The 83,386-nt window shown below is 42.9% G+C and carries 74 protein-coding genes and 1 pseudogene; 60 read left to right on the top strand and 15 right to left on the bottom strand.

All coding sequences use genetic code 11. The features are described 5' to 3' along the window. From PVE40_RS00780 to PVE40_RS00670, 23 genes are all read left to right on the top strand, one after another. The coding region (locus PVE40_RS00780) for a hypothetical protein (RefSeq protein ID WP_274729975.1) at window positions 1-180 on the top strand (180 nt) is incomplete at its 5' end. A gap of 34 nt (window positions 181-214) precedes the next feature. Beyond that, window positions 215-2,953: a preprotein translocase subunit SecA gene (gene secA / locus PVE40_RS00775; RefSeq protein WP_420828502.1), complete on the top strand. Its 2,739-nt coding sequence runs from the start codon at window positions 215-217 to the stop codon at window positions 2,951-2,953. A gap of 83 nt (window positions 2,954-3,036) precedes the next feature. Continuing rightward, window positions 3,037-4,153 (top strand): peptide chain release factor 2 gene (gene prfB / locus PVE40_RS00770; protein ID WP_274729974.1). Its coding sequence is split into 2 segments (ribosomal slippage): window positions 3,037-3,108 and window positions 3,110-4,153, totalling 1,116 coding nucleotides; the frame shifts between segments, so codons are not numbered across the junction. A gap of 302 nt (window positions 4,154-4,455) precedes the next feature. After that, on the top strand, window positions 4,456-5,142 hold the full coding sequence (gene ftsE, locus PVE40_RS00765) for a cell division ATP-binding protein FtsE (RefSeq protein WP_274729973.1): 687 nt from the start codon (window positions 4,456-4,458) through the stop codon (window positions 5,140-5,142). Continuing rightward, window positions 5,132-6,019: a permease-like cell division protein FtsX gene (ftsX, locus tag PVE40_RS00760; protein ID WP_274729972.1), complete on the top strand. Its 888-nt coding sequence runs from the start codon at window positions 5,132-5,134 to the stop codon at window positions 6,017-6,019. The genes ftsE and ftsX overlap by 11 nt, the downstream gene beginning before the upstream one ends. A gap of 107 nt (window positions 6,020-6,126) precedes the next feature. After that, the gene (locus PVE40_RS00755) at window positions 6,127-6,861 is read left to right on the top strand and encodes a response regulator transcription factor (RefSeq protein ID WP_274729971.1); all 735 of its coding nucleotides are present in this window, start codon (window positions 6,127-6,129) and stop codon (window positions 6,859-6,861) included. Next, the gene (gene pnpS / locus PVE40_RS00750; protein WP_274729970.1) at window positions 6,861-8,660 is read left to right on the top strand and encodes a two-component system histidine kinase PnpS; all 1,800 of its coding nucleotides are present in this window, start codon (window positions 6,861-6,863) and stop codon (window positions 8,658-8,660) included. Before PVE40_RS00755 ends, pnpS begins: the two co-directional genes overlap by 1 nt. Before the next feature lie 212 nt (window positions 8,661-8,872). Further along, entirely contained in the window at window positions 8,873-9,760 is an 888-nt protein-coding gene (locus tag PVE40_RS00745; RefSeq protein WP_274729969.1) for a substrate-binding domain-containing protein, read from the top strand. Window positions 9,761-9,900: 140 nt separating this feature from the next. After that, window positions 9,901-10,761: a phosphate ABC transporter permease subunit PstC gene (pstC, locus tag PVE40_RS00740; protein WP_274729968.1), complete on the top strand. Its 861-nt coding sequence runs from the start codon at window positions 9,901-9,903 to the stop codon at window positions 10,759-10,761. Beyond that, window positions 10,762-11,577 carry a phosphate ABC transporter permease PstA gene (pstA, locus tag PVE40_RS00735; protein WP_274729967.1) on the top strand — a complete coding sequence of 272 codons (816 nt, stop codon included), beginning with the start codon at window positions 10,762-10,764 and terminating at the stop codon, window positions 11,575-11,577. It abuts the gene before it with no gap. A 3-nt stretch (window positions 11,578-11,580) separates the two neighbouring features. After that, entirely contained in the window at window positions 11,581-12,339 is a 759-nt protein-coding gene (gene pstB, locus PVE40_RS00730; RefSeq protein WP_274729966.1) for a phosphate ABC transporter ATP-binding protein PstB, read from the top strand. Window positions 12,340-12,395: 56 nt separating this feature from the next. Beyond that, window positions 12,396-13,055, top strand: a complete 660-nt coding sequence (gene phoU / locus PVE40_RS00725) for a phosphate signaling complex protein PhoU (protein ID WP_274729965.1) — start codon at window positions 12,396-12,398, stop codon at window positions 13,053-13,055. 75 nt (window positions 13,056-13,130) lie between these two features. Then, window positions 13,131-13,448: an ArsR/SmtB family transcription factor gene (locus tag PVE40_RS00720; protein WP_274729964.1), complete on the top strand. Its 318-nt coding sequence runs from the start codon at window positions 13,131-13,133 to the stop codon at window positions 13,446-13,448. Window positions 13,449-13,529: 81 nt separating this feature from the next. Continuing rightward, window positions 13,530-16,364 carry an excinuclease ABC subunit UvrA gene (uvrA, locus tag PVE40_RS00715; RefSeq protein WP_274729963.1) on the top strand — a complete coding sequence of 945 codons (2,835 nt, stop codon included), beginning with the start codon at window positions 13,530-13,532 and terminating at the stop codon, window positions 16,362-16,364. A gap of 200 nt (window positions 16,365-16,564) precedes the next feature. Next, window positions 16,565-18,085: a daptomycin-sensing surface protein LiaX gene (liaX, locus tag PVE40_RS00710; protein ID WP_274729962.1), complete on the top strand. Its 1,521-nt coding sequence runs from the start codon at window positions 16,565-16,567 to the stop codon at window positions 18,083-18,085. A gap of 14 nt (window positions 18,086-18,099) precedes the next feature. Next, window positions 18,100-18,408, top strand: a complete 309-nt coding sequence (locus PVE40_RS00705; RefSeq protein ID WP_274729961.1) for a PspC domain-containing protein — start codon at window positions 18,100-18,102, stop codon at window positions 18,406-18,408. Continuing rightward, window positions 18,408-18,749 (top strand): phage holin family protein, encoded by a 342-nt coding sequence (locus PVE40_RS00700; protein WP_274729960.1) that lies wholly within the window; start codon window positions 18,408-18,410, stop codon window positions 18,747-18,749. Before PVE40_RS00705 ends, PVE40_RS00700 begins: the two co-directional genes overlap by 1 nt. Window positions 18,750-18,883: 134 nt before the next feature. Then, window positions 18,884-19,822 (top strand): HPr(Ser) kinase/phosphatase, encoded by a 939-nt coding sequence (hprK, locus tag PVE40_RS00695; protein WP_274729959.1) that lies wholly within the window; start codon window positions 18,884-18,886, stop codon window positions 19,820-19,822. A gap of 17 nt (window positions 19,823-19,839) precedes the next feature. Next, window positions 19,840-20,706 carry a prolipoprotein diacylglyceryl transferase gene (gene lgt, locus PVE40_RS00690; RefSeq protein ID WP_274729958.1) on the top strand — a complete coding sequence of 289 codons (867 nt, stop codon included), beginning with the start codon at window positions 19,840-19,842 and terminating at the stop codon, window positions 20,704-20,706. Further along, on the top strand, window positions 20,703-21,713 hold the full coding sequence (locus PVE40_RS00685) for an NAD(P)H-dependent glycerol-3-phosphate dehydrogenase (RefSeq protein ID WP_274729957.1): 1,011 nt from the start codon (window positions 20,703-20,705) through the stop codon (window positions 21,711-21,713). The genes lgt and PVE40_RS00685 overlap by 4 nt, the downstream gene beginning before the upstream one ends. A 22-nt stretch (window positions 21,714-21,735) precedes the next feature. Further along, entirely contained in the window at window positions 21,736-22,626 is an 891-nt protein-coding gene (gene galU, locus PVE40_RS00680; RefSeq protein ID WP_274729956.1) for a UTP--glucose-1-phosphate uridylyltransferase GalU, read from the top strand. Between the two features lie 73 nt (window positions 22,627-22,699). Further along, window positions 22,700-23,650 (top strand): thioredoxin-disulfide reductase, encoded by a 951-nt coding sequence (trxB, locus tag PVE40_RS00675; RefSeq protein ID WP_274729955.1) that lies wholly within the window; start codon window positions 22,700-22,702, stop codon window positions 23,648-23,650. A 196-nt stretch (window positions 23,651-23,846) separates the two neighbouring features. Beyond that, window positions 23,847-24,515: an amino acid ABC transporter permease gene (locus PVE40_RS00670; RefSeq protein WP_274729954.1), complete on the top strand. Its 669-nt coding sequence runs from the start codon at window positions 23,847-23,849 to the stop codon at window positions 24,513-24,515. Window positions 24,516-24,717: 202 nt separating this feature from the next. Here the strand turns inward: PVE40_RS00670 and PVE40_RS00665 are convergent, their stop codons facing one another. After that, complete coding sequence (locus PVE40_RS00665) at window positions 24,718-25,482, bottom strand: transporter substrate-binding domain-containing protein (RefSeq protein WP_274729953.1); 765 nt, start codon at window positions 25,480-25,482, stop codon at window positions 24,718-24,720. Between the two features lie 278 nt (window positions 25,483-25,760). Between PVE40_RS00665 and PVE40_RS00660 the strand changes: the two genes are divergently transcribed. Beyond that, window positions 25,761-27,488 (top strand): phospho-sugar mutase, encoded by a 1,728-nt coding sequence (locus PVE40_RS00660; protein ID WP_274729952.1) that lies wholly within the window; start codon window positions 25,761-25,763, stop codon window positions 27,486-27,488. A gap of 57 nt (window positions 27,489-27,545) precedes the next feature. Here the strand turns inward: PVE40_RS00660 and PVE40_RS00655 are convergent, their stop codons facing one another. From PVE40_RS00655 to PVE40_RS00640, 4 genes are read right to left on the bottom strand one after another with little or no spacing between them, the layout of a single operon-like run. After that, entirely contained in the window at window positions 27,546-28,211 is a 666-nt protein-coding gene (locus tag PVE40_RS00655; protein WP_274729981.1) for an ABC transporter permease, read from the bottom strand. A gap of 5 nt (window positions 28,212-28,216) precedes the next feature. Beyond that, entirely contained in the window at window positions 28,217-29,164 is a 948-nt protein-coding gene (locus PVE40_RS00650) for an osmoprotectant ABC transporter substrate-binding protein (protein ID WP_274729951.1), read from the bottom strand. Beyond that, the gene (locus tag PVE40_RS00645; RefSeq protein WP_274729980.1) at window positions 29,161-29,805 is read right to left on the bottom strand and encodes an ABC transporter permease; all 645 of its coding nucleotides are present in this window, start codon (window positions 29,803-29,805) and stop codon (window positions 29,161-29,163) included. Before PVE40_RS00645 ends, PVE40_RS00650 begins: the two co-directional genes overlap by 4 nt. After that, the gene (locus PVE40_RS00640) at window positions 29,802-31,001 is read right to left on the bottom strand and encodes a betaine/proline/choline family ABC transporter ATP-binding protein (RefSeq protein ID WP_274729950.1); all 1,200 of its coding nucleotides are present in this window, start codon (window positions 30,999-31,001) and stop codon (window positions 29,802-29,804) included. Before PVE40_RS00640 ends, PVE40_RS00645 begins: the two co-directional genes overlap by 4 nt. A gap of 302 nt (window positions 31,002-31,303) precedes the next feature. On the opposite strand from PVE40_RS00640, the gene rapZ reads away from it, so the two are divergent. The 3 genes from rapZ to whiA are packed head-to-tail and all read left to right on the top strand — an operon-like array spanning window position 31,304 to window position 34,182. Continuing rightward, window positions 31,304-32,194, top strand: coding sequence for an RNase adapter RapZ (rapZ, locus tag PVE40_RS00635; RefSeq protein ID WP_274729949.1), 891 nt, complete (start codon window positions 31,304-31,306; stop codon window positions 32,192-32,194). Then, entirely contained in the window at window positions 32,191-33,204 is a 1,014-nt protein-coding gene (locus tag PVE40_RS00630) for a gluconeogenesis factor YvcK family protein (protein WP_274729948.1), read from the top strand. Before rapZ ends, PVE40_RS00630 begins: the two co-directional genes overlap by 4 nt. Before the next feature lie 36 nt (window positions 33,205-33,240). Beyond that, window positions 33,241-34,182 (top strand): DNA-binding protein WhiA, encoded by a 942-nt coding sequence (gene whiA / locus PVE40_RS00625; RefSeq protein WP_274729979.1) that lies wholly within the window; start codon window positions 33,241-33,243, stop codon window positions 34,180-34,182. Between the two features lie 49 nt (window positions 34,183-34,231). Here the strand turns inward: whiA and PVE40_RS00620 are convergent, their stop codons facing one another. After that, complete coding sequence (locus tag PVE40_RS00620) at window positions 34,232-34,582, bottom strand: single-stranded DNA-binding protein (protein WP_274729947.1); 351 nt, start codon at window positions 34,580-34,582, stop codon at window positions 34,232-34,234. Between the two features lie 167 nt (window positions 34,583-34,749). Between PVE40_RS00620 and PVE40_RS00615 the strand changes: the two genes are divergently transcribed. Both PVE40_RS00615 and PVE40_RS00610 read left to right on the top strand, forming a co-directional pair. Continuing rightward, entirely contained in the window at window positions 34,750-35,466 is a 717-nt protein-coding gene (locus PVE40_RS00615; protein ID WP_274729978.1) for a response regulator transcription factor, read from the top strand. Window positions 35,467-35,477: 11 nt separating this feature from the next. Further along, window positions 35,478-36,887, top strand: a complete 1,410-nt coding sequence (locus PVE40_RS00610; protein WP_274729946.1) for a sensor histidine kinase — start codon at window positions 35,478-35,480, stop codon at window positions 36,885-36,887. A 59-nt stretch (window positions 36,888-36,946) separates the two neighbouring features. Here the strand turns inward: PVE40_RS00610 and PVE40_RS00605 are convergent, their stop codons facing one another. Further along, on the bottom strand, window positions 36,947-39,127 hold the full coding sequence (locus PVE40_RS00605; RefSeq protein ID WP_274729945.1) for an LTA synthase family protein: 2,181 nt from the start codon (window positions 39,125-39,127) through the stop codon (window positions 36,947-36,949). Window positions 39,128-39,299: 172 nt separating this feature from the next. On the opposite strand from PVE40_RS00605, the gene PVE40_RS00600 reads away from it, so the two are divergent. Beyond that, on the top strand, window positions 39,300-40,484 hold the full coding sequence (locus tag PVE40_RS00600) for a class I SAM-dependent rRNA methyltransferase (protein ID WP_274729944.1): 1,185 nt from the start codon (window positions 39,300-39,302) through the stop codon (window positions 40,482-40,484). A 62-nt stretch (window positions 40,485-40,546) separates the two neighbouring features. On the opposite strand, the gene PVE40_RS00595 is transcribed toward PVE40_RS00600, so the two are convergent. Further along, on the bottom strand, window positions 40,547-41,809 hold the full coding sequence (locus PVE40_RS00595) for a BaiN/RdsA family NAD(P)/FAD-dependent oxidoreductase (RefSeq protein ID WP_274729943.1): 1,263 nt from the start codon (window positions 41,807-41,809) through the stop codon (window positions 40,547-40,549). A 155-nt stretch (window positions 41,810-41,964) separates the two neighbouring features. Here PVE40_RS00595 and PVE40_RS00590 point away from each other — a divergent pair, with 155 nt between their 5' ends. The 14 genes from PVE40_RS00590 to PVE40_RS00525 all read left to right on the top strand — a co-directional run bounded on the left by PVE40_RS00590 (window position 41,965) and on the right by PVE40_RS00525 (window position 56,664). Beyond that, complete coding sequence (locus tag PVE40_RS00590) at window positions 41,965-42,498, top strand: nitroreductase family protein (protein WP_274729942.1); 534 nt, start codon at window positions 41,965-41,967, stop codon at window positions 42,496-42,498. A 27-nt stretch (window positions 42,499-42,525) separates the two neighbouring features. Next, the gene (locus tag PVE40_RS00585; RefSeq protein ID WP_274729941.1) at window positions 42,526-43,227 is read left to right on the top strand and encodes an ABC transporter ATP-binding protein; all 702 of its coding nucleotides are present in this window, start codon (window positions 42,526-42,528) and stop codon (window positions 43,225-43,227) included. Window positions 43,228-43,239: 12 nt separating this feature from the next. Beyond that, window positions 43,240-47,040, top strand: coding sequence for an FtsX-like permease family protein (locus PVE40_RS00580; protein WP_274729940.1), 3,801 nt, complete (start codon window positions 43,240-43,242; stop codon window positions 47,038-47,040). Between the two features lie 96 nt (window positions 47,041-47,136). Next, window positions 47,137-47,664, top strand: a complete 528-nt coding sequence (locus PVE40_RS00575) for a YtxH domain-containing protein (protein ID WP_274729939.1) — start codon at window positions 47,137-47,139, stop codon at window positions 47,662-47,664. Window positions 47,665-47,915: 251 nt separating this feature from the next. Beyond that, window positions 47,916-49,082 carry an ABC transporter substrate-binding protein gene (locus PVE40_RS00570; protein WP_274729938.1) on the top strand — a complete coding sequence of 389 codons (1,167 nt, stop codon included), beginning with the start codon at window positions 47,916-47,918 and terminating at the stop codon, window positions 49,080-49,082. Between the two features lie 96 nt (window positions 49,083-49,178). After that, the gene (locus tag PVE40_RS00565; RefSeq protein ID WP_274729937.1) at window positions 49,179-50,057 is read left to right on the top strand and encodes a branched-chain amino acid ABC transporter permease; all 879 of its coding nucleotides are present in this window, start codon (window positions 49,179-49,181) and stop codon (window positions 50,055-50,057) included. 10 nt (window positions 50,058-50,067) lie between these two features. After that, a complete protein-coding gene (locus PVE40_RS00560) occupies window positions 50,068-51,039 on the top strand; it encodes a branched-chain amino acid ABC transporter permease (protein WP_274729936.1) in 972 nt (323 codons plus the stop codon). Beyond that, window positions 51,036-51,809 (top strand): ABC transporter ATP-binding protein, encoded by a 774-nt coding sequence (locus PVE40_RS00555; RefSeq protein WP_274729935.1) that lies wholly within the window; start codon window positions 51,036-51,038, stop codon window positions 51,807-51,809. The genes PVE40_RS00560 and PVE40_RS00555 overlap by 4 nt, the downstream gene beginning before the upstream one ends. Next, a complete protein-coding gene (locus PVE40_RS00550; RefSeq protein ID WP_274729977.1) occupies window positions 51,806-52,516 on the top strand; it encodes an ABC transporter ATP-binding protein in 711 nt (236 codons plus the stop codon). Before PVE40_RS00555 ends, PVE40_RS00550 begins: the two co-directional genes overlap by 4 nt. 3 nt (window positions 52,517-52,519) lie before the next feature. Then, on the top strand, window positions 52,520-53,176 hold the full coding sequence (locus PVE40_RS00545) for a CBS and ACT domain-containing protein (RefSeq protein WP_274729934.1): 657 nt from the start codon (window positions 52,520-52,522) through the stop codon (window positions 53,174-53,176). Window positions 53,177-53,382: 206 nt separating this feature from the next. Beyond that, window positions 53,383-53,916: a hypothetical protein gene (locus tag PVE40_RS00540; RefSeq protein ID WP_274729933.1), complete on the top strand. Its 534-nt coding sequence runs from the start codon at window positions 53,383-53,385 to the stop codon at window positions 53,914-53,916. 69 nt (window positions 53,917-53,985) lie between these two features. Next, window positions 53,986-54,879 (top strand): M15 family metallopeptidase, encoded by an 894-nt coding sequence (locus PVE40_RS00535; RefSeq protein WP_274729932.1) that lies wholly within the window; start codon window positions 53,986-53,988, stop codon window positions 54,877-54,879. Window positions 54,880-54,914: 35 nt separating this feature from the next. Continuing rightward, window positions 54,915-55,547 (top strand): glycoside hydrolase family 73 protein, encoded by a 633-nt coding sequence (locus PVE40_RS00530; RefSeq protein WP_274729931.1) that lies wholly within the window; start codon window positions 54,915-54,917, stop codon window positions 55,545-55,547. A gap of 19 nt (window positions 55,548-55,566) precedes the next feature. Further along, window positions 55,567-56,664 carry an ATP-grasp domain-containing protein gene (locus tag PVE40_RS00525; RefSeq protein ID WP_274729930.1) on the top strand — a complete coding sequence of 366 codons (1,098 nt, stop codon included), beginning with the start codon at window positions 55,567-55,569 and terminating at the stop codon, window positions 56,662-56,664. A 61-nt stretch (window positions 56,665-56,725) separates the two neighbouring features. On the opposite strand, the gene PVE40_RS00520 is transcribed toward PVE40_RS00525, so the two are convergent. Continuing rightward, window positions 56,726-57,001 carry a hypothetical protein gene (locus PVE40_RS00520; protein ID WP_274729929.1) on the bottom strand — a complete coding sequence of 92 codons (276 nt, stop codon included), beginning with the start codon at window positions 56,999-57,001 and terminating at the stop codon, window positions 56,726-56,728. Between the two features lie 165 nt (window positions 57,002-57,166). Between PVE40_RS00520 and pcrA the strand changes: the two genes are divergently transcribed. The 6 genes from pcrA (at window position 57,167) to gatB (ending at window position 66,071) form a co-directional block, all read left to right on the top strand. After that, on the top strand, window positions 57,167-59,443 hold the full coding sequence (pcrA, locus tag PVE40_RS00515; RefSeq protein WP_274729928.1) for a DNA helicase PcrA: 2,277 nt from the start codon (window positions 57,167-57,169) through the stop codon (window positions 59,441-59,443). Window positions 59,444-59,491: 48 nt separating this feature from the next. Further along, window positions 59,492-61,516, top strand: a complete 2,025-nt coding sequence (gene ligA, locus PVE40_RS00510; protein WP_274729927.1) for an NAD-dependent DNA ligase LigA — start codon at window positions 59,492-59,494, stop codon at window positions 61,514-61,516. Beyond that, window positions 61,516-62,661, top strand: coding sequence for a CamS family sex pheromone protein (locus PVE40_RS00505; RefSeq protein ID WP_274729926.1), 1,146 nt, complete (start codon window positions 61,516-61,518; stop codon window positions 62,659-62,661). Before ligA ends, PVE40_RS00505 begins: the two co-directional genes overlap by 1 nt. A 210-nt stretch (window positions 62,662-62,871) precedes the next feature. After that, complete coding sequence (gatC, locus tag PVE40_RS00500) at window positions 62,872-63,177, top strand: Asp-tRNA(Asn)/Glu-tRNA(Gln) amidotransferase subunit GatC (protein WP_274729925.1); 306 nt, start codon at window positions 62,872-62,874, stop codon at window positions 63,175-63,177. Further along, a complete protein-coding gene (gatA, locus tag PVE40_RS00495; RefSeq protein WP_274729924.1) occupies window positions 63,174-64,628 on the top strand; it encodes an Asp-tRNA(Asn)/Glu-tRNA(Gln) amidotransferase subunit GatA in 1,455 nt (484 codons plus the stop codon). Before gatC ends, gatA begins: the two co-directional genes overlap by 4 nt. 12 nt (window positions 64,629-64,640) lie before the next feature. Continuing rightward, on the top strand, window positions 64,641-66,071 hold the full coding sequence (gene gatB, locus PVE40_RS00490) for an Asp-tRNA(Asn)/Glu-tRNA(Gln) amidotransferase subunit GatB (RefSeq protein ID WP_274729923.1): 1,431 nt from the start codon (window positions 64,641-64,643) through the stop codon (window positions 66,069-66,071). Between the two features lie 211 nt (window positions 66,072-66,282). Here gatB and PVE40_RS00485 read toward each other — a convergent pair whose 3' ends face one another. The 3 genes from PVE40_RS00485 to PVE40_RS00475 form a co-directional block, all read right to left on the bottom strand. Further along, window positions 66,283-67,308, bottom strand: coding sequence for a LacI family DNA-binding transcriptional regulator (locus tag PVE40_RS00485; protein WP_274729922.1), 1,026 nt, complete (start codon window positions 67,306-67,308; stop codon window positions 66,283-66,285). Window positions 67,309-67,371: 63 nt separating this feature from the next. Then, the gene (gene pgmB / locus PVE40_RS00480) at window positions 67,372-68,031 is read right to left on the bottom strand and encodes a beta-phosphoglucomutase (RefSeq protein WP_274729921.1); all 660 of its coding nucleotides are present in this window, start codon (window positions 68,029-68,031) and stop codon (window positions 67,372-67,374) included. 15 nt (window positions 68,032-68,046) lie between these two features. Beyond that, window positions 68,047-70,314, bottom strand: coding sequence for a glycoside hydrolase family 65 protein (locus tag PVE40_RS00475; protein ID WP_274729920.1), 2,268 nt, complete (start codon window positions 70,312-70,314; stop codon window positions 68,047-68,049). 185 nt (window positions 70,315-70,499) lie between these two features. Between PVE40_RS00475 and PVE40_RS00470 the strand changes: the two genes are divergently transcribed. The 4 genes from PVE40_RS00470 to PVE40_RS00455 all read left to right on the top strand — a co-directional run bounded on the left by PVE40_RS00470 (window position 70,500) and on the right by PVE40_RS00455 (window position 75,316). Then, window positions 70,500-72,674: a PTS transporter subunit IIBC gene (locus tag PVE40_RS00470; RefSeq protein WP_274729919.1), complete on the top strand. Its 2,175-nt coding sequence runs from the start codon at window positions 70,500-70,502 to the stop codon at window positions 72,672-72,674. 59 nt (window positions 72,675-72,733) lie between these two features. Further along, the gene (locus tag PVE40_RS00465; protein WP_274729918.1) at window positions 72,734-73,558 is read left to right on the top strand and encodes an endonuclease/exonuclease/phosphatase family protein; all 825 of its coding nucleotides are present in this window, start codon (window positions 72,734-72,736) and stop codon (window positions 73,556-73,558) included. A 70-nt stretch (window positions 73,559-73,628) separates the two neighbouring features. Beyond that, window positions 73,629-74,621, top strand: a complete 993-nt coding sequence (locus PVE40_RS00460) for a diacylglycerol kinase (protein ID WP_274729976.1) — start codon at window positions 73,629-73,631, stop codon at window positions 74,619-74,621. A gap of 179 nt (window positions 74,622-74,800) precedes the next feature. Continuing rightward, window positions 74,801-75,316 carry a CarD family transcriptional regulator gene (locus tag PVE40_RS00455; RefSeq protein WP_274729917.1) on the top strand — a complete coding sequence of 172 codons (516 nt, stop codon included), beginning with the start codon at window positions 74,801-74,803 and terminating at the stop codon, window positions 75,314-75,316. A 215-nt stretch (window positions 75,317-75,531) separates the two neighbouring features. On the opposite strand, the pseudogene PVE40_RS00450 reads toward PVE40_RS00455, so the two are convergent. Next, a pseudogene (locus PVE40_RS00450) lies at window positions 75,532-76,086 on the bottom strand (ABC transporter transmembrane domain-containing protein); the annotation flags it as partial. A gap of 148 nt (window positions 76,087-76,234) precedes the next feature. Between PVE40_RS00450 and PVE40_RS00445 the strand changes: the two are divergent. From PVE40_RS00445 to PVE40_RS00430, 4 genes are all read left to right on the top strand, one after another. Then, entirely contained in the window at window positions 76,235-76,894 is a 660-nt protein-coding gene (locus tag PVE40_RS00445; protein ID WP_274729915.1) for an HD domain-containing protein, read from the top strand. A gap of 96 nt (window positions 76,895-76,990) precedes the next feature. After that, window positions 76,991-77,416 carry a hypothetical protein gene (locus PVE40_RS00440; RefSeq protein ID WP_274729914.1) on the top strand — a complete coding sequence of 142 codons (426 nt, stop codon included), beginning with the start codon at window positions 76,991-76,993 and terminating at the stop codon, window positions 77,414-77,416. A gap of 12 nt (window positions 77,417-77,428) precedes the next feature. Then, the gene (locus PVE40_RS00435; protein WP_274729913.1) at window positions 77,429-77,875 is read left to right on the top strand and encodes a ribonuclease domain-containing protein; all 447 of its coding nucleotides are present in this window, start codon (window positions 77,429-77,431) and stop codon (window positions 77,873-77,875) included. Window positions 77,876-77,878: 3 nt separating this feature from the next. Further along, window positions 77,879-78,160, top strand: a complete 282-nt coding sequence (locus PVE40_RS00430; RefSeq protein WP_274729912.1) for a barstar family protein — start codon at window positions 77,879-77,881, stop codon at window positions 78,158-78,160. Window positions 78,161-78,209: 49 nt separating this feature from the next. On the opposite strand, the gene PVE40_RS00425 is transcribed toward PVE40_RS00430, so the two are convergent. Further along, a complete protein-coding gene (locus PVE40_RS00425; RefSeq protein WP_274729911.1) occupies window positions 78,210-79,355 on the bottom strand; it encodes an alcohol dehydrogenase catalytic domain-containing protein in 1,146 nt (381 codons plus the stop codon). Between the two features lie 163 nt (window positions 79,356-79,518). On the opposite strand from PVE40_RS00425, the gene uvsE reads away from it, so the two are divergent. Further along, complete coding sequence (gene uvsE / locus PVE40_RS00420) at window positions 79,519-80,775, top strand: UV DNA damage repair endonuclease UvsE (protein WP_274729910.1); 1,257 nt, start codon at window positions 79,519-79,521, stop codon at window positions 80,773-80,775. Window position 80,776: 1 nt separating this feature from the next. Here the strand turns inward: uvsE and PVE40_RS00415 are convergent, their stop codons facing one another. After that, the gene (locus PVE40_RS00415; protein ID WP_274729909.1) at window positions 80,777-81,205 is read right to left on the bottom strand and encodes a DUF2188 domain-containing protein; all 429 of its coding nucleotides are present in this window, start codon (window positions 81,203-81,205) and stop codon (window positions 80,777-80,779) included. A gap of 274 nt (window positions 81,206-81,479) precedes the next feature. Here PVE40_RS00415 and argS point away from each other — a divergent pair, with 274 nt between their 5' ends. Then, complete coding sequence (gene argS, locus PVE40_RS00410) at window positions 81,480-83,171, top strand: arginine--tRNA ligase (protein ID WP_274729908.1); 1,692 nt, start codon at window positions 81,480-81,482, stop codon at window positions 83,169-83,171. The last annotated feature ends 215 nt before the right edge of the window (window positions 83,172-83,386 follow it).

Genomic DNA, 83,386 nt, shown 5'->3' with positions numbered 1-83,386 from the left:
TGTATTGCCATCCCTATTATACTCCTGCACGTGATTTTCCGTCATGGCATAGAACGCGGAGCGTTCATAAAGTTTTTTGTGGTAAATGACACAAATTTTAATCTAAAACCATACAAAAAAAGTTGTATTAATGGTAAAATGAATAAGATGTACGAAGTATATTCATTTTTAGAAGCTTAAATACATACAGATTTCAGTAATGAGGAGATAGAGCATGGCCAACATTTTGAAACGTTTATTCGAGAATGATAAGGCAGAGCTTAGAAGCTTAGAAAAAACAGCGGACAAAATTATTGCCTTAGCTGACACAATAGCAGCGTTAAGTGATGAAGAATTGACAGCAAAAACAGAAGAATTTAAGCAAAGATACCAAAAAGGCGAAACGTTAGATGACTTATTAGTAGAAGCTTTCGCGGTTGTACGTGAAGCAGCGAAACGGGTACTTGGTTTATACCCTTACAAAGTTCAACTAATGGGTGGGATCACCCTCCATAAAGGAAATATCGCTGAAATGAAGACCGGTGAAGGGAAAACATTGACGGCGACCATGCCGGTATACTTGAACGCTATTTCTGGCGAAGGTGTACATGTTGTGACCGTTAACGAATACTTAGCAAGCCGGGATGCAGTAGAGATGGGTGAATTGTACCGTTTCCTTGGATTAACAGTGGGATTAAACATTGCTGGGAAATCTTCCGAAGAAAAACGTGAAGCATATAACAGCGACATCACGTACAGCACCAACAATGAATTAGGCTTTGATTATTTGCGCGATAACATGGTTGTGTACCGCAACCAAATGGCACAACGCCCATTGAACTTTGCCGTAGTCGATGAGGTTGACTCTATTTTGATCGACGAAGCACGTACGCCATTGATTATTTCTGGACAAGCAGAAAAATCAACTGCGTTGTATAACCGTGCAGATTTCTTCGTTAAAGGGTTAAAAGAGGAAGAAGACTATACGATCGACTTGACTTCAAAATCAATCGCTTTGACCGATCAAGGAATTGAAAAGGCAGAGCGCACGTTCCATGCGAACAACTTGTACGACGTGGATAACGTAAAACTTGTTCATCACTTGGATCAAGCATTGCGGGCCAACTACATCATGCTACGCGACATTGATTACGTGGTAAATGAAGGAAAAGTTCAGATTGTCGACCAATTTACTGGACGGATTATGGAAGGTCGCCGCTACTCCGATGGCTTGCATCAAGCGATTGAAGCGAAGGAAAATGTGGAAATTCAAAACGAATCCCGCACCATGGCAACCATCACCTTCCAAAACTACTTCCGGATGTATAAAAAACTGTCTGGGATGACCGGTACAGCGAAAACGGAAGAAGAAGAGTTCCGCGAAATTTACAATATGGAAGTTGTTGCCATTCCAACCAACAAACCGGTTGTGCGTCAAGACTATCCAGATTTACTATACCCAAGCTTGAAGAGCAAGTTCAGAGCAGTAGTGGCCGACATCAAAGCTCGCCACGAAAAAGGACAGCCGATCTTAGTGGGTACGGTTGCGATTGAAACATCTGAATTGCTATCGAATATGTTGAAACAAGAAGGGATTCCGCATGAAGTATTGAATGCGAAAAATCACTTCAAAGAAGCAGAAATTATCATGAATGCCGGCCAACGCGGATCGGTTACCATTGCTACTAACATGGCAGGACGTGGTACAGACATTAAGCTAGGTGCAGGCGTAAAAGAACTAGGCGGTTTGACGGTAATTGGTACCGAGCGCCATGAGTCACGCCGGATTGACAATCAATTACGTGGACGTTCTGGTCGTCAAGGAGATCCTGGTGAAACGCAGTTCTACCTATCTCTTGAAGACGAGTTGATGAGACGTTTTGGTTCAGAACGAATCCAACAAGTATGGAGTCGTTTGAATATGGATGACGAAGCGGAAGACGTAGCGATTCAAAGTAAAATGCTCTCCCGCCAAGTAGAATCAGCTCAAAAACGCGTAGAAGGAAACAACTACGATACACGTAAGAATGTCTTGGAATACGATGAAGTAATGCGTGAACAACGGGAAATCATTTACGGCCAACGTTTGGATGTCATTATGGAAACTGAATCCTTGCGTAATGTTACTACGAAGATGATTGAACGCACCATTAACCGAATGGTAGAAACGCATACACAAGGTGAGAAACAAAACTGGGATCTTAAGTCCATTCGTGATTTTGCTGCGAATGTGCTGGTTCATCCTGACTCTATCGAGCTATCCGACTTGGAAGGCAAGACAGCAGAACAGATAAAGGAAGAATTGATTAATCGTTCTAAAGCAGTCTATGCTGAAAAAGAAAACAGCTTGCGCAAGGATCAAATGCTAGAATTTGAAAAAGTAGTGATCTTACGAGTAGTGGACCAAAAATGGACCGACCACATTAGTAATATGGATGAATTGCGTCAAGGAATTGGACTGCGTTCATATGCGCAGAACAATCCTTTAACGGAATATCAAACAGAAGGCTATAATCGCTTCCAAGAAATGATTGCTTCCATTGATTACGATGTAACTCGAATTGTCATGAAGTCTGAAGTTCGTCAAAATCTACAGCGTGAATCAGTCGGCGCTAATTCCACCATCCGCCCAATGCGTGAAGGGGAAGCAGGAACGGTTGACCGTGCAGAACAAATGAGACGTGCACAGATGGCTGCCATGCAAATGCGCCAAATGATGATGGCTCAACAAGCTGCAAAACTTCGTGCCCAACAACAAGCTCAGCAGGCTGCTGCAGGACCTGTTGGAGAAGAGGCAGTCGATCAAGTTGAAGTAGAACGAAAGGTTCAAGCAGTTGAACAAGAAACTAACACAGATCCAGCTACTACCAGCATGACGGCGGAAGAGATTGTGAACACGAAAATTGGACGCAACGACCCATGTCCATGTGGAAGCGGCAAAAAATTCAAGAATTGTCACGGAAAAGATATGTAACAATCAGACTGCAGAGTGAAGCCAAGAAACATCTCCACTCTGTAGTTTTTTGTATAGAAGCATGTATTCTAGGAGGAAATTAGATGGAATTAAGTGAAATAAAATCATTTTTAGAAGAATCAACTACCAAAATAAATAGCTTCAGGGGGTCTCTTTGACTTAGAGGCATTAGAAGCGGATATTGCGGAATATGAAGATCGCATGTTGGACCCTACTTTTTGGGACGACTCTACAGCGGCGCAAGAAGTCATTAATGAATCCAATCAATTTAAGAGCGTTTACGACACCTTTCAAAAATTGGTTGCCATGCAAGATGATGTGCAAGTTCTCTATGAACTAGCGAAAGAAGAGCCGGATGAAGGCTTCGAAGAAGAGCTGGAAGAAAAAGTAGTACAACTACAACAAGCCCTTTCTGAATATGAGTTAACGATGTTATTGAATGGACCACATGATAAAAGCAATGCCATTCTGGAAATCCATCCAGGTGCAGGTGGTACGGAATCACAAGATTGGGGCAGCATGCTCTACCGGATGTTTACTCGTTGGGCAGATAAAAAAGGCTTTGCGGTAGAAACGATGGATTATCAAGCGGGTGATGAGGCAGGAATCAAGAGTGTGACCATCCTGATCAAGGGCTTGAATGCATATGGCTATCTGCGTTCAGAGCGGGGCGTGCATCGTTTGGTACGGATTTCTCCCTTTGATTCAGCTGGCAGAAGACATACTTCCTTCTGTTCGATCGACGTAATGCCAGAGATTGCAGCCGATGATGCAGAAATCGAAATCAACCCTGATGACATTCGGGTAGATACCTTCCGTGCAAGTGGAGCTGGTGGACAGCATATCAACAAAACGTCATCTGCTATTCGAATCACCCATATCCCAAGCGGCATTGTCGTACAGAGCCAAGCACAACGCTCGCAGTTCCAAAACAGAGATACCGCAATGGGTCTCTTAAAAGCAAAACTGTTCCAAAAACAAGAAGAAGAACGCGAAAAAGAACTCGCAGCCATTCGTGGAGAACAAAAGGAAATCGGTTGGGGTTCTCAAATCCGTTCCTATGTCTTCCACCCTTACTCGATGGTCAAAGATCACCGTACCAACTATGAAACAGGGAACGTTCAAGCTGTTATGGACGGAGAATTGGATGACTTTATCGATGCGTACTTGAAGATGAACATTGAAACGAGTAACGACTAAAAGGTGAATCATCATCTTGAAATGGCCGTTCCATTATTTCAACAGTTATTTGTAAAAAGGCGGGAGTTCTTCCTAGCCTTTTTACAATAACTTGATTTGGTAGCCCTTCCCGTTACATAAGCAGCTGGGTTTGAAATATAACTGTAAAGAAACTAAAACAGACATTCTCTTTTTCCATGCTATAATAGAACAGCAATCTCATAACAGAGGTTTTATGTCGTTCACGCCGCAAACAAAGTGTTTGGGGTTTTTTTCAAAGTATAAAGAAGATTCAACGGAATATAAAAAAGATGGGTGATTAGATGATTGAAATGCTGAATGTCTCCAAGAAATATCCAAATGGCATTACGGCTGTAAATAATTTAAGTGTGAAGATCGAACAAGGTGAATTCGTTTATGTAGTAGGCCCAAGTGGTGCCGGTAAATCTACCTTCATTAAGATGATGTATCGAGAAGAAAAACCAACTTCCGGTACAGTCAAAATTGGTAAGTTTGAATTATCTAAAATGAAAGAGCGAGAAGTTCCGCATCTGCGTCGCTATGTCGGCGTGGTCTTCCAAGATTTTAAGTTATTACCGCGTTTAACTGTATACGAAAATATTGCCTATGCAATGGAAGTAATTGAAAAAACACCGAAGCAAATTGAAAAGCGTGTTTTTGAAGTGCTGGATTTGGTTAGCTTAAAACACAAAGCACGGATGTTCCCGAATGAGTTGTCAGGTGGAGAACAACAACGGATTGCCATTGCGCGTGCGATTGTAAACATGCCTGGTATTTTAATTGCCGATGAACCAACCGGAAACTTGGATCCTGATACTTCTTTAGAAATTATGCAAATTCTAGAAGAAATCAACAATCAAGGGACGACCATTCTAATGGCAACGCACAACAGCCAAATTGTAAATGATATTAAGCACCGTGTTATTGCAATCGAAAATGGGCGTATTGTACGTGACCAACTGGAAGGAGAATACGGATATGAAGGGTAGAACCATGGGTAGACATATCCGTGATGCATTTAAGAGTTTATTTCGTAATGGCTGGATGTCAATCGCAGCGATTAGTGCAGTAGCAATGACATTGATGCTGGTAGGAGCATTCATTACGATTTTATTTAATGTAAACAAACTAGCAAGCGACATTGAAAATGACGTAAATGTGCGGGTATTTATTGATTTAGCAGCAGAAGAAGCAGACAAACAAACGTTAGAAGAACAGTTGTCGCAAATCGAAAACGTAGAAGCAGTTACGTACTCGACTCGTGATGAAGAGTTGGACAATCTGATTGGCAGCTACGGTGAAGAGTTTAACTTATTTGGCGGAGACGATAATCCTCTGCACGATGTATTCACGCTTAGCACTCAAGTACCCGAACAAACGGGAGAAGTTGCTGAAAAAGCAGGCGAATTGGAATACGTCGCAAAAGTGGAATATGGCGGCACAACCGCAGAGAAGCTGTTTGATACAATCTCTGTACTTAGAAATATCGGATTAATCATCATCATTGGGTTGTTGTTGATTGCGATCTTCTTAATTTCTAATACGATTCGGATTACCATCTTCTCGCGTAGTACAGAAATTGAAATCATGCGTTTAGTTGGTGCGAAAAACAGTTATATTCGTTGGCCTTTCTTAATTGAAGGAGCGGTTATTGGCTTGATCGGATCGCTTATTCCAACCGGGATCATGATTTTCTTGTACCAATTCCTTTACGAAGTTGGATCTACTTATTTAATTGGTTCAAACTTTGCATTGCTTTCTCCAAATCCATTTATTTACTATCTAGGTTTAGGAGTTGTAGGGGTCGGTGTATTCCTTGGATCATTTGGATCTGTGCTATCGATGACAAGATTCTTGAAAGTCTAAACGAAGAAGAGGCAGGACATGTGTCCTGCCTCTTTTTTTCGCTTTCTTTCCATTTTGAAATGGGAGTGCTAAAATGAAAGAGAAATGTCAGGATTCAGGAGGATGAAATGAAAAAAGTATTGATTGTCGACGATGAGCAATCCATTTTGATTTTGCTGGCGTATAACCTCGAAAAAGACGGCTATGAAGTAGTGACCACGATGGATGGAGAAGAAGGATACGATTTGGCGTTGAAGGGATCGTTTGATTTTATCATTCTCGACTTAATGCTTCCATCAATGGATGGAATGGAAATCTGCAAGAAACTCCGCCAAGAGAAGATTGATACCCCTATTTTGATGTTGACTGCCAAAGATGATGAGTTAGAGAAAATTATTGGTTTAGAATTAGGGGCAGACGATTATATGACGAAGCCCTTCAGTCCCCGTGAAGTATTAGCACGAATGAAAGCTATTTTACGCCGGACCAAATCTCCATCGAATACAAACGAATCCCTGCCAGAGGAAACGTCACGTGTATCCAAGGAAGAGCAAGAAGATAAAGTGGTGATTCGAGATATTACGATTTTCCCTGAACTGTACGAAGTTCTGGTAAAAGGGGAGCCGATTGACATCACGCCCAAGGAATTTGAACTGCTCCTCTATATGGCACAGCGTAAAAATCGAATTCTCAGTCGGGAGCAGTTGTTGAACCGAATTTGGAATTTTGATTATGCTGGGGAAACACGTATTGTAGATGTTCACATTAGTCATCTGCGAGAAAAAATCGAAGAGGACACAAAAAATCCTCAATACATAAAAACTGTTCGTGGCTTTGGATACAAATTAGAGGAGCCAAAATAATGCGGAAATTTGCCAACCAATTTCTAGCTCTATTTATTGGGCTTTTTCTACTCCTATCAATGGGAGTAGTTTTTTATACAAATCAATTAGTTCGAAACTCCACTACCCAGACTATTGTACGGAATGTGGAAGAGCGGGCAACCAATATCGCTGCGTTATTGGACGAATGGATTTTGCAAAGTGCTACTTCGGTGCAAACGGCTGTAGAAGATTTTCCTTCCATGAATTTTCTGTTAGATGAAAAAGACAGTATTGCTTTCATGACACCTGATGGAACGTTAGTGTATTCATCAAATGCCTACCAATCTTCTGCAGAAAACCAAAAAAGTACAAAAGAGGTGCGCAGTATTCTAGAAGGTGAGCGAATCGGAACGAGTGGCATTGTCTTGAACCGTAAAAAAGAGCGTGAGTACCGAGTTGCGGTTGCCTTATTTAATGGGAAGGGGGAAAAGGTCGGTATCTTGCGGTTAACGCATGATATGGGAACATTGGATGAACTGGAGGATACGTTGCAGCAATCCGTTTTTGTTTTCAGCTTTATTTCAATTGTATTGGCAAGTTTCATTGCCCTTCACTTGACGAACCGGATATCGCGTCCGCTCAAACGAATTGAATCCCAGATTGACCGAATTGCTGAGGGAGACTACTCCGATGTATATATGGGGGAAGATTATCCTGAAGTCATGGAACTAGGGCATACCGTGAATAAGTTAGCGGACAGTCTGGAAGAGAAAAATTATGCCATCCTTCATTCGAATGAACGCTTAACTGCCTTGTTGGATCGTTTGATTGTAGGGGTTGTGTTACTGGATGAAAATCAGGAAATCCAGGTCATGAATCCTGCTGTTCATAAATTATTGGACATTAACAATGAACTGGTCGGCCACTCCTTTTTGGAACTGGCAAAAAGTTATGGTTTGATTCAAGTCATTCAACAGACGTATCAAAAAAAGGCCAACCAAAATGCAGAGGTATACATCTATTATCCAACAGAACTCATCCTTGATGTGAATACGATGGTACTGCCGGATAGTCAACATAATCAAGTTCTGGTTCTTCTCTATGACATTACCGAAATCAGACGATTGGAGAAAGTGCGTAGTGATTTCGTTGCGAATGCTTCGCATGAATTGCGAACTCCGATTACGGCCTTAAAAGGTTTTGCGGAAGTTTTATTGGATGGAGCCATGGAGGATCCTGCCTTATCGAAGCAGTTCGTAGAAATTATTCAAAAAGAAGCGAGACGCTTAGAAATCCTGGTTAACGATATTCTGGAACTATCTAGAGTAGAACGAAAGCAAGTACCGATGAGTAAAGAACGTGTTGTTCTACGTGAAGTAGTGGAAGCGTGCTTCGAAGTCATTTGTCCACAAGCGAAAGAAAAAAATATTTCTTTGCGTATTTTTTCTAATACCCCCGAACCTGTTATCGTAGAAGGGGAACGCAGCCGAATCGAACAAGTCCTGAATAATTTAATTTTCAATGCAGTGAATTATACGGACAAGGGTGGCAAGGTCTCGGTAATGCTGGAGCAAACGTCAGAGGAAGCAGTCATTCATGTGGTGGATACGGGGATCGGCATCCCTGAAGGAGACATTAATCGTATTTTTGAACGTTTCTACCGAGTCGACAAGGCAAGAAGTCGCAACTCAGGAGGGACAGGACTTGGACTTTCTATTGTTCGGAATTTAGTGGAAAATATGAACGGCTCCATCAGTGTAAAGAGTACACTAGGGCTAGGAAGTACATTTACCGTAAAGTTGCCTAAAAATGGGAATGATTATTCTACAAAAGATTAACCTTCTCTTTACATAAAATTTACAATTCCCTTTCAAACCTGCTTGGTCTATGAGACTTTAGCAGGTTTTTTTGTAAAAGGAAGCTGGAATAATAAAAAAGGCAGTCATTTTAAGTGTAAACTTTACATTAATCCATGAAGAAAATTTACATTGGTCGTCTACAATAAAGGTACGGCAAAAGGCCTAGTACATAAAAAAGGATGGTACGTAGAATGCAAATGAATCGTTTAACGAAACTTGTTTTATCTGTAGGTGCAGTAGGAATCTTGGCAGCATGTGATCCAGGTGCAACGGCTGGAGACGACGCTACTGGTGAAGTAAGCGGAACAATAAATGTGGTTTCTCGTGAAGATGGTTCAGGTACAAGAGGAGCTTTCACGGAAATTACAGGAGTACTAGCAGAAGACGAGAATGGTGAAGAAGTAGATAACACGTATTCAGAAGCAGTTATTCAAAATGGTACAGAAGGTGTTCTTTCTGCTGTAGCACAAGATCAAAATGCGATTGGATACATTTCGCTAGGTTCCTTGAATGATACCGTAAGAGGGTTGCCAGTTGATGGTGTAGAACCAACTGCTGAGACCGTTCAAGACGGAACCTTCCCGATTGCACGTAACTTTAACATTGCATGGGCTGGAGACTTAAGTGAAGTAGCACAAGACTTTGTTGATTATATCCAATCTGCTGAAGGGCAAGAAATTGCAACAGAAGAAGGGTATGTAGAGGCAGTATCCGACGCACCTGCCTATGAAAGCAAAGGACTATCAGGAACGATTTCGGTTGTCGGATCCACATCCGTTTCTCCACTGATGGAAGTTCTTTCTGAAGGATATCGTGAGTTGAATCCAGATGTACAAATTGATATCACTTCCAATGGTTCTTCTGCTGGGATGACTTCTGCAATTGAAGGAACAGCAGATATCGGAATGGCATCTCGTGAATTGAACGATACTGAAAAAGAAAAACTAACTTTTGAACCAATTGCCATTGACGGAATTGCAATTGTAGTAAATAAGAATAACGACATTGACAGTTTGACTCTTGAAGAAGTAAGACAAGTCTTCAGTGGTGAAATTACAAACTGGGAAGATGTTCAATAATAGAGTATAGTCGCAGTGTTCTACGGCCAGATTATTCTGGCCTTTTTTTTTGAGAAGTGTTATAAATGGATTAATCATGCTTCGATTCCAAAGCTGATAAGACGTTGACTGGGGAAACCAGGTCAAGGGAGAGGGGATTTATGAAAAAGAAGTATTTTTGGGAAAGTTTCATGAAATGGGTATTCTTCATTTCAGCCTCTATGTCGATTGTATCAATTGTGATCATTTTTTATTTTATTTTTGAAGGCGGACTACCTTTCATGTTGCGCTATGGAATCGCTGATTTTATCTTTGGGACCAAGTGGACACCATCAAACTCGAATCCACAATTTGGAATTCTACCGATGATTGTTGGTTCCCTCGTGATTACAGTAGGAGCAGTGCTCATTGGTGTTCCTACCGGTGTATTTACTTCTGTATTTATGGCAAAGTTCTGCCCGCCTAAGCTATACCGTTTCTTGAAGCCAGCAGTAAATATGATGGCTGCAATCCCTTCTATTGTATATGGATTCTTTGCGCTGCGTTTAATTGTTCCAATGATGCGTGGTATCGTTGGCGGTACAGGGATGAACATCCTGACAGCCTCTATTCTATTAGGGATTATGGTGTTACCTACCATTATTGGACTTTCTGAATCATCTTTACGCGCTGTACCAAAAAGTTATTACGAAGGAAGTATCGCTCTGGGAGCTACGCACGAACGATCGGTTATGCGCGTTATGGTTCCAGCAGCAAAATCAGGGATTATTTCAGCCGTTATTTTGGGTGTTGGTCGTGCGATTGGAGAAACCATGGCGGTCATCTTAGTAGCAGGGAACCAACCTCGTATTCCATCAAGCCTCACTCAAGGAGTACGGACGATGACCACAAATATTGTTTTGGAAATGGCCTATGCAGCAGGTGAACACCGGGAGGCATTGATTGCAACTGCAGTTGTGCTCTTTATTTTCATTCTGATTATCAATGGCGCATTTACTTACATAAAAAGGAAGGGAATCTAGATGGAATCGAAAATTATCAAATTTCTGGTTTACTTCTTTACGTTCGTTACGTTTGGTTCTCTTTTCTACGTAATTGGGTTTATTTTACTGAACGGAATTGGAAGTCTATCATTGGATATGTTTGCTTGGGAATACACCTCTGATAACGTGTCGATGATGCCAGCTATTATCACAACCTTCATTCTCGTATTCTTTACGTTGCTGATAGCTGCACCAATCGGGGTATTCACTGCTTTTTATTTAGTTGAATACGCTGATAAAGGCAACCGTTTTGTAAACTTGATTCGTATTGCGACGGATACTCTTTCTGGAATTCCGTCCATTGTCTATGGTTTGTTCGGGATGCTGTTCTTCGTTGTGTTCCTGGGCTTCCAGTATTCGCTGTTAGCGGGTATTTTAACATCAGTCATCATGGTATTACCGGTTATTATCCGTTCAACGGAGGAAGCGTTGCTAGCTGTTTCGAATTCCTTGCGGGAAGGAAGCTTCGCGCTGGGAGCTGGACGGCTGCGGACGATTTTCCGCGTTGTGTTGCCCGTTGCGATGCCGGGTATTCTTTCCGGGATTATCTTAGGAGTAGGAAGGATTGTCGGTGAAACGGCAGCGCTGATGTATACACTTGGAACATCAACCAATCTGCCTACTGGACCTTTCCAATCCGGTCGTACTCTTGCTCTACACATGTTTGTGCTAGCAGGGGAAGGATTGCATGTACGTGAATCCTATGCGACAGGGGTTGTCCTGATTGTCATCGTATTGATTATTAATGGACTCTCAACCTGGCTCAGCAATCGATTAACTAGAGGAGCGAAGTAATTTATGAGTAAAAGTAAAATAAGCGTAAATGATATGAATCTGTGGTACGGTGATTTCCAAGCGCTGAAAGGCATTAATATGGAAATCAAAGAAAATGAAATTACTGCTTTTATTGGACCATCTGGTTGCGGAAAGTCTACATTCATTAAAAGTTTGAACCGAATGAATGACTTAGTAGCAGGGTGCCGAATTGAAGGAAGTATTCTTCTTGATGGACAAAATATGTATGCAGATCACTATGATGTTAATATGCTTCGGAAACGAGTCGGAATGGTATTTCAACATCCAAACCCATTCCCAATGAGCATCTATGACAACATCGCCTATGGACCGCGTACACACGGAATCAAAGACAAAAAAGTCTTGGATGAAATCGTAGAACGAAGCCTAAAAGGTGCGGCAATTTGGAATGAAGTAAAGGATGACCTTTCCAAAAATGCGCTACGCGTTTCCGGTGGACAACAACAACGGATTTGTATTGCTCGTGCATTGGCAGTAGAGCCAGAAGTATTGTTGATGGACGAACCAACGTCTGCTTTGGACCCAATCTCTACAGCAAAAATTGAGGATCTGGTTCAAGACTTGAAAGACCAATACACAATCGTAATGGTCACACACAACATGCAACAAGCAGCTCGTGTTTCCGATAAGACAGCCTTTTTCTTAACTGGTGAGATTATTGAATTTGGTGAAACCGATGAAATATTCTCAAACCCGAGTGATCAACGTACAGAAGATTACGTCTCTGGAAGATTTGGGTAGAAAACAGATAAATGGTATAATAATAGGTATAAGAATGATGAGCGAGGTGTATTGGAATGAGAAAAACGTTCGATGATGATTTAAAAACGATGCACGGTCAATTCACCAAAATGGGCCTTATGGTCAATGAAAATATTCTGCGCGCAGTGAAAGCTTTCATCAATCACGATGAAAATCTTGCATTGGAAGCGAAGAAGAAAGATGAAGAAATCAATCAGTTAGAAACAGACATTGAAAACTTCTGTTTCAAACTCATTGCTTTGCAACAACCCGTAACTTCTGATTTACGTTCCATCGTAACCGTAATGAAAGCAAGTTCCGACCTAGAGCGGATGGGTGACCACGCAGTAAGTATATCTCGATCAGTAATTCGAGTAAAAGAGCGCCATAATAAACGAATTCCGGAAGTAGAAGCGATGATTGGCGAGATGGCCGACAACGTGAAATTGATGGTTGAAGAGGGAATTGATGCTTACGTACGCGTTGATTTGGATGAAGCGTACCGCATCGCTGCAATGGACAGTGCAGTAGATAAACAGTTCGTAGCGATTAACCACTTCTGTCTGAAGCAAATGGCAGCCGATTCAGAAGTAGTGCCAGGCGGAGCAGATTATATTTCTGTAGCCGGATATTTGGAAAGAATCGGAGATTACGTAACCAACATCTGCGAACGAGTCGTTTACTTGAAAACTGGAGAAATCCAAGAATTAAATTAAAAGTAGCATAAGAGGCTGGGAATTGACTCCCGCCTCTTTTTATTTCTGCTAAAATAGATAGAAGAATACAGCGAGGTGACAAATGTGAAAGAAGTAATCGACCATGCTACAATAGATTTAACCACTAAAATTTTCAAATTGTTAGGGGACGCAACTCGGTTCCGCATTCTCTACTTGTTGGAAGATAAGGAATGGAATGTAAATGCAATTGCAGTTGAGTTGGATATGGAGCAATCAGCGGTGTCTCATCAATTGAAGAAGTTAAAGGAAGCGCAACTCGTGAAGAGCAGACGCTCTGGTAAAAATATTTTATACAGCCAAGATGATAAGCACGTTTATGAAATTCTGCATATGGCTGTCGCGCATGCGAAACACTCGCATACAGACGAATAAAAAAAGTCGAACGAGTGTTCTTTTTCCTTTTATTGTGTTAAAATAAGGAACGAGAAATCTTTTAGACAAAGGATGTAGACTATGGCAAAAGACCAAATTGTTGTGCGTGGCGCACGTTCGCATAACTTAAAAAATATTGATATCACGATTCCACGGGATCAACTTGTCGTCGTAACTGGTCTTTCTGGTTCAGGGAAAAGCTCCTTAGCTTTTGATACCCTGTATGCAGAAGGACAACGTCGGTATGTAGAGAGTCTCTCTGCATACGCTCGTCAATTCTTAGGCCAAATGGAAAAAGCAGATGTCGACAGTATTGATGGGTTGAGTCCCGCCATTGCAATCGATCAAAAATCAACGAGTAACAACCCTCGTTCTACAGTCGGTACCGTGACAGAAATCAATGATTTTTTGCGTCTTTTGTATGCACGTGTCGGGCACCCGATTTGTCCGAATGATGGGACAGAAATTAGCAGCCAATCACCTGAACAAATCGTTAATCAAATACTGGATTTACCGGAGCGCACGCGTTTGCAAGTTTTAGCACCAGTAGTTTATGGGAAAAAAGGGCAACATAAAAAAGTCTTTGATTCCATCAAAAAGCAAGGGTATGTTCGGGTTCGAGTAGACGGTGAAACGTATGATGTTTCTGAAGTGCCGGAATTAAATAAAAATCAAACTCATGACATTTCGATTATTGTCGATCGGATTGTTATCAAGGAAGGGATCCGTTCTCGACTCTTCGATTCCGTTGAAACAGCACTTCGCCTAGCAGAAGGATATGTAGTGATTGATCTCATTGGAGAAAAAGAAATGATGTTCAGTGAACATTATGCATGTCCTCTTTGTGGCTTTACAGTAGGTGAAATTGAACCTCGTCTCTTTTCGTTCAATGCGCCTTATGGAGCTTGTCCGGATTGTGATGGAATTGGGATGAAACTGGAAGTAGACTTGGATTTAATTGTGCCAGATAAAACATTATCTCTGAATGATGGTGCGATGGCTCCGTGGAATCCAATCAGTTCGAACTACTATCCAGAAATGTTGCGTCAGTTCTGTACGGAATATAAGATTCCGATGGATGTGCCATTTGAAGAATTATCCAAAGAACATCAAGATCTCGTTTTGTTTGGCTCGAAAGGGAAGAAATTCCACTTCTATCATAAGAATGAATTTGGCAGTGTAAGAGATGTGCATATTCCGTTTGAGGGAGTAGCCACAAATGTGAACCGTCGTTATCATGAGTCATCCAGTGACTTTACTCGCAAAGTAATGCGCGAGTATATGACGGAACTTTCTTGTCAAACGTGTCATGGTGCCCGTTTGAACGAACAGGCACTCTGCGTCAAAGTGGCAGGGGAAGACATCGCACAATTAACGAGCCGTTCAATCGAAAAAGCAATCAACTTTTTGAGCGACATGGAATTAACGGAAGCTGAAACGTCCATTGCTGATCCGATCTTGCGTGAAATCAAGTCGCGACTTCTTTTCTTACGCAATGTAGGGCTGAACTACTTAACCTTAAACCGTGTGGCAGGGAGCCTTTCGGGTGGAGAAGCACAACGGATTCGCTTGGCCACTCAAATCGGATCCAACTTATCGGGTGTTTTATACATCTTAGATGAACCTTCTATCGGGTTGCATCAACGAGATAACAACTTGTTGATTGAATCGATGAAGAGCATGCGTGATTTAGGCAATACACTGGTCGTTGTCGAACATGACGAAGAAACCATGATGCAGGCCGACTACTTGATTGATATTGGACCGGGAGCTGGAGAGAGCGGGGGCCAAATCGTAGCGGCTGGTAAGCCTGAAGAAGTCATGCAAGTAGAGGAATCCATTACAGGAAACTACTTAGCAGGGACCAAGTTTATTCCTGTTCCGGCTGAAAGACGAAGCGAAGACCGCGGTGCGGTATTATTGGAAGGAGCAACAGAAAACAATCTGAAAGATGTGGACGTCTCATTCCCGCTTGGCCGCTTTATCGCCGTGACGGGGGTATCGGGTTCTGGGAAGAGCTCGCTGGTGAATCGTATCTTGAAGGTCGCTCTATCGAAACACTTGACCCGAACCAAAGAAAAGCCAGGTGCATTTAGAAAAATTTCTGGCTATGAAGAGCTGGAAAAGGTTATTGATATTGATCAAAGCCCAATTGGTAGAACACCACGTAGTAACCCAGCTACCTATACAAGTGTGTTCGATGATGTACGGACCTTGTTTGCTACTACGAATGAAGCAAAAATTCGTGGATACGGCAAAGGCCGCTTTAGCTTTAACGTAAAAGGCGGGCGCTGTGAAGCTTGTAAGGGAGACGGTATCTTGAAGATTGAGATGCACTTCTTGCCAGACATCTATGTACCTTGTGAAGTGTGCCATGGGAAACGGTACAATTCAGAGACACTGGAAGTTCGTTACAAAGGAAAGAATATTTCAGAGATTTTAGAAATGACGATTGAAGAGGCAGTTGAGTTCTTTGCTGCAGTACCAAAAATTCGCCGCAAACTTCAAACCATTTGCGATGTAGGACTTGGTTATATTACACTCGGTCAACCCGCAACGACTTTGTCAGGTGGAGAAGCGCAGCGGATGAAGTTAGCTAGTGAGCTGCAACGTGTTTCTTCCGGTCGAACGTTCTATATTTTGGACGAACCAACAACGGGACTGCATACACATGACATTGCGAAACTTTTAGAAGTCTTGCAACGACTTGTGGACGCTGGCAATACCGTGTTAGTGGTCGAACACAACTTAGACGTAATCAAAACTGCAGACCATATTATTGATATGGGACCAGAAGGCGGCGTCGGTGGGGGAACGGTGATTGCTACCGGAACACCAGAAGAAGTAGCGGCCGTTCCGCATAGCTATACCGGACAGTACTTGAAGAAAGTACTGGAACGAGACAAGAACAGATAAAATAACAAAAAGTATGGCAAAACGCATCTCGTACGAAGTGCTTTGGCATACTTTTTTCTTCTACGTATTGGTATGTATCTGGAAATCAACCTTAAGACCTATGACTTTGGAAACGTTTCTTGGCATAATAAGTACATAAGAACCGTTTAACGCTAGGTCATAGAATTTGTATAAATGAACCCTTATAAGGAGGAACTACCATGAATGAAAGAGAACGTATTTTAGCGCTTGTACGAGAAGGCATTATTTCTACCGAAGAAGCGATTGAACTATTGGAAAATGCGGCGAAGAAACATGGCAGAGATGCGATGCGTCAGAACAAAGATGAAGGCTTCACTGAAGAAACTGAAACGGTGACGGAAGAGAAAACCGTAGAAGAAGAACGCGAAGAAGCAGAGAAAAAAGACCGTGTGAATTTTGAAAAAATCTTGGAAGAACTTGCTAGCGAAATTTCCTTCTTCTCTTCTCGCGTAGACGAGAAAACAGAAGCATTGCAAGTGTTGCGTCGACAAATCAGTTTGAAGGAAGATCGCAGACAAGAGCTTGCGACTCATGAAGAACTAGGTGGCATGACACCAGAAATGGAAATCGAAGCGATGCGTTTGGATGAAGAATTAGAAAGCCTACGTGGCCAAGAACAAGCTCTACGTGAAGAAAAACGCGAAATGGAAGAAAAAATGCGTACGTTGAAGAAGGAACAACTGGAGAAAAATGTGAAATCCTTCAGCGAAAAGTTCGGCAACAAGGAAGAGTGGAAAGAAACCGCCAATGACCTTTCTGGGAAACTTGGTAAGGTAGGTGCGCAAATCGGCAGCTTCTTCAGCTCTACCATGAATACCGTAATGGATAACGTAGAATGGAAAGAAATTGATTTTAACTTGAATGTCCCAGGATTAGTTAGCAGCAAGTTCTCTCATGACTTCGTTTATGAGAATACGACCGCTACAATTTTGGATTTCCAAATTGCGAACGGGAATATCGTTTTTGAAAAAGGCGATACCGAAGACATTCGCATCCATGCGGACGTGAAAATCTATGCGAAAGTGGAAGAAGGAACACCATTTGAAGCATTTGAAGCACGCAGCCATATCGAAATAGATGAAGACCAACTAAAATTCCATGTACCAAACAAACGAGTGCGCTGTGACTTGCTTGTCACTTTGCCAGCTCGTGAGTATGACTACGTTGCCTTCAAGATCTTAAACGGAAATCTGTCATTAAACGACTTGAGTGGGAAAGACGTATATGTTAAATCAACAAATGGTAAAATGACATTCACCAACCTGCAAGCAACGATGTTGGAACTGGATGGTGTCAACGGCAGCATTCAAGTAGAAGACAGCAATCTTGTTGATTTGATGGCGAAATTAGTGAATGGTACGATTACAACAAACAGCCAAATTGCCAGCTCGACTCTTTCCGTAGTAAATGGCGATGTCAAAATGACCTATCTTGATACAGAAATGAAACGGATTGAGGCTACTTCTGTAAACGGAACAGTTAAATTGGCGATTCCAAATGAAAAGAGCATCGAATTAGAAGCAAACAGCTCACTTGGAGCCATCAAAAATCGGATGGTTGATGGTGAAGTTGTGAAACAACGTGACGAAAAAACAAATAAACATCTTCAATATCGGAGACTGGTAGACAATGCCCCGGTTGTGGTAGAATTGAAAACAACAAACGGGAACATTATGTTGAAGGACACCGATCGTAAATAATGGGAGGGAGAAGTATGAAAAGATTAACGAAATCCGCAAAAGATAGACAAGTAAGTGGTGTATTAGGTGGGATTGCTGAATATTTTGGTATTGACTCTACAATTGTACGTGTGATATTCCTAATCTTTGCCTTTGCTGGAGTAGGATCGCCTGTATTCCTGTACATCCTGTTGGCGATTCTCTTGCCAGAACCAAGTCGTGAGGATCATAATTACAGCGACAGCACGACCTATAGCAGACCGCGTTCAAGCCAAGCGCGTCCGCGTAAAGAAGCAAAACCAGTTACAAAAGAAAAAGAAGACGATGATTGGAGCGACTTTTAATGGGCTTTTGGAAGAAAATAGCGATTAATTCTATTGTCTTTATCGCATTAGCCTTCCTACTGCCAGGATTTGTGGTGAGTAGTGCATGGACTGCCTTTTGGGCAGCAATCGTCCTCTCACTGGTGAATATCCTCGTGAAACCAATCTTGCATATTCTTTCGTTTCCGATTACCCTGCTAACGTTTGGGTTGTTCAGCTTCATCATCAATGCGTTGATGTTGTCCCTGACTTCCGCCTTAGTAGGACCGGGATTCTGGTTTAGCAGTTTTGGGGTAACCTTACTCGTATCTTTAGTTTTATCACTGGTACAGAGTATGGTGTCTGAAAATAAGCGCGCATAAGCAATCGAGCAGAAGCAAAAGGGTACTTCCCTTATGCTTCTGCTTTTTTAACTTTATTCACTTTCTGATAAATGTTATGATTGAACAGAACATGTATGCTTCTGTACCAGTACAAAATAAGTGAGGGAAAAATAATGCCAAATAGTGTAACCATCCAAGAATTAGTAGACATTTCGTCTTATACCATTCTTTCTGGCGAAGAGTTCTTAAATAAAAAGATTACATCCACGGAAATTAACCGTCCTGGCGTAGAGCTTACAGGATATTTTAATTTCTATCCATCTTGGCGGGTTCAGTTAATGGGGCAGACAGAACTGTCTTTCATTCAACGCATGACCCCGGAAGAACGATTAATTATTATGCGCCGCCTTGCGCAAAAGGAAACACCTTGCTTCATTATTTCCCGAAAAATGGAACCACCTGTTGAACTTGTAAAAGCTTGTCAAGAAGCGGGAATTCCGATTCTCCAAGCGCAATCAAAGACAACGCGTATTTCCAGTAACGTCACCAACTTCCTGGAAAGTCGTTTAGCCGAGCGCGTATCGATGCATGGGGTTTTGGTTGATGTGTTTGGGATGGGCGTCATGATTACCGGAGACAGTGGTGTCGGTAAATCAGAAACGGCCTTGGAGTTGATTCAAAAAGGACATCGTTTAGTAGCGGATGACCGGATTGATTTGTATCAACACGACGAAGATACCTTGATGGGAGAGGCACCGCCGATTCTGCGTCATTTAATTGAGATTCGCGGTATTGGGATTATGGACGTCATGACGTTGTTCGGAGCCGGTGCTGTGAAGCAATCAAATGAAGTAAATGTGATTGTCAATCTAGAAATGTGGACGCAAGAAAAGAAATTTGAGCGGCTGGGCAGTACGGAAGAAATGGTAAATATCTTGGATGTGAAGATTCCAAAGATTACCGTTCCGGTTAAGACTGGTCGAAACTTGGCAATCATCGTTGAAATGGCTGCTATGAACTACCGGGCTAAGACGATGGGATATAATGCTGCGGAGACCTTTGAACGAAACTTAGATAATTTGATCAAAGAGAACTCCAGACAAGAGGATTAGGAAAAGGTGAAGAAAGAATGGAACATTTTTTAACAGCAATCAATCCAATCGCAGTGAAGTTTGGAGAGTTTGAAATTGCTTGGTATGGTGTTATTATTGGCGTAGGAATCCTCCTCGCTATGTATCTAGCTTCTAAAGAGGGAGACCGAAAAGGGATGCCGCCGGATCTCATTTTAGATGTGGCATTTTGGGCGGTACCTTTAGCAATTCTTGGAGCACGCGCCTATTACGTTCTTTTCGAATTAGATTACTACTTGGCTAACCCAAGCCAGATTCTACAAATTTGGAATGGCGGTTTAGCCATTTATGGGGCACTGTTGGTTGGTGGATTAGTCGTTTTCTTTTATACGAAAAAAAGAGAAGTTCCGTTTATGCTGACACTCGATGTATTGGCTCCCGGAGTATTAATCGCTCAGTCCATTGGTCGTTGGGGAAACTTTATTAATCAAGAAGCGCACGGTTCAGAAGTAACCCGATCCTTCTTGGAAGGCTTGTTTTTGCCTGAATTTATTATTAATCAAATGAATATTGAAGGGATTTACTACCATCCAACCTTCTTGTATGAATCGTTATGGTCGTTGCTTGGATTTGTCTTTATTTTATGGATCCGCAGACGCCCGAACGTATTGCGTGAAGGGGAAGTATTCTTAACGTATGTGATGTGGTATTCGTTTGGCCGCTTTTTTATTGAAGGAATGCGGACGGATAGTCTGTACTTCTTAGGAATTCGTGTATCCCAAATCTTGTCCATCCTACTCTTCTTAGGAGCTCTTGGTATTTGGGCGTTTAGAAGATACAATAAATACCCGAAAGACCCGTATTATACGCAGATTAACCTTGGTATGAATCCAAATCTGCCAACAGGGAATGGAGGAAAGAAATGAAGCAAACAATAGCAGTGCTAGGAGCGGGTTCGTGGGGAACCGCTCTTTCAATGGTACTAGACGAAAATGGGCACGACGTTCGTGTCTGGGGGAACAACCCGGCTCAAATTGAAGAGATGAACCAGCAACACACCAATGCCCATTACTTGCCTGAATTAGTATTGAGCGAAGGAATTGTAGGCTATACGGACCTTTCTGCGGCAATCGAAGGAGCAGACTTCATTCTTTTTGTCATCCCAACGAAAGCCATCCGCTTTGTAGCGAAGCAAGTCGCGCCTTTGTTAACCGGCGAGAAGAAACCTGTTTTGATCCATGCGAGCAAAGGGTTGGAACAAGGCACGCATAAGCGGATTTCAACGATTATTGAAGAAGAAATTCCTGCTTCCTTGCATCAAGGTTTGGTCGTTTTATCCGGACCAAGTCATGCAGAAGAGGTCGCAAAGAAAGACATTACGACTGTGGCAGCAGCTTCTGAGACAGAAACTGCGGCAGAAATGGTGCAAAAAATCTTCATGAATTACTATTTCCGAGTTTACACCAACCAAGATGTGATTGGTGTCGAGCTAGGAGCTGCCTTGAAGAATATTATTGCAGTGGGAGCAGGAGCTCTACACGGTTTAGGCTATGGGGACAATGCGAAAGCCGCATTAATGACGCGTGGTCTAGCAGAAATCAGCCGTTTAGGAGTTGCGTTTGGCGCAGACCCATTAACCTTTATCGGATTGAGCGGTGTAGGCGATATTATTGTTACGGGAACCAGTATCCATTCACGAAACTGGCGTGCCGGGAACTTAATTGGGAAGAAAGTACCTCTTCCAGAAATTCTAGAGAGCATGGGAATGGTAGTGGAAGGTGTTGAAACCACCAAGGCTGCCTATGAATTAGCCCAAGAAAAAGGAATTGAAATGCCGATTACCGAAGCAATTTACCGAGTTTTGTATGAAGGAGCAAACGTAGAAAAAGTCATCCGTGACTTAATGCTACGTGATCGAAAAGCAGAACAGTAAACGTGTAAAGGAGCAAATGATCATGAAAAAAGTAAAAAAAGCCGTTATTCCAGCTGCTGGTTTTGGGACTCGCTTCTTGCCGGTTACCAAAGCGATGGCAAAAGAGATGTTACCAATCGTTGATAAACCAACGATTCAATTTATTGTAGAAGAAGCAATCGAATCAGGAATTGAAGATATTCTGATTGTAACCGGGAAGAGCAAGCGACCAATTGAAGATCACTTCGACTCGAACATTGAATTAGAGGCGAATCTTCGTGAAAAGGGCAAAGACGAATTGTTGAAGCTGGTTCAAGAAACAACCGGCCTGCGGATTCATTTCGTACGTCAGTCTTATCCAATGGGGTTGGGGCATGCCGTTCTGCAGGCGAAGGCCTTTATTGGGGACGAGCCGTTTGTCGTCATGCTTGGTGATGATTTGATGAAGGATGAAGTACCTTTGACTCGCCAGTTGATGGACGGTTACGAGCGTACTCATGCTTCAACGATTGCCGTGATGGAAGTTCCACACGAAGAAACTTCTAAATATGGAATTATCGATCCAGATAACGAGTTGGAGGAAGGGCTATATAATGTACGCCGCTTTGTGGAGAAACCAGACCCAGCGGATGCGCCAAGTGATTTAGCCATTATTGGCCGTTATTTATTGACTCCAGAAATTTTTGAAATTTTAGAAAACCAAAACCCAGGTGCAGGTGGAGAAATTCAACTGACGGACGCGATTGATACGTTGAACAAGACACAACGTGTTTTCGCCAAGAAATTTACCGGACACCGCTTTGACGTGGGGGATAAGTTTGGTTTCTTGACGACAAGCATCAGCTACGGCTTGGAACATCCAGAAATGAAAGATAAACTAAGAGATTACATTCTCGAATTAAGTGAACGCCTGGAACAAGAAGAAGGCCAGTAAGCAGAAGGTTCGCTATTTAGCCGGAAAAGGCATAGACTAGAGCAGATTAGAAATGTTTAAAAGGGGTATCTAAATGGAACAACAAGAAAAAATTTATGATGTCATTATCATTGGTTCAGGACCAGGTGGGATGACAGCGGCGTTATACGCCTCCCGTGCAAACTTGAGCACGCTTGTATTAGAGCGCGGTGTGCCAGGCGGGGAATTGCTGAATACAGCTGAAGTGGAAAACTATCCAGGCTTTGACTCCATCATGGGGCCAGAATTGGCTGACAAGATGCATAAGAGTTCCATGCGTTTTGGTGCTGACCAAGCTTATGGCGATGTGAAACGCATCGTTGTCGATGGTGCGTACCGAATTGTTGAAGCAGGGAAGAAATCTTATAAAGCAAAAGCAGTTATTATCGCAACCGGATCCTATCACCGTAAGTTAAATGTGCCAGGGGAAGATCAATACAATGGCCGTGGTGTTTCTTACTGTGCGGTCTGTGACGGCGCGTTCTTCCGCAACAAGGATTTAATTGTGGTCGGCGGAGGAGATTCAGCGGTTGAAGAAGGAACGTATCTGACTCAATTTGGTGATGTGAACATTGTTCATCGTCGGGACTCATTGCGCGCCCAAAAAATCTTGCAAGATCGTGCTTTCAAGAATGAAAAAGTAAACTTCACTTGGGATACCGTTGTAGAGGAAATCCAAGGAGACGGAAACAAGGTAACGGGTGTAGCAATGAAGAATGTGAAAACCGGTGAAGTAGTCCAACAGAATATTGACGGTGTTTTCGTCTACGTAGGTATCTTGCCGCAATCCGATGCATTCCGTGATCTCGGAATCACTGATGCGGAAGGCTGGATCGAAACCAACGAATACATGGAAACAGCTGTACCGGGTATCTTTGCAGTTGGTGATGTACGTAAGAAAACTTTACGCCAAATCACGACAGCAGTTGGGGATGGCGGAGAAGCAGGAAACCGCGCATTCCATTACATTGAAGAATGGAACGACCGTTACGCAGTTGAGAAATAAGAGTAGGGGCTGGAGCATACCTCCAGCCCTGTTTTTATGAAAAAATCGAATTGACCGCTAGATTTTTCTGTGCTATTCTATATGAATAACAAAAATGAGCAAGCTCTCATAATTCTAAGGGGAAGTTAATTAGTTGCTTCCACTACTTTTTTTCTGTATTGTTTTGAATGTGCCAATGAAAAGATAGGGTGATATCATGTATTTTATTGAACTTTTTATTCAACATTTTCCTTCCTTTATGGATGCTATGGGACAAACTGTCCAGATCACCTTATACGCCTTACTTTTTGCTTCTATCATTGGAATCATTTTTGGCTTAATGAAGGTATCGGGAAATAAAATTATTTATTCGATTGCGAATGCGTATATTTGGCTGATTCGCGGAACGCCTCTACTCGTACAAATCTACTTTATTTATTTCGGCGTGCCAATGGCTACTGGAATTAGTTTGTCGGAGTGGAATGCGGGAATTATCACGATGAGTCTGAACGCAGGCGCTTATATGGCGGAGATTGTGCGTGGAGGAATTGAGGCAGTCGATGTGGGTCAAATGGAAGCTTCTCGTAGTTTGGGATTGCCGTATGGTACTTCCATGCGAAAAGTAATCCTGCCGCAAGCATTAAGAACGATGTTACCTTCCATCATCAACCAATTCATCATTACGTTGAAAGATACGTCATTGCTGTCCGTTATCGGCGTGCGCGAGCTCACCATGAATGGGAAAATTATTACAGCCAACAATATGGAAACCATTCGCATGTGGGGAATCGTGGCCATTTATTACTTAGCAGTCATTTCCTTGCTGACATTCATTGCGAATCGCTTAGAATCCCGCATGTCTTACAGCAAAAAAACTGCTACCTAACCCATTGACAAGAAAACGTGCAAGTGAGCCACAAAAAATAGCTCACTTATACCAAAATGGCCGAAAACGTACAAGTGAGCTCTAAAAAAAGTCTTACTCATACCAAGAAGGCGAAAAGCGTGCAAGTGACCCTCAAAAGAAGGGCTCACTTGCACGCTAATTTTTTTCAAAAAAACTGCCTCCGAAGAGACAGTATTTATAATTATTCACCTAAATATGTATCGATAATCTTGTCATAGTCGCCGCTATCGCGTAAGTTCTTCAAACCAGCATTGAATTTCTCTACTAAGTCCGTTTGTTTGCCTTTCATCGTAGCGAAACCATAGTTGCTGCCTTCAGGTGATTCGTGAATGACAGTCAATTCCATGCCGCGTGCAATTTCGTATTGAATAACAGGGTAGTCTTCAAATGCTGCCGCAGAGTTTCCTGTTAGTACGTCTTGGTACATGGTAGCTGAATCTTCTACGTACTTCAATTCAAAGCCGTATTCATCCTTCACGCTCTCCGCATACTCTGCTCCAGTGGTTCCTGTTTTTACAACTACTTGCTTACCGCTTAAATCTTCGATAGCAGCAATTCCGGAATCAGGCTTCACAGCAACTCCAACGGTACTTTCGTAATAAGGATCAGAGAAGTCATATTTCTTTTCGCGCTCTTCGTTGATGGACATTCCTGCAATAACACCATCTACTTGATTAGCTTCAAGTGCAGTTACAGCAGCGTTAAATCCAAGGGAACGCAATTCATATTCAAACCCTTGGTCCTTTGCAATCGCATCCAGTAAGTCTAAGTCGATCCCAACAAATTCACCTTCATCATTCTCAAACTCAAACGGTGCGAAAGTTGTATCCGTCCCAATCACATAAACATCGCCATCTGTTGCTGCAGCATCATTGTTTCCGCAAGCTGCTAGGGTAAAAGCAACAAAACCAGTTGCTAATAAACTCATCCATTTTTTCTTTTTCATATTTATTTCCTCCTTAAAATATATGATGTTAGTAAAGGTGACATTGTTAAACAAATGATTTTCATTAAGTTTCATGGACATTAGAATACCATGCGGGTTTCCAGGCTGTCAATGTGATTCTGAGAATTTGATTAACTAATTTCATCTGATTCTAACATAATATGTAAGAAAATCTAACATACAATTTTTGCGACGTCTCCTCGTAAAAACGGCCTTGCGTTACTTTTTTACCTCTATAATGCTATAATAAAGAAAATATTGTGTTGGAGGTTAACGAGATGGTTTACATGAATACATATGAACAATGGAAAAATAGCGAACAATTAGATGTTCAGTTGCGAGAAGAACTTTTGAATATGGCAGAAAATGAAGAACAAATTAAAGATGCCTTTTTCTCTCCCCTCGAGTTTGGTACTGCTGGAATGCGCGGGGTTATTGGTGCGGGAATTAATCGTATGAATATCTATACGGTGCGTCAAGCAACAGAAGGGCTTGCCCGTTTAATGGAATCGAAAGGCGAAGAGGAAAAGAAACGTGGTGTAGCAATTGCCTACGACTCTAGAAGATTTTCTCCTGAGTTTGCGTTGGAAGCAGCGAAAACACTTGGTGCGCATGGAATTCCTTCTTATGTGTTTGAAAGCCTGCGTCCAACACCAGAGCTATCATTTGCTGTCCGTCATCTACAAACCTTGACCGGAATTATGATTACCGCAAGTCACAATCCTCCTGAATATAATGGATACAAAGTATACGGAGATGACGGCGGACAAATGCCGCCAGCTGATGCGGAAGCATTAACAGACTTCATCCGTGCGATTGAAGATCCGCTGAATATTCCGGTAATGGAAAAAGAAGAGCTAGAAGAAAAAGGATTGCTTACCATTCTGGGTGAAGAAATCGATCGAGCTTATTTGAAAGAAGTAGCAACGGTTTCTGTTAATCCAGAGTTGATTGCTGAAATGAGCAAAGAAATGAAGCTTATCTTTACACCGCTTCATGGAACCGGAAAGATGCTAGGCGAACGTGCACTGACCAATGCTGGTTTTGAGAGCTTTACCTTGGTGCCAGAACAAGCGGAGCCGGATTCTGAGTTCCCAACGGTGCAATCACCAAACCCAGAAGAGCCAGGCGCATTTGAATACGCAGAACGCCTCGGTAAGGAAATCGGTGCGGATATTTTAGTGGCCACCGACCCAGACGCGGATCGTCTTGGAGCAGCGGTTCGGACCAATGAAGGAGAATATGTAGTCCTAACAGGGAACCAGATTGCTTCCTTGATGGTTCATTATCTCTTGCTGGCTAAACAAGAAGCCGGAACCCTTCCAGAGAATGCGGTAGTCTTGAAGTCGATTGTTTCCAGCGAATTCCCAACGGTTATTGCAGAATCCTTTGGCGCGAAGATGGTGAATGTTTTGACCGGGTTCAAATTTATCGCTGAAAAAATCAAACAATACGAAAGTGATGGCAGCCGTACATTCCAGTTTGGTTTTGAAGAAAGTTATGGATACTTGGTAAAACCATTTGCTCGAGATAAAGATGCGATTCAAGCTCTCGTATTGATTGCAGAAGTTGCGGCTTATTATAAGAAAAAAGGCCAAACGCTGTATGACGGATTGAACGAGTTGTACGAAACATACGGCTATTATCAAGAGAAGACCTTGTCGGTTACGATGAGCGGCTTATCAGGTGCAGAGAAAATCAAAGCATTGATGAAGCAATTCCGTGAAGATGCGCCAGTAGCGTTTGCTGGTGAAAAAGTAGTCGAAACAGAAGATTTCAGCACTCGTTTACGGACATCAGCGTCTGGAGTGTCTGAAACAATTGATATGCCAAGTGCCAACGTGTTGAAGTATCACTTGGAAGACGGCAGCTGGATTGCGATTCGCCCAAGTGGAACCGAACCAAAGATCAAGTTCTACATTGGTGCAAATGCGGACAGCCAAGCAGCGGTTGACGAAAAGGTAGCAGCATTCGAACAAGAAATAAAACAAGTAGCAGGAAAATAAAACGAAAAGGACGAAGCGGGAATCAAAATCCCAGCTTCGTCCTTTTTTGTATTCATTTTATCTTCTAGATGCACGCTTGGATGGATCCAAACGGTTCTCTAGATATTCCAATACTAAGTCTGTCAGGATAGCCATCAGTGCAGTAGGGATAGCACCGGCTAAAATAATCGCTCCGCCGTTGGTTGCATTGACTCCGCGTGTGATGATGTCACCTAGTCCTCCAGCACCAATAAAGGTTCCGATGGAAGTAACCCCAATGGCAACGACTAATGCATTCCGAATTCCGGCCATGATGACCGACAGGGAGAGCGGCAATTCAACCATCATCGTCAACTGCGTACGGGTCATTCCCATCCCTTTACCTGTATCAAGAAGCGCCGCATCCACGCTTCGCACGCCTGTATAAGTATTTTTAATAATTGGTAACAGTGAATACAAGAAGACTGTCGCGATAACCGTATCCGCACCCAAGCCTAATCCCAACATCAAAATAGAAAGAAGGGCGAGTGAAGGGATGGTCTGGATGACGTTTGCAATCCCGATGACCCAGCCCGCCAATTTCGTATGGCGGGAAATCCAGAAACCTAACGGAATCGCCAGAATGGCTGCAAACAATACCCCGTAAATGGAAATCAAGAAGTGGCGCCAGAATTGGCTGAGTACGTACATTCCATTTTCAGAAAAATAGTAAACCAATTGTTCGAATGTATTCATTTGACTCATATCCATTATTCTCGCTCCTTCAGGGGTGTGACGTCTTTGTCTTCAAAGTAGTTGTTTTCTTCTAAAAATTCATACGCTGCTTTTTGTGGCTCGATCAGGTTGTTGTCAACTTGATAGTTTAACTCCTGCATTTTTTCGTCCGTCAGCATATCTTCCATCTTCAAAAAGATGGTTTCTAACTCAGGATAAGCTTCCAGGATGGCACGTGTTGCGACCGGACTGGCATCATAAGGAGGGAATAGATTTAAGTCGTCTTCCAGTACAATCAAGTCATAGCTGGCAATCCGTCCATCTGTCGAGTATCCCAACACAACATCCATACTGCCGGCTTCTAGTGCATCATAGACGAGACCAATCTGCATCGGATAAATCGTATCGAAGTCAAATTCATACAAATCTCTAAACGCATCGTAGCCATCTCCCTCACGTTCCATCCAAGAGGTGTCTACTCCAGCTCTCAGAGATTCTGCCAAAGGTGCGAGGTCGCTGATTTTTGTGACCCCATTTTCTTCTGAAAATTCTTGTGTCACCAGGAAGGCATACGTGTTTGAGAAGCCGTAATCAGGGAACCAAACTTGATCAAACTCTTCGTCGAACCCTTTGACCACCGCTTGATATGCTTCAGCTGGATCGGTGATTGGGTCCATCCCTAGTTCACCGGTTAAAGAAGTTCCAGTATAGCGAACCGCTGATACATTCGCATCTCCGCCCATCAAAGCCTGGTGATTCAAAGTGGAAGAACCAAGATTGTTAACCAAGCCAATCGGAGCATCCGGGATATAGTGCGTAACCATTCCCTCTACCAAGTATGCCATGATCTGCATCTCGGTCGTTGTTCCACCCGTAATGACAATCCCATCTTCCGAATAAGTCGCACCAAGTCCTGGGAGAGAACAAGCTGATAAAAATAAAACAAGTAAAGGCATCACGAGCCATTTTTTAAGGTGTTTCATGAAGTCGCTCCTTTCTCAGAAGAGGTAGTAGGAGTGACCGAAACCTCTACTCTGCCTAATAGGAAGTCTGCCAATAGCGCCAGTATTGTAACGGGAATCGTTCCCCAGATAATCATTTCTTGGTCATATACGTTCAGTCCATTGAAAATGTAATCCCCGAGTCCGCCAGCACCGATGTAAGAAGCAAGCGTAGCCCAAGCAATCACATACACACCTGATAACCGAATGCCCGACATAATAACCGGAGCTGCAAGCGGCAATTTAACTTGCAAGGTTTGTTGTCGAACGGTCAAACCCATTCCTTTGGCAGCATCAACGACGTTCGGATTAACGCCGCGAATCCCGATATAGGTATTGCGTAAAATCGGCAATAAGGAATAAATAAACAAAGCCACAATCGCCGGTAGTTTGCCAACACCGAATAGAGGAATCATTAAAGCGAGTAGAGCCAATGAAGGAACCGTTTGAAGGATGGAGACAAAGCCAATCACATAGCGAGAAGCTTTTTCAAAACGGGTTAATAAAATGCCCAAAGGTACGGCTACAAGAGCACCCAGCGCCAAAGCTATCATAGAAATAAAAAAGTGTTCGCCAATTTTATAAAGGAGTTCTGAACCATTCGATTGTAGAAAACTCATTATTCAATCAGCTCCTTTTCTGGTTGAACAGGCTGACTCACGACCGTTGTCGTTTCAATTACTTCTTCCATTTCTTCCAAATCAGCATCACTCCAGATGGAATCGTACACCATATCCACTACAGAAGTGCGGGTGATCAGGCCAAGCAAATGGTCATTCTCGTCCACAACCGGAATGTTTTTATAGCCTAAAATTAAAATTCGTTGCAGAGCATCACGGACGAGCGTTCCAGCCCGGACAAAAGCAACTTCTTCCATAATATCGTTGATTGAAACATTTCTGCGTCGATTCCGTTCAATGTTCTCTACGGACAAAATACCGAGTAACTTTTGATCATGATCGGTTACAAACAAGTTATCTACGCGCTCTTTCCGCATCATACTGATTGCTTGTCCAAGGGAAGCTTCCGGATTCACCGTGATAACCCGTTCGTTCATGATTTGTTCAACGGTCCGTAAGTTTGTTTTTGCTTGGGTAAGTCGCGTTTCACCAATGAAGTTTTCTACGAACTCATTTGCCGGATTCATTAAAATATTGTCAGGCGTATCAAATTGAACCACTTTTCCTTCTTGCATAATGACAATCCGGTCCGCTAGTTTCAGTGCCTCATCCATATCATGCGTAACGAAGACGACGGTTTTTCCCATCTCTTGTTGCAAGTGTTTCACCAGCTCTTGCAGTGCATCGCGCGTAATCGGATCGAGAGCGCCGAATGGTTCGTCCATCAAGATGATATCTTGGTCGGCAGCTAATGCGCGGATTACGCCAATCCGTTGCTGTTGCCCACCAGAAAGTTCTGCTGGATAGCGACTTAGGAAGTCACGCGGCAAGTCTACTCGGTCAATCAATTCTTCAGCGACTTTCTTTTGTTTCTCGTCCGGCCAGCCCAACAGCTTAGGTACCATGACGATATTGTCGTAGATAGTCATATGCGGCATTAAGCCAATCTGTTGGATGACATAGCCGATTTTCCGACGTAGTTCGACGGGATTCATTTTCTGGATATTCTGACCGTTCACAAGAATTTCTCCAGAAGACGGTTCAATCATTCGGTTAATCATCCGCATGGACGTCGTCTTTCCACTTCCACTTGTTCCGATAAACACAATAAATTCTCCTTTTTCAAAAGAAAGGGAGATATTATCCACTGCTTTTTTCCCATTTGGGAACTGTTTGGTTACATTCTTAAATTCAATCATGATGCTCCTCCTATAATCATAGTGAACTCACACGTCCTCTATTATCGCAATTCTCAAAACTGAATGCAAAAAACAGCGGTAAATATCGGGGTCTTTCCACAATGTTTATCGCTTACAACCTTATTATAACTACATTCTCATAAAAACAAAAAAATCCACTCCGATTTATCATAAATTGAAAAGAGTGTATCAATATATGAAAAGAAACGAAAAAAATCGTGCGTTATTTTTCTTTTAGAGAGCTTGTATTCGACACGCCCGGCATGCTATAATGAGTCAAGTTCGAAAGAGGAGGAATGATGATGGCTGAGACACTAGAATTGGTGATCATTACAGGGATGAGCGGCGCAGGAAAAACAGTGGTGCTGCAGACATTTGAAGATTTAGGATATTTTTGTGTGGATAATATGCCACCAAGTTTACTACCCAAGTTTTGGGAATTAGTCAAAGAATCTGGTAAGATCAGCCGAGTGTGTTTAGTCATTGATTTACGTTCCCGTGCTTTCTTTGATGAGATTATGAGTGCAGTAGGGAATTTGGACAATACCTCTTTTGTTACAACGAAAAGTATTTTTCTCGATGCCTCTAACGACTCGCTGGTTTCCCGTTATAAGGAAACACGACGCAACCACCCATTAGCACAATCGTCAGGGACGGTTTTAGAAGGAATTAAAAAAGAGCGCGAGTTATTAAAAAATATTCGAAATCGTGCGCAATGGGTATTGGATACCAGCCATACAACCCCGCGCCAATTACGCGAAATGATTTTAGATCGTTTTCAAGCGGAGGGAGAAACTATTTTCCATATTGAAATGGTTTCCTTTGGCTTCAAGTACAGCACGCCGATCGATGCAGATATCGTGATGGATGTACGCTTCTTGCCAAACCCACACTATATTGATGAACTTCGCCCGTTAACGGGACTGGACAAGCCCGTTTATGACTATGTGATGCAGCAACCGGAGACAGAGAATTTCTACCGAAAATTTACGGAACTCCTTGATTATATTATTCCCGGATACAAAAAAGAGGGGAAAGCGAGTGTAACGATCGCCATCGGTTGTACGGGTGGACAGCATCGATCCGTTGCCCTAAGCGAGCGAATCGCCCATCACTTGGAAACGGACGGCTATGCTGTCAATATCACTCATCGTGATAAAAACAAACGAAAAGAGGCAACACATCGGTCATGAACACGAATCCAAAACTAAAGAAACGGCAGAAAAAAATCGTGGTCCTCGGTGGAGGAACCGGATTGCCCGTCATCTTAAAACACCTAAAAAAATATAACGTAGATTTAACAGCTGTTGTTACGGTTGCGGACGATGGGGGAAGCAGCGGCATCATCCGCAACTATGTCAACATCGTTCCGCCTGGCGATATCAGAAACTGCATGATTGCGTTGTCTGATTTACCAGATTTGCAAAAGAGCATTTTCCAATACCGCTTTGATTCGAAGGACGATTTCTTCTCGGGACATGCGATTGGGAATCTAATTATTGCTGCCTTAACCGAAATGAGAGGTAATATTTTTGATGCCATTCGTTTGTTGTCGGCCATGATGCAAGTCAAAGGACGGATTTATGCGGCTGCTGAAGAACCACTCGTTTTGCATGCTCAATTTGAGGACGGTCAAGTAGCAAAAGGGGAGTCCCAAATTGCTCATCACCGTAAGAAAATTGAACGCGTACACGTTACGCCGCTTGATGAAACAACGGAAGCCAAGGCAGCGCGTGATGTCATTCAATCCATCAATGAAGCAGATATCATTATTTTAGGGCCAGGAAGCTTGTATACGAGCTTATTGCCAAACTTAATGATTCCCGACTTAGGGGAAGCAGTGATTCGTTCATCGGCTGAAGTCGTTTATATTTGTAACATCATGACCCAACTAGGAGAAACCGAAAGTTTCTCAGATGCCGATCATGTGAGAGTGCTGCATGAGCATTTGGGCACAAAGTTTATTGATACGGTATTGGTAAACACAGAACGGGTACCGGATGAATACTTGAATCAGCAAGCAGACGAGGAATATCTTCTTCAAGTAACCCATGACTTCCAAGCGTTGCGTAATGAAGCGTGCCGGGTCATTTCTGCGGACTTCTTAAATGTAAAAGAAGGCGGCGTCTACCATGACGGTGATAAAGTGGCGCAAGAAATTATGAACTTAAGCTCAGCGGTGCGAATGCATAATGCTCCGTAGAGATTAAATGGATCCAGAAAGAGGGGAGGAATGAGCATGTCCTATGCTGCAGAAGTTAAAAAAGAGTTAACGACCTTAGAAGTACACCGTGAACATGCGAAAGCAGAATTGATGGCTTTGATTCGAATGAGCGGATCGGTAAGTATTTATAACCAAAAATTAGTCTTAAATATCCAATCAGAAAATGCTGCGATTGCCAGAAGGATGTATAGTTTACTGAAAGACCACTATCAAGTGGAAGGGGAATTATTAGTCCGACGCAAGATGAAGTTGAAGAAGAACAACATTTATATTGTGCGCCTGAAACAAGGGGTAAGCGAGTTGTTGCAGGAACTGGATATTTTTGATGGATTAAGTTTTAAAACCAGAATTTCTGACGAAGTGATGAACAATGAACAAAAAGAACGTTCATACTTGCGTGGTGCTTTTTTGGCGGGCGGATCGGTTAATAGCCCGGACACAAGTCGGTATCACCTGGAGATTTATTCCAATTATGAAGACCATAACCAAGATATCTGTGACATGATGAATCACTTTGATCTCAATGCGCGTACGATTGACCGCCGAAACGGGTATATCACATACTTGAAGGAAGCGGAGAAAATTGCTGACTTCCTTGCTCTAATTGGGGCTCATAATTCCATGATGAAATTTGAAGACGTCCGAATTGTCCGCGACATGCGAAATTCTGTCAACCGACTGGTGAATTGTGAGAATGCTAATATGAATAAAACCATCGATGCAGCAGCCAAGCAAATTGAGAATATCGAGTTCATCGAAGCAATGGTGGGTTTGGACAAGTTGCCTAGTAAACTGCGTGAGATTGCCATCTTGCGGGTGGAGAATCCAGAGATCAGCTTGAAAGAACTGGGAGAAATGGTTCCGAGCGGTGTTATCTCCAAATCAGGTATTAACCACCGGATTCGTAAAATCAATGAATATGCTGAAAAATTACGTAATAAAGAATTTGTATTGTAAGCAAATAGCAGCCAACCCTCTAAACGAGGGTTGGCTGCTATTTTTTACCTTAGAAAGGTACTTCGATTGGCGGTTCGACTTTTTTCTTTGGCTCCACAAAATGTAAACTCTCTACGACCAACTCCACAACAAATACTTGTTGTTCTTGTTTGTTCAGGTAAGAACGCGATGCGAGCTTTCCGTTCAAGCCAATGAGAGACCCTTTTCCGCAGTATTCCTTTAGCAAGTGGGCTGTCTTGTCCCAAAAAACGACGGGAATAAAGTCTGCTTGCTGTTGTCCTTCTTCTTTCTTGCCCAACCGTTGCACCGCCAGGGTATTGTTTGAAACAAAACGGCCATGGCCTACTTCTTGAACTTCGACAGACCGGACCAACCGACCTAATAATGATACATGATTCATTCTTTTCTCTCCTTTCTTTCTACTATTAAGATACGTAAATAATTGCGATTCCCTTTTTTATTTTTCAAAAAATTCAAATAAAATTCATAGCTATTTGATACAGTAAGAAAGAGAGCGTAAAAAAGACAGGAATACGTTATAATACAAGCAAAAGAAAGGTGATGGCGATGAATATTCTCATGATTGAAGACAATGAAGCAGTATGCGAAATGATGGATATGTTTTTCGAAAAAGAAGAATGGCTGCCCGTCTTTAAGGGAGACGGAAAAGAGGGGCTTGACACCTTTTTGGCGGATCCAGAGAAGTGGGAGATGATCATCTTGGATCTGAACTTGCCGACCATGGATGGGATGCAAGTCTGTCGTGAAATCCGAAAAGTTTCTCAATTCGTGCCCATTATTATGCTGACTGCACGAGATTCAGAGAGTGATCAAGTAATTGGATTAGAAATTGGTGCTGATGAGTATGTCACCAAGCCGTTTAGCCCGTTAACCTTGATGGCTCGGATTAAAGCCCTGTATCGACGCATCCAGCTTACGCAGCCTGCTGCCGCGGATGACAGTGATGAGCGGTTTGATATTGTCACCAAGCACGTCAAAATCAGCACCTATACGCGTGAAGCATATATTGGTGGAGAGAACATTGAGAGTTTGACACCGAAGGAATTTGAAATTTTTGCCTTGTTGGCGAAACATCCAAAGCAAGTCTTCTCCCGGGAAAACTTGCTGACCAGTATCTGGGAAGACCCGTACTTTGGAGACGAACGGACCATTGATGCGCATATTAAAAAGCTCCGGCAAAAAATAGAACTCGTAAGCCCGCAAATCATCCAAACGGTTTGGGGAGTAGGGTATAAGTTTGACGATTCCGTCATGGATGAATAGGAGGCCCGTCTTTGAAATACCTTTATAAACATTTATTGGCCTTTTTCTGTGTTATTTTATTCACGGTTTTTTCAACGGGAATGATCTTTGTCCGCCTCGTCATTGATAATGTCTATCAGGAAAAGGAAACGCAACTTTTTGGTTACGCAGAATCGGTGATTGATGGAAATATGACGATTCAAGAAATAGAAGCCGGCATCAAAATGATCTCTCATCAAGATGTTTTGCTTGCCCTTTATGATGACGAGGATCAGTTGGTTTATCCGGTCGAAGATACACGCTATTCCAGTGGATTGACGCCTGAGGACTTAAACCAATTGGCGAAAGGGGAACGATTATCCTTGTCCTACCGCGATCGTGGCTTCATGAATGAAGATATGTCGATCGTGACGGTTTATTTGCCCTTGTTCCATACTGTAACTGGAGAGTTTTCTGGCTTCGTGGCCGTTGCTTCTCCAGTTAGCGGCATCCAAAACGATATTAACTATACGCAAAAGCATATCCTCTTGACCGTATTGATTTCGGGCGGGATTGCGAGCTTGATTAGTATCGGTTTTGCCAACTATCTATCCCGCAGAATTGTACGGATGCGAAATGCTGCCAAAGAAATTACTGAAGGAAACTTTGATATATCATTAGACGACTACGGCAAGGATGAGTTTGATGAACTCTCCCATGATTTCAATTTGATGGCTCGTTCCTTGAAAGCGTCAGAAGTTGAGATTGAACGACAAGAAAACTTGCGGCGTCAATTCATGATGGATGTGGCGCATGAAATGCGAACCCCGCTTACAACGATCAATGGCATTTTAGAAGGGCTCGCCCATGACATGATTCCTGAAAAAAGCCGCCAACGGAGTATTGAACTGATGCATAAGGAAACGAAGCGAATGATTCGCATGGTTAATGAGAATCTGGATTATGAAAAAATTCGTTCGGAACAAGTGACTTTGGTGAAACAGGAATTCTTAGCAATCGATGCTCTGACCACCGTTCACGAACAACTACGCCAGAAAGCAGCAAGTAAAGGCAACGAGATTGTTGTTCAAGTGGAAGAACAAGTAAAAGTCTATGCCGATTATGATCGCTTTATCCAAATTATTGTAAATCTTGCTAATAACGCTATTCAGTTTACCGACAACGGAAGTATTCGGCTGGAGGCAAAAGAGGAAGAGGGATATACGTGGATTCAAGTTTCCGATACAGGAATCGGAATCGCAGAAGAAGAGTTGAATAGTATTTGGGAACGATTCTACAAGGTAGATATTTCACGCAAAAATAATAAGTTTGGCGAATCGGGTATCGGTCTAGCAATCGTGAAGTCCTTAGTAGACAATCATGGTGGTACAATCAGCGTCCATAGTGAACCGGGTAAGGGAACCGTGTTTACCATTCGACTGCCTAATAAAGAGAAGGAATAATCAAATAAGCCCGTTCACACAACTGATTAACGTTGTGTGAACGGGCTATTTCTATTTTGTTATTCTTCTGTTTCTTCCACAGGCTCTGTTGGAAGTTCACTGCTTTCTTCTGTTCCTTCTTCAACAGAGGCAGGTTGGTTGCCCGGAAACTCTGGAGCATCGGTTTGATAAAGAGGAACTGTTGATTCGCCATTGTTTTCTTGGAGCAAGGAAGTTCCTTCCTCGCCAGATGACTGGAAGTCCTCCAAAAGTTTCGCAGGGGAATCGAGGTAATTGTGTAAGGATTTGTCTGCCGGTGTGAAGTTTGGCGGCGAATAGAAGCGGAGCAAATCACCGTTAACCACTTGGTCAGACATATTTAATTGCATTTGTCCGGCTTCCTTCAATTCTTGTACTTTCGCAGCAATCGGACTTTCCATCTCTGGATCAAGGTAGATGGGGTTTCCAGTTGCCGTATCATACAAGTTATTGCCAAGAGCTGTATAGATAGGGGAAATGACATTCCCGTTTCTTAGGACAACCAAGTTATCTCGATCTGGAGAAAGTAAATCTTGTCCCATTTGAATATAAGACTGTGTATCAATCCCCAATAAGTGAAGAACCGTTGGCATGACGTCAACTTGTCCACCGTATGTATCGTTGATTCCACCTGTTCCAATTCCTGGAGCGTGGATAATGAGTGGGACACGTTGAAGCATCGTGTTCTCGTAGTCATTCCATGTTTCAGGGTCTTTATCTAACAGTGGAGCCAGTGTTTTGTTCCGTGAGTTTGAGATTCCATAGTGGTCACCGTATAGAACAAAAATAGTGTTTTCGTACAAACCACTGTCTTTCATGTACTGGAAGAATTCCTCTAACGATTCATCCGCATAGTGAACGGTATTAAAGAAGCCATTGATGGTTTCATCTTCCGTATCCGGGATGTCGAAAACGGTATTCAATTCATCAGGAGGGAACGGGAAGTGATTCGAAACGGTAATGAACTTCGTATAGAACGGTTGCTGCATTTGTTCTAAGTACTGTACCGATTCTTGGAAGAACAATTTATCCTTTAATCCGTACTCCAATGAATTCTCTTCATTCAAGGTATAGCTTGTTTCAGAACTAAAGAAATAATCATATCCAAAAGACTTATAAACATTGTCGCGGTCCCAGAAGGAGCCAACGTTCCCATGGAAAACGGCACTTGTATAGCCTTTATCCTTTAAGATCTGAGGAGTGGAGTGGAAGGTGTTATCCGCTCCGACTTGAGTGAAGGCAGAACCTTGCGGCAATCCGAATAAGGAATTATCAATCAATAACTCGGCATCACTTGTTTTTCCTTGACTGGTTTGATGGAAAAAGTTTGAGAAACTATAAGAGTCTGGACTATGATAGAGTTGATTCAAGAAAGGTGTGACTTCACTTGTAACACCATTTTCTTCCGTTAAGGATAAATCAATTAGAAATTGTTGCATACTTTCCAAATGGATAAAGACAACATTTCGGCCTTCTGTTTGGCCAAAATAATCCTCTGTTGGCGCAGCATAGTGGTCGTCTACATAATCAAGTACAGGAGCCATATCGGAGCTATCTGCGCTCGCACGGACAGCATTTGCTTGTGCAGTTTGGATTCCGTCGTAAATTGTGTACACATTCATCCCTAAATATTTTACAATGTAGTTACGGTCGAAGGTCCGGGTCAATAATTGAGGGCGATCAATTTCCGCCAAACCTAAATTGACCAAGAAAATAACCACTGAAAGAGCTAATGTGCCAATCGCCATTCGTTTCTTGAGCGGAGCTCCTGCCTGAACGGTCGTTTTTCTTTTCCGGAACAACCAAATGAGGAGAAAGAAGTCAATCCAGTAAAGAATATCCTGTAAATGGAACATCTGGAAGATGCTGGCACCAATACTTTTAGTGGTTGTAGTAGCACTAAGAACTGCTTTTATCGTAATAAAATCGCTGAATTCTCGGTAGTAAAGAATATTAGCGAATAAGAGTAGCGAGTTAAGGAAATAGATGACAAAGAGAGCACGGTAGCCTCGCTTCGCATCGGAAAACCAGAAAGAGAGACTGAAGAGTAGCAGGGAACTAGCTAGTGGATTCAGGAATAAGAGAAAATGCTGATAGATTCCCTCAACCCCTAGAGAAAATTCTAGATGATAAGCAAGATAGGTTTTTAGCCAGAAAAAAATCACAGCAAGTAGGAAGAAACCAACCCTCGTGGGCGTTGTTTCTTTCAATTTTTGTAGCAAGGTAATCACTCCTTTTTCTTATGAAACTTATATATGTAAAGTTTTTGTAATGTTGTAAATAATAAGTAAATTGGTATTGATATTATACGGCGACACGGGAAAGTAGTCAAATGAAGTTCATGAAAATGAATGAAAATTTAAAGAAGTTTACAGAAAAAAAGGAGTAAATAAAATGAAAAAACTAGCAGTAAGTAAACGAGCAGTTCGTGCAATAAAGCAGGGAGCGCCTTTGTTAACAGAGTATACATTTGAAAAAGAAGTAGCGTTCGAGGAAGGGGAAATCGTGACCCTTCTGACGCCAGAAAACCAATTCTTAGCAATGGCCTATTTAGCAAAGCAAAACAAGGGACTAGGATGGGTATACTCGCATAAAGAGGGAACGACGTTGAACCGTGCCTTCTTCAAGGAGCAGTTCCAAGGAGCGAAGAACAGACGCCAGCTCTTACTCCATAATGAAGAAACAAATGCGTTCCGTCTGTTCAATGCAGAAGGGGACGGGATTCCTGGGCTAACCGTAGATTATTATAATCAGTATGCTGTTTTCTCTTGGTACAGTGAGGGAATCTACACGTATCAAGACGAAATCATCCAAGCCTTTAAGGAAGTATTTCCTTTTATCAAGGGAGCTTACGAAAAACATCGCTATCAAGCAAATGATGAACAAGCGAGCAGCTACTTGTACGGAGAGGAAGCTCCGGCACCGCTTCTCGTTCGAGAAAACGGCATCCAGTACGCAACATACTTGGATGAAGGATGGATGACCGGTATTTTCCTTGACCAACGTCACGTACGCAATGCCATCTTGGAAAAGTACGCAGCAGGCAGAACCGTCCTCAATACCTTTAGTTATACCGGTGCTTTTTCAGTAGCGGCTGCTATGGGCGGTGCAGTTCATACAACGAGTGTCGATGTGGCGAACCGTTCTTTGGAGAAAACACGGGAACAATTTGAAGTAAACGGCCTGAATCCAGATGACCACACGATTCGAGTAATGGATGTATTTGATTACCTTCGCTATGCCAAACGGAATGAATTGCTGTTTGATTTAATTGTGGTTGATCCGCCAAGTTTTGCCCGGACGAAGAAACGTACTTTTTCCGTGACGAAGGACTACAGCGGCATGATTGAAGAGTTGATTGATATTGCCTCTAACCAAGGAACCTTCATTTTCTCTTCAAACGCAGCGAGCTATAAGCGCGATTCGTTCTTAGAGGATATCAAGCGAGCATTTACCAAAAAAGGAAAAACCTTCCGTTTAGTAGAGGAATTCAGCTTGCCAGAAGATTTCCCTGCTCCAAAAAGCAGCCACATTAGTAACTATCTAAAAGTATTTGTTATTCAATTAGTGAATAAATAACATAAAAACAAGGTTCGAGCATAATAATTTGCTCGAACCTTGTTTTCTGTTTAGGAAGAGTACTATTCATCAGTTGCTGCGTGGAACCCGGCCGTATGACCGGTCACAAAGGCACCGGTAATGTTGTAGCCACCTGTATAGCCATTGTAGTCCAATAATTCGCCGCAAAAGTAAAGACCTTTTGCCTTTTTGCTTTCCATCGTTTTAGGATTTACTTCTTTCGTTGACACACCGCCGCCTGTCACAAAGGCTTTGTCTAATGGCTGCGTGCCATTTACAGTAAAGGAAAAGTCTTTACAAAATTCAACGAAGGCTTTTATGACTCCCGGCGTCAATGTCTTCAATGCTTCGTCCGGATCAATGGAGGCTTTTTCAAGTCCAAAAAGCAAATACCGTTCAGGCATCAAATCTTTCCAACCGTTTTTGACAGATTTATTCGGTGCTTCCTTTATCAAGCGCATCAATTCTTGTTCCAGTTGACCGGCACTCTTGTCGGGGAACACATCCAAGGTCATGTCCACTTCTTCAACCTTGTCTCGTTTCTTGGTTTGGTGGACGAACATCGAGCAACGCAGGGCAGCGGGACCGGAGACACCGAAATGGGTAAAAATCATGTCCATTTGATGGGTGACTACTTTTTTACCTTTTTTATTTTTCACACTCAGTGCGACATTTCGTAAAGACAAGCCTTTTAGTACTCGCTCCGCAATAAATGGCTCATCGGAAGTGATAGGCGCTTCGGTTGGATATAGTTCTGTAATCGTATGTCCGGCTGCTTTGGCAAATTTATAACCATCGCCGCTTGAACCGGTTCGAGAATACGTTTTTCCACCGGTAGCAAGGACAATACGATCAGCCGCAAGTTCTTCACCATCATCCAGTAAAACGCCGGCGACCTCATTCTCAGAATTGAAGCGCAAGGACTTCACTGTAACATTCGTGCGTACCGTTACGTTTTGTTTCTTCAACTCTTCAATGAAGGTTTCGAGAATAGTACGTGCCTTGTCCGTTACGGGGAACATCCGTCCGTGATCTTCTTCTTTTAACGCTACACCGCGCGACATAAAAAATTCCATAATGTCGAACTGATTGAATTGGTTAAAGGCACTATGCAGGAAACGACCATTTCCAGGGATATAGGATATAATTTCTTCTTCTGAACGATTATTGGTAACATTGCAACGGCCACCACCTGTTAGCAGCAATTTACGACCGAGACTGGTATTTTTTTCGAGCAAGGTAACGACAGCGCCGGTCTTTGCCGCTGTTGCAGCTGCCATCAAGCCGCTGCTTCCTCCACCGATAACGATGACATTTTTTTTCAACTTTACACACTCCTTATTCTCTCTCATTTTAGCATAGCTTGGACATGAATACAGGTAGGAGTCGATAAAAAAGAATTTGGAAGGGGTGTTATAGTATAATGAAAAGAGGAAGACCTAAAAATAGACGATAACATACATAGAAAGAGGGATTCAAAATGGACTTTATGAAAGTATTGCACGCTTGCCAACCATGTACCGAATTCAGGGAGGAGCGTTTGACCAATGCTCAAGTAGAAAGCATCGTAGTTGCGGGTCAATCTGCACCGGTTGTAGAAGAGTTACAAGAATCATTCCACATTTCTGCCATTCGTAGCGAATATGCACAAGAATACTTAGAAATACCGATTACCGACTTACCGGAAAAAACGCGTGACGAGATCAAAACGGGAGGCCCGGTTTACTTTATTATTTCTGTAAAGGATAACCAACAATCACCGGAATCGATGTTTTTATATGCTGGAATGATTATGGCGCACATGCAGATGCAAGCAACGAGTATTTTGTTGGGTTATAATTTCTTATCCGAACAAAAAACAGTTAAGTTGTTGGAAGCACCCGAGCAGAAGAGACGTCTTGGTATTCCACAAGATTTCACCCCGATTCAAATTCTAAAAGTCGGCTACACAGAAGAACCAGTGGAAAACCGGACTCCAATATTAAGTGAAGTATTTACACGGATCATTAGTTAATTAATTTTGAAGGAAAGAGTGGAAGAAATGGCCTATATCTCGTTAAAGAACGTCAGCAAATATTATCAAATGGGTGAATCAACGATTGTCGCCAATAATGATATCAACTTTGATATTCAACAAGGCGAATTCGTGGTGATTCTAGGACCATCTGGAGCCGGTAAATCGACTGTTTTGAATATTCTAGGTGGAATGGACAAGGCGGACGAAGGAGAGGTTCTAATTGACGGCACCGATATTGCTCACTTCACTGATAAGCAACTGACAACGTATCGCCGGTACGATGTGGGCTTTGTTTTCCAGTTTTATAATTTAGTTCCCAACCTCACTGCGAAAGAAAATGTAGAACTTGCTTCTCAAATATCTGAACGTGCCTTAGACTCTACGGAAGTAATGGAGAGTGTAGGGCTCGGCGAACGAATGGACAATTTCCCGGCTCAACTTTCTGGTGGGGAACAGCAGCGCGTCGCCATTGCCCGTGCGATTGCCAAGCAACCGAAGCTCCTTCTATGTGATGAGCCAACGGGAGCATTGGACTATGAAACTGGGAAACAGGTCCTGCGTTTGTTGCAAGAAACGTGTCAGCAAACAGGAACGACCGTCATTGTGATCACCCACAACCAAGCCATTGCACCGATGGCGAACCGTATTATTGAAATCAATAATGCTAAAGTGCGGGCCGTACGGGAAAATAAAAATCCGAAGCCTGTAACAGAAATCGAATGGTAAGGGGCTGAGGATGTGGGAAAGAAACAAGCACTATGGAAAGATATATGGAAAACAATTGGAAATAACAAAGCTCGTTTTCTAGCCTTGTTCGCTATCATCTTGTTGGGAGTCGGGTTTTATGCCGGTATCAGCGCAACCGGGCCGGATATGATTGATACTGCTGATCAGTATTATGAGGAAAACCAGCTTTTTGATGTTCGTGTGTTATCTACTTATGGCATTCAAGAAGAGGATAGGGAAGCATTGGCGGAAGTGGATGGGCTCCAGATTGAACCCATCCAAACCATCGATGTCGCGGTGAAAGACGGAGAATCATTGCTGCGGATTTTTCCTTATTCAACAAATAGGCAATCCATCAATGATTATGCCGTGGTAGAAGGACGTCTGCCGGAAACAAGTGGAGAAATTGCGCTAGATGCCATTCCTTTTTTACTAGAAGCATATGAAATCGGCGACACCATATCCTTCCAGCAAGAGGATCATGAAGACGCACCCGTTTCCCTAAACAATCAAGAGTACGAGGTAGTGGGATTTGTTCAGTCCCCTTTATATATAGAAGAAATCAGTCGAGGAACTAGCCAAGTCGGCAAGGGAACCTTGGACGGCTTCGGCGTGGTCGTAGAGGAAGACTTAACCGGAGATTTGTTTACCGAAATGTTTGTAAGAGTGAAAGAGGCACAAGATTTCATAGCTTATTCAGCAGAGTATGAAGATTCCATCGCTACGAAAAGTGAAGAAATCGAACTTGCTCTGAATGGTCGGCCGATGGAACGGATCAACGAGATTCGGGCAGAAGGTCGTAAAGAAATCTTCGAAGGTCAAGAAGAATTGGCAGATGCACGCGAACAGTTAGAAGAAGCAGAACAAGAACTGGCAGATGCCAAGACAGAGCTAAAGGAAGCACGAGCAACCTATGAAGAAAATCTAGCCCTCTTTCAATCAGAAATACAAGCAGCAGAAGAAGAGATCGCAGCCCAACAAGCAACGATTGATCAAGGTTTGATGGAATATAAGGAAGGATTGGCAGCTTGGGAAGCCGGGGCGCAGGAATATGCAGCAGCTAAGGAATCCTGGGACATGCAGCGGGAAACCTTCTTGCAGCAGGCAGAAGGGGCTCCTACGCTGGAAGAGCTAGCCCAGAATCCATTCCCAACACCAGAGGGGCAGCAACTAGCACAGCAAATTCAACGTGTATTAGAGGGAGAAGCTGAAATTGCGATGGCCCGCAATCAATTGCAGATGCACATCCAGACTTTGGAAGCTCAAGAAGCAGAACTGCAAGGAGCAAAAACGCAATTGGAGGCGGACAAGCAAACCGCTGCGGCTCTTCTAGCAGAAGTGGAGGCTCTCCGAGCAGCATTGGGTGAGCAGCCTGCAACACTCGCAAACAGACAAGCACAACTCCAAACCATTCGCCAATACATAGCGGAACCAATCGAAGAATGGACTCCAGAAGAGATAGCAGAGCGCCGCCAAATAGTCGAAGCACAAGGAAACGTAACCTTGCTCTATCAACCATTTCTGCAGTTCTTAAATGGAGAAATTCCAGCAAGCGCCGTGCCAATTGCAGAAGAAGAGGGAATTCAAAATCAAATCATTGCCCAAATGGATGCTTTGGCGCAAACAGAAGCGGCTTTGGCTGCGTACCAAATGGAAGAGCGAGAACGTGTATTGTCGGAACAAAGCCAACAACTGGAGCAAGCGAAAAGTTTGGTCGATGATAATGCTCAAGAATTAGACAACCAATCAGCAGCACTTCAAGAAGCACGAACCGTTTTAGAAAATGAAGTGCAAAAGGCCATGCAAGATATTCGCGGACAAGTGGCTGCGGCTGACCAACAGTTTGCTGAACAAGGAGCTGCACTGGAACAGGCGCGGACAGAGCTTGAAGCGGCACGGAAGCAGTTAGAAGAAGGCCAAGTGCAGTTGGATAGTGGCCGGGAGCAATTAGCAGCAGAACGTGCCGAGGGAGAAGCTGCACTAGCAGATGCCTTGGCTCAGATTGAAGCCGGTGAGGCAGAATATGAGGAAGGGTTGCGTACCTTTGAAGCAGAACGAGCAGACGCCGAAGAAGAGATTCAAGAAGGTGAAGTAGCCTTAAGCAAAGCCATCGAGGAACTTCAACAATTGGATGAGCCGGTTTACTTCGTACAAGACCGCTCCATTAATCCAGGTTACGAAGGATATGGAGACAATGCCAATCGGATCTCCGCAATTGCGTCTATTTTCCCTGTTTTCTTCTTCATGATTGCCGCGTTAGTGAGCTTCACAACGATGACACGGATGGTCGATGAACAACGGCAACAAATGGGTACGATGAAGGGGCTTGGTTACAGCAACTTCGATATTGCGAAGAAATTCATCGTCTATGCTGGAATTGCCTGTGTAGCAGGGACAGCTCTTGGATTGTTAGCGGGGTATCATTTATTCCCGACCATTATTTTCCAAGCCTATAGCTCGCTGTACAATTTGCCGGATGTAGAGATTAATTACTATCTTTCTTATGCTCTTATTGCCTTCCTCGTTGCCCTTCTGTGTACCGTAGGACCGGCTTTACTAGCGACAACACGCAGCTTGCGGGAAAATCCGTCCGCATTGATGCGACCAAAGGCACCGAAAAAAGGAAAAAGAGTGCTGTTGGAACGAATTCCGTTTATTTGGAACCATCTTGGCTTTAACGCGAAGATTACCGTGCGGAACTTAGTGCGTTACAAGGTACGAAACTCCATGACGGTGATTGGGGTAGCAGGATGTATGGCGTTGATTCTGACTGGATTTGCATTGCGCAATTCCATTTCCGGTCTTGCCGATACACAATTCGATGAAATTATGAAGTATGATGCGATTGTGGCGCTGCAACCCGATTTAACTAACGAACAAATGGACACCTACATCGAAGAAGTAGAGTCTTATCCAGAAATTTTCCAGCATTTACCGGTTCTTCTTGCAAATTACCGAGCTGAAAAAGCAGGGATCAGCAATCAAGAAGTGAATGTCATGGTGCCAGAAACGAAGGAAGAATTGTCTGATTTCGTTCGCTTGCAAGAACGGGATAAAGATGTTTCTCATCAGTTAACCGATGAGGGAGCAATCATTTCAGAAAAATTAGCGATCTTGTTAGAAGTAGAGCCAGGAGATGAAGTGGTCCTACAAGATGATGAGGAAGCAACGTATTCCATTCCCATTCAAGCCGTGACCGAAAACTATACCGGACACTATCTCTACCTATCACCAGACTTGTATGAATCGATTTTTTCCGAATCATTTGAGCCTAGTGGGGATTTGTTACTCTACGAGGCAGATGCAGCGTGGCAATCAACCTTTGCGGAAGAAATGATGGAGAATGCACCGGTTGCGTTGATTACCTTTATGGACTTGGTAGACCAGGCATTTGCTGATACGTTAGCAAGTTTGGATATTATCACTCTTGTGTTAATTATTTCAGCAGCCGCATTAGCGTTCGTTGTTTTATACAACTTGACTAACATTAACGTCTCAGAGCGGATTCGTGAACTATCAACCATCAAGGTGTTGGGCTTCTATCCGTTAGAAGTCAGCATGTATATCTATCGGGAGACCTTTATCCTAACCTTGATCGGTATTTTAGTTGGATTTGGCTTCGGTAATGTGCTGGCGACCATCCTATTGAAGATGGTGGAAGTGGACTTCATGTTGTTCCCAATTACCATTTTGCCGTTAAGTTATGTGTACTCCGCCATCTTAACCTTGATTTTCTCCTTTGTTGTAATGGTCATTATGCATTACAAATTGAAGAACGTGGACATGATGGAAGCTTTGAAATCTGTCGAGTAACTTCTAAAAAGCGTTTCATTTTGTGCATGCTGCTCTGTTGGTATAAAGTAAGGGTATCAATAACGATATGCAGAGAGATATGGAAGGAGCAGCAAAATGAATAAGATCGCAAAAAGTTTGCATGAAACAAAAGGTCAATTGTCCGCCGCATCGAAAATGGCGAAGAATCAATTGCCTCCTGACTGGAAGCAAGCCAAAGAAGTTCAAATTGTGATTCCCACTCCACAGAAATCGAGCCTTTTCAAAAAGTTATTCGTCCCTGTCACAGTTGCTGCAGTCACCTTATTGTTTGCCCCTAAGTCAGGGAAGGAGCTTCGTGCTAGTTTACAAAAACAAATCACGAAACTGAAAGAAAATGGTTTAGAACCGATTCGTTCTCTGAAAGAGGAGTTCAAGGATACTTACAAGGAAGTGTCACGTGAAATGGAACAGGAAGAAGAGGAATATCTGGTAGCGGATGTCGTATCAGACGTCAGCACCATTCCCGATGCTTCCGACGATCCTGCGGCTGGTGTAGGAAATGTTCACGGTACACCGTTCGAGCCAACTACAGACGAGACCGTTCCTGCCGATCAGTTGGACGAAGCGCTGAAGGATGTAGGAGCAAAGTTCAATGAATATTAAAAAGTAAATATAGTAGGCAGCTAGTCAGCTTTGACTAGCTGCCTTTTTTTATTAACCACAACCTCACATTTTGAAAGCGTAAACAAAAAATGAAAACGCGTCCTTCTAAAAGAAATGCTAAAAGAAATGCTAAAATCGGGTTGCTTAAATTGTCAGAATATTCTATACTATGAACATTAAAATTTAAGGAGAGACATCTCATCGTCTCTCAGATACATAGTTAAAAAAGGCGAATGGTGGAGGGAATAGAAATGAATAAAAAATATTTGGTAGGTTTAGCTTCAATGGCACTATTGGCAGCTTGTGGAAATGGCGGTAACGCAGAGAGTGGAAGCGGGCAAGGTGCTTCAGGAGAAGGCGTTACAATCGGAGGAAACTTCGAATTATCAGGCGGTGCGAGTGCCTACGGAACACCTATGAATCAAGGGGTCCAATTAGCTGTCGATTTAATAAACGAAGCAGGCGGCGTGTTGGGTGAAGAAGTAAGCTATGCCTTCTATGACAATACCTCCAATCCGCAAGAAGCTGCGAGCGTCGCAACACGTTTAGCAACAGAAGATGAAGTAACTGCCATTATCGGACCTGCAACAACAGGGGACGCAAATGCTCAAACACCAGCTGTCACACGTGCAGGCGTTCCAGCCATCTTGCCAGCAGCAACTGGAGATATGGTAACGATGGAAGACGATGAAACCGTACTAGAGTATATCTTCCGTGTCTGCTTCCAAGACTCCTTCCAGGGAGAAGTGTTAGCGAACTTCGCTCAGAATGATCTCGGCGCGACAAAGGCGGTCATCTTGTATGACAACTCCACTGATTATGGTGTTGGATTGAAAGAAGCGTTCGAAGATGTCTTCACTGGAGAAATCACAGAATCGCAAACGTTTGTAGACGGAGACACAGACTTCAACGCTATTTTGACGAAAATCAAAGGACAAGACTTCGATGTTATTTTCTTGCCTGGTTATTATGAAGAAGCAGGACTTTTAATCAAACAAGCACGTGAAATGGGAATCGACCAGCCAATTCTTGGGCCAGATGGATTTGCGAACAGCACACTGTTAGAACTTGCTAGTCCAGATAATGTAGACAATGTGTATTATACCGGTCACTTCACGCCAAACAGTGAGGAACCCGCGTTGCAAGAATTCTTAGCGGCCTATGAAGAAAAGTATGACGCAGAAGCGGATTCTTTCGCAGCACTTGCTTATGATGCAGCGAACCTTCTCTTTGAAGCAATCGAAACAGCTGGTTCTACCGATCCAGCGGCAGTAACGGCAGCCATTGCTGAAACGACAGACTTCGAAGGAATCACAGGAACCTTCTCTTTGGATGAAAATCATAACCCAATCAAGAACACGTATGTAATCGAACTTCAAGATGGAGAAGAAGTAAACCACACCATCGTTAAGCCGTAATAGACAAAACACGGATAAGTAAGAGGCTGGGTTGTGTCTCAGCCTCTTTTTATTATCAAAAGAAAAAGAAGAAACAGAAAGTAAAGAGGTGTGAATATGGAGAGCTTTTTCCAGCAGTTATTAAATGGAATTTCACTGGGAAGCATCTATGCGTTGATTGCACTGGGCTACACGATGGTCTATGGCATTATTAAACTGATTAACTTTGCTCATGGCGATATTTATATGGTGGGAGCATATGTCGGCTATACCATGATCCAAGAAGTAGGCTTAGGTCTTATTCCTGCTCTGATTATTTCCATGGTATTTTGTGCAATATTGGGAGTGGTGATTGAGAAGGTTGCCTATAAACCGTTGCGCGGGGCAACCCGGATTGCTACGTTGATTACGGCGATCGGTGTATCTTACTTATTGCAAAACGTCATGATTTACTTAATGGGTGCAGAACGACGATCCTTTCCAAGTGCATTGGAAAACCAGATTTTTAGTCTCGGAAACGTCAGCATCAGTTCCCAACAAATTACGATTATTCTAACAACAATCTTTTTAATGACCGCTCTACAGCTCATTGTGAAATATACCAAAATGGGAAAAGCCATGCGTGCGGTGAGTACCGACCTTGATGCAGCACAATTGATGGGGATTAATATTGACCACGTTATTTCATTTACCTTTGTTCTTGGATCTGCTCTAGCGGGCGCTGCAGGAGTACTGGTAGGAATCTACTATAACTCAATCGATCCGTTAATGGGTGTGACGCCTGGTCTGAAGGCATTCGTTGCAGCCGTATTTGGTGGGATTGGAATTATTCCGGGCGCAATGGTCGGCGGCTACTTGATCGGGATTATTGAAACGATGGTAAGTGCACTGGGTGGATCCATGTTTAAGGATGCAGTAGTCTACCTGATCTTAATCTTGATCTTGATTGTGAAGCCATCCGGAATCTTCGGTAAAAATACGAAAGAGAAAGTATAGGTGAGAATCGATGAAACAATTCAATAAAACAAATGCAGGTTGGCTCATCCTCACTATCTTAGGCGGATTGCTGCTTTACTTCGGCATCAGTACCAACACCATCTCTTCCTTCCATCAAATAACCTTGATGTCCATCTTGATTAACATGATTTTAGCGGTCGGCTTAAACTTGGTCATTGGCTTCTCTGGACAGTTTTCCTTAGGGCATGCTGGTTTCATGGCGATTGGGGCTTATAGTGGTGCGGTTGTGGGCGAGATGGTGGAAGGAATTCCAGGTTTCTTGCTCGGCTTGGTAGTCGGTGTGGTCTTAGCCATGTTTGCGGCACTCATTGTCGGTGTTCCTACCTTGCGCTTAAAGGGAGACTACTTAGCAATTGCTACACTTGGGGTATCTGAGATTATCCGAATACTCATTATCAACTTACCAGATTTAACCAATGGTGCAAGAGGAATTACGGGGATTCCTTTTCCGTTCGAATCCAACTTATCCTTTATCATGCTGACGTTCGCAATCGTCGTAATTACAACGATTATTACAGTCAACTATATAAAAAGTAGCCCAGGAAGAGCGACCGTTTCCATTCGTGAAGACGAGATTGCTGCTGAATCAATGGGGGTCAATACGACGTTGTATAAAGTGACGGCCTTCATGATCGGAGCAGCTACTGCCAGCATCGCAGGGTCGTTGTACGGCACATTCTTTAGTGTCATTAACCCGAGCGATTTCACCTTCCAACGTTCGATTGATGTGTTGATCATTGTGGTGTTCGGTGGAATTGGCAGTACCACAGGAACGTTTGTGGCAGCAATTGTACTGGGTATCTTGAATACTGCCTTGCAGACCGTTGGGGAAATGCGGATGATTTTTTATGCAATCGCATTGATTGCCATTATGGTCTTTCGTCCAGGCGGTTTACTAGGAAACCGCGAATTCACAATTTCAGGCCTGCTTAATCGTAAGAAAAAGGAGGGAAGCAGATGAGTCTATTAGAAGTAACTGACTTAACCAAAAACTTCGGTGGTCTAGCTGCTCTTGCCAATGTAAACTTCCATTTAGAAGAGAACGAATTAGTAGGATTGATTGGACCTAATGGAGCTGGGAAAACGACTTTCTTTAACCTTTTAACAGGGGTCTATGAACCGTCTGAAGGAGAAATTGTCGTAGAAACAGACGGCAAGAAAACCAAACTAAACGGCAAGAAACCATACGTCATTACCGACCTAGGCTTAGCACGAACCTTCCAAAACATCCGCTTGTTCCGTGATTTAACGGTGATGGACAATGTATTGGTTGCCTTGCACAGCAAGAAAGGGGTTGGCGTTTTCCACAGTTTGCTGCGAACCCCGCGCTACTATCAAAACGATGTAGAACTGCGTCAACGGGCAGCAGAATTGTTGCGGATCTTCAACTTGGAAGACAAGCAAGAAACCTTGGCAAGAAACCTCCCTTATGGAGAACAACGCCGCTTGGAAATTGTGCGCGCTCTGGCTACCCAACCCAAAATATTGTTCTTAGACGAACCGGCTGCAGGAATGAATCCACAAGAAACGGCAGAATTGACCGAACTAATTCGTCAAGTCCAACGTGATTTTAAGATTACCGTCGTATTGATTGAACATGATATGTCCTTAGTAATGGGTGTTTGTGAGCGGATCTACTGTTTGGAATATGGACGCTTGATTGCTGAAGGAACCCCTCAGGAAATACAAAAAAATCCAGCCGTCATTAAAGCCTATTTAGGAGGAGAATAACGATGCTGAAAGTAGAAAATCTATCCGTCCAATATGGCATGATTCAGGCTGTAAAAGAGGTCTCCTTCTCGGTAAACGAAGGTGAAATTGTTACCTTAATTGGCGCAAATGGAGCTGGGAAATCCACCATTTTGCGCACAATCTCGGGCTTGGTTCGGCCATCCTCCGGAACCATTACGTATCTGGATCAAGACTTGGTAAAGACTCCTTCTCAAAAAATTGTGAAGCAAGGCCTGGTTCAAGTTCCCGAAGGCCGTCATGTATTCAAAGGATTAACCGTTCAGGAAAATCTTGACTTAGGAAGTTTCACTCGGAAAGACCGCGAAAATTTTGCGGCCGATTTAGATATCGTGTTTGAACGGTTTCCTATTTTAGCGGAACGGAAGAATCAGGATGCAGCCACTTTGTCAGGCGGCGAACAACAAATGCTGGCAATGGGACGGGCGCTCATGGCGAAGCCAAAACTATTACTGCTCGATGAACCATCGATGGGATTAGCTCCTATCTTTATCAAAGAAATTTTCCGTATCATCCAAGATATTCAAAAGCAGGGCACCACGATTTTGTTAATCGAACAAAATGCGAAAGTAGCGTTGGAGATTGCGGATCGCGGGTATGTATTGGAAACCGGAAAAGTAGTCCTACAAGATACAGGAAAAAATCTGCTGCAAAGTGATGAAGTTCAGAAAGCATATCTAGGAGGTTAATCCATGGATGTAAATAGTTATATGACAAAAGAAGTGATTACCATTGATCCAAAAACAAAAATTTTGGATGCATTGGACTTAATGAAACAACACAATATTCATCGTCTTCCGGTTGTGGAAGGAAACCGAATCATTGGTTTGATAACAGAAGGCGTCATTGAACGCAATACGCCATCGACCATGACGAGCTTAGATATGCATGAGGTCAATTATTTGCTGAACAAAACCAATGTGGGCGATATTATGGAGAAAAAAATTATCTCGATCCATAAGGAAGCATTGCTGGAAGAAGCAGCAATCAAGATGCGTCAAAATAATATCGGAGTTCTACCGGTCGTAGAAAATACAAATCAGATTGTGGGGATTATTACCGAGAAAGATATTTTTGATGCATTCGTTGATGTGCTCGGCTTTTACACACCCGGTGTCCGCGTTGTAGTGAACATCCGAGAAGACCGTAAAGGCGTCTTGGAAGAAATTACAGATTTCTTCTATGAAGCGGAAATGAACATCCAACAAGTAGCCGTCTACCGGAAATCGGATATCATCCAGGTGATTATTCAAGTAGACAGCGACGATGTGGATGGCATCCGCACCAACTTAGAAAGCAAAGGATATGAGGTAGGATCCATTTTGTATAAAGATCCCACAGCTTTATGAGTTAAGAAGACTTCTGAAACCTCAGTTCATACCTAGAATTTTTGGGTATGACTGAGGATTTTTTATAAATAAATCATCTTTTTGAACAGGCAATTCAGCTCACTTGTGTAGTTTGATAAAACGGTTTTGAGTCGCAAATGTTTTAAGTGCGTCATACACGTGGGAAGTGTATAATAATAGTAATCAATGATTTGAGGAGGCTTTTTATGAATCAGGCATTAGTGAGTATTGTATTACATGCAATCAAAGAGCAATATGTCAGTGAAAAAGCATTTTATTCTAGTCAATTAGGGATCTCTTCTCAGAGCTGGGATCGGTGGAAAAAGGGAGAACACGGACTGAAACCAGATAACATGCAAATCGTAGCGAAGCTTTTTAGCGATTACGAATGGATGTTGGTGCAGAAAGTGGCTCGCAACGCCGATATTTTACCAGAAGTAGCAGATGAGCCGGTTCGCGAATATCAGTTTCTCAAGTATCAAATTGCAAAAAAATGGCTTACTTCTGGACTAGCTTCCATGAAGTGGCTCAGTATAGAAGAAAGCCAGGCTGAACAACCTGTCCGTAAAGCATCGATTACAACCTTACGGCTGGAAGCAAATTATGATTTTTGGAGTTACAAAGACATTATTAACCTTCGTTTACCAAGTGTCATCAGACAACAAATTGAAACGAAAAAGGTTGATTTACTTGCCTGGATGAGCGAAAATGATCCAGATACCATTCAAACGATGAAATAAAGCACGTCATGGAAGATAGAATATGTTATCATGAGGAATAATTAATGATTAAAAAGAAGGAATAAAAAAATGGCAAGGAAATACGAACAAAAAAGAATAATGAAGATGTTGTTACTTAGCGGTTTAACCGTAGTCAGCTTGAGCGGGTGCGCAGTCGTTGAAGATCTGTGGGGAGAACTCACAGGAAATGCAGCTTCGTCTGAAACGACGGATAGTCAAACAACATCGGCTTCCTTTGAGACGGAAACAAGCGAAGAGCCAGTGGAATCATCAGAAGAGAGTGCGGAATCCATCCAGTCAAGTTTGGCCGACCAACTCATTGATGTACCGGAGGCCCATACTTCGGATTGGAATCTTATCCTCGTCAATAGAGACCATCAGCTTACTGCTAACTTAGAATTCGAACCGTACTATACGGAAAATGGGTTCATTTTAGACCAACGGATTGCGGAGCGTTTCGAAGCCATGTTAGCGGATGGACGGGCGCAAGGGATGGAATTTGTCCTTGTTTCTACGTATCGTACCCTTGCTGATCAACAAGCAAACTATGATTCAGTTTACCAATCGTATCTGAATCAAGGGATTTCTCATGAAGAAGCAGTCAAAAAAACAGAAGATTATATTGCTTTGCCAAATGCGAGTGAACACTCGACCGGTTTAGCGTTTGATATTACCGAACCAGACTTGTATTACCAAAAAGACATGGGGTTGGTGGATGACTTTGACCAAACATTAGAGGCACAATGGCTGTATGAACATGCACCAGAATACGGTTTTATCCTGCGCTATCCGAAAGGAAAAGAAGCGGTCACTTATATTCAGTATGAGGCATGGCACTTCCGCTACGTAGGGGTAGAGAATGCTCAGTATATGCAGGAAAATCAGTTAACCTTAGAAGAATACATTGAAATTCTGCAACACAATGAATCAATCCGGCAACAGATGGAAGCAAACAGTGAATAAAGGATTTGACGGAGTTCTGGTTTCAAGGAGGAACTATGCCAAGGAAAAAGTGGAGCAAAAGTAAGAAAAGAAACGTGCAGGCTGCTGTAGAAAAAGGAGTGCGCATTCTCTTTGCCATTCTGATCGTTTACATGGCAGGATACACAATCTTGACGAACACTCGTTCCCCAGAAGAGGAAACGAAAGAGGTCGAAGAGCACACCTCATTCATTGAATTAGTGGTTCCTGTAGCACAGAAAATGCAAGAAATATACGGGGTACGGGCCAGCATCAGCATCGCTCAAGCCATTCTGGAATCCAATTGGGGCATGAGTGAGTTAGCCTTGAACTACAATAATTTATATGGAGTGAAGGGGGACCCGGAGGAATCGGTCTTGATGGAAACGCAAGAATTCGTGGATAACGAATGGATTACCATCCAAGATTATTTCAAGGTGTATGAAAACTTCGCAGCTTCGATTGAGGATCATGCTCAATTAATGGTGGAAGGAACTTCGTGGAATCCCACTTTGTATCATCCTGTTTTGAATGCTCCAACTTACCAAGAAGCAGCAAAGGCACTCCAACAAGCAGGATACGCCACAGATCCAACCTATCCACAAAAGGTCATTGATATCGTCGAACAATACGAGTTATATAAGTATGATTTGCCTGTTCAACAACAATAGGAAAGTAGGGGAGAAGGAAATGGTACAAACAATTCTACCAGGGCAGACAATTGGCATTATTGGCGGCGGGAAAGCAGCACGCTTACTTGCCTTAAAAGCACAAGAAATGGGCTACTATGTTGGGGTGCTGGCAAAAAATCGCCACTACCCAGCTGTCCGTGTAGCTGACTGGTGGATGGAGCACCGCCCGAATGAGCCGGCAGTCCTATTAGAACTAGCAGAGAAGTCTGCTGTGCTTGCCTTTGTGGCGGAGGAACTCGATATGGACGTTCTTTCATCACTTCTTCCTTATATTCAACTACCTCAGTTCAGTGAATCTCTCTCCATCACCCAAGACCGACTGATTGAGAAGGTCTTTTTGGAGTCCTTAAACATCAATGTGTTGCCTTATGCAACCATTACGACTCTGGTAGATATTCAAGAAGCAGTTCAGAGCATTGGGTATCCTTGTGTATTAAAACCAATTCGGGTAGAGCCGAACCAACCGAAGAATCTCTTCCTCTATAGCGAAGCAGACTTTCATAAGGCAGAGAAACTGCTGGCTACGGGAGCATGTCTGCTGGAATCGTGGATTCCTTTTGAGAAAGAAATGGCCGTTACCTTTATAGTAGACGGGAATCAAACGGTGACGTCCTTTCCAATTGTGGAAACGTGTCATCAAGATGGTGTCCTAAAAAGAACGGTCTTACCAGCTCCGGTTGAAGCAGACATGCGAGATGCTATGAAGGAAATCGGCGAGAGAATCGCCAGAGCGATGGAAATCGTCGGGATTGTAACAATTGAATTGTTTGTTACTTCAGCCGGCATGATCTACGTCAAACGTATTTCTACCCAGCCTCATGCCGCTACCGATTACTCGCTTGATTTGTGCAACCTTTCGCAGTATGAAGCTTTGATTCGAGCGATTACAGGAAGAACGGTACCAGAGATTACTTGCAGTGATCCAAGTATTACCTATTATGTGGATGCTTCGAAAATGAAACAGGTAGTTGCTGCCTTGCCGGAACATCCGGAATGGTGCGTCCGTTTCTATTCACACACAGCGGCTGATGAAGCGGGATTAGTGGGGCAAGTGACGGTTCGTGCAACAGAAGTGGATGAATTTTTTACCGAATAGAAATGCAAAAAGAACTCGAGCCGAGCAAATGGCTGGAGTTCTTTTTGTGTGGAGCGGTATGTTATATATTTCGATTAATAAAATATACTGCTGGATAATAGGGCATACGGAATACTCGAGAAGCGATGTACTTAAAAAGAACGGTATCCGCAAAAGGGAATTGGATGGTTGTTCTTCGAGGAGGCGGAAGGAACCCTTCTTGGGTGAGTTGAATGACTTCCTGCTTTCCTTCGGCGACTTGATTCGCCAGAGAAACGCTGCTCTCCATATTGCTGAGCCAAAGAATACTAATAAAGGCAAGAACGAATAAATAAATCGAAACCTCTTTTTTCTTCACGGCGGGTCCCCCAATACTGACATACCTTATTATAGCGCTTTCTTTGAAAAACAGCCAGATAATTTTTGGTGGTTTCGTTGCTGTTAGGGAGTGAAAATGATAGACTAAATCATGATGCTTATTTTGAAAATAGCTGAGAATAAGAGACTGATAAGAAAAGAAAGGATGGCCATTGTGCACGAACATCATTTACTATCTGGCTTGAACCCCAAGCAACAAGAAGCCGTACTGAAGACGGAAGGCCCACTGTTAATCATGGCCGGAGCTGGCAGCGGCAAGACACGTGTCCTTACCCATCGAATGGCCTACTTACTAGAAGAAAAAGGGGTAAACCCTTGGAATATATTGGCAATTACCTTTACGAATAAGGCAGCAAAAGAAATGAAAGACCGAGTCATCCGCATCGTCGGTCCAATCGGCAATGACATGTGGGTTTCCACCTTTCACTCCATGTGTGTGCGAATCTTGCGCCGAGAAGCAGAGCAAATTGGCTACTCCCGCAACTTCACCATTAGCGATCAGAGCGAAACAGAAACGTTAATGAAGCGAATCGTAAAAGAGCGCAATCTTGATCCTAAAAAGTATGAGCCTCGGATGATTTTAGGGAAAATCTCCACAGCCAAAAATGAACTGTTGACCCCCAAGGCTTACGCCAATATGACGGGCAATCCGTTTGATCAGATTGTAGCGGAATGCTACCAATCCTATCAACGGGCGCTGGAAAATGCACAGTCAATGGACTTTGATGACTTGATTATGTTGACTGTACGCTTGTTTGAAGAACATCCAGATATACTAACGTACTACCAGAACAAATTCCATTACATCCATGTAGATGAATATCAAGACACCAACTACGCCCAATACCAATTGGTTCGGTTAATGGCGAAGAAGTTCGAAAACATTTGTGTGGTGGGCGATGCCGATCAAAGTATTTACGGTTGGCGTGGAGCAGACATGACCAATATTTTGAACTTCGAACATGACTACCCGAAGGCCAAAGTAGTATTGTTGGAACAAAACTACCGTTCAACGAAGAATATATTGAAGGCAGCCAACGGAGTCATCAGCAATAACCAAAACCGTAAGGAAAAGAACTTATGGACAGACAACGACGATGGGGAACGGATTACGTATTACCGCGCCCAATCTGAGCACGATGAAGCACGTTACATCGTGTCAACCATGCAAGAACAAAAAGAAAAAATGGGTCGTAAATACGGTGACTTTGCCATTTTGTACCGTACCAATGCCCAATCACGGGTAATTGAAGATACCCTGGTAAAGTCAAACATCCCTTACAAAATGGTCGGCGGACGGAAGTTCTACGACCGAAAAGAAATTAAAGATGTGATGGCGTATTTGCGTCTCCTTTCCAATCCGGCCGATGATTTGAGTTTCAACCGAATCATTAATGTACCCAAGCGTGGAATTGGAACGGTCAGTCTGGAACGTCTTTATGCGTTTGCGGACCAGTACCAGTATTCCTACCTAGAAGCGGCTCAGAATGTCGCCTTATCCCCTTTAACAGGGAAAGCCGCAAAAGAAACGGCCAACTTTGCTAAAACGATTACTGACTTACAAAAAATGGCAGAATTTCTTTCCATTACTGAGTTAGTGGAAGAGATGCTGAAAAAAACGGGTTATTTAGAAACGTTGAAGCAAGAAGGTACGCTAGAAGCGGAATCTCGAATCGACAACATCAACGAGTTCCTGTCAGTCACACAAGAATTCGAACGGTTGAACGAAGGCGAGTCAGACTTAGTAACCTTCTTAACCGACCTGGCTCTGGTATCGGATTTGGATAATGTGGAAGAAGAACCGCAAGAAGAAGTGACCTTGATGACCCTTCATGCAGCCAAAGGATTAGAGTTTCCGGTTGTCTTTATCATCGGGATGGAAGAAGGAGTTTTCCCATCGTATCGTTCCTTGATGGAAGAAGCTGAAATGGAAGAAGAACGGCGGTTGGCGTACGTAGGAATTACCCGTGCAGAGCAACAGCTGTACTTGACCAATGCCTATAGTCGCTTGTTATATGGCAGGACGCAAAACAATCCAGCTTCCCGATTCTTAGAAGAGATGGCAGAAGATGTACTGGAAATGGCGAATGGTGCGGCCAGAAGTCCATTCCTTGCTGCCTCCACTTCGAATGAACCGACTACTTACCAGCAACGCTGGAAAAATGAACGGTATCAGCGTGCCTTTAGTGAAACCCATCAACCAAAAGTAAAAACAGAAACGCAGTCAATCTCCCAAAAAGGGAACAGCGGGGCTGATAAACTTACTTGGAAAACAGGGGACAAGGCCAGTCACAAAAAGTGGGGAGTTGGCGTGGTCGTTCAAACAAGCGGCGAGGGAGACGGATTGCAGTTGGATATTGCATTCAAGGACATCGGCATCAAACGTCTGCTTGCTTCCTTCGCTCCCATTGAGAAAGTATAAGGAACCATCAGATTCATCATTTCGTTCAGTAAAGGAGACGAGTGGTCCATGAAAAAGAGAACATTAGCAGAATCAGAAGAGCGAGTAGTTACCTTACGAGAAGAGTTATCGAAACATAGCTATGCGTATTATGTCTTGGATAAACCTTCCATCACCGACCAGGAGTATGACCAGTTGTATCATGAATTGGTAGAGATTGAAACGGACTATCCGGAACTGATTACCTCTGAATCCCCTACGCAACGAGTGGGGGGAACGATTTTACCAGGATTTGAGAAAGTAACTCATGATGTGCCGATGTTAAGCCTAGGCAATGCTTTCAATCAAACCGACTTGTTGAATTTCGACCAGCGCGTGAAACGCCTGACTGATCGACCGATTCAATATATTTGTGAGTTGAAGATTGATGGGCTTGCGGTTTCTCTACGTTATAAAAATGGCATATTCCAACAAGGAGCAACGCGCGGAGATGGTGTGGTTGGAGAAGATATCACCCAGAATTTACGTACCGTCAAAGCGATTCCATTACAGTTAGCCGAGCCGTATACGTTTGAAGTGCGCGGCGAGTGCTATATGCCGAAAGCCTCCTTTGCCAAGTTGAATGAAGAGCGAGATGAAAAAGGACTGGAAATTTTTGCGAATCCGCGTAATGCAGCTGCTGGTTCGTTGCGTCAATTGAATTCCAAGGTAACAGCCAGTCGGAACTTAAACGTGTACTTATACAGCGCTGCGAATTTCGATGAGCTGGAAGTAGATTCTCAAGAAGAACTCCTGAAGAAGTTGGCTGCAATTGGACTGCGGACGAATCCAGAACGCCGGTTGTTTGATTCAATTGAAGAGGTTTGGTCCTTTATCGAAGAAATGACCGCGAAACGTCAACAGTTACCGTATGAAATTGACGGAATTGTCATCAAAGTAAATGACTTTGCGACACAAGAAGAAATTGGCTATACCGTTAAGGCACCGCGTTGGGCGATTGCCTACAAATTCCCGGCAGAAATTAAAGAAACAGTCGTGCGAACCATTGAATGGACAGTGGGCCGTACGGGAGTGGTCACGCCAACTGCGATTATGGATCCCGTATTCGTGGCTGGATCAACCGTGCAACGTGCTAGTCTGCACAACATTGATTTATTGCAGGAAAAAGACGTCCGAATTGGCGATACCGTTCTGATTCATAAGGCAGGCGATATCATCCCGGAAATTCTGGGAGTTGTGCTGGAGAATCGTTCGAGTGATAGTGAACCGTACCCGATTCCAGAAACATGCCCGGCGTGCGGCAGTCAGTTAGCCCATCTGGAAGAAGAAGTAGCATTGCGCTGTCTGAATCCAAAATGTCCTGCTCAAATTAAAGAAGGGTTGAGTCATTTTGTTTCCAGAAACGCAATGAATATTAGTGGTTTAGGTGAAAAAGTCGTCAGCCAGATGTTTGAAAAAAGGCTGGTAAAAGACGTAGCGGGACTATATACTTTGACAATGGAAGATTTACTTCAATTGGAAAAAATTAAAGAAAAATCTGCCACAAATATTTTGAACGCAATCGATGCAAGCCGCGATAACTCCTTGGAGCGTCTCTTATTTGGTCTAGGAATTCGCCATGTTGGAGCAAAGGCTGCCCGCATGCTTGCTCAAGAATTTGAGACGATTGAACGTTTGATGACCGCTACAAAAGAAGAGATTGTTGCGATAGAAGGATTTGGCGAGATTATTGCCGATAGTGTCGTTGCTTATTTTTCTCTGCCAGAAGTAGCCGATTTACTAGAAGAATTCCGCCAAAGTGGTGTGAATCTAACTTATAAGGGAAGTAAAAAAATAACCATTGCGCCACAAGAATCGATATGGCAAGGAAAAACAGTGGTATTAACTGGTAAATTAAATCATTACACCCGTCAAGAAGCGACGGAAATGATTGAGAATTTAGGCGGAAACGTAACGAGCAGTGTGTCGAAGAGTACCGACTGGATCGTTGCGGGACTGGATGCAGGCAGTAAGCTCAAAAAAGCAGAGTCACTCGGCATCCCAATATGGACCGAAGCAGAAATGCTGGAACATTTAGAAAGAAGTGAACGTTAGTGAAATGGACGAAGACAGGAGGGAAGCTGGGCTTTGTATTGGCCTCTCTTCTTGTTCTTACCGCTTGTACCGATGTGGAAGAACAGCCCGAAACAAATACAAATATGCAAACACCTAACCAAAGTACGGTTCCGGCACAAGCAACGAATAATCAATTATCAAATGATTACTACCGGGCCCTGATCGTGGATGGCAAATATCAACCAAGTAAAAATCGTGGGGTAAGCTTGAGCCTGAATTCTTCCATCAACATGAAAGATTTTGAGTCCGGCTTGTTGGAAGTCGCAAAAGGCGTTTTTCCGACCGATCAGTATTTTTTCCAAGAGGGACAATACATTGATGCGGAGACCGCTACTAGTTGGTTGAGCCGTCAGTCTGAAGAAAATCCAAATGGGTTGAATCCAGCTGGAAATGGCGAAAATGACCCAAGTAAGCGAGTTCCGATTTATTTGGATCAAATTCTAGAACAAAACTTCATGGTTCAAACCGATGCAGGCTACCAGCTTGGCGGGATTGCTATTGGACTGGCTATGAACCAGATTGACTACTATAGCGTAAAAGACGAGAATGAAAACTTTGAGTTTTACGAGCAGGACTTAGATATGGCGCAAGTTGAAGAACGGGCAAAAGAATATGGGAATAAAGTTGTTTCACGACTGCGGGAGATATCTGGTTTAGAGAGTATTCCGATTACGGTAGGGATTTTTGTACAGGCACCGCAAGATAGCTTAGCAGGCGGTGTGTATCGTTTTGAAGGCCTTTCGCAAGAAGGCGGCGAAGTAGCAGAATGGGTTCCGCGTAACGAAAAGAAAGTGCTGTTCCCAACGGAAGAAGAGTCGGAAGATGCGTCTCATTTTGCTAACTTCCGTAACCAAGTGCAAAACTTTTTCCCAAATTTGAGTGGAATAACGGGGATTGGCCATTATCGTAATGATCAATTACTTTCCTTGAAGATTGACGTGATGACACAGTTCTACGGTGAAACAGAAATGATTGCCTTCACCCAACACATCACCGATGCGGCAACGCAGTACTTGCCGGAGAATGTTCAAATTGAAATCAATATCAAATCGATTAACGGAACGGAAGCCTTTTTGGCGAGAGAACAAGGGAACCAGACCTTCAATTTCCACATTTTCGATTAAACGGAGTGATGAAATGCGTTTTAGACCCGAATCGTTGGACTGAATACAGGTAGTTCTTAGGAACCTTACTCAGTCTGACGCATGTCGGGTCTGCATTTTGGATTAAATTCCAGGAAATATAAGGAGTCGAGTTATCTCAGCCTCTTTTGTGCTAAAATAATACAATGTAGGTAAACAGTCCTAAATAAGGAAAAGGAAGAAGGGGATCAAATGAATATTAGCGAAAACCAAGTACGCCATGTTGCTAAATTGGCAAAGTTAGAATTTCAACCTGATGAAATTACTCATTTTGCAGAACAAATGAATGATATCATCCATATGATTGAACAGTTAAACGAAGTAGATACAACAGATGTCCCGGTAACCACACACGGCTACGAAATGAAAAATGTCTTGCGTGAAGACATAGCTGAAACAGGCACCGACCGAGAATTGTTAATGAAGAATGTAAAGACTTCAGATAACGGAATGATTCAAGTGCCAGCAATTCTAGATAGCGAGGTAGAAGGTGCATGAATATATTCGATCACACACTAACAAGCTTGCATGAAGGCTTGAAAAATAAAGAGTTCACTTCTGTAGAGTTGACTAAGGAAGCCTTCAAGCACATTGCTGAAGTAGAACCGAAAGTAGACGCATTTATTACCTTAAATGAAGAAGCGGCATTAAAAGAAGCAGCTGCTGCGGATGAAAAAGGTTATGCAGACGGCAATATTCTACGCGGAATTCCACTAGGGATTAAAGATAACATCGTAACAGAAGGGGTAACCACAACAGCGGCAAGCCGTATGTTGGAAGACTTCTTGCCAATCTATGACGCAACCGTTGTAACCAAGTTAAAAGAAGCAGGCGCAGTCAATGTTGGGAAGTTGAACATGGACGAGTTTGCCATGGGTGGTTCTTCAGAAACGTCCTACTTCAAGCAAACCAAAAACCCATGGGATACCACGCGTATTCCAGGTGGTTCTTCAGGCGGTTCCGCTGCCAGTGTGGCTGCCGGTGAAGTGATTGCTTCATTAGGTACCGATACAGGTGGATCCATCCGCCAACCAGCTGCTTATACCGGTTTGGTAGGGATGAAACCAACATACGGACGGGTATCTCGTTACGGACTCATCGCCTTTGCTTCCAGCTTAGATCAAATTGGGCCGTTCACACGTACCGTTACTGATAACGCACATCTTTTGGAAGCAATCAGCGGATACGATCCAAAAGACTCGACGAGTGCAAAATTAGAAGTACCAAAATTCAGTGCCAACTTGAATGGGAAAGTAGCAGGCATGAAAGTTGCCTTGCCAAAAGAATACTTCCAATCAGGTGTATCAGAAGAAATCCAAGCAGCTGTGAAAAAAGCAGCAGCGCAGTATGAAGAAATGGGCGCAGTTGTTGAAGAAGTTAGCTTGCCGACTCTTTCTTATGGAATTCCAGCTTACTACATCATTGCTTCTTCAGAAGCATCTTCAAACTTGCAACGTTTTGACGGTGTACGTTATGGATACCGTGCAGAAGACACAAGCTCGTTAGAAGAATTGTATGTGAAAACTCGTTCCGAAGGGTTCGGTATGGAAGTGAAACGCCGAATCATGTTGGGAACATTCTCCTTGAGTGCAGGTTACTACGACGCCTTCTTTAAGAAAGCAGGTCAAGTACGTACTTTAATCAAGCGCGACTTTGCACGTATTTTCAGCGAATATGACTTTATTTTAGGACCAACCACAACGTCTACTGCTTTCCGTTTAGGTGAAAAGATTGATGATCCGTTGGCAATGTATATGTCTGACCTATTGACCGTAACGACAAACTTAGCCGGCGTGCCAGCTATTTCTGTACCAGGTGGCTTCTCTAAAGAAGGTCTGCCAATCGGGCTACAATTGATTGGAAACTACTTTGAAGAAGAAAAACTGTACCAAGCAGCATATGCCTTGGAACAAGCGAATGATTATCACACCAAACACCCAAACTTGTAGGAGGCGAACGAGATGAATTATGAAACAGTCATTGGGCTAGAAGTCCATGTGGAATTAAAGACCGAGTCAAAAATATTCTCCCCATCTCCAGCACATTTTGGGGCAGAACCAAACACAAACACAAATGTCATTGACTGGGGTTACCCAGGCGTGCTTCCTGTGTTAAATAAAGGTGCCGTTGAATATGGAATGAAAGCAGCGTTAGCATTAAACTGTGAAATCAACCGTTCCACGCACTTCGACCGCAAAAACTACTTCTATCCAGATAATCCAAAAGCTTATCAAATTTCTCAATTGGACCAACCAATTGGCTATAACGGCTGGATTGAAATTGAAGTAGAAGGCAAAAAGAAAAAAATCCGTATTGAGCGTGTGCATTTAGAAGAAGATGCTGGGAAAAACACGCACGGCACAGACGGCTATTCCTACGTTGACTTGAACCGTCAAGGCACTCCGTTGATTGAAATTGTTTCAGAAGCGGATATGCGTTCACCAGAAGAAGCGTATGCGTATCTAGAAGCATTGCGCGAAATTATTTTATATACCGGTGTATCGGACGTGAAGATGGAAGAAGGATCCATGCGTTGTGACGCAAACATTTCCATCCGTCCATACGGTCAAGAACAATTTGGTACCAAAGCAGAGTTGAAAAACTTAAACTCCTTCAACTTTGTTCGTCGTGGATTGGCTTTTGAAGAAAAACGCCAAGCGAAAGTGCTGAATGCAGGCGGAGAAATCTTACAAGAAACACGTCGTTACGACGAAGCAACCGGCGACACCATCTTGATGCGTGTGAAGGAAGGCTCCAGTGACTACCGTTATTTCCCAGAGCCAGACGTTCCAGCACTAGAAATTTCAGAAGAATGGATTGAAAAAGTCCGTGCTCAATTACCGTCTATGCCAAAAGAACGTCGTCTCATTTATACGAAAGAGTACGGTTTGCCAGATTATGACGCAATGGTGCTTACTTTATCGAAAGAAATGTCTGATTTCTTCGAAGAGACTGTAGCAACAGGCGTAGATCCAAAACAAGCTTCCAACTGGTTGATGGGCGAAGTTTCTGCTTACTTGAACAGCGAAAAGCTTGAACTAGCAGATACAAAATTGACTCCAGCGAACTTGGCTGGCATGATTACCTTGATTGAAGATGGCACCATCAGCTCGAAGATGGCGAAGAAAGTTTTCCGTCTCCTTGCTACAAAAGGTGGCGACGCGAAAGAAGTCGTAGAAAAAGCAGGGTTGATTCAATTATCAGATTCCGCTCAACTATTGCCAATCATCCAAGCCGTGTTGGATCAAAACCAACAATCAATTGATGATTTCAAAGCAGGTAAAGACCGCGCACAAGGATTCTTAGTCGGTCAAATCATGAAACAAACAAAAGGCCAAGCAAACCCAGGAATGGTAAACAAACTGTTGGCTGAAGAATTAAATAAACGCTAAAAAAGAGAGTCGAGGACTGCTGGAAAGCAGTCTTCGACTCTTTTATTTTTGTGGTTTTGCGGAAGTGGACAAGTGGGGACCCTGAAAGGAGCTCACTTGTCCAAAAAAGTAAAAAACGGACAAGTGAGCCATAAAATGAGGAGGCACTTGTCCAAAAAAAGAAAAAATGGACAAGTGAGGCTAAACATACACCCCGACTTGTCCAAAAAGTTTAAATCAATTGTTTACTGATGTTTCGCACGGTTTCGCGCTCGACTAATTGATGCGGAATCACGATACGCATCCCATTTGGAGCTGTTTTGTGGTGCAGCTGGTCAATGAGCGAATCGGTGCCGCGTCTGCCTAACTCTTCAATATCAATATCAATACTCGTGAGATAAGGGTGCAGCAAGGTTGTGAAGATCGAGTTGTTGAAGCTGATAATCGAAAGGTCATCGGGTACTTGATGACCATGGAATTGCGCCAGCTGCAACACTCGTAGCGCAAAAATGTCGTCAATCACGACTGCAGCTGTTGCTTGCGTCTCGTGAAGAATATGTTCAAAATGCATGTAATCTTCTGGTTGTTGAAGCTTCACAGCTGGGAAAGGTTCCAACTTCGCAAGTATCAATGCCTTCTGGTAGCCGAAGTACCGTTCGAAATAAATCAGTTCCTCAGTCGTATTGGTGATGAAGAGGATGCGCTGATGACCGTTTTTGATTAAATAATCGGCCGCATGCTTACCAAGTAACTGATTATCGTTGTCTACATACGCTACTTGCTCTTCGTTTTGGTAGGGCTGGCCAATCAAGGTGAACGGGATTGCTTGCTGGATTAGGTAGTCAATGATTGGATCAGAGCGGTCTGAGTAGAGCAAGATAAAACCATCCACTTGTTTTTGTAAATGCATTTGTTGCACATTATCCAGCAAGTTGGCAAAGTTACGTGCAGACGCGATAGCGGTGGCCATTCCATTTTCGTGAGCTTCTTCGTTAATGGCTTCAATGATTTCCAGGTAGAAAGGATTTCCCAGACGCTCCTTGGAATCAAGGGGTGGGAGAATAACGCCAATGGCGTTGGCTGTTCGCTTTCCCAGATTTTGGGCAGCCTTGTTGGGCACATACCCCATCTCTTCCATCACCTTGCGAACTTTCTTTTTGGTGGCGGCAGAAATACTAGGATGGTCGTTGATGACGCGTGAGACGGTAGAGGTAGCTACCCCTGCTTTTTTTGCCACGTCTTTTACGGTAACGGTCACTTACTCACTCCTTTCCTCTTTTCTTCTATCATAACCCAAGAAAGGCCTTTCCAAAAGAATAAATCACGCGTGCCAAACGTTTTCTAAATACTCAAAGGTTAAATGAGCGGTGTCTGGAACAATTGCAATGTCTGAGCCTAAGTCTTCTGGCTGGCCGACGCCGATTGGAAGGGCACCGGCTGCTTTAATGGCTGCAATTCCTGCCTTTGCATCTTCAATTCCCACACATTGTTCGATCGGTACGCCAACCATTTCAGCGGCCAACAAGAACAAGTCGGGAGCTGGTTTGCCGTTTGATACAGCAGCTGGATCTGCGATTGCATCGAAGTAGTCGGTTAAGCCCATTTGTTCTAATAAGAAAGGACCATTTTTGCTTGCAGAAGCGAGAGCAATCTTCACATCTCGAGCTTTCAATTCTTTCAAAAGAGTTAAGATGCCTGGGTAGATCTCTTTTGCAGAAAAGTCTTGAATCGAATCTACATAGTAATCATTTTTTGAAGCCGCAAAAGCTTGGAACTCTGCTGGCGTATAGCGGTCTGCTTGACCGCCATGTTCCAGAATGAGTGACAATGAATCTTCACGGCTCACGCCTTTTAGCTTTTCGTTGAAAGTGCGATCGATAGTAATTCCTAATTCATTGGCCAGTCGTTTCCAGGCAATGTAGTGGTATTCCGCTGTGTCGGTAATGACACCGTCTAAGTCGAATAGCGCTGCTTGAAACATGAGTGTTTCCTCCTTTTATTGTGGAATATCCATGGATAGGCGGTCTTCTAAGAGATAAGCCTTACCGTATAATTCAAGTGAAAGTGGTTCGCCTTCTAGCAATTGGATTGAAGTGGTTTCCTTGTCAGCCGTAATTAACAACAGGCGGCCACGGTAATTAATGTGGAACGAATAACGATTCCAAGAATTTGGTACGAACGGTGCGAATGATAAGGTCTCGTTCCAAGTCTTCATTTGCGCAAACCCTTGAACGATTGCCAACCAGCTACCAGTCATGGATGTGATGTGCAGCCCATCTTCCGTGTCGTTGTTGTAATTATCCAAGTCAAGACGAGCCGTACGTTGGTACATTTCTACTGCCTTCTCCTCCATGCCTAGTTCTGCTGCTAAGATTGCGTGAATAGAAGGGGACAAGGAAGATTCATGAACCGTCATCGGCTCATAGAAAGCAAAGTTTTTGCGCTTCTCTTCTTCCGTAAACTGGTCGCCAAAGAAGTAAATTCCTTGCAGGACATCTGCTTGTTTAATAAAACAAGAACGTAAAATGTGATCCCATGACCATTTTTGGTTCAATGGCAAGTGAGCTGGGTCTAATTCGCTAACCGACATCAGTTCTTTATCCATAAAGGTATCATGCTGGATGAAGACTCCAGTTTCTTCGTCGACAGGGTAGTACATATTTTCTACAATATCCGCCCAATTTGCCAACTCTTCGTCAGAGATTGTAACAGAAGCTTCTGCTGCATATGTTTGGTACGTTTCGCTTGTATAGCGCAACACCCATGCTGCGATTGTATTGGTGTACCAGTTGTTATTCACGTTATTTTCATACTCGTTTGGTCCCGTTACACCGTGCAACATGTACTTGCCAGCTCGCTTGGAGTAATGAACGCGGTCTGCCCAGAAGCGAGCCACTTCAGCCAATACTTCCAAACCTTCATTTTTCAAGTAGCTGTCGTCACCTGTGTAATTGGTGTAGTTGTAAATCGCGTAAGGAATTGCGCCATTACGGTGAATTTCCATAAAGGTAATTTCCCATTCGTTGTGGCATTCCACACCTGTAAAAGTAACCATTGGGTAAAGCGCGCCTTTCAATCCTTGTTGCTGTGCGTTGTGAATCGCACCAGGCAATTGATTGTGACGGTATTTTAATAAGTTCTTCGTTACATTTGGATCAGCCAATGCTAAGTACAAAGGAACTGCATAAGCTTCTGTATCCCAGTAGGTAGCGCCGCCGTATTTCTCGCCGGTGAATCCTTTCGGTCCAATGTTCAAACGCTCGTCTTCCCCGTAGTAAGTAGAGAATAATTGGAACAAGTTAAAACGAATTCCTTGTTGTGCCGCATCGTCGCCTTCAATAACTACGTCTGCTAGCTTCCAACGCTCTAACCAAGCAGCAACGTGAGCAGCTCTCAGTTCATCGTAAGAAGAAAGACCGTCTAGAAGAGATAGAGCAGACTCCACTTGTTCTGCTTCTTCAATGTCTCGGCTAGTTACGACAGAAATCAGTTTTTCAAATTGAAGAGGGGATGCTGGATCAAGATTGTATTCAAAGTGATTTTCTACCAAGAAGTCTGCTTCTTTTATGGTACCTGTTGCCGTTGTCCGATTTTCCATTGCTGCAGTAACAGTAAATTGCTCAACGCCAAATGGATTTGGAATCGTGTGGGTCGTCAAGTAGCTTGTCTCTGCACGTGATCCACGGTCCAATTCTTCCCAGAACATCTCACCGTAGTTGCTGTCTTCGTTCTTTACGTTTCCATCTAACTTTGAAACAACCTTCAACGTACCGGTTCCGGCTACAGTTTCGACGGACATCCGAATCGCTGCAATTTCTTTTTGAGCGATACTGAAGAAACGTTCGAAAGTGAAGCGGGCTGTTACGTCAGCGATCGTTACCGTGAACGAACGATTTAAGATTCCGCTCTGCATATCTAGTTCTAAATAAAATTCGTCAGGATCAACTTTTCCTAAATCTACTAATTGATCATTGATATACAGATCCATTGCAGTAAAGTTGATGGCATTGATTACTTTTCCGAAATATTCCGGATAACCGTTTTTCCACCAACCAACACGGGTTTTGTCTGGATACCATACGCCTGCAAGGTATGTGCCGGAGTGATGATCACCGGAATAGGATTCTTCGAAGTTTCCGCGCATGCCCATATAACCATTTCCGATACTGGTCATAGATTCTTGTAGGCGGCGAGTTTCTTTGTCCCATGTGTTAAGCGATACTTTCCAAGGGTCAACATTGAATAGATGCTGTTGTTGTTTCATATTATTTTCCTCCTCATTGAGTTCTACGTACCCATCATAAACGCAACCGATTGCGTAGTCAATAAAAGTTTAATAAAAGAACAATAAAGGATAACTAAAAGGGTTTACAAAAAAGGGTAGGGCAACTATAATGGGGAATGACGAAACCGATTGCGTTACGCAATCATAAATTAGGAGGAAAAGTCGTGAAGAAAGTTTTTAACTTTGAATTTTGGCAAAAATTCGGTAAAGCCTTAATGGTTGTTATCGCAGTAATGCCAGCTGCTGGTTTGATGATCAGTATTGGTAAAACCATTCCTTTGATAAACCAAGATTTAGGATTACTCGTTACTACTGGTAGCGTTATTGAGAATATTGGTTGGGCAATCATTGGGAACTTGCATATTTTATTTGCTCTTGCAATTGGTGGGAGCTGGGCGAAGGACCGCGCTGGCGGAGCATTCGCTGCAGGTGTGTCGTTTGTCTTAATTAACCGAATTACCGGTTCCATCTTTGGTGTAACAGGCGATATGTTGAATGATCCTGAAGCTTTTACTCATACGATTTTTGGAACAAAGATTATGGTGAACGGTTTCTTTACAAGTGTATTAGAAGCACCTGCTTTGAATATGGGTGTATTCGTCGGAATTATCGCTGGTTTTGTTGGGGCGATGGCCTACAACAAGTACTACAACTTCCGTAAACTTCCGGACGCATTGTCCTTCTTTAACGGAAAACGCTTCGTACCATTCGTGGTAATTTTATGGTCTACCCTTATTTCATTAGGGTTGGCAATTGTATGGCCCTACATTCAAGCTGGAATTAACAACTTTGGTCTATGGATTGCGCAGTCGCAAGATACAGCACCAATTTTGGCACCATTCTTGTACGGAACACTGGAACGTTTGTTATTGCCGTTCGGCTTGCACCATATGCTGACGATTCCAATCAACTACACGCAACTAGGTGGAACTTATACCATCCTTTCAGGTGCACAAGCAGGCACGCAAGTGTTTGGTCAAGACCCTCTGTGGTTGGCTTGGGCAACAGACTTGGTGAACTTAAGAGGAACCGATGTGGCACAATATGAATCCGTATTGACTGGCTGGACACCAGCTCGTTTCAAAGTAGGACAAATGATTGGTGCTTCTGGTATCTTGATGGGACTTGCGTTTGCAATGTATAAGAACGTGGATGCTGACAAACGTGATCGCTACAAATCCATGTATATTTCTGCAGCGCTTGCTGTATTCTTGACTGGGGTAACGGAGCCGCTTGAATTTATGTTTATGTTTGCTGCTGTTCCATTGTATGTGGTATACGCATTTATCCAAGGAACTGCTTTTGCAATGGCGGACATCCTGCCGCTGCGTTTGCATTCTTTCGGTAATATTGAGTTGCTAACGAGAACACCAATCGCGATACAAGCAGGATTAGGCAGAGACCTGATTAGCTTTGTACTTGTAGTTGTTGTTTATGCAGTATTGACGTACTTCATAGCGAAGTTCATGATTCAAAAATTCAACTTTGCTACACCAGGACGTAACGGAAACTACGAAAATGAAGGTACAGAAGCAACAACAACTTCCACTGAAAGCAGTGCAGCGAATGTAAACCAACAAGCTGCGACCATTGTTGGCCTACTAGGCGGCCGCGAGAACATCGTTGACGTAGACGCTTGTATGACAAGACTTCGTGTAACCGTATCAGACAAAGCTGCTGTTGGAAATGAGCAAGAATGGAAGAAAGCAGGAGCAATGGGCTTGATCGTAAAAGATAACGGCGTACAAGCTGTTTATGGTCCAAAGGCGGATGTGCTGAAATCAGACATCCAAGACTTGTTGGATTCGAACGTTGCTTTGCCAGCCCGCACAACGGTAGAAGAACCGATTGCTGAAGAAGCAGCAGAAGTAGTTGCACAAGGCGTGAAGAGAGACATTCTAACGGTCGCAGACGGTGTAGTAATGCCGATTGACCAAGTGAATGATCCTGTATTCTCCCAAAAAATGATGGGTGACGGATTCGCTGTAGAGCCAACAAACGGCAATGTTTATGCGCCGATTCACGGAAAAGTTGCAGCAGTATTCCCAACGAAGCATGCAATTGGTTTGGTAACAGAAGAAGGAATCGAAGTTTTGGTTCATATGGGAATTAATACCGTTGAATTGAAAAATAACGCCTTTACTCTTCATATAGAAGAAGGGCAAGAATTACGTGCAGGCGACTTGATTGCAGAAATGAATCTAGAAGCTGTTCAAGCAGAAGGAAAAGAAACGACGATTGTGGTAGTATTTACGAATGGGGACCAAGTGAAGGAATTCAAATTGGTTGAAACCGGACAAAAAGCTGCTAGAAATCAAATCGGAACTTTCGAAATATAGAAAATTGTGAAAGAGGCGGGAGTCAGTCCCAGCCTCTTTTCTTGTAAAGGATGGGAACAATGAAACTACTTACGTTGAATACACACAGTTGGATGGAGGAAAATCCAGAACAGAAGCTCCAGCAATTAGCTGAAAAAATTGGCGAAGAACAATATGAAATCATTGCCTTGCAGGAAGTGAATCAATTATTGGATTCGAATGTCGCACCAGTTGATGCCTTTTTCCATCCAGTGGAAGACCAATGGCCGATTCACGAAGACAATTTCGCTTACCGGCTGGTTGAGTTACTGAAGGAGAACGGACATCGTTATCACTGGAGCTGGTCCGAGAGTCATCTTGGTTATGACCGTTTTGCCGAGGGAGCCGCGATTCTTTCGAAAACAGCCATTTCTCCAGAAAGTTTGTTAGTTTCAACCGCAAACGACTTTCATGATTACCATACAAGGCGGATACTGGCCGGTAAAACGCTGATTCAGGATCAAGAAGTGTTGGTTTTGAGTTGTCATTATTCTTGGTGGGAAGCTGGTTTTCCATATGAATGGCAACAGACAGTGGAATATTTGAATGGAAAGAATCTGCCGCTCCTTTTGATGGGAGACTTCAATAATGCGGCGGATCGTAACGATGAAGGGTATGACCATCTTCTAGCGAGCGCACCTTACTTGAATGACGCATACACGGTGGCAGATAAGAGAAATGGGAATTATACAGTGGAGAAGAGTATTGACGGTTGGGAAGGCAATGCCGACCAATTACGAATTGATTATGTGTTTTTAACCAGTCATTTCCAAGTCGCTACTTATCAAGTTACCTTTGATGGCATCGATGCGCCGGTTGTTAGCGATCATTACGGAGTAGAAGTAGAACTCACTGTTGAAAAGTAGGTTGGTGATCGGAAAGTATGATATAATAACCAACGAATTGATTTAATGACAGTGAAAGAAGAGGCACAGAATCATGAAGGCACGAGTAATTTACAATCCGTCTGCGGGGCGGGAACAATTAAAAAGGAATATGATTGATATTCTGCAAATTCTAGAAGAAGCAGGATATGAAGCCAGCGCTTTTGCGACTACGCCTGAGCCCAAATCAGCGGCTAAGGAAGCAAGAAGGGCTGCCATTTCTGGCTTTGATTTAATTGTGGCTGCTGGTGGAGATGGCACCGTAAATGAAGTCATTAACGGAATTGCCGACTTAGAAAAACGTCCCACCGTTGGAATTATTCCAGCCGGTACGACAAATGATTATGCGCGAGCGTTGAAGATTCCGCGTGCAAGTCTCTTGGATGCAGCGCGTGTGATTGCGGCCGGGCACGAGATTCCAATGGATATTGGTCGTGCAAACCAGCAGTACTTCGTAAATATCGCAGCAGGCGGATACTTGACGGACTTGACTTATGAAGTTCCGACCAAGTTGAAAACAGCTTTTGGATATTTAGCTTACCTCGTAAAAGGTGCAGAGAAATTGCCCAACATCAAGCCGATCCATATGCATATTGAATATGAAGGTGGCGTGTATGATGGGAAGGCGTCTATGTTTTTCGTAGCCATGACCAATTCTACGGGTGGCTTCGAAATGCTGGATCCAGATATTGTGTTAGGCGACGGTAAATTTTCCTTATTTGTTGTAAAAACCGCTAATATTTTTGAGATTCTTCAAATTATTGGTTCCGTATTAAACGGGGGAAAACATATTGGGCACTCGCAAGTGTTGTACGCGAAGACCAACTTTGTAAAAGTGGAATCCAAAGACAATCAACGGATTATGATTAATCTAGACGGAGAGTATGGTGGCGATGAGCCGACTACTTTCGTAAATCTGCAACAACACATCAAGATTATCGGTAATCGCTATGATTATGCAGAAGCAATCGATTCTCAAGCAGAACGCGAAGCGTTCATGGATATGATGGATGATTTGCAGGCAGAGAAAGACAAGACAGAATAAAAGAGAGAGTGCTAGAAGTGATGGACAAGAAACCCGACACTTCTGGCACTCTTTTTCAATGTATAAATTTACTTCAACATTTTGCCATTAGAGAAAAAATCCAAAATCTGTTATAATAGGAATATAACAATGTAGCTGGTAGCTCAATGAGCTTGGGTCAATTCAAAGGAGGACAAAAATTGTATCAAGTAAATGATTATGTTGTCTACGGTAATGAAGGTGTTTGTAAAGTCGAGGCGATGGAAAAACTTGATATTACGGGTGTCGATGCTGAGAAGTTGTATTATGCACTTCAACCGCTGTATCGCAATGGGAGAGTATACACCCCGGTCGACACGAAGATATTCATGAGGCCAGTCATTTCTAAAGAAATTGCAGATGAGCTCATTGATCAGATTCCCCATATTCAAGCCGAAACAGGAGGGCCAACAAATGCATCCCTCTTGAAGGAAAAATATACAACGGTTCTTCAATCCAATGACTGTGAAGACTTGATTCAGCTGATTATTTCTGTATATGAAAAGGGAAGAATTGCTGAAACCAAGAACAAAAAAATGGGTCAAACAGACAAGTTCTTCATGCGAAAAGCAGAAGAATTATTGTACGGCGAATTTGCGGTGGCGTTGGATATTCCGCGCAATCAAGTTCATGCCTATATCGAACAACGAATCGATAGTATTTCAAAAATTAGTTAAATCAAAAATAAAACTGCTCTCAGATATCAGATAGGACTCCTATCTTGAATCTTGAAGCAGCTTTTTTTATAGATTAAATAGGAGACCAGTTTACGACTGCAAACTTGAAAAGAGATAGAACTTTCCTTTTTGAGCCATTAATTCGTCGTAGGTTCCTACTTCCACGCAGTGACCATCTTCAATTACGGCGATCCGGTCTGCATCGCGAATCGTAGAGAGGCAATGGGCACAGTCAGAAGAAAAAAGAGAAAAACAGTCGGGCTTGCCACAAAGGTGATAGTCAAAGCAACGGCCAAGTTCATCACAACATTCAGCATGCTGACAAAAACTTGGGAAGAGAGCATTTGAATGGCTTCTACATCGCGCATGATTTTTGACTGGATGTGACCAGACTGGAGCTGTTTTTGAAAAGGGATCGAAAGTTCTTGTAACTTTTCAATCATGGACTGACGCAGGCCCGTTTCAACCTTTCGGATGGCTTGGCTATGATACTTTGCATGAAGATAATTCGTAAAGATATTTTGGAATACTAAAACGAATAAAATAATACCATTCAGATAAATTTGACGCAGACTGTTTTCGGTTCCTTGAGTGGCAGCGTTGATAACATTGGCGATGATGACGGGCATGATCCAAGCGGGGATTCGCTTGATCACATAGAAGAGTGAGTAGAGAGCGAGTTTGCCGTAGTGACCTTGGTAGAGACCAAGGAGAGTCATAAAGGTACGGTTCGAATACTTATCATAAGCCTTTTGTATGCTAGAATCCATAAAAAGTCCCCTTATTATCATATTATCAAATAATTTTAGCACGCTTGGAAGGGGCCGCAAGAAAGAAGACCTGAAATGAATTTGCATCCCCTTCTCGAATGTGCTAACATAGTAAAAATTTATCAAAAGACAGAAAGGATGAGAAAATATGGGAATGCATCAATATATTAAGAGCTTAAGTGATTTGGAGAATATTTTTCGTTGTCCGGGGAAATTTAAGTATCAGGAACATTCTGTTGCCGCTCACTCCTTTAAGGTTACACAAATTGCTCAATTTCTAGGCACAGTGGAAGAGCATGAAGGAAATGAAATTGATTGGCGCTCCTTGTATGAAAAAGCCTTGAACCATGACTACACGGAACTATTTATTGGGGATATTAAAACGCCGGTGAAGTATGCCGATCCAACCTTGCGGGCGCAACTGGCGAAGGTGGAAGAAAGTATGACAGCACAGTTCATTCATACGGAAATTCCCGAAGAATTCCAGGAAGTTTATGCCGGCCGCTTGAAGGAAGGGAAGGACGATACTCTGGAAGGGAAAATCCTATCCGTTGCGGATAAAGTGGATTTACTGTACGAATCATTTGGCGAAATTCAAAAAGGAAACCCAGAAAGTTTATTTACAGAAATATTTGAAGAGTCACTGACAACGATTCTCCAATTTAAGGAGATGGCTTCTGTCCAGTATTTCTTGGCCAATGTATTGCCGGAATTATTGAGTGGGGACTTCACCAATCAAGAAGAATTACGGGAAACGTCGTATCGTATTTTACAGAATTTCGATATCAAACAGACATTCCGTGCGTAAAAAATCATCCTTTAGCCCGGTACATATTCTTTCTTGTGCGTTATAATGGAAGATAACGAATAGAGAAGGGAAGTGAAGAGGGTTACGCCTCTACTGATGAATAAATTTATCCAATGGTTTCAAAACATTATGCAAAAAGCGAACCGCGTAGATGACTTTTCACAATTTTTAGTGAAAGCTGGTGCTTTGGTCGGTGTCGTTGGGATGCTGTTTAACAGTGACCTCATCTTGTGGATTGGGTTCGGATTAATCTTATGGATGTATATCCGTACGTTCTCGAAAGACAAACAAAAATTTGCCTATCAAAATCAAAAGTTTCTTCAATATAAAAGACACATTTTGAATAAGTTCCATGCTCAGGATCAAAAGGTACAAAAAAGAAGAACAGCCTATGAGCAAAGGAAAGCCCATCGTTTCTACAAGTGTCCCAACTGCAAGCAAAAAGTGCGCGTTCCAAAAGGGCATGGGAAGATTTCCATTACTTGCCCAACTTGTAAGACGAAATTTGTAAAGAAAAGCTAAGAGGAAATGGTTATGAAACGATTTAAAAAGGGTAGTTCGCTACTCATTCTTTTTCTGCTAAGTATTTTGACTGCCTGCAGCACGTTACTAGTTGAACCAACAGCTGGTGTAGTGGAAGGCGAGTGGTACTATCAGGAGGACGAGGTAGCAGAATACCTCTATTTATATGAAGAATTACCCCCGAATTATCTGACGAAAGATGAAGCAGAAGATTTGGGTTGGGAACCATCCAAAGGGAATTTATGGGAAGTAGCGGATGGGATGGTGATTGGCGGGAATTATTTCGGCAATTATGAAGGGCTTCTGCCTGAAGCTCCCGGCCGTGACTATTATGAAGCGGATGTAAATTACGAAGGCGGTCACCGCAATGCAGAACGTTTGATTTTCTCTGATGATGGTCTGATTTTCTATACCGCTGATCATTATGAATCCTTCGAGCAGCTATATGGGGAGGAGTAAGTAATGAAACGCGTTGTGTTAGATGGGAAAGATTTTACCGATAAACAAACGGCACATGCCATCCTGAAAGAAGTGCTCGAGTTGCCAGATCATTATGGCAATAATCTGGATGCGCTCTGGGATTGCTTGACAACTGATTTTTCGAAGCGAATGATTGTCATCAAGAATGCTCACCTTATTCCAGATCAACTCGGTCGATACGGAGCCGTTTTATTAGGTCTTCTATCACGGCTGCATCAAACCACTTCTGCTAGTACGGTTGTCTACCAATATGAATTTAAATAGAGATCCAAAGGGAGCGACACTCATTCGCTCTTTTTGGATCTCTTTATGATTATGGTTTCAAAATGACTTTCACGTTGTTATCTTTTTTCTTATCGAAAATATCATACGCTTCAGCAGCATCTTCGAGCGGCATGGAGTGGGTGATAATCGTTGTCGGATCGAATTTTTCTTCAATAATCATGTCATACAATTTCGGCATCAAGTGAACGACTGGTGCTTGTCCCATCGTCAAGTTGACGTTCCGACTGAATAAAACATTCAGTGGAAAAGAAGATGCAGGCGTTAAATATACCCCTGAGAGATGCACCGTACCGAATTTGCGAACACATTCAGAAGCAGTCAGAATTGGAGTGATGGTTCCCATTTGAGGGCTCACCATATTTCGAGCTTTCTCCATCGTTGGTTTTACGCCATCCATCCCGACACAATCAATCACGACATCGGCTCCGCCATTCGTTCTTTCATATAATTCCAAGCCCATTTTCACGATGTTGGTATTACTGAAATCATAAATTTCTACATCATTATACGATTTGGCCAATTCCAAACGATGTTTCACGGTGTCAACCGCAATGACTCGTTTAGCGCCTTTCATTTTGGCAAACTTTTGTGTCATCAAGCCGATTGGTCCACAGCCGAGAACAATAACCGTATCGCCTTCTTTAACCCCACTTTTCTCCACGTTCCAATAAGAAGTGGGAATGACGTCTGAGAGGAACAACACTTTTTCATCAGGCAGGGTGTGGTCAGGTACGACAAAAGAAGTTTGGTCTGCAAAAGGTACCCGCAAGAATTCTGCTTGTCCTCCTGGGTGGCTGCCGTTCAATTTCCCGTAGCCGAACAATCCCCCAAAATCAACGGCATGGTTGTCATTCGACTGGTCGCATTGGCTCTCCATGTCATGGGTACAATACCAACATTCACCGCAGCTGATGTTAAACGGAATCACCACGCGGTCGCCTTTTTTCACAGTCTTCACAGCAGAACCAACTTCTTCAACAATCCCCATTGGTTCGTGTCCGACCACATAATCCTCTTCCATAATCATTTTCCCATTGTGGTAGAGGTGTAAATCCGACCCACAAATAGCAGTAGAGGTAATTCGTACAATCATATCAGTAGGCTTTTGAATTTCTGGATCGGGAACCGTTTTAACAACCATCTTTTCATTTCCTTGCCATGTTACAGCGCGCATACGATCTCTCCTTTACAAATCTATTTTTTACTCTTTTATTGTAACAACCGGAGCCAAAAAGGTTTAATGAAAACCCTTAGGAGGTTGAAAAAGTGTTTGGTTCGTCTCTTTTACGTCTTCCGTGCTAGAATAGACGCATATCGAACATAAAGGGGCGTTACAGATGAGTATAGGCTATGCGTGTTTAACAGTAGGCGTTTTGGATACGGATATGAAATCCATCACGCAAAAAAATGTAACCGAAGATTCATTAACAACTTTGATTTCCCACAACTTGCAATCATTAGAGCGGATGATTGACTTTAATGAGGCGAACAACATTCGGTTGTTCCGGATTAGTTCAGGGTTGATTCCGTTCGGTTCGAGTCCTGTGAATGAACTAGATTGGTCTACCCTCTTTAAAACAGAATTCCAACGAATTGGTGAAAAAATTAAACAAAACGGCATGCGTGTTTCCTTCCATCCTGGGCAATACACCGTGTTGAACTCGCCGGATGAAGGGGTTGTAGCGCGAGCGATTGATGATTTGGATTATCATGTAAAAGTTCTCGAAGCACTCGGCACCGATGCTTCACACAAAGTAGTCCTGCATGTAGGGGGAATCTACGGGGAGAAAGAAACTGCCATGGCGCGGTTCGCCAGTACTTATCAAACACTGGAACAACGAATCAAAGACCGTTTGGTAATTGAAAATGATGATCGTTTGTATAACATTGAAGATGTCCTCGCACTGTCAAGAGAATGTGAGATTCCCGTTGTGTATGATAATTTGCATAATGCTGTAAATCCGTCTGATCCAGAGAAGTCGGATGCGTATTGGATTGAGGCAGCAAATGCTACGTGGCAGGAGAAAGACGGCAAACAGAAAATTCATTATTCCCAACAAGATGCGGAGAAACGGTTGGGTGCTCATACACCAACGATTTATTTGGACTTGTTCTTGGATTTCTACCGAAAACTACCTGATCCAAATGTGGATATTATGCTGGAAGTGAAAGACAAAAACTTATCCGCAGTAAAATGCATCGTCGCAACAGAAGAACCGTATCAAGTTCGCCATCTGGAAGAAGAGTGGGCACGGTACAAATACGCCGTTCTGGAAAAATCTCCTGCATTTTACGAAGAAATCCGGGAACTCTTGAAAAACAAAGAACAAAATCAAACGGTTGCGTTCTACCGCATCATTGAGCAGATTTATGCCTTGGGACAAAATGCTGGTTATGCTGTGAATGCTGCCCAACACGTCTGGGGTTACTTCAAGAATGTGGCCACAGAAAAAGAAGAGAGCGCCTTTTTCCAACGTTTAGGAAAATATCAACAAGGCACACTCTCTCTAGAAGCATTAAAACGATACTTATGGAAGCTGACGGTTAAGTATGAAGTGGAATACTTATTGCACTCCTTATACTTTGCCTTTTAAGCTACTTGGATTCATCTTTTTTATGTGAAATAACGTCGGTGTCACGCTTTTTGGCAATTTCTTTTGCTCGTTTCTCTGCATCCTTTTTTGTATCAAAGGTCTGAGAAGCACGCTTGGCACCTTCTGTTTTTATATCCCATTCTTTATCATCGTGATCGTATTGCACATGGACATTTTGTTCCATGTATTCGGGGCTCTTACTACGGTCCCTTTTTTCATGTTCCGTAACATCTTTTTTCTCTAATTCTTTCTTTTCCTCGTCGGTCGCATCGTCCACCCATTTTTTGGCTTGAGCCGTTGCGATTGGGATTGCATCTTCTTCCTTATACCCTTCTTCCAACATCGCATTAGCAATATCAATGGCCTTCAAACGTGTCGTCTCATCAAAATTTTTCCAACTAGCGGGGTAATCTTTTTCGGTCCATGGCATAAAAATCCCTCCTGTTATCTTGATAGTCTTAGTGTACGTAAGAGAACAACGCTTATCAAACGATATGGTGTTGGAAAAAGAAATGGACAAGTTTCTGTTTTCTTGCTATATTATGAGAGATATAGAGAACTTGCACTTGTAGAAAATAAACGATTCAATCATCGGTTATTCGAGTGCCATCGTTTTTAAGAAGACGATTGTAGCGGATAATTGTCTCTCTTTTGCTTGGGCAAAAGGAGACGTTTTTTTATGAAGACAGAAAAGGAGTAAAAAAATGGATTACAAATTGTTGGTTGCCAAGGAAATTCAGCAACATGTGTCTGAACATCTGACTGTAGATGAAGTATACAACTTATTAGAAGCACCCAAACATGTCGAGCACGGGGATGTAGCTTTTCCTGCTTTCTCTTTAGCGAAAGTATTTCGCAAAGCTCCACAAATGATTGCTGGTGAATTAGCGGAAAAAATTAATCACGATTTCATCGCTAAAACAGAACCGGTCGGACCTTACGTCAACTTTTTCATGAATAAAAATGAAGTCAGTGCGGCAGTGTTACGTGAAATCGCAGCTGAAAAAGGCGCATATGGCGATGCAAAAGTGGGGAACGGCCAAAACGTACCGATTGATATGTCCTCACCAAATATTGCAAAACCCATTTCCATGGGGCACTTGCGTTCAACCGTAATCGGGAACGCGCTGGCGAATATTGTTGAAAAGGTTGGTTACAAACCCGTTAAAATCAACCACTTAGGTGACTGGGGAACTCAGTTTGGTAAGTTGATTGTTGCATACAAAAAATGGGGCAGCGAGGAAGAAGTGAAGGCAGAGCCGATTGCGGAACTGTTGAAGCTATATGTACGTTTCCATGAAGTAGCCGAAGAAGATACCGATTTAGAAGACGAAGCACGTGCTTGGTTCAAAAAATTGGAAGACAACGATGAAGAAGCAACGTCCTTGTGGAAATGGTTCCGTAGTGAATCATTGAAAGAGTTCATGAAGATTTACGAAATGCTGGACATTACATTTGATTCCTTCAACGGAGAAGCATTCTACAATGACAAAATGGATGAGGTTGTTGAGCTGTTAGAAGAGAAAAACCTCCTTACAACAGACCGCGGCGCAACCATCGTAAACTTGGATGCCTACAACTTGAATCCGGCCTTGATTAAAAAATCAGATGGGGCAACCTTATACATTACCCGTGACCTAGCAGCGGCTATTTACCGCAAACGCACGTACGACTTTGCACTGTCATTGTATGCAGTAGGAAACGAGCAAAGCAACCACTTCAAACAATTGAAAGCCGTATTGAAGGAAATGGACTTCGACTGGGCGGAAGACATGCACCACATTCCGTTTGGTTTGATTACGCAAGGCGGGAAGAAACTGTCTACCCGTAAAGGGAAAGTAATCTTACTGGAAGAAGTACTAAATGAAGCAACCAGCTTAGCATTGGCGCAAATCAATGAAAAGAACCCAACCCTTGAGGACAAAGAAGAAGTTGCGAAACAAGTTGGGATCGGAGCAGTTATTTTCCATGATTTGAAAAATGACCGCTTAAATAACTTTGACTTTGTTTTAGAAGAAGTAGTTCAATTCGAAGGAGAAACCGGCCCATATGTGCAGTATACCAATGCACGTGCCCTCAGCATTCTGCGTAAAGCGAATGTAGAATTGGATCTAGAAGGCGACTTGAACTTGGACGATGAGTATTCATGGGAAGTAATCAAACTAATCAATAGTTTCCCAGATATCGTTTTAACAGCTTTCGAAAAATTCGAACCATCTGTTATCGCGAAATATTCCTTGCATCTATCCCAAGCTTTCAATAAATACTACGGAAATTCCCGCGTATTGAACGAAGACGAGCAGTTAAATGCACGCTTAGTATTAGTAAAAGCAACCACCTTAATCTTACAAGAAAGCCTACGTCTCCTAGGCGTGAAAGCTCCAAGCCAAATGTAATCAAAAAGAGAAACCGGATGGAAATCCGATTTCTCTTTTTTTTGTAGTTCACTTGTTCGAACGAGCGTTAGTTCGGATAAGTGAGAGAATTTTTATATGAAAACACAAGCTAAAAAAAGCGCAAAAAGTCACTACCCATGGTATCATGTAGGTGTTAAAATTTTAAATTTTTAGAGGGCTCTTGTTCTGTTGCCGCAGACCGAGAGCTTTTTCCT

Source organism: Jeotgalibaca caeni (assembly GCF_028863945.1).
Classification (GTDB): Bacteria; Bacillota; Bacilli; order Lactobacillales; family Aerococcaceae; genus Jeotgalibaca; species Jeotgalibaca caeni.
This window is presented reverse-complemented; position numbering and strand designations above follow the sequence as displayed.

Excerpts from the sequence above, each read along its gene's own strand:
- secA (WP_420828502.1), top strand. The coding sequence starts at position 215 with ATGGCCAACATTTTGAAACGTTTATTCGAGAATGATAAGGCAGAGCTT.
- ftsE (WP_274729973.1), top strand. The coding sequence starts at position 4,456 with ATGATTGAAATGCTGAATGTCTCCAAGAAATATCCAAATGGCATTACG.
- ftsX (WP_274729972.1), top strand. The coding sequence starts at position 5,132 with ATGAAGGGTAGAACCATGGGTAGACATATCCGTGATGCATTTAAGAGT.
- PVE40_RS00755 (WP_274729971.1), top strand. The coding sequence starts at position 6,127 with ATGAAAAAAGTATTGATTGTCGACGATGAGCAATCCATTTTGATTTTG.
- pnpS (WP_274729970.1), top strand. The coding sequence starts at position 6,861 with ATGCGGAAATTTGCCAACCAATTTCTAGCTCTATTTATTGGGCTTTTT.
- PVE40_RS00745 (WP_274729969.1), top strand. The coding sequence starts at position 8,873 with ATGCAAATGAATCGTTTAACGAAACTTGTTTTATCTGTAGGTGCAGTA.
- pstC (WP_274729968.1), top strand. The coding sequence starts at position 9,901 with ATGAAAAAGAAGTATTTTTGGGAAAGTTTCATGAAATGGGTATTCTTC.
- pstA (WP_274729967.1), top strand. The coding sequence starts at position 10,762 with ATGGAATCGAAAATTATCAAATTTCTGGTTTACTTCTTTACGTTCGTT.
- pstB (WP_274729966.1), top strand. The coding sequence starts at position 11,581 with ATGAGTAAAAGTAAAATAAGCGTAAATGATATGAATCTGTGGTACGGT.
- phoU (WP_274729965.1), top strand. The coding sequence starts at position 12,396 with ATGAGAAAAACGTTCGATGATGATTTAAAAACGATGCACGGTCAATTC.
- uvrA (WP_274729963.1), top strand. The coding sequence starts at position 13,530 with ATGGCAAAAGACCAAATTGTTGTGCGTGGCGCACGTTCGCATAACTTA.
- liaX (WP_274729962.1), top strand. The coding sequence starts at position 16,565 with ATGAATGAAAGAGAACGTATTTTAGCGCTTGTACGAGAAGGCATTATT.
- PVE40_RS00705 (WP_274729961.1), top strand. The coding sequence starts at position 18,100 with ATGAAAAGATTAACGAAATCCGCAAAAGATAGACAAGTAAGTGGTGTA.
- PVE40_RS00700 (WP_274729960.1), top strand. The coding sequence starts at position 18,408 with ATGGGCTTTTGGAAGAAAATAGCGATTAATTCTATTGTCTTTATCGCA.
- hprK (WP_274729959.1), top strand. The coding sequence starts at position 18,884 with ATGCCAAATAGTGTAACCATCCAAGAATTAGTAGACATTTCGTCTTAT.
- lgt (WP_274729958.1), top strand. The coding sequence starts at position 19,840 with ATGGAACATTTTTTAACAGCAATCAATCCAATCGCAGTGAAGTTTGGA.
- PVE40_RS00685 (WP_274729957.1), top strand. The coding sequence starts at position 20,703 with ATGAAGCAAACAATAGCAGTGCTAGGAGCGGGTTCGTGGGGAACCGCT.
- galU (WP_274729956.1), top strand. The coding sequence starts at position 21,736 with ATGAAAAAAGTAAAAAAAGCCGTTATTCCAGCTGCTGGTTTTGGGACT.
- trxB (WP_274729955.1), top strand. The coding sequence starts at position 22,700 with ATGGAACAACAAGAAAAAATTTATGATGTCATTATCATTGGTTCAGGA.
- PVE40_RS00670 (WP_274729954.1), top strand. The coding sequence starts at position 23,847 with ATGTATTTTATTGAACTTTTTATTCAACATTTTCCTTCCTTTATGGAT.
- PVE40_RS00665 (WP_274729953.1), bottom strand. The coding sequence starts at position 25,482 with ATGAAAAAGAAAAAATGGATGAGTTTATTAGCAACTGGTTTTGTTGCT.
- PVE40_RS00660 (WP_274729952.1), top strand. The coding sequence starts at position 25,761 with ATGGTTTACATGAATACATATGAACAATGGAAAAATAGCGAACAATTA.
- PVE40_RS00655 (WP_274729981.1), bottom strand. The coding sequence starts at position 28,211 with ATGAGTCAAATGAATACATTCGAACAATTGGTTTACTATTTTTCTGAA.
- PVE40_RS00650 (WP_274729951.1), bottom strand. The coding sequence starts at position 29,164 with ATGAAACACCTTAAAAAATGGCTCGTGATGCCTTTACTTGTTTTATTT.
- PVE40_RS00640 (WP_274729950.1), bottom strand. The coding sequence starts at position 31,001 with ATGATTGAATTTAAGAATGTAACCAAACAGTTCCCAAATGGGAAAAAA.
- rapZ (WP_274729949.1), top strand. The coding sequence starts at position 31,304 with ATGGCTGAGACACTAGAATTGGTGATCATTACAGGGATGAGCGGCGCA.
- PVE40_RS00630 (WP_274729948.1), top strand. The coding sequence starts at position 32,191 with ATGAACACGAATCCAAAACTAAAGAAACGGCAGAAAAAAATCGTGGTC.
- whiA (WP_274729979.1), top strand. The coding sequence starts at position 33,241 with ATGTCCTATGCTGCAGAAGTTAAAAAAGAGTTAACGACCTTAGAAGTA.
- PVE40_RS00620 (WP_274729947.1), bottom strand. The coding sequence starts at position 34,582 with ATGAATCATGTATCATTATTAGGTCGGTTGGTCCGGTCTGTCGAAGTT.
- PVE40_RS00615 (WP_274729978.1), top strand. The coding sequence starts at position 34,750 with ATGAATATTCTCATGATTGAAGACAATGAAGCAGTATGCGAAATGATG.
- PVE40_RS00600 (WP_274729944.1), top strand. The coding sequence starts at position 39,300 with ATGAAAAAACTAGCAGTAAGTAAACGAGCAGTTCGTGCAATAAAGCAG.
- PVE40_RS00590 (WP_274729942.1), top strand. The coding sequence starts at position 41,965 with ATGGACTTTATGAAAGTATTGCACGCTTGCCAACCATGTACCGAATTC.
- PVE40_RS00585 (WP_274729941.1), top strand. The coding sequence starts at position 42,526 with ATGGCCTATATCTCGTTAAAGAACGTCAGCAAATATTATCAAATGGGT.
- PVE40_RS00575 (WP_274729939.1), top strand. The coding sequence starts at position 47,137 with ATGAATAAGATCGCAAAAAGTTTGCATGAAACAAAAGGTCAATTGTCC.
- PVE40_RS00570 (WP_274729938.1), top strand. The coding sequence starts at position 47,916 with ATGAATAAAAAATATTTGGTAGGTTTAGCTTCAATGGCACTATTGGCA.
- PVE40_RS00565 (WP_274729937.1), top strand. The coding sequence starts at position 49,179 with ATGGAGAGCTTTTTCCAGCAGTTATTAAATGGAATTTCACTGGGAAGC.
- PVE40_RS00560 (WP_274729936.1), top strand. The coding sequence starts at position 50,068 with ATGAAACAATTCAATAAAACAAATGCAGGTTGGCTCATCCTCACTATC.
- PVE40_RS00555 (WP_274729935.1), top strand. The coding sequence starts at position 51,036 with ATGAGTCTATTAGAAGTAACTGACTTAACCAAAAACTTCGGTGGTCTA.
- PVE40_RS00545 (WP_274729934.1), top strand. The coding sequence starts at position 52,520 with ATGGATGTAAATAGTTATATGACAAAAGAAGTGATTACCATTGATCCA.
- PVE40_RS00540 (WP_274729933.1), top strand. The coding sequence starts at position 53,383 with ATGAATCAGGCATTAGTGAGTATTGTATTACATGCAATCAAAGAGCAA.
- PVE40_RS00535 (WP_274729932.1), top strand. The coding sequence starts at position 53,986 with ATGGCAAGGAAATACGAACAAAAAAGAATAATGAAGATGTTGTTACTT.
- PVE40_RS00530 (WP_274729931.1), top strand. The coding sequence starts at position 54,915 with ATGCCAAGGAAAAAGTGGAGCAAAAGTAAGAAAAGAAACGTGCAGGCT.
- PVE40_RS00525 (WP_274729930.1), top strand. The coding sequence starts at position 55,567 with ATGGTACAAACAATTCTACCAGGGCAGACAATTGGCATTATTGGCGGC.
- pcrA (WP_274729928.1), top strand. The coding sequence starts at position 57,167 with ATGGCCATTGTGCACGAACATCATTTACTATCTGGCTTGAACCCCAAG.
- ligA (WP_274729927.1), top strand. The coding sequence starts at position 59,492 with ATGAAAAAGAGAACATTAGCAGAATCAGAAGAGCGAGTAGTTACCTTA.
- gatC (WP_274729925.1), top strand. The coding sequence starts at position 62,872 with ATGAATATTAGCGAAAACCAAGTACGCCATGTTGCTAAATTGGCAAAG.
- gatA (WP_274729924.1), top strand. The coding sequence starts at position 63,174 with ATGAATATATTCGATCACACACTAACAAGCTTGCATGAAGGCTTGAAA.
- gatB (WP_274729923.1), top strand. The coding sequence starts at position 64,641 with ATGAATTATGAAACAGTCATTGGGCTAGAAGTCCATGTGGAATTAAAG.
- pgmB (WP_274729921.1), bottom strand. The coding sequence starts at position 68,031 with ATGTTTCAAGCAGCGCTATTCGACTTAGACGGTGTCATTACCGACACA.
- PVE40_RS00475 (WP_274729920.1), bottom strand. The coding sequence starts at position 70,314 with ATGAAACAACAACAGCATCTATTCAATGTTGACCCTTGGAAAGTATCG.
- PVE40_RS00465 (WP_274729918.1), top strand. The coding sequence starts at position 72,734 with ATGAAACTACTTACGTTGAATACACACAGTTGGATGGAGGAAAATCCA.
- PVE40_RS00445 (WP_274729915.1), top strand. The coding sequence starts at position 76,235 with ATGGGAATGCATCAATATATTAAGAGCTTAAGTGATTTGGAGAATATT.
- PVE40_RS00440 (WP_274729914.1), top strand. The coding sequence starts at position 76,991 with ATGAATAAATTTATCCAATGGTTTCAAAACATTATGCAAAAAGCGAAC.
- PVE40_RS00435 (WP_274729913.1), top strand. The coding sequence starts at position 77,429 with ATGAAACGATTTAAAAAGGGTAGTTCGCTACTCATTCTTTTTCTGCTA.
- PVE40_RS00430 (WP_274729912.1), top strand. The coding sequence starts at position 77,879 with ATGAAACGCGTTGTGTTAGATGGGAAAGATTTTACCGATAAACAAACG.
- PVE40_RS00425 (WP_274729911.1), bottom strand. The coding sequence starts at position 79,355 with ATGCGCGCTGTAACATGGCAAGGAAATGAAAAGATGGTTGTTAAAACG.
- uvsE (WP_274729910.1), top strand. The coding sequence starts at position 79,519 with ATGAGTATAGGCTATGCGTGTTTAACAGTAGGCGTTTTGGATACGGAT.
- PVE40_RS00415 (WP_274729909.1), bottom strand. The coding sequence starts at position 81,205 with ATGCCATGGACCGAAAAAGATTACCCCGCTAGTTGGAAAAATTTTGAT.
- argS (WP_274729908.1), top strand. The coding sequence starts at position 81,480 with ATGGATTACAAATTGTTGGTTGCCAAGGAAATTCAGCAACATGTGTCT.